This window comes from Allosphingosinicella deserti (genome assembly GCF_003012735.1).
GTDB lineage: Bacteria > Pseudomonadota > Alphaproteobacteria > Sphingomonadales > Sphingomonadaceae > Allosphingosinicella > Allosphingosinicella deserti.
On the sequence record NZ_PXYI01000011.1, the window covers coordinates 57,672 to 171,827 of the forward strand.

Sequence of the window (114,156 nt, forward strand, 5' to 3'; positions counted from 1 at the left end):
GATGTCGCTGCCCGCGACCAGCGATGCGCTGCCGGCGGTCAGGTCGGCTATGGCGATCGCGCCTGTCGCGGCGAGATCGGCGGCACCCGCAACGATCGTGGTACCCAGCGACATGTCCTGTGCCCGCAGCGAGAGCGTATTGACCCTGGACTCGCCGAGCGTCGCCGTGGTGCCGGACCGCAGCTGCGCGTCCGCTGCCGCAAGCCTGCCGATCACGAGCGCGCCGTTGGTGTCGACTGCAGCCGTACCCGCCACTGCGGCATCGTCCAGGCGCACGATGCCGCCCGTCAATTGCAGGGCATCGGCCGTGAGAATCCCGATCTGGCTCGTGCCCGGCACCGAGATGACGGCCTTGCTCGCGCTCAGTTCGCCGGCGGAAAGATCGGTACCGGCCGTGATCCGGGCTTCGCCGCCCGAGGCGAGCCGGCCGAACGTGATGCCGCGCGTTGCTGTGAGGTTGGTCGCGCCCGATACGTCCAGCGCCTCGGCGGTGATGCCGCCCGCGGTTGCGGTGAGCGTCTGTGCGGCCGTTCGCCCGAGATTGGCGGTGCCGCCGGCACTGGCGGTGAGCGCGCCCTGTGACCGCACGGCGACCGCATTGATGTCGCTGCCCGCGACGATCGATGCGCTGCCCGCGGCCAGATCCGCTATGGCGATCGCGCCTGTCGCGGCGAGATCGGCCGCTTCCGCAACGATCGTGGTGCCCAGCGACGCGTTCTGTGCCGTGAGCGAAAGCGTGTTGACCCTGGACTCGCCGAGCGTCGCCGTCCCGCCTGCCGCGATCGCGGCGGATCCGGCTGCACTCAAGCCTTGAACCGCCAAATCGGTGCCGGACGTGATGGATACCGCGCCAGCGCTCGAAACATTCCGAACGTCGATGGCCGCGGCCGCGGTCAGGGCAACTGGGCCCCCGCCTTCGACGAGGCCGGCCGAGAGATTGCTCACGGTCGAGGTCAGGCTGAGGGCCGCTCCGGCGCGTGCGTTCTCGATGCTGATCGAGGACGCCCGGATCGTCAGGTTCCCCGGGACCGTGATGTCGCCGATCGCCACGCTTCCGAGCAGATCGAGCGCCACTTCGTTGCCGGAGAGGACCGGACTGGCTCCCGTGCGGCCGAGGAGGTCGCCGGCTGCCTTGATCGTCAGTGTCCTGCCTGCGGCAGCGCGGTCGGTGAGCACGTTCCCCGCCTGCGCCTCGAGGGTAAGATCGCGGCCCGCGGACGCGAGGCCGACCGATACGTCGCCGGGCCCGCTGGTGCGAAGAGCGAGATCGATGCCGGCGCTCGCCTGATCGATCGACAAGCGTCCCGCCCTCGAGGTTGCGAGAGCCGACCCGCTGGCGCTGCTCAGTTCCCCCAAGGTGATCGTATCGCCGCTGAGCGACAGATCGCCGGCGGCGCGATACGCCCCCCCGGTGATCGTCCCGCCGGCCAGAGACAGCGTCGCCGCGTCGAGCGTGCCCACGTCGACGGCCCCGCTTCCCGTGTCGATCGCCGCCGTGCCCGATACGGTGAGAGCGGTTCCGCTCAGACTGCCCCCGGTCAGGCGAATGTCGATGGCGTCGGCGAAGAGCGTTCCGAAGACCAGGTTCCCATCGTGCGTCAGCCGGGACGCGACGCTGCCATGCGCCGCATCGACGCTGCCGATCCCGCCAATCCGGATGGTCTCGCCGAGATCGATCGTTCGCCCTGCGCCGGCCCGCACGCCAAGAATTTCCGTGCCGCCTGTCCCCGCCTCGAGCACGCCCGTGTCGAAGTCGATCGCTCCGGCCGCGTCGACGATCATTCTCCCGCCGCTTCTCAGCGTCAGCCCCGGGCCACCGACAACGTCTCCCGACGTCGTCGTCAGGTCGATCAATCCCGCAGCGCTCTGCACCTCGGCGTCGGAATCCGCACCGAGGGCGAGCGAGCTGCCGCGGACCCGATAATCGCCGCCTGCGCTGACGGCACCGTCCACCCGCACGACACCGAATGCGGAAATCCGAACGGTACCCGCACTGGAGCCCGTGCCCAGGGTGATGTCGCTGCCGCTCGATGAGAAGGTCGCTGGACCGCCGGCAGTGAAGGTCTCGACGGCGATCGGTCCCCCCATGCCGATATCGAGGGCACCAGCCGAGGAAATCTCCGACACCGTTGCTCCGCCTGCGCCTGCGAGCGTCACTGCTCCGCCAAGACTGCGCAGGCTGGCTGCCGTGATTCCGCCGTCAACGGACAACGCCAAGGGATCGGACGTGACGACATTGCCGACGGTCAGGCTGCCGCCCAAAGGTGCACCGCCGGCGATTTCGAGGCTGGCCGCATCGACGTTACCGAGCACGACATCGATGCTTCCGGGCGCATCGAGGATCACTCGCGACTGGCGGTCCGGTCCGCCACGAAGCAGGCTGTCGGCGGCGAGGGAAGCCATCCCGCGAAGGGTCAGCGACTCCGCGCCGACCCCATCGGAATTGGCCGTGAGGCGCATGGCTGGCCCGCTCGAAATGCTGCCGGTCGTCGCGGCGATGTCGACGGCGCCGCTCGCCGATTGATCGCCACTCAGCGTGACGCTTGCGCCCCGTACGGAATAGTTGCCTGCGATCGACACGTCGCCGGCGATGGTCATCGCACCGGTTGCGTTGAGCGTGGCGTTGCCGCCGGTGGTTGCGAGTACGCCCAAGGTGGCGGCTCCGGCGGTGGCGTCGACGGTAATCGCGCTTCGCCCGCTGAGCGAAGCCGCATCGATGCTGCCGGCCTCGAGCGTAATGGCGTCGCCGTTCACGGTCGAAAGCTTCGCAGTGCTTCCGGCGGTGAGGGTCACCGCCCCTGCGGCGCCGAGCGCGACATCGCCGCCCGCATTTCCCGTGACGTTCCGCGCAGCCGTGACCGCAAGGCTGGAGCCGCTGCTGTTCAGTAGGTTTGCCGAAATGTCGCGCCCGGACGTCAATGAAACCGCACCGGTTGCGGTCAGCGTATCTGCGATGGCGAGGTCGCTCGACGCACCGGAGGTCTGGATCGTGGCACCGCCGATGACGTTGACGGCGCCGAACGCAACCGCTCCGTTGGACGTCACGGTGAGGCCCCCGCCCGCGTCGATCGTGTCGATCGTGATCAGCCCGGCATCGCTCGACATTGCAAGCGCGCCGCTGGTCGTGACCGCGTCTCCGGCGAGCCGGGTGGACGCCGGGCCGGTGGTGCTGAGCGTTGCGGTCGCCGCGTCCACGGTCGTGAATTCGACATCGCTCCCCGAAAGAGAGACGTCCGCGGCTGCGTTCGCCGCGCCGATCGCGATGGTCGGCGCCTGCAGACTGACGGAACCCGCAATCGCGCTGAGGTCGCCCGCGTTGATCGACCGGGTCGAGCGGATTGCAAGGTCCGACGTTGTAGTCACGTCGCCCAGCACGATGGTTCCGTTCGAGGTCGCGCCGCCAGCGATGATCAATGACGCGGCGCTGACATCACCCAGGCCGATGTCGTTGGCGACTGCGGTATCGACGACGACGCTCGATTGCCGTGCCGAACCGCCAAGCAGGCTGCTGTTCGAGCCGAGCGCCACCCGGCCTCGCAGCGTCAGCGCCTCCGTGCCGACCCCATCGGAATTGGCGGTGAGCGTCAGGCTTGCGGGATTGGAAATCGACCCGCCGGTACGGGCCGTGATCGTGACCGCGCCTGCCGCGGCCTGGGTGCCGCTCAGCCGCACGTTCCCGCCGATGACATTGTAATCGCCGCCGATCGCGACCGGGCCGCTGACGCGAACGTCCGTCGCCGCATCGAGCGATCCCGTGCCGGAGGCGACCCTCAGCGCTCCGAGACGGATCCCCCTCACTGTCGATCCAAGCACCGCCCCGGTCGCGGCGCGAACGTCGGCGGCATCGATCGAAGCGGCCTCGATGGCGACATTCGCCCCGGTCGATTCAACGAGCCCCAGCGCCGCATCGCCCGAGACGGTGATGTCGACGGCGCCGCTTGCCGAAACCGCCGCGCCCGTGTCCGGAGCGAGTCCCGCAAGCGAATCCGCGACGAGGGTCGCCGTCCCGGCAGTCGTCGTGACGCTGTCGACGCGCAGCGCCGCGTCTGCGGTGAGAGAAACCGGGCCGGCGGCCTGCACGCTGCCGAGCGACAGCGCATCGGCTTCGATCGTGGCACCCGATCCCAGGATGAGGGAACCGGCGGAGATGTCGCCGGTGCGCACCAACCCACCCTCGGCCGCGCCGCCCGAAAGTCCGCCGTCAAGGCTCGCCGCGCGAACATCGCCCAGGCGAACATCGTCATTGCGGCTGTCGGAAAAGATGAGCACGGCGGAGTTGAGGCTCGGCCCACCTTCGAGCGATGTGTTCGCGCCGAAGGTGATGTTCCCATTGCCGTTGGCCGTCACGACAAGCGCCTCGGATCCCACCGCATCCGAATTGGCGCGAAGGGTGAGGTCGCCGTTGCCGACGATGCCGCCGTTGGTGGACGTAATGGTGACGCCGCCCGCAGCCTGCTGCATCCTGGTGCCGGCGGCTCCCAACGTCACCTGCCGGCCGCTCACGTTGAAGCCGCCTGAACTCGTGACATTGCCTCTGATCGTCACGGCATCGGTTCCGCCCACGGCGATCCCGCCGGTGGCTGCGCCGCTGTAGGTAAGGCTGCCATTGACCGTTACGGCGACCGGATTGCCTGTGCCGGGACCGGCGATCGCGACGTCGGGATCGATGGTGGAACGGCCGCCGACGATGACGATGCCCTTTTCGCCCGCAACCGCGCTGATGTTCCCATCGATCTGGAGCAACGAATCCGTGAGCAAGCCACGGGTCGCCATCGCGAAATAGACGTTGCGACCCTCGATCGTCCCTCCGACAACGCGGGTGGCGTCGGCGATCGGTGTTCCTTCGTCGATCTGGATTCCGAGCGGACTGCCGGGGGAGAAGGACAGCGTGACATCGTCGGCCGCGACCAGCGCGGCATTCTGTGTTCCGGCATCGAGCGTGCCGTTGACCTGAACCTGTCGCCCTAGCAGGATCAGGCCTAGGCCCGTTCCGCTGGTCTCGATGCTGCCGCCGGAGACCGTCACACGGCGACTGCGGCTGTCCAAGAACGGCACGTCGAAATGATAGTCGCCGGCGAGAAAATCGCTGTCGCTTATGTCGAGCGCGCTCGCCACGAACGAACCCGTCGAGACGCTTCCGCCGCTTCCAATGAGGATGCCGTTGCGATTGACGAGGAAGATGTTGATGTTCGGATCGGAGGTGAGTTGCCCCCGGATCGTGCTCGATCCGGGACCTGTCACCCGGTTGAGCACGCCGACCTGCCCGGTCAGGCTGGTATCGAACGAAACGCTGTGTCCCGCCGCGATGTTGAAGCTGTTCCACTCGATGATCGTATTTTGGGCCCCAATCCCGACATCGAGGTTCGTCGACGAGCCGCCGAAGGTGGCGCTTCCCGCCTGTACGTTGGAGCCGGTGGGAAGGTTCTGCGCCAGCGCCGCCGGGGTCCATACCGCCATGCTGCCGGCCAGCGCGGTCGAGAGTGCCAGCGCCCGCAATGTCGGGGCGCGCTTTTGCGAGACATGTCCGGAGTTCAGCATCTCGTCGGCTCCATCATCAACGCACGGCATCGCTGAAACGCAGCGACAGGGAAACCAGGATCCGGTCGGAGGGCGGCTCCCGATCGATCGTCAAGGCCCGGTCCTTGGGATGGGCATAGGTGATCTCGAGCAGCGCCTGGCCAGGTAGGCCAAGTCGAAGCCCGGCACCGAAGCTCGAGAGCGTGCGCTCCGTTTCGGTGGCTCCGCGATCGAGATTGTCGAGATAGACGAAGTCGTAGAAGCCGAAGACCTGGGACGTGAACCGCGACGAGAAAGGCAAATCGAACTGCGCCTCGCCGCTGAGCCCGATCGCGCGGTCGCCGCCATTCGCTCCCGGATCGTAGCCACGCCCCATGGTGAGGTTCCCGAGCGAGAATTCCTCATAGTTCAGCAATGGATCGTCGGTCCACTGGGTCTGGCCGCGGGCGACCAAGCGGAACGTGCGGCTCAAACCTGCCATGGCTTCGAGGCTGGCCCGGAGGACCAGTGCGTCCGCCTCGCCGTCGATGCGGGACTGAATGCGACCGTCTTCGACCCCGGGCTTCGTGGCGCCGAGGATGTCGAACCCCTTGCGCGCTTCCAGAGCACCGCGAAAGGCCCATATCGGACTGCCATCCGGACGGACCCGGCGCGTGTCCGCATTGAGGCTCAGATACGCGATCCTCATCTTGTCACGGGTGAGCGGCAGCTTGAGGTCACCCGAATAGAGGTTGGTAAGCTGATCGATGTAATCGAATCCGGCTGCCGCGAAGACGTTGGTGTTCAAGGACCGGATCAGCGGCTTCGTATAGTCGAAGCCCACGATCAGCGTGTCCGCGCGATAGTCGAGGCCGGGAAGATCCGGGCGTGACCAGGCGAAGCTGATCCGCGCCCCCAGCGTCGACCCGTCGGCTCCGAGACCGGCGATGTGACCGGCCTGCAGGATTCGCTGCTCCTTGAAGTCCGCAGTGCTCGAAGCGCCCACGTAGGTGATGTCGCTGAGGCCGGTCAGACCATAATATTCCGCGCGAACATAGCCGGTCTCGCGGCCCAGAACACGGGAGTTGTAGTTCTGGAGATTCGCGAGCAGGTTGAAGCGGCGGTAACTGATCGTGACATCGCCGATCACCTCGCCCGGCGCGCCCCCGGCAGGACGGAGCGCCAATTGCACATCGAGACCCGGTACGTCGCCCGCAAGGAGGAGGAGACGTTCGATCACACCTTCGTTCAGCGGATCGAAGGTCTTCAAGCGATTCAGGCGCTCACGGAGCATGTCCTCATAGGGTCCGGCATTGCCGCGAACCCGGACTTCGACCATCTTCGCCGTGACGACATGGAGCGCCAGCGTGCCGTCCGTGATTTCCTGAGGCGGCACTTGCACCGACGCCACCCAGCCTTCGCGGCGGAGGGCGGCGTTGGCCGCATCCCGCAAGTCGCAGATTACCCGGATCGATTGGTCGCCGGAGGGCTGTTTCAGGCGCGCAATGACGTCTGCGATCTCGGCGGGCAGCGGTGATCCGTCGGGGCGGGAATAGACGACACGCTGGAGATCGAGCCGAAGGGGCGACTCATCGAACGGGCAGGTGCTGACTTCGAAAGCGGACCGGGAGTCGACGTTCACGGTCGAGGGCTGGCGTGTCTCAGGGACCGGAGGCGTGACTTGTTCGGGCGTCGGTAAGGTCGGGCGGGGCGCGGGCGGCGGCGGCACGGTCTGCGCTGTCGCGGCACCGCTCACCAGAAGTGCTGCCACTGCCGCCGCTATGCCCGTCCGCATGCGCCCCACCTGCCGTTGCTGACGCACCTTGCTCTTCTCCCCCACGAAAGCGTCGGCGTCGGAATTGTGACGCCATTACTACAAGTTGTCGGTCGATCGTCGGCCCTGTCGATACGAACGAGTGGCTACTGCTCCAGCAGCATCCAAGTCAATCGGATGGCGCGTGTGCCGCTACGAATCGCAACGATGCCCAGCGCCATGGCGGCGGCCTTTTCCATGTCAGCGTTCACGATAGAAGCTGTTGCCTGCAAGCGTTCTGTAGATCTGCACCTCGCTGCTTGGCGCACCGCTGCCCGCAGTGCGCCACCAGAACAGCTTGCCTCCTGTGGGATCCGCCGGGCGAGGTCCCCGAGCGATCTCCAGCACCTTCTCGACATGGGCGCGCAGCGCCGGCTGGCGCTGGTCGGCGGCGTCGTTCGCGACCTTCAGTATGGTGTTTATGTTCGATGCGACGTCTCCGGCGATCGTCGGATAGGCCCCGAAGCCGTGAAACTGTCCGCGGGCCCGGACCACGTCGCTGAGGCTGCGCGCACCCTGAGACCCCCAGCGGGCCGATGGTCTCGCGCGGCGATTTTCGACCACCACCCGCATCAATTCCATGGACTCGGCAATCTGAGGCACGGCCTCGCGGGACACCAGAATCGGGTTGGGCGCTTCGGCAAGGAGCAGGCGGGCAAGGAGTCCGGCCTCGGTGGACGCATCCGGAAGGGTGAGAACTGGCTGGACCTTGACCACCAGCGGCCCGGCCACGACCCGACCCTGAGAGCGGATGGTCAGCATGGTTTGACCGACCATCAAGGCCCGCAGCGTAAAGGTGGTGAAATTGGCTGCCACCCGATTGTTGATCTCGGCTGCAGCCGCAATCGCCGGCGTAGACAGTTCGATCGTCAGCGGGAGGCTTTCATTCGTCGACGCCGGAAGAACCTTGAGCTTGAGGGCGTTGCCTACCACCGCGATCAGCGGGGCCGCGACCGGTTTGCCGGATAGCCATTGCAGGTAAGCCATTGCGCTTCCTCAGGGTTTGGGAGAAGGGATCGTGTATTGGGCGCCATGAGACTGGCAATCGGCCAGGCGTCCGTCGACCCATGCTCGGCTCACGAGGTACGTGCTGCCCGCGATCTCCCTTTCCGTCGCGACCACGTCTTCATCCAGGCTCAGCTTGCGTGTCGATCGCAGCAGGGTTTCCGCAGGGGCGCTTCCATCGCCTTGCCCGAGCCAGAAGATGAGCTTTCGCGCTTCGCGCCAGTGCACCCATGCATGCTCGCCGTCCGGTCCCCGGTAACCGACCACACAAAAATGCTGCGGCCCTCTTGGTTGCGGATCGCTGCCGGCAACCAGGCCGGTCAGAGCCGGCGTGGCGTCGCCGAAGTCTTCGTCTTCACGCGGATCGAAGATCTGCGGTGCGGCAGCTGCCGCATTCCCAATCGGCTGCGAAGAGACGGGCATCATGCAAGCGGAGTTGCTCAACAGCAGGCCCAGGAGCATGTATCCATGTCGACTCAAACGCCTTCTCCGTGCTTCGGTCGCTGCACCTCTCCTAGTCGGAGCAATCGTCCCGGTCGAGTGCGTGCTACGCCAGCTTGGACGGGCGTGGATGCCGGAGTGCCTGTTTGCCCGCACTGATCGGTCAGGTCGCAGGCGAGTCTCGTCAAGCGCGATTGGCGGCGACGAAGAAATCGATGAAGGCGCGAACCGCCGGCCGGGTCTGGCGACGGCTCGAATGGTAGAGGAAGAAGCCGGGAAAGGCGGTGCACTGTTCGGGGAACAGCTCGATCAGCCGGCCTGCCTCGAGATCCTCGGCGATCCGCGCATGATAGAGGAAGGCGATGCCGGCGCCGCGCAGTGCCGCCTGCTGGACGAGATGATCGTCATTGGCGGTCATCGTCGCCGCCATGTCGGACAGGGTGATCTCGGCGCCGTCGCGCTCGACTTCCCAGGCATAGACGGTGCCGCTGGTGAAGCGGCGCTGGATGCAGCGATGCTCGGCAAGCGCCTCGAGGCTCGGCGGTCGGCCGTAGCGGGCCAGATAGTCGGGCGCGGCGACAATCGTGAATCGCTGCGGCGGGCCGATGCGGACTGCGACCATGCCGGGCTGCAATTGCTCGCCCAAGCGCAAGCCGACATCGAACCGTTCCGAAACGATGTCGACGAACCGATCCTCGACGAGGATGTCGAGCGCAACCGCGGGGAAGGCCTCGGCGAAGGCGCTGAGGTGCGGGCCAAGCAGCATATGTGCGGCAGACGGCGGTGCGGTCACGCGCACGCGGCCGGAGGGGGCGCCGCCAGCGTCGCTCGCCTCGTCCATTCCGCCGGCGATCTCTGCAAGCGCGGGCTCGATTCGTTCGAGCAGCCGCCGGCCGGCGTCGGTGAGCGACAGGCTGCGGGTGGAGCGGTTGAGCAATCGTGCTCCGAGCCGGGCCTCGAGTGCTGCAACGCCGTGGCTGGTTGCCGACGGCGACAGACCTAGCGATCGGGCGGCGGCCCGAAACCCGCCCGCCCGCGCGACGGCCGCGAACAAGGTGAGATGCGGCAGATAGTCGCGATCCATTGTTTCATCCGATCGAACAGGATGTGCGTGATAGCCCTCCTAATCAGAACAGCAAGGCGGTCTACATTGGTCGCCATGCGAAGGAGGACGGAATGAAACAGCGCAATTTGGGTAGTCTGCAGGTCTCGGCCATTGGGCTCGGCTGCATGGGCTTCACCGCAGCTTATGGTGGTCAGGACGTTTCGGCGTCGATCGCCACGCTGCACCGCGCCGTCGAGATCGGCATCACCTTTTTCGACACCGCGGAGGTGTACGGCCCATATGAGAATGAGGAAATCGTCGGCAAAGCGTTGCGCGAGGTCCGCGATCAGGTGGTGATCGCAACCAAATACGGATTCGCGATCGGTGATGAGGGGTTCGGCTTCCAGCGGACCACCGGGCTCGACGGAAGCCCTGCCAATGCGCGCCGAGTCGCCGAGGCCTCGCTTACGCGGCTGGGGGTCGACACGATCGATCTCTTCTACTTGCACCGTCCCGATCCCGCGGTGCCGATCGAGGAATCGGTCGGCGGGATGGCCGCTTTGGTCGAGGAGGGCAAGGTTCGGGCGATCGGCCTTTCGGAGGTGTCGGCCGACCAGCTGCGGCGCGCCCATGCCGTCCATCCGATCACTGCGCTGCAAAGCGAATATTCGCTTTGGTTTCGCGACGCCGAACAGTCGGTCCTGCCGACGTGCCGCGAGCTCGGCATCGGCTTCGTTCCGTTCAGCCCGCTCGGCCGCGGCTTTCTGACAGGGGGAATTCGCAGCCGCGACGATCTCGAGCAGGACGATTTTCGCGCCGGATTGCCGCGCTTCGCCGAGGGGAATCTGGAAGCAAACCTGGCCCTCGTCGACCGGCTGAAAGAGATGGCCGGCGCCCGCGGCGTGACCGCAGCACAGCTCGCTCTGGCATGGGTGCTGGGGCAGGGCGACGACATCGTCCCGATCCCGGGTGCGCGAAAGATCCCCCATCTGGAGGCGAATGCCTCCGCGGTTGATCTGCGCCTTCCGGTAGACGAGTTGGCGGCAATCGGCGGGGTCATGGCCGGGGTGCGGGGCGCGCGCTACGGCGAACGCGAACAGGCGCGGCTCGCCGGCCAGCGCTGATCCGGGCAAGGCTCGAGGCCGCCTTTCAGAGTCGGTCTCGAGCCACCCGCCACAGCCGCTTCCAATCACGGCTGCCGGCGTCCCGATGGACGCTCCACCATCTCGGCCGCGGGCGATTTCACGCCTTCCTCACGCTCGATTGCGCGGCCCTGCATACGCCCTGGCGCGATCAGCCGCCCGACGCCGGGCGATGCCGCGCGTCCGGAAATGCAGGCGCTTCAGCCCTGCAAGCCAAGGAAATCGAGAATGATGATATCCAGACCTGGTGGGGGATTGCGGTTGGTCCCACTTTCGCTGACCTGCACGGCACTGCTGCTACTCGCCGGCGTCTCGCCGTCTGCGGCGCAGGAAGCGCCGTCCGATGCCGACTTCGAGGCCGCGCTCAGAAACGCGCCGCCACGTTCGGAAGCGCGTCAGCAGGATGGCGGCGCTCAAGGCCTCGCACGCTCACCTGCTGCGCCTGCTTCCGAGTCTCTGGCTGCGGGCGGACGGGGATCGTCCGACAGACGGGACAAGGTTGCGCCGCCGGGCACGCTTCCGGCGCATTGGCGAGGCGTCAAAGTGCTCGACGACGCCCTGTGGCGCAAGGCCCAGCGCGAAGCGGAGCAGGGCCTGCTTGATCCCCATGCCTTCGCCCAATCGGTATTCGGGCCGCTGCCGCTGCCCCCGGGGGCTACGCCCATTCATTGCCGGAATTCGATCAAGCGCGTGTGGTTCACGCTCGGCCTCGATGTTCCGTCTGCCGAATATGCCCGCGCCCTGGCCGAGGACGAGAGGAACGGCGGCAAGTCCGTGATCGGCAAGCCGAGCTTCCTGCTGGGGCACACCCAGATGGCGGAAAAGGCGACCATCAAGATCCGTGCCGACGTCGGGAAGCACTTCGCTGCACTCGGGTGGCAGAAGGTGCCGGACAGGACCAGCCGAGACATCTACATGCCCGCCGGCGGTGACCCCGACCGGTCGCTCCGCATCGGTGTCTGGCCTGACGCTTACACGCAGCAGGCTCTCTGCAATTATCACGGCATCAAGCTTCCGACCGGGCCGGTGATCGAGGTGTGGCTGCCGGCCCCCTGATCAGTCCGTGCCGCAGGCCGGGCGCAGCGAAACGATGTCGTGGAACAGCATCCGCCGCAGCCGCGCCAACCTTGACGCATAGAGGTTGGGGCGGCCGCAGCGCCGTGCATCCAGGATGATGTGCAGATCGGTGGCGATTCGTTCGAGCAGCGGCAGGAAGGACCCGCAGTCGCCGCTCTTTCGCAATTGATCGATCGCCTTGTGCAGATGCGCCTCGGTGGCGGGCGTTACGGCCCCGTCGATCGGGCGCAGCGCCACTTCCAGCGCGAAGCTTGCGGATTCCAGCGCGCGGTCAGCGCAGGCTTTGGCGATCTCGACAGCGTCCATCATGTCCCCCGACAATCGGTCTACGCCGAGGATGGTTAATGAGTCGCTTACCGCCGAAGTCCGGCCCGGAAACCTCAGCCCTGGACTCTGTCGTCCCGCGCCGGCCCTTCGTCCGCCGGCCAGCCGCCGATGTTTCGGTAGATCCGGCTGCGCAGGGTGCGCAGGGTCGTGTTGAGCGCGCCGAGCGCCTCGGGCGAGAAGTCGGAAGTCGCCAGCAGCCGTTCGGCGAGACAGGCCGCACGCGGCTTCAGCGCCCGCCCGCGATCGGTCAGCGCGACCAGTACCTGGCGCTCGTTGTCCGGGTTCCGTCTCCGATCGATGAGCTTCGCCGTCTCCAGCCGCTTCAGCAAGGGCGTGAGCGTGCTCGATTCGAGCGCGAGTTGATCGGCAATGCGGCCGACTGTCTGGCCGTCCTCTCGCCAGAGCACGTTCAACACGAGATATTGGGGGTAGGTCAGGCCCAGCGAATCGAGCGCCGGCTTGTAGGCGCGCTGGATCGCAATCCCCGCGGCATAGACTGCGTAGCAGACCTGATCGTCGAGGCTCATCGGCCCTTCCTTCGCATTCGTCATCCGGTGTCTCCAAGCACTCAGTGCGCTATATCACAGAAAAACATATCGCGATAACTTTCTTCTGGACAAGATAGGGCGCCGCCGCTACCGGACATTTATCGCGATAATAATCGTCGCGGAACAGAGGAGCGACCGTCATGAAGAAAGTTCGCAATGCCATTCTCGCCGCCGCCGCCTTGGTCGGCACGGCCGCCACCGCACAGGCCCAGCCGGCCCGCAACGTCGTCCTCGTCCATGGTGCCTTCGCCGACGGCTCGGGCTGGCGGGGAGTCTATGACGCACTGACCAAGCGCGGTTATCGTGTCAGCGTCGTCCAGAATCCGCTGACCAGCTTCGCAGACGATGTCGCGGCTACCAAGCGCGTGCTCGATCGCCAGGACGGACCGACCATCCTCGTCGGCCATTCCTATGGCGGCAGCGTGATCACCGAGGCCGGCGTCGACAACAAGGTCGTCGGTCTCGTCTATGTCGCCGCCTTCGCGCCGGACGTGGGGCAATCGACGCTCGATCAATATGCCGAAGTGCCGCCCCCGCCGAACTTCGTGCCCGAGGAGACGGCCGACGGACTCGCTTTCCTCAACAAGGACAAGTTTAAGGCCGGCTTCGCAGCCGATGCGAGCGACTCCGACGCAGCCTTCCTGCGCGATTCGCAGGTGCCGGTCGCCATGGCGGCGCTTGGCGCCAAGCTCAGTGTCGCCGCCTGGAAGCAGAAGCCGAGCTGGGCGGTGGTGGCGACGGAAGACGGCGCGATCGATCCCAAATTGCTCCGCAGCACCGCACGCCGCATCGGTGCGCAGACCGTCGAGGTGAAGGGCAGCCATGTCGTCTTCCTCACCCAGCCGCAGGCGGTTGCCGACGTCATCGACCGCGCCGCCAAGTCGGCCGACCGCTGAGCGTATTCTCCTGTGCCGGCGAGTGAATTCCGCCGGCACAGCAAGCGTGCTCAGATCGGCACTGTCTCGTCGAGGTAGGGTGCTGAGGGCGGGGCCCCTGGGACCGCCAGTGTCGGCCGTTCCCGCGCCGCCGCGGCGCGGATCCATTCGGTGCCGCCCGGCCGCTTGCGCATCGCCTTGTCGGTGCGGGTCTGAACGAGGCCGTAGATCGGCAGGTCGCGATAGCCGGGGGCGGCGTCGCCGAACGCCCAGGCGAGATTACCGTAGGTGGACGGATCGCGGCCGTCGAGGCTGAGGCGGTCGTTCAGATAGCAGGCCGTCGCCCAGGCGGTGCGCGGATCCGGAGTCATCGCGAGGATCCGCTTGGCCCAGTACATGCGCAGATTGTTGTGCATCCAACCATCGACCAGATATTGTTTCTGGCACGCATTCCAGGTTTCGTCGCGTGTCTCGCCATGGACGAGCGCCCACAGGCTTTCGTGTTCCGGGCGCGGGTCGGCGGCATGGCGCTCCAGCTGCGCGCGCGCCCAATCGGGCACCCGCGCGTAACTTTCCGGAACGGCCAACGTCCGCGCCTTGTAGTGGAACCATTCGCGCCAGGTGAGCAGTTCGTCGGCGAACTTCTCCTGCTGTTCGGCCGGCACTGCGGACTCGCGGATCGCCGCCATCACCTCGCGGGGGCCGACCACGCCGAAGTGGAGGTAGGGCGACAGGGTGCTTGCGCCTTCGGGCCGCGCCGGATCGCCCCGCGCTTCGGCATAGTCTGGAAGCACCTCGTCGGTCAGCCGCCGCAGCCGGATGCACACTTCTGCGCGCGATCCCGGCAACATCATGCTCGGAGAAAGCGCATGATCGATGTCGAGCGACGCGATCAGGGCGTCGAGATCGGTGTCGCGGGCGGTCTCCAGCCGGTCCGGGACGAACGGGAGGGGGCCATCATAGGGTCCGCTCAGCGCGGATTCGTCGGACCAATCCTGCCACGCATCGCGCGCCGCGGCGTGCCGGCGGCGGAACGCGGCGGTAGTCCCGACGCCCCGATCCAGGGCGGCAGGCGGCACCAGGCAGGCGGCGTTGACCGCGATCACGGCGGCACCGCTCTTCGATGCAAGACGCTGCGCCTGCCACTGCGCGACGAAGGCCGGCTGGTCCTCCAGCACGACCGCTGCCGCCACCTCGGCAAGCCGGTAGACGAGGCCGCGTTCCCGCCGCTCGGCACGATCGACATGCTGCACGCAGGCGACGCCGCGTGCGCGGCATCCGGCGGCGAGGTCACGGCTCGCGCCGAGGATGAAGCGGTGGAAGCGGTCGGAGGCGAATGGATAGTCTTCGCGTAAGCCGTGATAGACCAGCACCGGCAGGCCGAGCGCATTGCCGAGCAGGATTGCTGCGTCGATGGCGGGGTTGTCGTCAGCGCGGAGTGCCTGCTGCAGCCAGCAGAGCACATAGCGTCCGTCCGCGCGCAGCGCATGCGCGTTCAACGCGCGGCATCGCGGCGCCTCACGCCACGCGCGCAACGGGGGAGGGATTTCGGCCTGCATCATGGCGCTCTCCTGGACACTCGTCGTTGCAGATGTCGGCGGTCGCAGATGGCGGCCGCCGCACGGGCGCGCAATGCGGGCTTAAGGACGGGTCGCCGCCGCACCAAGGCTGGAGCGGATGCCGCGCTCAGTGCAGGTTCGCGACGGCGGCGAGCTCGGCGAGCAGATGGTCGATGAACGCGCGCACGCGCAGCGGCACGGGACCGCCGCCGACATAGACGGCATGGATGGGCTCGAGATCGCCGGGGTTGAATGCCTCCAGCACCGGCACGAGGTCGCCGCGTGCGATGTCGTCGGCGACGTGGAAGCGGCCGAGCCTGGCGAGGCCGAGGCCCTCCAGCGCCATCTGGCGAAGAGTCTCGCCATTGTTGACCAGCACCGGACCGGCGACCGGCTGTTCGATCGTCTCGCCGTCCACTGCCATCGGCCAGGAAGCGCCCGGCCGGCGGAAATTGAAGGTGATGCAATCATGATCGCGGAGCGCTGCCGGCTCTCGCGGCGTCCCCTTGCGCGCGAGATAGGATGGCGCCGCGCAGATCACCCTGCGGCTCTGGCCAAGCTTCCTCGCTACGAGGGCGCTGTCCGGCAGCGTGCCGACCCGAATGGCGATGTCGGCCTGCTCGCCGACGAGATCGACGATCGCGTCGGTGAAGCTGAGGCTGATCGTCACATCGGGATTGCGGGCAAGGAATGACGCCACGGCCGGCGCGACGAACATCCGGCCGAACGGCAGCGACGCGTTGATCGACAGGCGGCCGCGAACCGTGCCGCCGGTAACCGCCTGGTCCGCCGTATCGAGATCCCGGAGGATGCGGAGCGCGGCGCGATGATAGTCCTCGCCCTCCGGAGTGAGGGTCAAGGCGCGGGTGGTCCGCGCCAGAAGCCGCGTCCCGAGCCGTCTCTCGAGGCGCGCCACCAGTTTCGACACGGCCGACGGGGTGAGATCGAGGCTGCGCGCCGCCGCCGAGAAGCCGCCTTCACGTACGATCCGGGCGAACACCTCCATCTCCCCCGATCGCTCCATCACGATCCGCGGCATCATGTCTTCCCGTTCACAGCCATTGTTCCTCCAGAGGACATAGTGGCGGCGGTCACGTCTGGATAGATGGACGGCACACAGTTCGGAGACATGCAATGGATCTCAAGATCGACTCGCAAACGGCCCTGGTGTCCGGCTCGACCGCCGGCATCGGCCTGGAAATCGCCCGCAAGCTCGCCGAGGAAGGCGCGCACGTCATTCTCACCGGCCGCGATGCGAACAAGCTCGACGCGGCGGTCGCCGACATTGCCGCGTCCGGCGCCCAGGTAGAGGGCGTGCTCGCCGACCTCACCAGCGCGCAAGGCGTCGCGGCCGTCACCGCCGCGCATCCGGACGTCGACATCCTTGTCAACAATCTCGGCATCTACGAAAGCAAGCCGTTCGCGGAGATCAGCGACGCCGACTGGCAGCTCTATTTCGACGTCAACGTGATGAGCGGCGTGCGCCTCAGCCGGCATTATTTCCCGCGCATGCTCGATCGCAATGGCGGGCGGGTGATCTTCGTGTCGAGCGAAACCGGGATCGCGGTTGATCCGACGATGATCCATTATGCGATGACCAAGACGGCCCAGCTGTCGATCGCGCGCGGCATGGCCGGCCTCACCCGTGGCACCGGGGTGACGGTGAATTCTGTGATGCCGGGGCCGACCCGATCGGAAGGGATCGTCGACTTCCTCAAGAGCGTGGCCAGCGATCCGAGCGTCAGCGCCGAGCAGGCCGAAGCCGAATTTTTCGCGGGCGCGCGCTCCGCATCGCTGCTCCAGCGGATGATCGAGCCCGAGGAGATCGCCTCCCTCGTCGCCTATCTCGCGAGCCCGCTCTCGGCGGCGACCAACGGCGCTGCGATCCGGGTGGAAGGCGGGCTGATCAACGCGATCGCCTGAACGCCGCGGGAGAGCGTCGCGAGCGGCCGTCGTCCGCTCGCGGCGTCTTCCCACGGCGGGTCATTCCTGCTTTTGAGCCGAAACCATGTCGCAAGCCACGCCCGCTACACGCGCTCTCACCGCCGCCGGAATCGCCTTCACTGTCCATCGCTATGAATATGATCCCGGTGCCGAGCGGGTTGGCCTGCAGGCCGCCGAAGCGCTTGGCGAGGCGCCGCACCGCGTGCTCAAGACGCTGATGGCGCTGGTCGACGGCAAGCCGGTCTGCGCCATCGTGCCGTCCGACCACGAAGTGGCGATGAAGAAGCTCGCCGCGGCGTTCCGCGGCAAATCGGCCGAGATGATGAAGCCCGCTGAGGCCGAGCGGCTGACCGGCTACAAGGTCGGCGGGATCAGCCCCTTCGGTCAACGCCGGGCGGTCCCGACTGCGATCGAGCAATCGGCGCTGCAGGAGGATCTCGTCTACGTGAACGGCGGTCAGCGCGGCCTGCAGATCCGGCTCGATCCGGGTGCGATCCCGGCACGCTTCGGCGCCGTCGCGGCGCCGTTGGTGGCCTGACTGGCGAAGACCCTCCGGGGCAATGGACGCCGCGGCCGTTCTCGCTCAGAATATAGTATGACTGAGACCGGTCGCCGGCTTCCACGGGGGACTGTGCCTTGCCGCTCGATGACACGCCTTCCGCGCCTGCAGCCGTGATCGTCACCAGCGGACGGGCGCGGGCCCTTGGCCTCGCGATCGAGCAGGCCAGCGCCGGCGGGCTGCTGCGGCTCGCGCATGTCGGCATCGACGATCATGTGGCTTATGCCCAATATTCGCCGCGGCACATGCTGCACGCGACGCTGCGTGCCGAAGGCGCTGCGTCCATCGGCCGCGTCTCCGGGCGCACGTGGAAGGCGCCGAACCGGCGCGGCGCCATCTCCTTCACGCCCGCGGGGGTGGATCGCTCCGCCTCGGTCAGAGCAGGCTCGATCATGGGTCTCGAGATCGGCCTCGATCCGTGGTTCGTCGAAGACGCCTGTGAGCAGACGCTTCCGGAAGACTGGCACGCCGTATTTAACAGTTCGGATGCCAAGACCTTTGCCGTCGCCGATGCGCTTGCGGCTGCGGCGTCGTCACCGGAGTGCGATCCGCTGAGGCGCGACAGCCTGCTGCTGGTGCTCGCCCGCCATGTCGGCCGCGCCTATGCCAGTGCCGATCGCAGGCGCGACGATGGCTGGCTTCATCCGGCGGCGCTGGCACGCATCGTCGACCGGATCCGCGCCGCCCCTGGCGACCCGCATTCGCTGGCGGACATGGCCCGGGAGGCGGGGCTGGGTATCAGCGCGTTCGTGTGCGCGTGCCGAGGGGCGACGGGGCGGACTCCGGCGGCGTTCGTGTCGCACCTGCGGCTGCAGCTTGCCGCGGAGGCTTTGCGCAACGCGGAGCTTTCGATCGCCGAGGTGGCGGCCGCCTGTGGGTTTGCGTCCGCGTCGCACTTCGTGCGGACGTTCCGGGCCGCGACATGTTCGACGCCCGGGCGGTGGCGGCGGGCGCAAGGCTGAGAATGTCACCGGATCCGCGCAAGCGCAGGTTCCCGGCTCAAAGGCGTTCGCAAATCCGATAGGCTCTCTTACGCTCTTCGGCAGCATGAGGAGAGTTATGGCGACCCACGGACAAGACCAGCGTTCCAACACCTTCGCGGTTCGAGCCGAGGCGCAAAGACCCGATCGCATCGGCTCGATCGACCTGTTGAGGGGCATCGTGATGATCGTGATGGCGCTCGATCACGTGCGCGACTTCATTCACCAGGTTGCCATGGCGGGATCGCCGACCGACCTTTCGACGACCACCGCCTGGGTGTTCGGGACACGCTGGATCACGCACGTCTGCGCGCCGGCCTTCGCGCTCACCGCGGGGCTGGGCGCCTATTTGGGCGCCCACAGCGGCAAGGGGCGCGTGCCGCGCTTCCTCGTGATGCGGGGGCTGTGGCTGATGCTGATCGAGCTGCTGGTGATGCGGATCGCCCTCTATTTCTCGTGGAGCCCGGAAAGCCCGGTCCTGCTCCTGGTGCTCTGGTCGCTCGGGCTGTCGATGGTGGTGCTCGCCGGTTTGATCCGGATTCCGATCCGCGTGCTCGGCGTGGTCGCAGTGGCCACGATCCTTCTTCACCCGCTGCTCGACGGCATTCCGGCGAGCGCCTTCGGGGCGTGTGCCGGGCTGTGGAACATCGTCCACCAGGTCGGCGCCTTCTCGCTTGGCGGGGTGACGGTGGTCACGCCCTATCCGCTGGTGCCCTGGGTGGCGGTGATGGCGTTGGGATTCGCGCTCGGCCCGCTGTTCCATGGCCCGCCCGAAGGCCGCCGCCGCAGGTTGTGGATGCTCGGGGGAATCGCCCTTGCCGGGTTCACGGCGATGCGCCTGCTCAACCTTTACGGCGATCCGGTGCCGTGGCGCGCGCAGGCGACCCCGCTGTTCACGATCCTGTCGTTCCTCAACACCAGCAAATATCCGGCATCGCCCGCCTTTCTGCTGATGACCCTGTCCTTCAGCCTGTTCCTGCTCGCGGCGTTCGACCGCGTGAAGCCGGCTGCGCATGCGGCGACGCGGCTGGTGCGCGTGTTCGGTCAGGTGCCGCTCTTTTTCTACGTGCTGCACTTCTTCCTGGCCCATGCGATCGCAAGCGGGCTGGCGTTCCTGTCCTATGGACCAAGCGCATTGGACTTTGTGTTGCTGCCCTATCCGTCGATCGGCGGTCCGGCTGATCGCTTTCCGCCCGGCTTCGGCCACGATCTCGAGACCACCTATCTGACGTGGGGCGTCGTGCTGATCCTCTGCTACCCGCTCTGCCGCTGGTTCGCCGGGGTGAAGTCGCGGCGCGGGCACTGGTGGCTCCGCTACCTGTAACGCGCGCCGACGATGCGTTCGCGACGTGTCGGCCGTGGCCGGGACACAAAAAAGAGGCGGCCCGTTGCCGGACCGCCTCTCTGTGGAGTGCAGTGGTGAAGAGGCTCAGGCCTCGACCACCTTTTCCTTGTTGTAAATCGCGGCAGCCTTGTTGAGGATGTCGAGAATCTTGTCGAGCGCCTTGGGCTCGTCGAGACCTTCGAGCGCCGCGAGCTCGCGGGCGAGGCGGCTGGACGCCGCTTCGAAGATCTGACGCTCGGAATAGCTCTGCTCCGGCTGATCGTCGGCGCGGAACAGATCGCGGGTCACTTCGGCGATCGACACGAGGTCGCCCGAATTGATCTTCGCTTCATATTCCTGGGCCCGGCGCGACCACATCGTGCGCTTCACCTTCGGCTTGCCCTTGAGGGTCGCGAGGGCTTCCTGCATCGTCTTGTCGGACGAGAGCTTGCGCATGCCGACGCTTTCGGCCTTGTTGGTGGGGACGCGGAGCGTCATCCGCTCCTTCTCGAAGCGCAGCACATAAAGCTCGAGCTGCATGCCGGCGATATCCGTGCTCTGCAATTCGATGACACGGCCAACGCCGTGCTTGGGGTAAACCACGTAATCGCCAACGTCGAAGCTCAACGCTTTCGCTGCCATCTATTTCGACCTTCCTATGGAATTGGCACGCGGGATGCCGGATCGCCTCCCCAACGAATCCGGATGCCATTTGCGGCCTGCCTGAATCGATCACTACACGCGAATGCTTGCACGCAATCGCCTTCCGATGATCAGCATATATCATGAAGAGTGCTGAAAAGCTACTCTTTTAGGCAAGCCGTGGTCGATTCCCGTCCAGTCGCGAGACAGTCCGGGATTGCTTGATGGACAGAGGCTTGAGCCGCGTTCGCGAAAGGGAGACTCAGTCCCCTTCGCCGGGCGCGGCCGAGAAATATTTCTCGAACTTGCCGTCCTCGCCCTTGTGCTCGTCGGCATCGGCCGGGGATTCGCGCTTGCGGGTGAGGTTCGGCCATTCCGCCGAGTAGGTGGAGTTGACCTCCAGCCACTTTTCGAGGCCGGCCTCGGTATCGGGCAGGATCGCCTCGGCCGGGCATTCCGGCTCGCAGACGCCGCAATCGATGCACTCGTTGGGATTGATGACGAGCATGTTCTCGCCCTCGTAGAAGCAGTCCACCGGGCACACTTCCACGCAGTCCATATATTTGCAGCGGATGCACGCATCGGTGACGACGTAAGTCATGACTTCCTACTCCCTGTACGGGAGCGGCTCTAGTCGCCGCTGCCTTCGCTCGTCAACGGGGAGCCTTCGTTCACCTCCGTATACAGCGCCCGCGCCTCGGCCGGCGGGCCGCGCCGATCTGGGAGGGCGTCGATCCTGAGCACCCGCACCTTGCCGTGCACGGCGAAGGCGAGGACGTCGCCGATCCGCACCGGCACATGGGCGCGGTCGATGATCCGTCCGGACAGCCGCAGATGCCCTTCCTCGGCCAGGCTCTGGGCGAGCGACCGGGTCTTCACGATCCGCGCGAACCACAGGAATTTGTCGAGCCTCAGCGTGTCAGCCACGCCGCAAGCCCGCAAGAGCGGCAAAAGCATGGCTCGGATCGGCCTGCGGCTCGGGCCGGCGCCGGGCATGGCCGCGCCACACCCAGCCTTCCTGCTCGCCCGGCTTCGGTGCCGTCGGGCGGAAGCCGAGATCCCGCATCAACTTCGCCACGGTCTGCGGCTGCAGGCCGAGCGAGACGGTGAGCGCCTGGTCTACATAGGTCTCCGCCTTGCCCGCCCGGGCTTCGAAGGCGCGCTTTGCGAGCCGTTCGACGAGATCGACGCGGACCATCTGCGGACCGAGCGCGCGGTAGCCGAGCCGGCCGAGCAGCTTGCGCTCGGCCTCGTTCGGAGTCGGCAGGACGACGGCGGATTCGGGCGGAAGCAGCGGCATCGATCCGCCAGAGCAGGCGGTGCGCAAGGCGGTCCGCCAGCGGCGCGGCTCCGGCTTCAGGATGTCGGGAAGAAACAGATCGAGCGCGCCGATTCGGACCTTGAGGCGGGTGATCAGCCTGCGCTGATCGCGCTCCAGCGCGGCAAGCGGCTTCGCGACCGCCTCGCGGGCGACGATGCCGCCCTCGTCGACGAGCATCGCAAGAATCGATCGGATGGCAGGCGGGCAGGTGGGATCCTGCGCCGCCGCGCCCGCCGCGCGCAAGGGTGCCAGCCAGCGTTCGACCTGATGGCGCAACCAGACATCGAGCCTGGAAGACACGGTGGAACGGCCCCGCTCGGACAGGCGGTCGAGACGGCGATCGATCAGCAGGCGCGGCGACAACAGGTTCTTGCCGGGGCCGAGCCGCGCCACTTCGTGCCCGCGCCAGAGGATCGCCACCGCCTGGCCGGGTTCGGTGCGCAGCGAGAAGTGATCGTCCGTGTCGGCGGCAAGGGCCGAGGCACGCTTCTCGAACTCGCCGCCGAGCCGCCGCTCCGCGGTGGCCAGCAGCATCTTGCGATCGGCGTGCTTGGCGGTCGGATCGACCTCGAAGCTGAACCCTTCCATCCGCCCGATCGGGAACGAGCCGACGGTGACCTCGCCCTGCTCGTCGACGATCACCGGGAACTCGCCGGCACCCTTGCGGCCGATGTCGCGCAGCAGCACCGAGGTGCGGCGGTCGACGAAGCGCTGCGTGAGGCGCTCGTGAAGCGCATCCGAAAGCTTCTCTTCGACCTCGCGCGTGCGCTCGGCCATCGTTGCCGGATCGGCAAGCCAATCGGCGCGGTGGGCGATATAGGCCCAGGTCCGCACGCCGGCGATACGGTCGGCAAGCGTGTCGATGTCACCCTGGACGTTGTCGAGCGCGGCGACCTGGCTCGCATACCAGCCTTGCGGGATCCGACCTTCGCCCTCGCTCAAATGCAGATAGATGCGGCCGACCAGGCGTGCGTGGTGTTCCGGGCCGGTCTTGCGGAAATCAGGCAGGCCGCAGGCCGCCCACAAGCGGCGGACCCGCTCCTCGCCCTTCGCGCGGGCGGCGATCTCTGGATCCTCGGCAAGCCGCTTCAGCACTGCGAGATCGATCGCCTCGGGCGCGGCCCGGAGACCGAGCGACGTCGGCCGCCGCTCCAGCGAGCGGATCAGCGCCTCGGTGCTGCGAAAATCGGGATCGCCCTCCCGCCAGTAAAGATGGTCGAGCGGCGCGAAGCGATGCTCCTCGATCGCCTCGATCTCCTCGGGACGAAACTCGGCGGCGAGCTCGCCTTCGAGGGTGATCGAACCGAAGCTTCCGTCGCGCTGGTGGCGTCCGGCACGTCCGGCGATCTGCGCCATCTCGGCCGGGGTCAGCCGCCGCCGCCTTCGCCCGTCGAACTTGGAGAGGCCGGCAAAGGCGACATGGGTGACATCCATGTTGAGACCCATGCCGATCGCGTCGGTGGCGACGAGATAATCGACCTCGCCGGCCTGATACATGGCGACCTGAGCATTGCGGGTGCGCGGGGACAACGCGCCCATCACCACCGCCGCGCCGCCGCGCATCCGGCGCAGCATCTCGGCGACGGCGTAGACCTGCTCGGCGGAGAAGGCGACGATCGCCGATCGCGGCGGCAGGCGCGAGAGCTTGGTCGGCCCGGCATAAGAGAGCGTGGAGAAGCGCGGCCGCCCGATGATCTCCGCCTTTGGCAGCAGCGCCCGCACCATCGGGGCCAGCGCCTCGGAGCCCAGGATCATCGTCTCCTCGCGGCCGCGGGCATGGAGCATGCGATCGGTGAACACATGGCCGCGTTCCGGATCGGCCCCAAGCTGCGCTTCGTCGAGCGCGACGAACGCGAAATCCCGCTCCATCGGCATCGATTCAGCGGTGCACAGGAACCAGCGTGCGTCGCGCGGCAGGATCTTCTCCTCGCCCGTGATGAGGGCGACCTGGTTCGCGCCCTTGAGCTTGACCATGCGATCATAGACTTCGCGCGCCAGCAGGCGCAGCGGGAATCCGATCATGCCCGACGAGTGAGCCGCCATGCGCTCGACCGCGAGGTGGGTCTTGCCCGTATTGGTCGGACCGAGGATGGCGGTAAGCGGGGCCCGCGCGAACTGACTCATGGGATTTAGATCGGCCCTCCCGCCGGCAGACGCAATGACCTGCGTGAACCGGGCAAACGATTCAACGGCTCATCGGCTCCAGCCGACGCTTCGCCGCACCCGAGGCGGGCCCGTACCAGCGGCTTAATGTTGATTTAACTGTGTTTCCGCAGAGTCGCCGGGCCTGACGCGAAGGGCATGGCCGATCGGCCGAGCTCTCGCCGCATCGGGCATGGTGTTTGGCCGCGGGGACGCGTTTTGTATCAATTCAACACTTTCGGAACCGGCGGAGCCGGAGGCGGCGCGGCCGCAACGCTCAGCGCCGATGCGGCCTTGCACCGCTCGCGCAGCTTCGGCGTTCGCCGGGACGAGGCTCCCCAGGGCCGCCGTTTCAATCTGGTCGTCGACCTCGGGGAGTCGATCGGTTCGTTGACCTGGTTCCGCGGCGTCGCGACCTGCGCCGCACTGTGCTACGCCGCAATCTCCCTCGCACCGGGCTTCGAGCCGATCGCGGTCGCGAACGCCAAGCCGTTGTCCGATCAGCGCTGGGACCAGGCGCGCGCGCAGGCGATCTCGCCGCTGGCGCTCGGTGCCGACACCGGCCGCCGCATGGCGCCCAACGAAAAGAAGGTGCGTCAACTGCTCGACACGCCGGAACGGCCGAGCCTCAATCTGATTGCTACCATCGGCCAAGGCGACGGCTTTGCGCGCGCCCTGACCCGCGCCGGCATTGCCCAAGCCGAAGCGGACAAGGTTGCCGAACTCATCGGCGACATCGTACCCGTCGACGAGCTCAAGCCCGGGACGGCGATGCAGATCGTTCTGGGGCGGCGGACCAATCGCTCGGCCTCCCGGCCGCTGCAGTCGTTGGCGCTTCGTGCCCGCTTCGATCTCAAGCTGGAGATCGTTCGCAAGGCCAAGGATTACGTCGTCAAGCGGACTCCGATCGCCGTCGACACGACGCCGCTGCGCATTCAAGGCAGCGTCGGCGACAGCCTTTATCGCTCGGCCCGTGCGCTCGGCGCCCCGGCAAAGTCCGTCGAAGCCTATATTCGCGCGATCGCCGGGAAGACCGAGATCGCCTCGCTGGGGCGTTCCGACCGCTTCGACATCATCCTAGAGCACAAGCGTGCCGCCACTGGCGAGACCCAGACCGGCGACCTGCTGTTCGCCGGCCTCAACCGCGCCAGCGGCAAGGACCTCCAGCTTCTGCAATGGGAGCAGGACGGCAAGTTGCAATGGTTCGAGGCGGAAGGCGTCGGCCGCACCACCGGGACCCTGACCCGGCCCGTTTCCGGCACCGTCTCGTCGAACTTCGGCATGCGCCGCCACCCGATCCTCGGCTATTCCCGGATGCATCGCGGCATGGATTTCCGCGCCGGCTACGGTACGCCGATTTTGGCGGCCAGCGACGGCAAGGTCGCTTCGGCAGGGTGGGCCGGCGGACATGGACAGCGCGTTCAACTCGCCCACACGTCCGGCCTGTCGACCAGCTATTCGCACATGAGCCGGATTGCCGTGCGTCCGGGTGCGAGCGTGCGGCAAGGCCAGGTGATCGGGTATGTCGGCTCGACCGGCCTGTCGACCGGTCCGCACCTTCACTACGAGCTCTACAAGAACGGGGTCGCGGTCAATCCGGCCAGCGTCACCTTCGTCAGCCGCTCCCAGCTCAGCGGCACCGAGCTTGCCGGGTTCCGCCAGAAATTGCGCGGCCTGCTCGGCACGCCGATCGGCGGCACCTTCCGCGCCGCGGACCTGTCGCCGACGAAACCCGCCGCAGGTGCTGCGTCGAAGAAGCCGGCCGCCGGCGTCGTCCGTGCGGCAGCCTCGGTGACGAAGACGCCGATGCGCACGGCACAGGCCGTTGCCAGGAAGAAGGCGCTCTAACGCCGTTTCGGCGTTGTCCCGGAGCAATCCGGCACGCCGGCGACGTCGACCGTGATCACTGTTGGAACGGCCGCCGGAGACGGGACGTTGTTCGGGGCAAAGGAGCTCCGAAATGACGGACACTGTAAATGATACGGGCGGCGGAAGCCCGGCCGAAAGCCCTCCCGGTGCGGCCGAGGTGGAGCGCGGCCGGCCTGCGACCTTCGATCCCCAGAGCGGCGAAGTCCATGGCAGCGGCTCCGGCGCCGGCGGCGGCGGCAATCCCTCCGAAGATTATGACGATGATCCGATGACCGGCGCGGGGCAGGAGCCGGTCGGCGGCCCCCGGACCATCGATCAGGCCGTCGACCGTCCGATCGATCCGGACGAGGGCGTCTGATGGCCGGCGGTTACGACAAAGAGGCCGGCACCGGCCACCCCACGCCCGGCAGCGATGAAGCGCGGCATCACGAAATTCCCGAGAGCCTGGAAGCCGAGAAGGGCCGCGGCGACGATTCACAGCCGGTGGTTCAGCCCGGCCGGGACGCGGTTGCGCCGGATGGAACACGCTATCGGTACGACGATCTCGGCCGCGCCGAAGACGTCGGCGAATAGGACAGGAGAAGCAACATGGCGAACGACAACGACACCAATGACAATGCGCCGCTGAGCGGAAGCGACCTGCAATCCTCCCAGTCCGGCGGCGGTTCGGGGCAGTTCGGCGGCAGCATGGACCAGCGGCAGGCCGAGCCGGTCGGCGGCGGGACTACTGCCAGCGATCGCAGCAGTGCCGGCGGATCGAGCGGGACCGGCGGCTACGGCAAATCGCAGAACGTCACCCTGCAGCGCGACGGCCAGCCCGCCCAGGGCAGTCAATCCGGGCTCGCGGGCGGCGACCTGAGCGAAGGCGGACGTTCGGAGGACAGCAGCGAGATCGGCCGGGCGCCGCGCGGCCAGTCGCGCGGCGAGCGCTACGATGAAGAGCAAGGCGGCGGCCGCGGCGTGATGTTCGATGGCACGAGCAGCGTCAGCGAATATGCCGAAGACGAGCCAGCGCCCGGATCGGATGCCGAAGAGTTCGAGCGCGAAAGCGACTGACGCCCGGCTGAAGGCGATCTGTTACTCCCCGTGTGCATAGGTGCCCGGGGAGATCGGCTCCGTTCCGCGCCCGAGGGAACTGTTCGCGGCGCCGCTCGTCTGTTACGCATCAGTTACAACAATGGGGACTGAGCATGGCGAACTCGAACTCCGACGACGACAAGAAATCGGGCGGCAAGACAGGCTCGGACAAGACCGGCTCCGACAAGGATGGCAGCTGGACGTCCGGCGCGGTTTTCCCCGACGCGTTGAAAGAAGCCGGCCAGCGGGCCGCCGAACTCGCGCAAAATCCGGTCGCGCGCTCGATGATGGCAGCAGGTCTGGTCGCCGCGGCTGCGGCGCTCACCGCCAACGCCAGGGTTCGCAAGACGGTGCGCAACGCCGGCAATGATGCGCTCGATACCGCCGGCGCCGCCGCGGACAGCGCCGGCAAGATCGGTGCGGCAATCGTCTCGGCCGCAACCGACGCCGTCCGCAGATTGCTATCCGTCGGGGAGAGCGAGAGCGACTCCGCATCCAGCGGGTCCACCAGCAGCAAGGGGAGCACGGCTCCGGCCAAGGGTGGGAGCGGTGCTCGCAAGCCTGCCGCGAGCGTCAGCCGCTCGACCAAGGCCAAGACCGGTTCCGGCGCCGCCAGGCGCGGGAAGTCGGCCGTCTCCCCGCCGCCGGAATCCGCGCCCGCAGCCACCACGTCCAGCGGCGGCGGCACGAAGACACGTGCCAAAGCCGCAAGCGGCGGCGCCACCAAGACGAGTGCAAGCGCCACTTCTTCCGGCGGCCGTGGCCGTTCCGGAGCGAATGGCTCGACCGGAAGCTCCGATGCGGGCACGGCCAAGACCGCGCCCAAACGGGCAGCCAAAGGCGCTGCAAAGAGCGGTGGCCGGCGCAAGGCCGCGGGCGATGGCGTTGGCGCTTCGGCATCGGGCGGCAGCAGCGGCGGAACGGCGGCAGCGAGGGCTGAGCCCGGCGGCCTGGTCCGGACATCGGGCTCGGTCTTCTGACCGGGCCCTTTCTTAGGATCCGTCTCGAACAGGATCGGGCAGGATGACGCCCTCCGCTTCAGCCGCGCGAATCACAGCGCCCGGCCTTGTGAACAGGCTTCGAACTCCACCGGATCATGGGCACAGATGATCCTTACCTCGCGCGAATGCTCCACCGAAAGCTGCCGCAGGCGTTCCTGGTTGGCGAGGCGCGCGTCGCGGTCGACTTCCATCATCGTCTGATAGCCGCGCAGACCCGGCGTGCATTTGCGCTTCGGGCCGCGCATTTCGCCGCGGTAGAAATAGGCGTCGCCGGCATGGAGGAACCAGCCGTCGCCGGTCTGAACGGCGATGCCGGCATGCCCCCAGGTGTGCCCCGGCAGCGGCACGAAAAGGATCTCCGGCGGCAGGCCCTCGAGGGCACGGACAGCCGGAAAGCCGAACCAGGATTCGCCGTTTCCGGCGTAGCGCCGCCAGTGCTCCACTTCGTTATATTGGGCCGGCCGGTAGCGGTTGCGCGGCACGAACCCCTTGCGCGGGCCGGTGGCGGCGCTGAACTCCGCGTCCATCAGGTGGACGGTTGCATGCGGGAAGTCTTCGAGCCCGCCGGCATGATCGAAATCGAGATGGGTGAGAAGGATGTGGCGAACGTCCGCCGGCGAGAAGCCGAGCCGCTCGATCTGCCGGATCGCCGTCTCTTCCTCGCGGAGCTTGATGTTGAGGAGGCTGCGCATCGTCCGCGTGATTCGCGGATCGGGCTGCCGGTGCGGATGGTCGACGTCCCTCAGGCCGTAGCCGGTGTCGACCAGCACCAGGCCGTCATCGGTCTCGATCAGCAGGCAGTGACAGACGAGCCGTCCGGTCAGGCCCTTGCTGCGCCCGTCGAAGAAGGCGCCCCCGAACGGGCAGTCGGTCCCGCAATTGAGGTGATGTATCCGCATCGCCGCGCCTCCAGTCGTTTCGAGGCGGGCAACGCCGCCTGAGCAAACAGGCTCCGGGCAAGCGCAAAAAAGAAGCGGGGCGCCGCCAGGACGCCCCGCTTCGGGTACGCGTTACAACATCGGTAGGCTTAGCGGCAGCGGCGCCCGCGGTTGCGGTCGATCTCGCGGCCGGCCAGCGCGCCGGCGACGGCGCCGAGCACGGTGCCGGTGGTGCGCTCGCCGCGCGTGTCGATCGCGCGGCCGGCGAGGGCGCCGGCGGCGCCGCCGACGATCAGTCCGGTCGTGCCGTTCTTGCGCTTGCAGCGAAGGCGGCCCTGGCCGTCGCGCCAGGTGCGGCCCTGGTAATAGCCATCGTCGCCACGGGCGAAGGCCGGAGCGGCGGGCATGACGGGCATGGCCATCGTGGCGGCCATCAGGGCAAGAGTGACTTTACGCATGGGTTCCTCACTGGTTGATTTCTTATCCGGTCCAACGCTGCCCTTATGGATGCAGTTTCATTAACCTAAAACAACGATCGGTTCAGGTGGGAGCAGGCGGGCGTCGTCTCGTCGCGAACCGCCAAGACAGCGCAGAACCGCCGTTGCCGATGCGCGTTTGGACGGCGAAGGAGAGTGACATGAGCAACAAGCATCTGCGCCCGGACGAAACCCCCATCGACCTGCAGGACGATCTCGAGCGCGACCCCGGCATCAGCCAGTCCAAGGGGCTCTTCGCCGGGGATACCAGGACCGATGCCGAGCTGATCAAGGGCGACAACTCGGTCGAAGGCGACATCGACAATGACAGCGGCGTCGCCGGCGGCATCAACCCGACGGACGGGCGCGACCACTGATCGCTGAGCCTCGCCAACCGTCGAGGCGGAGAGGTCCTCCCCGAGCTCGTTCGGGGAGGACCTTGGAGTTTAGAGCACGTACTTGCTCAGATCAGTGTTGCGGGCGATCGAGCTTAGCTGAGCGTCGACATAGGCCGCGTCCACGGTAACGGTTTCGCCGGAGCGCTCGGCCGCTTCATAGCTGACATCTTCCAGCAATTTCTCGAGCACGGTCGAAAGCCGCCGCGCGCCGATATTCTCCACCGCCGAATTCACTTCGGCGGCGATGCGGGCGATCGCACGGATGCCGTCGTCGGTGAACGTCACTTCGACACCCTCCGTCGCGATCAGCGCGCGATATTGCTCGCTGAGACTGGCTTCGGTCTCGGACAGGATGCGGACGAAATCCTCTTCGGTCAGCGCCTTCAGCTCCACCCGGATCGGCAGACGGCCCTGAAGCTCCGGCAGCAGGTCCGAAGGCTTGGCGACGTGGAAGGCGCCGCTGGCGATGAAGAGGATGTGATCGGTCTTCATCGGCCCGTATTTGGTGGCCACGGTGGTGCCTTCGATCAGCGGCAGCAGATCGCGCTGCACGCCTTCCCGGCTGACCGATCCGCCGCGCACGTCCGACACTGCGATCTTGTCGATCTCGTCCAGGAAAACGATGCCGTTCGCTTCGGCATCGGCAAGCGCGGTGCGGGTGACGTCGTCCTGATCCAGCCGCTTGTCGGCTTCTTCCTCGACCAACCGGTTCCACGCCTCCCGGACCTTCAGCCGGCGGCGCTTCTTGTTCTGCTGGCCAAGCGCCTTCGACATCATGTCGGACAGGTTGATCATGCCGACCTGCCCGCCCATCCCGGGCACGTCGAACGGCATTGCCGGCGCTTCGATGACCTCGAGCTCGACCTCGCTAGCGTCGAGATGGCCTTCGCGGAAGCGCTGGCGGAAGCTCTCGCGGGTCGCTTCGCTGGCGCCCTTGCCGGTCAGGGCGTCGAGCAGCCGGTCCATTGCCGCCTGCTCGGCGGCGTCCTTGACCGCGACGCGGCGGCGCTCCTTCTCCAACCGCACCGCTTCCTCGACCAGGTCGCGTGCGATCTGCTCGACGTCGCGGCCGACATAGCCGACCTCGGTGAACTTGGTGGCCTCGACCTTGACGAACGGCGCGTCGGCGAGCTTGGCCAGCCGCCGCGAGATCTCGGTCTTGCCGCAGCCCGTCGGCCCGATCATCAGGATGTTCTTCGGTGTCACTTCCTCGCGCAGCCCATCGGGCAGGCGCTGACGGCGCCAGCGATTGCGGAGCGCAACCGCGACCGCGCGCTTGGCTTCGGTCTGGCCGACGATGTGGGCGTCAAGTGCGGCGACCACCGCCTTGGGGGTAAGATTGTCGTTCATGTGGTGATGTATCAGCCCGTATTGCTCGTCCGCTAGATGGCTGCGGAGGAGGAGGAATCAAGCTTGGCGCCGACCGGCGCCGTCTCCGGTTCAGGCGGCGGCCGCCTCCTCGATCACTTCCACCGTCAGATTGCCATTGGTGTAGACGCAGATGTCGGCAGCGATCGCCATCCCCTTGCGCGCGATCGTCTCGGGATCGTCCTCATAGCCGTAGAGCGCAGTGGCCGCGGCGAGCGCGAAATTGCCGCCCGAACCGATGGCGGCGACACCGCTCGCCGGCTCCAGCACGTCGCCGTTGCCGGTGAGGATCAGGGTGACGTCCTTGTCGGCGACGATCATCATCGCCTCCAGGTTTCGTAGATATTTATCGGTCCGCCAATCCTTGGCGAGCTCGACGGCCGAGCGCATCAACTGTCCGTGATGCTGCTCGAGCTTGCGCTCCAGCCGCTCGAACAAGGTAAAGGCGTCGGCCGTCGCGCCGGCGAACCCGGCGATCACCGCGCTGTTGCCGATGCGACGGACCTTGCGCGCATTCGGCTTGATCACGGTATGCTGCAGCGACACTTGTCCGTCGCCCGCGATCACCGCTCTGCCATTTTTCCGTACCGCCAGGATCGTCGTCCCGTGCCAGCTTTCCATGGTAACTCCCGCTCGTAATTGCCGCTCATGTGGGAGCGGGTTCGAGCGCGCGCAACGTCCCTTCCCACCCGCGCCGGAACCGCTTAGCCTCGTAGGCAAGCCAAAGGAGTATCGGTGCGTACACGCAATCTCGTCATTGCCGCCGCTGTGGCAGGGGCCGCGCTGCCGGCGAGCGCCGGCCAGAATAGCGAGCGGATCGCTGCGGAAACGGTCGCGGCGCCCGTTTGCGCCCCGCCGGACTCTTCTTCTGCCGGGGCCGGTGGGGAGAGCGCTCCGGTGCTGATCGACGGGCTCGGCTATGTCGGCATCGCGCCGGACACGGACAATGCAGAGGCCCGGCGATGGTTCGATCAGGGCGTGCGGCTGATCTGGGCCTATGACGAGGTCGAAGCGATCCGGGCGTTCGAACGTGCGCAGGCGCTGGCGCCCGATTGCGCCCTCTGCTTCTGGGGCGAAGCCTGGGCGCGATCGCCGACCCTGAACCTGCAGCCCCGCATCGATGAGCTCGGCAAGGCTTCGCTCGCCGCGCGTCGGGCGCAGGCGTTGTCCGCAAGGCTCGGCCCGAAGCAGCGTGCCTTGATCGATGCGATGGTGCTGCGCACCCGCGGAAGCAGGATATTCGACGGCAAGGGCTATGCGAAGGCCATGGCGACGCTGGCGCGCCTCTACCCTGACGACGACGCAGTGCTGGTGATCGCGGCCGATTCCGAGATGGTGATCTCCAAACGCGCGCCGAAGCCGGGCTCCAACGGGCAAAGGTGGCTGGAGGCGGTGCTTGCCCGCAATCCCGATCATAGCGGGGCCATCCACCTCTACATCCACCTCACCGATTTCCTTGACCGGCAGGCGCTGGCCGAGCCTTACGCCGAGCGCTTGGGCAGACTGGCCCCGGCTGCGAGCCACCTGGTCCACATGCCGTCCCACACCTTTTTCGGTGTCGGCCGGTATCGGGATGCGGCGGAGGTCAATCTCGCCGCGATGGAAGCCGACCGCGCCTTCGTCGCCAGGGCCAGGCCCGCCAAATCCGATTACCGGGTGGGGCTCTATGCCCATGACGGCCATTTCGCGATCCAGTCGGCGTTGATGCGCGGCGATGGCGCAACGGCGCGGGAAGTCGCCGCCGATTATCGCAGCCGCTATCCGGAGAGCGGCGACAGTGGCTGGCGGGCGATTATCCGTGCCTCGACCTGGTATGCCGATGGGCTGCACGCGCCGATCGCCGACGTGCTGGCGCTACCCGAACCGCGCGATCCGCTGATGCGGACCATGCGCTTCTACGCGCGGGGCGAGGCGCATGCGCGGGCCGGTGATGCCGCTGCAGTGCGCCGTGAGGCCGCCGCGATGGCGAACTTCCGCAACGGGCCGGACGGACGGGCGCTCGGCGGCGCGAACGTCGAAGCGCTTGTCACGCTGGCGCAGCATGTGCTCGAAGGCCGCGCCGAGATGCTCGACGGTGATCATGCCTCTGCAGCCGCGGCTTTTCGCAAGGCGATGAAGCTCCAGGCCGGTGGCCACTTCGGGTTCGATCCGCCGCCTTTCTGGTATCCCGTCCGCCGCAGCCTCGCCGCGGCGTTGCTCGCCGGAGGCGACGCCGAAGGTGCGCAGCACCAGCTGATCGCGTCGCTGGAACGCTGGCCCGGCGATCCGCTGGCATTGCTCGCTCTCGCGCGCGCCGAGCAGGCGCTCGGCCATCCCGACCTTGCCGCGCGCCACCTCGCCGGGGCCAAGGCCGCCTGGAGCGGCAATGTCGAGGGAGTGCCGCTGACCAGCATCTGATCGGTCCGTTTCCGACCGAGTCCCTGTTGCGGCCACTCCTGGCGTGTTTACCTTGTGTTCCAGCGACATGGGGGGATGGCAATGAGCGGAACGTTGCGGGGGGCGAGCGTCGCGCTCGCGGCATTGGCGGCCACGTTGCCGGTGCAGGCGCTTGAGCGGGCGGAGCGGTTCCGGGCGGGCGGTGCGTTCGCCCGCTGCGTTTCGGGCGCGGCGGAACAGGGTGGCGGCAGCGCGCCTGCGAAGCCGTTCCGGCTGAAAAACTTCAACTACGACACCAAGCTGCAGGCCGACACGGCCAATGCCGATGCGCAGGCGTGGTTTCAGCAGGGGCTGCGGCTCGTCTGGACCTATGACGAGGCGGAGGCGATCCGCAACTTCCGTGAGGCGCAGCGGCTCGATCCGGGGTGCGCGCTCTGCCATTGGGGCGAGGCGCTGGCGCGCTCGCCGACGCTCAATCTTCAGCCGCCTTATGTCGACGTCGATTCCGCCTCAGCGGCCGCGCAACGCGCTCTGGCGCGGGCGGGAAAGCTCGGGCCGCGCGATCGCGGGCTGGTCAATGCGATCGTCACCCGCGCGCCGGCCAGCGGCAGCGCCTTCGACAATGAAGGCTATGTTCGCGCGATGGCGGCCCTCGCCGAACAATTTCCCGGGGAGGATGCCATCCTCGTTCTTGCCTCGGACGCGCAGATCGTCCGCTGGGCGGCGACCGTCGCGCCGCTCCAGCAGGCGCAATCCTGGCTCGAAACGGTGCTCCGCCGCAACCCGCAGCACAAGGCGGCGATCCATTTCTATATCCATCTCTCCGACATCGTCGACCGGCCGACGCTCGCTCTGTCCTATGCGGACAGGTTGGCCGACAGCGGTGCGGGGGCCAGCCACCTGATCCACATGGCGTCGCACACATATTACAACAATGGCCGGTTCGCCGACGCGGTTGCCGCCAACCGAAAAGCCATCGACGCTTATGGCGATTACGAGAAGCAGGGGCCCGTTTTCTCGGCCTATCGCCGTTACCTCTATGCCCACGATCATCATTATGCGATCGAAGCCGCGCTGATGCGGGGCGACGCGCACAATGCGATCGAGGTCGCCGAGCTGTTCAACGACCGCTTTCAAGCGAAGGACCCGTTGTTCCGGATCCGCGCCGCCCATTATGCAGCGCCTTATTTTGCCTACGGGCGGCATGCGCCGGTGCAGGCCGTGCTCGCGACGCGGCCGCCGGCCACCGGCTGGTCCGGAGACGTGCACGCGCTCGCCACGGCGGCATGGCATTATGCGCGCGGCGAAGCTCATGCCCGCAACAACGATGCTGCGCGGGTGAGCGAGGAGGCGCGGGCGATCGCGACGCTGCTCGATGGTCCGGACGGACGCGCATTGGGCCCGGAAGGCATTGCTTTGTCGATCATCGCACAGAACGTGCTCGAAGGACGCGCGGCGATGCTGCGCGGCGACTTCGCCGCGGCCGTCACCGCCTATCGCGCGGCGATGGTCGAGCAGGGTGACGCCGGCCTGCAATTCGATCCGCCGCCTTTCTGGTACGGAGTACGCCGCAGCCTGGCCGCGGCGATGCTGAAGGCCGGCGATGCCGAAGGCGCCAAGCGGCAGCTGCTCGCCTCACTCGGCATGTTTCAGGAAGACGGGATCGCCTTGTGGACCCTGGGTCTGGTCGAATTCCAGCTCGGCAATCCCGACGCCGGGAAGGCCTATCAGGTGCGGGCGCAGCGGGCCTGGGCTGGCGAGAGCCTCGATCGGATGGCGATCGCCTTGTTCTAGGCTGGGTTCTCGGCTGTTCGATGGGAGACAGGGATGGGCTGACAGGTCGCGTTGGCGGCTGTAGGCAAGGGTGATGGGGTTTCTCCTCCTCGCTCTGATCGCGCTCGCGGCCTTCGTCTATCGCCTCCATTTGCGGATTGGCGCACTGGAGCGGGAGGTTCAGTGGCTTCGCGAGGGTGCGTCCGTGGAGGCGCCTCGAGTAGCCACTCGCCGCGCCGAGCCTGTCCGGGCACCGGCAGCCGAGCCCGCCGCCGAACGCGTTGCAGTCTCGCCACCTTCTCGGGAAAGGCTGCCTGAGGCGCCGAGCCCGTCCATGCTGGCGCGCGAGACGAAGGCCGCGGAGCAGGAGAGTTCCGCTCCGAACCGGCCAAATGTCGGAGGCCTGTTCGAGCAATTGGTCGGCGGGCGGCTGCTCATCTGGATCGGAGGCATCGCGCTCGCGGTCGCAGGCGTGTTCCTGGTCCGCTATTCGATCGGCCTGATCACGCCGGCCGTGCGGATGATCCTTGCGGCCTTGTTCGGCGCCGCTCTGGTCGGCGCCGGCGAGTTCGCGCGCTGGCGGCCCGGCAAGGTGGTCGATCCGCGGGTCGCGCAATCGCTGGTCGGCGCCGGGGTCCTGGTTTTCTACGCCGCCGCTTACGGGAGCCAGATCCTCTATGGCCTGATCTCGGCGCAGACCGCGCTGGCGCTGATGAGCGCGATCACGGTCGCCGCTTTGTTATTGTCGCTGCGCCACGGCGCGGCGACCGCCGTCATGGGGCTTGCCGGCGGCTTCGCGACTCCGCTGCTGGTCGGCAATCCGAGCGACTCGTCGGTGCCCCTGCTCACCTATCTCGCCCTGCTCGACATCGCCCTGTTCGTGATCGCGGGGCGGCGCGGCTGGGGCTGGCTCGCCGTTAGCGCCGTGGTGCTGAGCTTCGCCTGGACCGCAGTGCTGGCGACGATGGCCCCGGGCCACGCCTTGCCCGCCGGCGTCTTCATCGTGCTGCTGAGCTTCGGCGGTTCCCTGGTCAAAGCGGGGGAGGAGCGGCGGCTCGCCATGCTGCGCCCCGCTGCGATCGGCCTCGTCGAACTTGCCCTGCTGGTCGGCCGCCTCGATCTCGGCCTTCCCGCCTGGGGCCTCTTTGCAGTCTTGTCGCTTGGCTGTTTGGTCCTTGCAGCGCGCACGCCCGAAAATCGGCTTCTGCCTGCTTTGGCGCTGACGCTCGCTTTGCTGCTGTTGCTGATCAAGGCGATCGACCTGCCGGATCCGATGCTGCGCTTCATCGCGGCGGGCATCACCTTGGTGTTCGCAGGCGGCGGCCTCGTCGGTGCGCTCCGCGGCCGCGACCGAGGGATCTCGGTGGCAGTGGCCTCAACCGGCTTTGCCGGGCCGGTACTGATCCTACGGCTCTGCCAGGGAGATTTGCTCGTTCGTCCCGGCTGGGCCTTGCTGATGGCCGCGCTCGCGCTCGGTCCGATCTTCCTCGCCTGGAGCCGCCGTGCGATCGAGCGCGACGGCAAAGCGGATGCGCCGAGCGTGCTTGCAACCGGCACGGGCGCCTTGCTGCTCGCCATCGCCGGGGTGGATCTGCTTCCCCTCGATCTCGTCGGGACCTTCTGGATGCTGATCGGACTCTGCATCGCGCTTGCCGGCCAACGCACCAGCGATCGCGGGCTCGCCGGCCTCGCCGCGGTCGGCACCCTCGCCGGCCTTGTGTGGAGCGCCGTGCGGGTCTTCGACCTCTGGGCCGCTTCGGCCATGGCACTTTCCGGCGATCCCGCGCTTGTCGACGATCTGCCGCCTTTGGGCCAGGGCCTGCTCGTGCTGTTGCCGGCGGCGCTCATTCTGCTTGCAGCGTGGCGCCTCCTTGCCAAATCCGAGCGCCTCGCACGGGTCGCGCTTGCCGCCGGCGGGTTTGCCGCGGGTGCAGTCGCCTATCTGCTCTACAAGCACATGTTCGCGCTGGCAGGGCCGGAGGATTTCATCGCCCGCGGCCTCGCCGAGCGCACCGTGCTCAACCAATTGCTGTTCGTCGCCGGGTGGGCGATCTGCCATCGGCGCCTGCCCCTACCGTTGTTGAGCGATCGTCAGCGCTGGATGGCGGCCGTCGCCCTGACCGGACTGGCTGCGGCGCGGCTGGTCTGGTTCGACATGATGATCCACAATCCGGTGTTCGTCGTGCAATCGGTAGGATCGCTGCCGCTGCTCAATCTCGTCCTGCCGGCCTATCTGCTCAGCGCCTGGTGGCTGTACCGCGCGCGCCGCGTCGCCGGCAACGAGGCGCGTTCCGGGCTGTGGCTGACGCTTGCGCTCGCCGCCTTGCTGTTCGGCGTCATGCTGCTGGTGCGGCAGGCGTTCCAGGGCGCGATCCTCACCGCTCCGACGGTGGGGGAGGGCGAATCCTATTCCTATTCGCTTGCCGCACTGCTGCTGTCGCTCGCCTTGATCGTCGGCGGCATCCGTCTTGCCGACAAGCCGGTGCGGATTGCCGGGCTCGCTTTGCTGGCCGTGACCATCGTCAAGGTGTTCGGACTGGATGCGGCCGCGCTGACCGGCTTGCTGCGGATCCTGTCGCTGTTCGGACTGGGGGTCGGCCTGATCGGCATCGGCCTGCTCTATGGCCGCGTGCTGCGGGCGGAGGCCGAACCGGGTCCTGGCGCCGGAGCGGCAGGCTCCGTTTAGTCCAAGCGCGTGATCGATCGGCTGGGGTGCCGGTCTCCGGCGCCCATCGATGTCACGCCAACAGCTTCCACGCCGCAGCGATCGCCACGACGAGGCCGACGACGGCGCCCCAGAACAGCCAATCCGTGCTCTGGAAGATGCGCTTGGCGTGAACACGCCGTGTGTAATCAAAGCCGATCGCGCGGAGAAAACGTTCCATTGCCTGTGTAGCCTCGTACATCGAAGAGCGGCCTCGTGTCCCAGCGGAACCGTGGCGGCAAGCCTGAACGAACGATCTCGTGCCCCGAGTGCGACGCGGGGCCAGATCCGTGGGCGAATCGCCGCCAAACGAATACTTAGTCAGGGAAGCGTATCCTTGCCGGTCTGATTGCTTCGGACCCGCGATCTGTGCAGCCGGTCCCGGCCGATCAGCACCGAGTCTTTCGCCGGATCACGAATGAAAAATGGTCGGGGCGAGAGGATTCGAACCTCCGACCCCCACACCCCCAGTGTGATGCGCTACCAGGCTGCGCTACGCCCCGACCGGTGGAACCCTGTTCGGGCCCCGAAGCCGCGCCTCTAAGCCCGGCGGGAGACGATGGCAAGCGCCTGAATCCCATTGCTCCCGAACGGGATGCCCCGGCGGCCGTCCTTGCGCAGGGGGGCGAACGCATGTTAACCGCCCGCCACTTCTTCCGGATGCTTGTTCCAGCACCGATCCCTCACCAGGTAAGATCCCATGTTCGCATCGCCTGCATTCGCATCGACCGGCGCCGCCTCAGGAGGCGGAGCCTTCATGGCGCAATTCGTGTCCATGGCGCCCCTTCTTCTCATCTTCATCGCCTTTTGGTTCCTGCTCATCCGCCCGCAGAGCAAGCGCGCGAAACAGCACCGCGACATGATCGCCGCGGTCAAGAAGAACGACATCGCGGTGACGTCCGGCGGCCTGATCGGCAAGGTCACCAAGGTCGACGAGACCGAGGTCGAGGTGGAAATCGCGCCGAACGTGCGCGTGCGCGTGATCAAGGGGATGCTGAGCGAGGTCCGTCCCCACGGCACCAAGCCGGCGAACGACTGACATGCTCGATTTTCCCCGTTGGAAGGTCTGGGGCATCAGTCTCATCTGCCTTATCGGTGTGCTGTTCGCGGTCCCCAGCCTGGTTCCGGCACGCGAAGTGGCGAAGTGGCCAGCCTGGCTGCCGAGCGCGCAGATCAACCTTGGCCTCGATCTTGCCGGCGGCAGCCACCTGTTGCTGGAGGCGGACACGAGCGATCTCGCCAAAACCCGGCTGGAGCAGATGGAGGAGCGAGTCCGCGTCGGGCTCCGCCGTGAGTCGCCGCCGATCGAGATCGGCGAGATTTCGACTGCCGGCGGCCGGCTGAGCTTCATGGTGCGCAATCCCGCCCAGGTCGATGCCGCCGTGGACTTTGCGCGTCGCCAGACCCAGCCGGCCGGCCTCGGCCCGCGCGACTGGAACGTCGACGTCCTAGACCAGAACCGGATCGTGATGACGCCGACCCAGGCGGGCCTCGATCAGGGGCTCAAGGCGGCGATGGATAGCGCCCGCGAGGTCGTCTACAATCGCGTCGATCCGAGCGGGACCAAGGAGGTCACCGTGATTCGCCAGGGCGAGCAGCGGATCCTGGTGCAGGTTCCCGGTCTGCAGGACCCGGAGGGCCTCAAAAAACTGATCGGCAAGACCGCTCGACTCGAGTTCAAACTGGTCGATCTGACTGCAAATCCCGAGCAGGTCGCCCAGGGCCGCGCTCCCGTCGGCAGCCAGGTGCTGCCGATGCAGGGCGGCGGCGCGATGGCGGTCAAGCGCCGCGCCATCGTCACCGGCGAGCAGCTGATCGACGCCAAGCAGAGCTACGACCAGAACAACCAGCCGGTGGTCAGCATCACCTTCGATTCGAGCGGCGCCAAGGCATTCGGCCGGGTCACCAGGGAGAATGTCGGCAAACCCTTCGCCATCATCCTGGACAACGTCGTGCTGTCGGCGCCGAACATCAACGAGCCGATTCTCGGCGGCCAGGCGCAGATCGCCGGCAGCTATACGGTCCAGACCGCCAACGAGCTCGCCGTTCAGCTCGCCTCGGGCTCGCTTCCGATCGAGCTTCGCACGATCGAGGAGCGCAGCATCGGGCCCGAGCTCGGCCGCGATTCGATCTACTGGGGCAGCATCGCCGCAATGGCCGCGACCGCAGCGGTGATCCTATTCATGCTGATCACCTACGGACGGTTCGGGGTCTATGCGACGATCGGCCTGGTGCTTAACGCGTTGATGATCCTGGCGATCATGTCCATCATCGGCGCGTCGCTGACCTTGCCGGGTATCGCCGGCTTCGTGCTGACGATCGGCGCAGCGGTCGACGCCAATGTGCTGATCAACGAGCGCATCCGCGAGGAACTGCGTGCCGGGCGAAGGGTGATGGACGCGCTCGAGGCCGGCTATCGCGAGGCCAGCACCGCAATTTTCGACGCCAACATCACCAACGTGATCGCGGCCGTGCTGATGTACGTGCTCGGAACCGGACCGATCAAGGGTTTCGCCGTCGTGCTGATGATCGGCATCGTCACCTCCGTCTTCACTGCGGTGAACGTCACCCGGATGCTCGTCGCTTTGTGGGCGCGCCGGACTCGGCCCCGCGAACTCCATATCTAGGATCGCCCGATGCGCCTCCTGAAGCTCGTACCCGACAACACCAACCTCGATTTCATGCGCTGGCGGAACGTCGCGTTGGTGCTGTCGATCATCGTCACCGTCGCCTCGCTCGCGCTGGTTGCCGTTCGCGGCCTCAACCTGGGCGTCGACTTCGTCGGCGGCCAGATGATCACGGTCAAGTTCGACCAGACCGCACCGCTCGAGGAAGTGCGGGGGACGGTCAGCAGCCTCAACGTCGGCGACGCCAGCATCACGGAATTCGGCAACCCGCAGACCCTGTCGATCCGGATGGGCCTGCCCGATGAGGGCGGTGAGGGTGCGGCCACCCGCGTCGCCACGCAGGTGCGCACCGCAATCGCCGCCAAGCATCCGGACGCCAAGTTCACGGTCGACAGCGTGTCGGGCAAGGTCTCGAACGAGCTTTACAAATGGGGCGCGATCTCGGTCGCTCTCGCGATGCTTGGGATCGCGATCTACATCTGGTTGCGCTTCGAGTGGCAGTTCGGCGTCGGCGCGCTCGTGACCCTGTTCCACGATGTCTGCATGACAATCGGCTTCTTCTCGCTGACCCAGCTCGAGTTCAACCTGAACGTCGTCGCCGCGATCCTGACCATCGTCGGCTATTCGCTCAACGACACGGTGGTGATTTACGATCGGATCCGTGAAAATCTGCGCAAATACCGCAAGATGGAGATCGTGCCGCTGCTCAACCTCTCGCTCAACGAGACGCTGTCGCGGACGATGGTGACCTCGCTGTCGATCATGTTCGCACTGCTCGCCTTGCTGCTGATCGGGCCCCAGGTGATCTTCGGGCTGACGATCGCGATCCTGCTCGGCATCTTTGTCGGCACCTATTCGTCGATCTACATCTCCTCGCCGATCCTGGTCTGGCTCGGGGTCAGCGGCGACAGCTTCCTGCCGAAGCACACGACCGGCTCTGCCGCCAAGGGCGGCGAGCGCGTAGCGACTCCGAACGAAGGCTATTGAGATGGCGCGGCTGGACCGCGACCCCTCGGCCGAAGGGCCGCTGGTCCAGGGTTTCCGGGACGGCGGCTTCTCGATCGACGGCGCCGTCCATCGCGCGGCTTTTCTGAGCCCGGTTGCCGCCTGGGCCTGGAGCCCACCTGCCGTAGCGGAGCTCACCCCAGCCGATGTCGATCCGATCCTGTCGCTCGATCCCGCGCCCGAGTTCGTGCTGCTCGGCACCGGACCGGGTATCGCCTTCCCGCCCCGCGCCTTCGTGCGCGCGCTCGAAGCGCGCGGGATCGGCGTGGAAGTGATGGACAGCCGCGCCGCCGCCCGTACCTGGGGGGTGTTACGCGCCGAAGGGCGCTGGATCGTCGCCGCGTTGATGCCGCTGTCTTGATATGCTGCGGAGATGCTCTTGAAGCGTCTCCGCATTCCTCTTCCAGCTGAACGCCGAGACGCTTTCCCGAATTCGCTCCTGGTCAGACGGACCGGCGAGCAGCGCCCGCGCCGCCGCCGCGATCGCCAAGGCGTCGCGGGGTACCAGTCGGCCGGCGGCGGCATCTCGAAGCACCTCACGGGCGCCGCCGACGTCCGTGATGATCAGGGGCGTGCCGCAGGCGAGCGCCTCTACCCAGACATTCGCGAGCCCTTCGCGCGCGGAGGGCAGCACCATCGCGTCGGCGGCGCCGAGGAGGGCGGGCAGCTCCGCATGCGGGCGGTTGCCGAGAAACCGAACTCGCGATGCGACGCCCGTCGCGGCGGCCAAAGCCTCCAGCGCGGGCCGATCAGGGCCGTCGCCGACGAGCAGCAACGTCGCATCGGGCAGTGCCGCGAGAGCTTCGATCACCAACCTCTGCCCCTTGAGTGGGATCAGCGCACCGGCGCTGACCAGCAGGGAACCCTTGACGCCCAGAGCCGCCTTGGCCGCGCTGCGGTCGATCGGCGCGAAGCGGTCGAGATCGATACCGGTATAGTGCACAGCGATCTTGTCCTCGGGCATGCCGAGCGCCGTCATCGACGCTTTCAGCGCGGCGCTGACCGCGAGCAATCCTCCGGCGCGGCGCGCGGCTTCCACCATCTGGCGCCGTACCGTCGGCCGCGCCCCCCAATAATGGATGTCGCTGCCGCGCGCCTTGATCGAGAAGGGAATGCCGAGCGCCTCGGAGATGTGCATGGCGGCGACCCCGTCTGGCCAGAAGAATTCGGCATCGATGACGTCGAACGGAAACTCTCGGCGGAGCGCGCGCAGCAACGGCAAGGCCGCGCGGGCCAGGGCACGCCCGGACAATGGCTCGAGCCGCGGCAGCACGCAAAAGCGCGGCCGATAGACGTCGAGCTCGTCCAGGGTCTCGTGTGACGGCAAGGCTCGGCGACCTGAATAGTGGCGATGGAGGGACAGCGGCCAGGGCGGCAGGCTGACACCGGCGACGACGCGCACCTCGACGTCCGCGAGCGCAGCCAAAGCGCGTGTCTGCCGTTCCACGAACACGCCGAAGGTCGGCCTGTTCCGGTCCGGGAAAAGCGTCGAAAGAGTGAGCACGCGGAGCATCGCTTTCCCCCTATCCGCGAACCATTAAACCGGCGTTCATGCGCCGCCGGGCAACCCGTCCGCTATCTGCTTGGCCCCGGCCGAACCCTCCGCTAAGAAGCCCTCCATGCTCCGTCCCTCCGCACGTCCGATCGCCGCCGCAATGTTGCTGGCCATGGTTCTTCCCCTTGCCGCCTGCGCCGGGGGCAAAAAGACCCGTGCCGACACTCAATATGTCGCTCGCGACGTCAACACGCTCTACGGCGAGGCCAAGGCCCGGCTCGACCGCGGCCAATATCAGGTCGCCGCGGCGCTGTTCGACGAGGTCGAGCGCCAGCATCCCTATTCCGTCTGGGCGCGCCGTGCGCAGCTGATGAGCGCGTTCAGTTATTATGCCGCGCGCGATTACACCAAGTCGGTCGAATCCGCCCGCCGCTTCCTGTCGATCCACCCGGGCAATCGCGATGCGCCTTACGCCCATTATCTGATCGCGCTGGCTTATTACGAGCAGATCGAGGACGTGACCCGCGATCAGAGCATCACCCGCCAGGCGTTGGATGCGCTGAACGAGCTGGTCCGCCGCTATCCGACCACGCGTTACGCATCGGACGCGAGGCTGAAGATCGATCTCGTGCGCGATCATCTGGCCGGCAAGGAGATGGAGGTCGGCCGCTTCTATCAGCGCAGGGCCCAATGGCTCGCCTCGGTCCAGCGCTTTCGCGCCGTGGTCGACGAATATCAGACGACGAGCCATGCGCCCGAGGCGCTGATGCGGCTCACCGAAAGCTACCTTGCCCTCGGCATCCCCGACGAGGCGCGCAAGTCCGCGGCGGTGCTCGGCGCCAATTATCCGAACACCAAATGGTATGAGCGCGCCTACGAGCTGGTGCAAAAGAACGCGCCCGCCGCGCCTGCGGCTTGATCTGACGAGTCGGCCAATGGCAGAGTCCGGCGCATGCTGACCGGGCTTTCCATCCGCGACGTCGTCCTGATCGAGAGCTTGGATCTCGAATTCGGGCCGGGGCTCGGCGTCCTCACCGGCGAGACCGGTGCCGGCAAATCGATCCTGCTCGACTCCCTGGGTCTCGCGCTCGGTGCGCGTGCCGACAGTGGTCTGGTGCGCAGCGGCCAGGCGCAGGCGGTGGTCAGCGTCAGCTTCGACTTACCGGCGGACCATATGGCGCTTGCGCTGCTGCGCGAGAACGGGCTCGACGGCGAGCCCGGCGAGCCGCTGGTGATCCGCCGCATCGTCAAGGCCGACGGCGGGAGCCGCGCGCTGATCAACGATCAGTCGGCCTCGGTCGCCCTGCTGCGCGAGCTAGGAGCAATGCTGGTCGAGATCCACGGCCAGCATGACGATCGCGGCCTGCTCAACGCCCGCGGACACCGCGCCCTGCTCGACACGTTCGGTGGCATCGACACCCGGGAAACCGAGCGCCTGTTCCGGGTGTGGGGCGAGGCCAATGCGGCGCTGGCGCGGGCGCGGGAGGAGCTGGAGGCGGCAACACGCGACCGCGAATATCTCGAACATGCCGCCGCCGAGCTCGGCAAGCTCGCTCCGCAGCAGGGCGAGGAGGAGGAACTCGCGGAACTGCGCGCCAATATGCAGAAGGGTGCGCGCCTCGCCGAAGACATCGCGGCGGTCGGCCAGTATCTCGACGGGTCGGAAGGCGGGCTGTCGCTGCTCCGCCAGGCAGCGCGCCGGCTCGAGCGGATCGGCGACCAGCATGACAAGCTCGGCGAGGCGCTGTCGGCGCTCGACCGTGCTCTGATCGAAGCCTCCGATGCCGAGGACCGTCTTGCCGAAGCCGCCGATGCGCTCGCTTACGATCCTGCCCGGCTGGAGGAAGCGGAAGCGCGCCTTTTCGAGATCCGCGCCGTCGCCCGCAAGCACCGGGTCGAGCCCGATGCGCTGCCGGCGCTGGCGCAGGAGCTCGGCGCCAAGCTCGCGGCGCTCGAAGCCGGGACCCGCAGCCTGGCGATCCTCGAACGCTCGGTCAGCGACGGCCGCGCGGCCTACGAGGATGCGAGCCAGCGCCTGTCCGCCCTGCGCGCGGCCGCCGCGAAGCGGCTCGATTCCGCGGTCGCGCGCGAGCTGGCGCCGCTGAAGCTCGATGCCGCCCAGTTCCGCACGATCGTCGAGGCGCTGCCCGAGGGACAATGGGGCCCGCGCGGCCGCGATCGGGTCGAGTTCGAAGTGTCGACCAATCCAGGCGCGCCGTTCGCGCCGCTGACCAAGATCGCCAGCGGCGGCGAATTGTCGCGTTTCATCCTCGCGCTCAAGGTCGCGCTCGCCGAGCAGGGCGGCGCCGGCACCATGATCTTCGACGAGATCGATCGCGGCGTCGGCGGCGCCGTGGCGAGCGCGATCGGCGAGCGCCTCCACCGGCTGTCGTCGACCGCGCAATTGCTCGTCGTCACCCACAGCCCGCAGGTCGCCGCCCGCGGCAGCCGCCATTTCTTCATCGAGAAGAGCCACGGCCTCGTTACACGGACGAGCGTCCATCTGCTCGACGAGGGTCGCCGGCGCGAGGAGATCGCCCGCATGCTCTCCGGCGCCGAAGTCACGGACGAAGCCCGCGCGCAGGCGGTGCGATTGCTGGAAGCCGCATGATCGAGAAACGAACAATCGACTACAGCCACGACGGCGACGCGCTGGAAGGCATTTTGGTGTTCGATCCGGAGGCGGGGCCGCGGCCCACCGTTATTGTCGTCCACACCTTCGTCGGGCGCGGGCCGAACGAGGAAAAGGTGGCGGCGCGGCTTGCCGAACTCGGCTACAACGCCTTTGCCGCCGATCTCTACGGCAAGGGGGTGCTCGGCAGCACCCGCGACGAATGTGCGGCGCTCATGCAGCCGTTCCTCGACGATCGCGCACGGCTGCAGGATCGTTTGCTGACCATGCTCGACACAGTGCGTGCATTGCCCGAGGTCGATGCGGCGCGGATCGTCGCGATCGGTTACTGCTTCGGCGGCCTCTGCGTCCTCGATCTCGCCCGCACCGACGCCGAGCTTGCGGGCGTTGCCAGCTTCCACGGCCTGTTCGGCGCGCCCGGCAATCGCGAGGGCACCAGGGTCGCGGCTAAGGTCGTCGCCTATCATGGCTGGGACGATCCCATGGTGCCGCCGGCCGCGGTCACCGCCCTCGGCGCGGAGCTCAGCGCCGCCGGCGCCGACTGGCAGATCCATGCTTATGGCGGCGTCATGCACGGCTTCACCAACCCCAAGGCGGCGGCGCCGGAGAACGGGGTGCTCTACGACGCGGCGGCGGATCGCCGTTCGTGGGCGAATCTGCTGCTGTTCCTCGAGGAATGCTTCGCCTGAACCCCTTGGGCGTGACGCCGCTTCTTGTTAAGCGAGCGGCATGACCGAAGCCGAAGCCGCCGCCGAACTCGAGCGTCTCGCCCGCGAGATCGCGCACCACAACCGCCTGTATCACGCCGACGACGCGCCCGAGATCAGCGATGCGGATTATGATGCGCTGGTGCGGCGCAACGCGGCGCTGGAGGCGGAATTCCCCCAGTTAGTGCGCGAGGACAGCCCGTCGCGGCAGGTCGGCGCTGCGCCGGGCGGCCCGCTGCGCAAGGTGCCGCACGCCTTGCCGATGCTCAGCCTCGACAATGCCTTCGCCGCGGAGGACGTCGAGGATTTTCTTGCCCGCGTTCGCCGCTTCCTGAAGCTTGCCGACACCGCCGAGGTTACGCTGACCGCCGAGCCCAAGATCGACGGACTGTCCTGCTCGTTGCGCTACGAACAGGGCGTGCTGAAGCTCGCCGCCACCCGCGGCGACGGAGCGCAGGGGGAGGACGTCACGCAGAATGTCCGCACGATCGCCGACATTCCCGAGCGCTTGAAGGGGGACGTGCCGGACGTGTTCGAGGTGCGTGGCGAGGTCTACATGTCGAAGGCGGACTTCGCGGCGCTGAACGCCCGGCTCAAGGCGGAAGCCGAGGCCAAGGCAGGGCCGGACCACGAGGGCGAGCTGAAATATCGCCAGTTCGCCAATCCCCGCAATGCCGCCGCCGGCTCGTTGCGCCAGATCGACGCTTCGGTGACCGCTTCTCGCCCGCTGCGCTTTCTGGCCCACGGCTGGGGCGAGGTCTCCGGGCTGCCGGCGGACACCCAGCTCGGCGTTATGCACGCGATCGCCCGTTGGGGCCTGCCGGTTTCGGAGGATCTCAAGCGCTTCGCCGATTTCGATGGGCTGCTCGTCCATTACCGTGCGATCGAGACCGCGCGTGCGGACTTGCCGTTCGACATCGACGGCGTCGTCTACAAGGTCGACGATCTCGAGCTGCAGCGGCGCCTCGGTCAGGTGGCGCGGGCGCCGCGCTGGGCGATCGCGCACAAATTCCCCGCCGAGCGCGCCGAGACCACGCTGGAGGCAATCGACATCCAGGTCGGCCGCACCGGCAAGCTGACCCCGGTGGCGCGGCTCACGCCGGTGACCGTCGGCGGGGTCACCGTCACCAATGCGACGCTGCACAATGCCGACGAGATTGCCCGTCTGGGCGTGCGGCCCGGCGACCGGGTGCTGATCCAGCGCGCCGGCGACGTGATCCCGCAGGTGCTGCAGAATCTGACGGCCGACGCCGTGCGCGACGCCTATGTCTTCCCCGACCATTGCCCCGAATGCCGATCGGAAGCGGTGCGCGAGGAGGGCGAGGTCGACATACGCTGCACCGGCGGACTGGTTTGCCCGGCCCAGCGGGTCGAGCGCCTCCGCCATTTCGCTTCCCGCCACGCGCTCGACATCACCGGCCTTGGGATCACCAATATCGAGGACTTCTTCCGGGACGGAATCGTCGCGTCGCCGGCCGACATCTTCCGGCTGCACGAGAAAAAGGAAATCCTGCTGTCGCGCGAGCGTTGGGCGCAGACCAAGGTCGACAATCTCCTCGCCGCGATCGACGAACGGCGCTCGCCGCCGCTCGACCGGTTCCTGTTCGCGCTCGGAATCCGTCATGTCGGCGAAGTCACCGCCCGCGATCTCGCCCGCCGCTACGGGTCGTTCGAGGCGTTCCGCGAGATGATCGAGCGGGCCCGCACAGCGCGCGCCGAGATCGTTCAGGCGCTCGGTGAAAGCGACGAGAAATTCCGCCAGCGCCGCGACTCGGCGGCGGCAGCGGTGATCGAGACGCCCGGCGTCGGCGGCGAGGTCGCAGGGGCGCTGATCGACTTCTTCGACGAACCGCATAATCGCGAGGTCGTCGACGATCTCCTCGCCGCCGGGGTGAAGCCGAGCAACCTCGTCTGGCAGACGCAGGAGAGCCCCGTCTCCGGAAAAACCCTGGTATTCACCGGCAGCCTGGAAACCCTCTCGCGCGACGAGGCCAAGGCGCAGGCGGAGAGGCTCGGCGCCAAGGTATCGGGCTCGGTCTCCGCCAAGACCGATTTGCTGATCGCCGGCCCCGGCGCGGGTTCCAAGCTCAAGAAGGCGCAGGAACTGGGGATCGAGGTGATCGACGAAGCCGGCTGGAACAAGATCGTCGCGGAAGCAGGGTGAGCTCCGGGCAGCGCGCGGCGACGGCGAGGCGCGTTCACCTATGCCGAAGGGGCGGATTTGCAAGCGGCACTATGCGAGCAAAGAGTTGGCGAGTTGAGTGAAGCGGCGGCCGTTTGTAGCGCCCGCTTGTTGAAGGAAAGAGCCTCCTGATGGCAGCAGCAAACACGCAAACCGGACATGGCCGCATTATCGCACGCTTCGTGCGCCACCGATTGGGCGTCTGGGCTCTGCCGCTCTTCCTGGCAGCGGCGTTGCCCTCGATGAGCGAAGCCGCGCCTCTCCGCATCATGAGTTTCAACGTCCGCGTGCCTGTGGAGCAGGATGGGCTCGATGCCTGGCCGCACCGCAAGGATTTCCTCGTCGACGTCGTCGCCAAGGCACGTCCGGACGTTCTCGGCACGCAGGAGCTGAAGCGGATCCAGGGCGAATATCTGCTGGCGCACCTGCCCGATTATGCCTGGTTCGGGACCGACCGCCGCGGTGGGCGCGACGACGAATATATGGGGATCTTCTATCGGCGCGACCGGCTGCGGATCATCGAGCTCGGCAATTTCTGGCTGTCGGACACGCCGGCAATGCCCGGAAGCATCAGCTGGGGCCATCCCTTGCCGCGGATGGTGACCTGGGGGCTGTTCGAGAGCAAAGCGGACGGGCGCCGCTTCTATCTTCTCAATACCCACTTCCCGTACCGCGCGGAGGATGAGGGCGCCCGCACCAAGGGTGCGGAGGCGATTGCCGCGTTCGTTGCCAAATTGCCCGGTGAAGTGCCGGTGGTGCTGACCGGCGACTTCAACACGGTGCCGGAGAGCGCCGCGCATACAGTGCTGACGCGGGCGCTGGCCGACGTCCGCACGGCAGCGCGCTCGGTCAGCGGGCCCGAGGCGACCTTCCACGGCTTCACCGGCAGAGCCGACCGCCGCATCGACTGGATCCTTGCCCGCGGCGTCACGCCGCTGCGGGTGCGAACCGATGACGTGCAGCGCGGCGGTCGTTATCCCTCGGATCACTTTCCGGTGATTGCGGACTTCGACTGGTAGCAGCGAAGCGCGACGCAGGCGCTGATCAGCCGCTTCAGCCCGCTCATGGAGATGCCGAAGTTCGAACCCCGATCTTCCGCACAGCCGCACTTCTCAAGCCTGAGCGCCCCCTGTAACCGGTTTGAACCGCGCCGGACGAGCGCGCAAGAGGGGATCTGATGAGCGACACGGGCCGTCCAAATACGCCGCTGCGGGACATCGTCATCGTCGGCGGCGGCACTGCGGGGTGGATGACGGCAGCCTTGCTGTCGAAGCTGTTCACACGCGGCTATCACATCCGACTCATCGAATCCGATGAGATCGGAACGATCGGCGTCGGCGAGGCGACGATCCCGGCGATCCGCACCTATCTGCAACTCGCCGGCATCGACACTGTCGAGATGATCAAGGCGACGCAGGCAACGTTCAAGCTTGGTATCGAATTCGTCGACTGGCGGGACCTCGGCACCTCGTACATCCATGGTTTCGGCAAGATCGGCCAGGATATGCTGTGGCTGCACCCCCATCAACTCTGGCTCAAGATGGCAGCCCGTGGGCAGGTGAAGCATTTCGATCATTATGCGTTGAACTGCCTCGCGGCGCGCAAGAATCGCTACTGCCCGCCGGATCCGCGCCAGCCCGGCTCACCGCTCGCCGACCTGGATTATGCCTTTCACTTCGACGCGTCATTGTTTGCCGCATTCCTGCGTCGCCAGAGCGAAGCGCGCGGCGTGGAGCGGATCGAGGGTCGGATCCTCTCGGCGAAGCAGCGTTCCGAAGACGGTTTCGTGGACCACGTCGTCCTTGCCGACGGCCGGGCCGTCGTCGGCGACCTGTTCATCGATTGCTCCGGCATTCGCGGCCTGTTGATCGGCGATGTGCTTGGCGTGGGCTATGAAGACTGGAACCATTGGCTGCCATGTGATCGGGCGCTGGCAGTCCCCTGCGAAAGCGCGGCGGTGCTGACGCCCTATACGCGATCGACGGCGCGGTCGAACGGGTGGCAATGGCGAATCCCGCTCCAGCACCGCATCGGCAATGGTCGTGTCTATTCGAGTCACCATGGCAGCGACGAAGAGGCGGCCGAGTCACTGCTCGCCAATCTTGACGGCAGGCCTATCGGCGATCCGCGTCCGGTGCGCTTCCGACCGGGCATGCGCCACCGTTCATGGGACAAGAACGTGGTGGCGATCGGCCTTTCCGGGGGATTTCTGGAGCCGCTCGAATCGACCAGCATCCACCTCATCCAGACTGCGATCCTGCGCCTGATCGCGCTGTTCCCCGGCCGCGCCTTCAATCCCGCCGATATCGCCGAGTATAACCGTCAGACGGCCTTCGAATATCGCGACGTGCGCGATTTCATCATTGCCCATTACAAGGTCACCGATCGCGAGGACACGTCCTTCTGGGCCTATGTGAAGCACATGGACATACCCGACAGCCTGGCCGAACGGCTGGACCTGTTCCGGGCCTCCGCGCGTTTCTTCCTGCACGGCAAGGCGGAGTTGTTTCGAGAGGAAAGCTGGGTTCAGGTGCTGATCGGCCAGGGGCTCCCGATGCATTATGATCCGATGGTCGACATGATCCCCGAAGCACAGGTGACCGGCTACCTGCGCGACATCGAGGAGGTCATCGCCGACGTCGCCGAGCGCATGCCGCTACACTCCGATTTCATCGCTCGGCAGTGCCGTGCTCCCGCGGCGAACCTCTCCTGACGAGTGTTCAGACGCGGTTGCGTGGCTTCGCAGACACAGGCCGAGGACCCAGCGGGCAGGCCGCCACGAGGCCAATTGACAGCGCCGGTCAAAGCGGCTTTTGTGCCGTCGATAGCGATAAGTAACAGTTTGCACCGGTCTGTAACCGGTTACAGCAAGCGGACGGGGAGGAGTAAAGTGAACAAATTCAACGCTCGACGTGCGGCGTTCCGCTTCGGTGTCTCTGCCGCTGCCCTCGCGATTTCGCTGGTTGCAGCAGTCCCGGCGCATGCGCAGACCGCCGGCTCAATTCGCGGCGAGGGCGCACAGGCGGGAGCCACCGTAACCGTCACCGATGTCGTGACCGGGCGGAGTACGACGGCCACGGTAGGCCCCGATGGAACGTTCGTGATTTTCGGTTTGCGGCCGAGCACCTATCGGGTGGAGGGCAGCGGCGAAACCCGCAACGTGACGGTTCCCGTTGGACAGACGGTGACGATCGACGCGGCCCCGGCACCCACTCCGACTGCAGAGTCGGGCGAGGAGATCATTGTCCAGGGACGGCGGGACCGAACAGAGGTCCGCACCGCGACCGTCAGCACCAACGTTTCCCAGGTGCAGATCGAAAATCTTCCGCAAAACGACCGCAATTTTCTCAACTTCGCTGCGCTGGCCCCAGGCGTCACCGTTTCGCCATCGTCCGGCGATCGTCGAATCCAGGCGGGTGCGATCAGCGGCGACAATATCAACGTCTTCATCGATGGGCTGAGCTACAAAAATCCTGTCAATCACGGCGGCGTGGCCGGACAAAACTTCTCCCAGGGCAATCCTTTCCCGCAGCTTGCCGTGCAGGAGTTCAAGGTCGATACCCAGAACTTCAAGGCAGAGTACGAGCAATCCGGTTCGGCGATCATCACGGCCGTCACCAAGACTGGCGGTACCGAGTTCCACGGAGACGTCTTCGGCCAGTTTCAACCCAAGGCGTTCATCGGCCGGCCCTTCTTCGACCGTCCCGGCGAGGCCAACAACCAGGGCTTTCCGTGTCCCGACGATGCCTCCCAGACCTGCTACAATCCGAAACCCGATTACGAACGCTGGCAATTCGGCGCCGATCTTGGTGGGCCGATCATCAAGGAGAAGCTGCACTTCTTCGTCGCCTTCGAAGGGACCGAGCAGACCAACCCATCGAAGAGCGTCGACCTGCGTCCGCCGGTCCCGCAGTCGATCCGCGACGAATTCAATGGCAGCTATCCGCAGACCTTCAGCCAGCGCCTTTATTTCGGCAAGCTGAGTCTCTTCGCCACGCCGGACGACACGATCGACGCCAGTGCCTTCGTCCGCAAGGAGGAGAACCTGCGCGACTTCGAAGGGATCAGCGTGCCGGAGCACGGACGCCTGATCACCAGCAACGTTCAGGTCTACCAGCTCGAGTGGGATCATCGTGGCGAGAATTGGCTGAACGAATTCACATTCGCGTACAACACGGTCTCCAACGGCGCGGTTCGCACCGGCGCCGGCTCCGAGATCGTTCTGGCGCCGCTCCCCGTCATCGGCGCACGGGCTGCCGAGCTCGGCACCGCCGGTTTCGCACAGAATGACGAGCAGAAGACGCTGACGCTCAAGGATTATGTTACGGTCAATCGCGGCGATCACGTGCTGAAAGGGGGCGTCCGGCTCACCTTCAACAAATATGAGCGCACCGAAGACAATCAGAGCAACGGCGCCTATTATTTTAACGCAGCCACCTATGGCGGCTTCGATGCGACGATCCCGTTCGCGGCGCAGATCTCCACCGTGCCTGTCCGCCCTGCCTCAGCCAAGAACACGCAATTCGGCCTGTTCATCCAGGATGACTGGACGCCCGACGAGCATTGGACGGTGAATCTGGGGCTCCGCTGGGATTACGAAACCAACTCGAAGAACGAGAATTTCGTTACGCCGCAAAGGATCGCCGACGCCCTGCGCGCCTATCCCGGCTGGCAGGCTGCTGGGATCGACCCCGACGACTACATTTCGACCGGAAACAACCGGAAGCCTTACTGGAAGGCGTTCCAGCCGCGTCTCGGCGTTTCTTACGACGTGAAGGGCGACCGGGACATCGTCCTGTTCGCCGGTGCCGGCCGCTATTTCGATCGGCCGCTGTTCATCACCGCCGGGATCGAGACGATCAAGGCGAATTACGAGTCGATCTCCACGATCACCTTCTGCAATGGTGCGGGACAGACGGTGCCGGCCCCTGGGGGCTGCATTCCGTGGAGCGATAGCTACCGCGACGTGGAAAGCTTGCGCACGGCAGCGATCGCACAAGGCTTCGGCGGATCAGTCTGGCTGCTCAACAACAAGACGAAGCTGCCCTATTCCGACCAGTTCAACATCGGCATCCGCAAGCGGTTCGGCGACTGGAACACGTCGCTCGCGGTGTCGCACATCCGGTCGCACAACATCTTCAAGTTCGTGCGGGGGAACCGCCTTCCGGACGGCAGCTTCCCGACGACGAGCGCGACGGGCGAATACGTCATCGTCGACAATTTCCCGGATGCAGGCCAATTGCCGGGCTTCCGCGGCAAGCTCAACATCGGTTCGAACGACGGCGAAGCACGCTATTGGGGCTTCTATGCACAGGCAGACAAGCCGTTCACGCGCGAGAGCGGATGGGGCGCCAGCGCGACCCTGACACTGCAGAATCCGCGCAGCAACGTCGGCACCGAACTCAATGGAGACGAGTTCTTCGCCGGTCCTGACATGACCCAGTTCGGCTGGCAGGATGTTCAGGGCGTCGACAAATATCGCTTCGTCGGGACCGGCATCGTCAATCTGCCTTGGGACTTCCGTCTTTCAGGGACAGTGACTCTTGCCTCCGGCCCGGCGTTCGGCAACGTCCGCTTCTATCCGGACGGGATCGTCTTCAACGGCGGCGGCGTCTTCTATCCCAAGAAGGACATTGCCTACAAATCGCTCGACATGCGCGTTGCCAAGACCTTCCGCACGCCTTGGGGCCACGAGGTTACCGCCGACTTCCAGGTCTACAACCTCTTCGACTGGGTCAACCGCGCCTACTCCGCCTGGGGCGCCGGCAGTGGCCTTGAGCCGACGTTCGAGGAAAATGGCGTCGTCGGAAACGCTCGCACCTTCCAGGCCGGCCTCAAGTACAGCTTCTGATTTCGTCGGATCTCCCCGACGATCGACTGGGGAAGGGAAGTTGCCAGGCTTCTCTTCCCGTTTTTTTCGCGAGGGCAGGGTGAAGGCGCAGCGGATCTTCATCGGAACATCGAGGAGCCCCGTCGTCATTCTCGACGGTGTCGCGGGCGACGTCCCGGCGACCGTCGATCTTGCCGCCGCGCTGGCACCCTTTCCGCGGCCGCCGCGTATTCCCTATCCCGGCGTGCGCCGGATCATCACGCCAGCCGATGTCGCGGCGCAGGCCTATGTCGACCGGCTGCTCGACGCGGCGGCACCCTATATCGGCGGCGGCTTCGGCGTCGACGCCTTCGACCTCATCGAAGCAAGCTTCTCATTGATTACGACGCCGCCGGGCGCGCTCGCCCCGGTCCAGCGCGCGCCGCATTTCGATTCCGCCGATCCCAATTACCTTGCAATACTGCATTATCTAAGCGCGACGCCGAACAGTGGCACCGCCTTCTACCGCCACCGCCGATCCGGGATCGAGCGGGTCACCCGCGCCACGATGGACTCCTATGTGGCGGCGGCGAAGCAGGAAAGCCTGTCGTTCGACCCTGGTTACGTCCTCGGCTCGAATGCCTTCTACGAGCGGATCGGTGCCGTGGACGCGGTTCCGGACCGGCTGATCATCTATCAAGGCAGCCTGCTCCACTCGGGCATCGTGCCGGATGGCATGGCGTTCAGTCCGGATCCTCGTGCCGGCCGCCTGACGGCCAATCTCTTCGTCCGTGCTCATTGAAAGGGTCCCCGTGTTGCGTTTGCTCGTCCGATCGATCCCCCTCGTTGCCGCCGTCGTTGCGTGTCCCGTCGTCGCAGCCGAGACGGCGAAGCGAACTTATGCCAATCCGATCGACATCGATTACCGCTACAATTTCGAGCAGCGGAACGAGGACGTTTCATATCGTACCGGCGCCGATCCCGCGATCGTGCGCCACAAGGACGCTTACTATCTGTTCCAGACCCTGGCCGATGGTTACTGGCGTTCGACCGATCTCATCGACTGGACGTTCATCACGCCCAGCCGCTGGCCTTTCGACAGCGTCGTGGCGCCGGCCGCCTGGTCGGACGGCGAGCGGATTGTCCTTCAGCCTTCGATGATGGAGCCGGAATCGATCCTCGCAACCACGGCACCCGAGACTGGCAAGCTCGATTTCCTGGTTCGTCGGATGCCGCCGCTGCCGGGCGCGGTGCAGAAGGAGCCGGAGGAGATGAAGGCGGGCGAAATCCCGCCGGGGCCGTGGGATCCAGCATTGTTCAAGGACGATGACGGCCAATGGTATCTGTACTGGGGCTCGTCCAACACGTTCCCGCTGTATGGCAGCAGGATCGCATTCGAAGATGGAAAGCTCGTTTATCAAAGCAAGCCCAAGCCGATGCTGAACATGGATCCAGCGCGGCACGGGTGGGAGCGCTTTGGCGAGGACCATTGCGCATGCTGGGCGCCGAATCGGCCGAGCCTTTCCTATATGGAGGGCGCATGGATGACCAAGGTAGCGGGCCGCTACTATCTTCAATATGGCGCACCCGGCTCGGAGTTTAACGCCTACGCCAACGGCACCTACCTCTCCGACCATCCGCTCGGGCCGTTCAACTACGCGCCCTACAACCCCGTCGCCTACCGGCCCGGCGGTTTTGCAGAGGGGGTCGGCCACGGTTCGACGTTCGAGGACCGCCATGGCAATTGGTGGAATTCCGGGACGAGCTGGATCGGCTACAATTGGGGCATGGAGCGGCGGATCGCCCTCTATCCGGCGAAATTCCACGCCGATGGACAGATGGCCGTTTCCACCCGTTTCGGCGATTTCCCGCATTACGCCCCAACGAGCAAAGTCGCCGATCCCGAACGCCTGTTCACCGGCTGGATGCTCCTGTCCTACCGAAAGGCGGCCACCGCCTCGTCGACCCTGGGCGAATTCACCGCGGATCGCACCACCGACGACAATCCGCGGACGTTCTGGGTCGCGACGGACACGAGCCCCGGACAGAGTCTGACGGTTGATCTCGGCGCTCAGAAGAGTGTCCGCGCCGTGCAGGTCAATTTCGCCGATTACAAATCTGGCCGCTTTGCCGACGCTGCTGACATCTACACCGAATTCGTCCTCGAGCATTCTGCGGACGGGCGAAGCTGGCTGAAGCTTGCCGACACCAGCGCCGAGCGTCGCGACCGCCCCAATGCCTATCTCGAGCTGGAGAGGCCGGTGCGAACCCGGTTCGTACGCTTCGTCCATCGCCATATCGGCGGCGCCCACCTGGCGATCAGCGATCTGCGCGTGTTCGGTACGGCAGACGGGAAGGCGCCAGCAGCACCCGCCGGCGTGGGGGCGCTGCGCTCGGCAGACTCGCGTGATGCGACAATTTCCTGGAAGCGGGTGAAAGGCGCTGTCGGCTACAATATTCGCTGGGGACTCCGTCCCGACAGACTGACCCTCACCTATCAACTCTTTGCCGATGATCTGGGGGAAGGGGCGCGCCTGCAAAAGGACATACGTGCCCTGAACGTGGGCGTCGGCTACCATGTCGCCGTCGAAGCGTTCAACGAAACCGGCGTATCGAGACTAAGCCCAATCGTTCCGCTGCCCTGAACGCATCGGTCCGTTCGGCATAAGCCCGCGGCAGATCACCTCGTCCTGAGCGCTGGGAGAGTAATGGGGGACAGTAACGGGCACAAGCGCCGGCTCCGTCAGCTCTGGTCGAGACTCTTCTGCAGCGCGGCGAGGTAGGCGGCAGCGCCGATGCGCGGCGCTTGCGGGGCCGCCGGACGGAAGGATTTGGGAGCGCCCGCGGCCGTGCCGGTGCGGAAGCGTCCGGCTTCGGCGCTGAGCGCTTCGACTTCCTCGGTCAGGCTGCGCGCCGAGGCCGACGTGCGCTCGACTCGCGAGGCGTTCTGGCGGGTCGCCTCGTCCATCCGCGCCACGGCGGCGCTGACCTGGCTGATCGCGGCCGATTGCGCCTGGTTGTCGGTGGACACGCTGCCGATCAGGCCGTGCACCGAGGCGACGTCGCGGGCGATGCCGTCGAGCGCGTCACCAACCTGACGCACGACGCGGACGCTGGTGCTGATCCCCTCCTGTGTCGCCGCGAGCTGCTGCCGGGCGCTTCTCGCTTCCTCCTCGGAGCGCATCGCAAGCGCGCTGACGAGGTCGGCGACGACCGCGAAGCCGCGGCCGGCCTCGCCCGCACGGGCGGCCTCCACGGTGGCGTTCATCGCCAGCACCCTGGTTTGGAACGCGATCTTGTCGAGCCCTCCGATGACCGAGTCGATATTGGCCGCGCTGTCGCTGACCGCCGCCATCGCCTGCACCGCTTCCCCGGCAAGGGCGCGCCCAGCGGCGAGGCTGGCGGCAGCCTCGTCCGCGCGCTTGACCGTCTCGGCGGCGGATCGGGCCGTGCCCTTCAGCCGGGCGTCGATGCCGCCGAGCGCCGTGGCGGTTTCCTCGAGATTGGCGGCGGTATCGGCCGTCCGGCGCGACAGGTCTTCCGACGCATCGGCGATTTCGGTGGCGCCGACGCCGATTCCGGCGGCGCTTGCCGCGACTGTGCTGATCAGGCCGGCGAGGCTCGCCAGGGCATCGTTGAAGTCGCGCCGGAGCGGCTCGCAGTCGGCGGGGAAGGCACGATCGATGGGCTGGCTGAGATCGCCCTGCGACAGGCTCTGGAGAGCGTTGCCGAGGATCGTGACAACCTCGTGCAGTTCGGCCTGCTGGCGCCTGGTCGCGTCCTCAAGCCGTACTTTCTCGGCACCCGCATCGCGAAAGGCGATCAGCGCGCGGGCGACGTCGCCGATCTCATCGGTGCGCTGCGCGCCCGTGACTTGCACCGCAAGATCGCCCGAGGACATGGATCGCATCGTCTGCGCCGCGCCGGCGAGCGGTGTCACCACCTTGCGCAGCATGGTCCAGCAGAAGCCGAGCACCGAAAGCAGGATGATCAGGGCAACGGCGCCGAGGATGAACAAAGCCCGGCTTACGTCGGTCGCCGAATGCTCGCGGAGCTCGCCCTGGAAGCGGGTCGCGGTGGCGACCGCCTCGTCGATCCGGGCGCGATGCTCGTCATACGCCGCGGAGAGGCGGGCATAGCTTGCCTCCGAGGCGGCGCGGTCGCCGGAGCGGATCGCGGGCAGGAAGCGGCCGTTCAATTCCGTCCAGAAGACCTCCGCGGGGACGTGCGACCCTTCGAGGATCGGCGCCCGCACGTGCGCATCGAGCGCCGAAGTCTGCCAGTAAGCATGGCGGGTCCCATATTCCTCCTGCAACTTGGCGAGGCGTGCCGAGCGGGCCGCGAATTCCTGCGGGTTCTCGCGCAGGCGGGTCGCTTCCAGGTAGCTTTCGATGATGAATTTCGGCGGCGGCAGGATGTCGGCGACCAGGTCGGACGTTTCCTGGTTCTTGCCCTGGATCGGACCGCCCATTCGGATCGTGTCGATGTTCCACCACGCGGCGAGCAGACCCAGCGCCAGCAGGGACACCAGAGCGCCGCCCCCCAAGCGAACGAGATGTTTGATCGTCATGCTTTGCGCCCCTGCACGCCCACGTATTAATACGGCATCATAGGACGTGCGCGGCGCACGGGGGGATTTACCTGGGTTAAATCTCGTGGCTCGCCGTGGCTCAGGTTCGAGCGGGCGCCTCGACTTGACCGCCATCGAGGGTGAGGAAGGCGGCAATTCCGGCGAGCATCGCGAGCGCCGCGCCGATCGCCGCCGCCGCGTGGAAGGCGCTGGTCAACGCGGCTCCGGTCTGTGCGATGACGGCGCCGGCGAGGGCGGTGGCGACCAGGCCGCCAGTCCGCGCGATCGCGCTGTTGAAGCCCGATGCGGTCCCGGTGTGCGCGCCGTCGACCGATGACAGGACGGCCGTGGTCAGCGGAGCGACGGCGCCCGCCATGCCAAGGGCTATGATCAGGATTCCCGGGAGCACGCTCGTCCAATAGCTTCCCGTCGGATCGACGCGCAGCAGCAGAGCGAAGCCGATCCCGGTCACGACCGGGCCGACTCCGAGCGGGATGCGCGGGCCGATCCGCTCGGTGAGGCCGCCCATCAGCCGCGACGCCGATCCGATCACGATCGAGAAGGGAAGCAGGGCCAGGCCCGCCTGCAGGGGCGAATAACCGCCGCCGACGATCAGCACATAAGGCAGCAGGACGATGAGACCGCCGAGCGCGCCGTAGAGCAGGAAGGTGAGCAGGGTCAGGCCGACAAACGGGCGGGAGCCAAACAGGCTGAGCGGCATCATCGCCCGTTCGCCCTTGCGGTGCTCGACCAGCAGGAAGGCTGCGAGCAGCGCCACGCCTGAAGCCGCGCCGATCCAGACTGCGGCCGAGGCGGTGTCGCGGCTCGACCACAAGGTCAGCGCCCAGGTGAGCGCGCCGAGGCCCAATGTGGCGAGCGCCGCGCCGGCCCAGTCGAGCGCCTGCTTGCCTTCGCCGCTATCGGCCACGAACCGCCAGGCGATCAGCATCGCCGCCGCCGCCACCGGCAGGTTGAGGTAGAAGATCGCCTGCCAGCCGATCGTCTCGACCAGCCAGCCGCCGAGCGGCGGACCGATCGCACTGGCGATCGCCCCCGCCGACGCCCAGGTGCCGATCGCCTTGCCCTTCGCCTCGCCGTCGAACGCGTTGCCGAGGATCGCCAGGCTGTTCGGCATCAGCATCGCCGCGCCGATTCCCTGCAAGGCCCGCGCAGCCAGCAGCAGCTCGAGGCTCGAGGCAAAGGCGCAGAGCAGCGACGCCAAAGCGAACAGGCCGGTGCCGCCGATCAGCAGCCGCTTGCGGCCGAAATGGTCGCCGGCCGCGCCGCCCAGCAGCAACAGCGCCGAAAGCGGCAGCAGATAGGCGTTGATCGTCCACTGGAGCTCGGCCGCATCCGCGCCGAGGCTGGCGCCGATCGACGGCAAGGCGACATTCACCACCGAACCGTCGATGAAGGCGAGGCTGGAGGCGCAGATCGTCGCAAACAGAGTCCACCGCGGGTGCTTCGCGCTCCGACCAGGCTCGGCAAGCGCGGTCGCGCGATCGCAGGATGCGGGCAGCGCCGAAGTCATGATCTGGTTCCTTCGAATTGCCCTGCGTGCTGTGGTCCAGGTTACGGCCTGGAGTCGAGGGGGGCAATGCCGCCGGGGAGGTCACGTCCGCCCGGCAGAGCGGAGCTGTTGCTTCAATCTTGAGGTGACACCTGGTCAATTTCGGAACAGCAAAGAAATTGAGACGTCATCGGTATTTAGCCGGATGTTTCCCCAGCGATCAGCCGGGCGGCAGCAACACCGTGGCCGTCGGCAGTCCGGCGACAATGGCGCCTCGGCGGTGATCATCTTTGGCAACAACGACAGCGCCTATGTGGACCAGCTCGGCGAGCGCAACACGTCGTACATCAACCAGGGTGCGAGCAACGCGCTGGCCGACGTCTGGCAGGATGGTGCCGAAAATGCCTCGGGCATCTCGCAGGGCGAGCAGAGCGACGCCTATGTGACTCAACTCGGCGAGAACGGCCGGTCGACGATCACCCAGACCTTCGGCGAAACCGCGACGGTGAAGCAGACCAGCCTGTCGGTGAACGCGATCTCGACGATCGTCCAGAACGGCGCCGGCCACACAGCAGTGGTGAGCCAATATTCGGGCGACAACAGCGCGCTCGTCACCCAGGCCGGCACCGGCAACACGGCCTCGTAACCCAGGGCACGCGTGGCTTCTAGAGGCCACGGGGATAGGGGGAGCGGCGTCTCGTCAGGAGGCGTCGGCTCCTCCGCCCGACGTATCAGTCTCTGGCGGCGTCGGCGCCCTTTCTGCGCCGCCCATCATTGATCATGAGGGACCGATGAACAGCTTCACCGTGGGTGTGAGTGGGGACATCGCCGATTCGTGCCCGGCCATTCTCGCGACCCAGCCCGCCCCTGCACGCGCGGAAGGCCGATCGCGTGGCTGCTGAAGGCGTTTCGCTGATGGTAGACCGCAGTGATCACCCCGACCGATGTCGGGGAAATGGAATTCCTCGGCGAAATCTAGAGCCGGGCGCCCGCGTGGCCCCGTCTTGCTCTGGCCGGAGCGTGGCGGCCGTGACCTTCAGGTCAGCCAGCCGCCGGCGAAGCCCGCCCGTTCAAGGCCGCGCCGGATCGCCGGCACCTTGCGCATGTGGCGCCAGACGAAATCATCGCGGTAATTGGCGGCCATTGCGAGGATCGGCCCCTGGTCGATTCCGAGATAATCGTCGTCGACCCAGCCGTGTTGTGGATCCACGGAACCCTTCTCCGGCGTCACGCCGACATTGCGGAAGCTTGGGTTGAACGAGTCGAGGAACCCGTATCGGCCGTAGAGGCGCGGCACCCGGCGCAGCGCCTCGGCACAGGGGATGACGATCTCCGGCGCGAAGGGCAGCGATCCCAGCGCGGCCGTTGGCGCGACCGTGCCGTCGTCGCGCTCGTCGGGCTGGCCGATCGGCCCGCGCGCCGCATAGCCGAAGAAGGTGCGCTTGCGGCCGCCTGCCTCGACCTCGAAATTTCCTGGGCCATCGCACGCCGTGAGCCCCCAGATGTCGCGCGAATAGCCGTCCCAGCCCATCGGATTGGCCGCGCAATAGGCCCGGTTGGCGAAGGTGGCGCGGCGGCTATTCTCGAAATAGTCGAGTCCGGCCTCGCGCATCGCGGCATCGCGGATGCCGCGGAAGTCGATCCAGACGTGACTATATTGATGGCCGAACAGGGGCGCGAAGGCGAGGTGCCTTGTGTCACCCTCGCCGCGCCAGAAGCGTGGATAAGGGGCTGTCCATGCATTCCAGCTGTCGGTCGCGATCGGGTGCCGAGGGGCGCCCAGCCCGAGCAGGAAGACGAACATGCCCTCGTTGTAACCGTCCCAGTTGCGAGCGATGAACCCCGTCTCCGGATGCCAGCCCATGGGGATCGCCTTGCGGCCGTTCTGGAACCAGGCCCAGTCGGCACGCGCATAAATCTCGTCGGCGAGCGCGCGGATCTCCGCTTCGGCGGGATCGGCGCGATCGAAATAAGTGCCGGCGAAGAGCATGCCCATGAACAGGATCGTCGAATCGACGGTCGAGAGCTCGACCTGACGGAACCTGTGGCCGGTCTTCATGTCCAGGAAATGATAGAAGAAGCCCTTGTGGCCGATCGTGCCGGCGGATCCGGGGCCTTGGGGAGCGTCGTGGAAGAAGCGCAATGTGGTGAGAGTGAGGTCGCGTGCTTCGGCGCGGGTGCACCAGCCCCGCTCGACCCCGATCGGATAGCAGGTCAGGCCGAAGCCGACGGCGGCGATGCTGGAGAAAGACGGGGAAGGCCAGCGATCCGGCACCAGCCCGTTGTCGCGATTCACCGTCTCCCAGAAAAAGCGGAAGGTGCGCTCCTCGAGATCGGCATAGAAATCCGGCAGCGCCGGCAGGTGTCCACGATCGCCGGCAAGGGGGTCCGGCGCGGCGACCGTGGCGCAGCCGCCGAAAGCGGCTCCGGCCAGCGTGAGAGTTGTGCCGGCAAGAAGGGCGCGCCTGTCGATCATGGAGTCTCCGGAGGGTTCTGGAACCGGTTACACATCAGGCGCAACAAGTCGTCACGGATCAGCCGCGGATGCCTGGAGTCACAGGCCATGCTCGGCCATTTCGTCGCTGTTGGCGCCGGCCGTCGTCCCGCGCACGACCAGCTCGGGCTGGTGGCGCTCGTTGAGGACGCGCTCGATCTTGCCCTCGAGGCGGTCGACGAGGCGGGCGACGGCGCGCTCGCCGATCTCGGCGATGCGCACCCTGCAGGTGGTCAGCGACAGATAGCGCGCCATCGGCACGTCGTCGAAGCCCGCGATCGCGACCTCGTCCGGCACCTGGACACCGGCGGCGCGCAGCGTCTGCAGGCAGCCGATCGCCATCATGTCGTTGGCGGCGAAGACGCCGTCGACTCCGCGGCGATCGGACAGCATGTCGCGCGCGGCGGCCTCGCCGGCCTCCTCTTCGAAATTGCCGGGAAAGAGCAGTGGCTCGATGCCCGGCGCATAGCGCGCCATTGCCTTGAAATAGCCCTCGGCCCGCTCGCGCGCGTCGATATTCTCCTCCGGCCCGGCAATGTGGAGGATTCGGCGGCACCCGATGCCGACGAGATGGCGGATCGCGGCCTGCGCTCCGGCTTCGTTGTCGATGCGGATCGACGGCCTAGTCGGCACTTCGACCGGTGCGTTGATCAGCAGCGCCGGCAGGGTCGACGGAAGCGCCTGCTCGAGCATTTCGGGCGGGACATGCGGCGCCATCACCAGGATGCCGTCGACCCGGCCGTGCATGGCGCGCAATGCGGTCGGCGCCTGATCGCCTTCGGCATGCATGTTCGACAGCAGCAGGAAATAGCCCCGCCGGCTCGCCTCACGGTCCATGCCGCGGACCAGCTCGGAGAAGAACTCGCCGTGCAGATCGGGAAGCACGACGCCGAGGGCGTTGGCACGCGAGAGGCTGAGGCTGCGGGCGCCGGCGTGCGGCACGTAGCCGAGCTCGTTGGCGGCGGCGATAACTCGGTCGCGGGTTGCCTGGCGAACATTGTTGAGGCCGTTGAGCGCGCGCGACACCGATGCCACGGACACTTTGGCCCGGCGAGCAACGTCACGTATCGTGGCTTCGGCCATCGGATCCCCTCCGCAGCGAACCTGCGCGTGTCCCCCGCACCTCCGGTTCTATCGGCGATTGCATTTGCCGCCAAGTGCAGTCATGTAACCGGTTACGGACGGTCTGCACAAGCGGAAAGACCGGCAGAAGCGAGAGAGACGCGGCACGAGGCCAGGTCAAGGTCAGTGGAACCGCGCCAAAGGCGTGCAAGGAGGGTACGATGTTCGACACCAGGATCTCACGGCGTGCTGCGCTCATGGGGGCGGGCGCCGTCGCGGCCTGGCTGCACAGTCCTGCGCGCGCCTTTCTCCAGTCCGCGGGGCGGCTGCCGGTGCCGGCGATCGTCGATGGGCTGATCGCCCGCATGACGATCGAGGAGAAAGCCGGTCAGCTCACCCTCAATCCGAGCGCCTGGGGCGGCGGTGTCGCAACCCAGCTGAATCCGCCGACCTCCGGGCCGAGCTGGGACGCGCAGCTCGACGAGGTTCGCCGCATGCAATTGACCGGCGTGTTCAACAGCAACGGCGCCGAAGCCGCGCGCCGTATGCAGACGGTGGCGATGACCGAAAGCCGGCTGAAGATCCCGCTGCTGTTCGCCGCCGACATCATCCACGGCCATCGCACGATCTTCCCGGTCGGCGTCGGCGAAGCGGCGAGCTTCGAGCCGGAGCTTGCCGAGCGCACCGCGCGAATGGCGTCCTACGAGGCCGCGGCCTCCGGCATCGACTGGACGTTCGCGCCGATGGTCGACATCGCCCGCGATCAGCGCTGGGGCCGGACGATGGAGGGCGCCGGCGAGGATGTCCTGCTTGGCGAACTGATGGGGGCGGCACGGGTGCGCGGCTTCCAGGGCAAGGATTTGAAAGCGAACGATGCGATGCTCGCCTGCGCGAAGCATTTCGCCGCTTATGGCGCCGCCGAAGCCGGTCTCGATTACAACAGCGTCGACATATCCGAGCGAACCTTGCGCGAAGTCTATCTGCCGCCGTTCAAGGCGGCGTTCGAAGCGGGTGCGCTGTCGGCTATGGCCTCGTTCAACGAGATTTCGGGTGTGCCGTCGACCGCCAATCCCTGGCTGATGCAGGACGTGCTGCGCGGTGAGTGGGGTTTCGAAGGCTTCGTCGTGTCCGATTATACCGGTGACGAGGAGATGATCGCCCACGGCTTCGCCAAGGATGCGCGCGAAGCGACCAAGCTCGCGTTCCTGGCCGGCGTCGACATGAGCATGACCAGCAATTTCTACCGCAACCACCTGCCTGCTCTCGTGCGCGACGGCGAGGTGCCGATGGAGCGGCTCGATCGATCGGTTCGCCGGGTGCTCGCGATGAAGGCGGCACTCGGCCTGTTCGACGATCCGTTTCGAAGGATCGATACCAAGCGCGAGAAAGCGCGGTCCCGCACCAGGGCGGCCACGGCGCTGTCGCGCGAGGCGGGCCGCAAGTCGATCGTCCTCCTTAGGAATGACGGCGATCTGCTGCCGCTGCCGAGGTCCGGCCGGAAGATCGCGATCATCGGACCGTTCGCGTCCGGTCAGCACGATCTTAACGGACCCTGGGTGATCTATGGCGACAATGCGGAGGCGGTCGACCTCGCCACCGGCGTCCGTAACGCCGTCTCCGACAAGGAATCGGTGACCGTGGTCGAAGGCTCGGGCGTCGAAGCGCCGATCGCCGGCGGCATCGAGGCGGCCGTCGCGGCGGCGCGCGCCGCCGACATCGTCCTGCTCGCGATCGGGGAAAGCGAAACCATGTCCGGCGAAGCCCAGTCGCGGCCCGAAATCGTCGTACCGGCCCCGCAGCAGGCGCTTGCCGAAGCGGTTGCGGCGGTCGGCAAACCTGTCGTCGTGGTGCTCAAGAACGGACGTGCGCTGGCGCTACAGGGCGCGGTTGCCGATGCGCCGGCGATCCTGGTCACGTGGTTCCTCGGCACCCAAACCGGCAACGCCATCGCCGACATCCTGTTCGGCGCTTATGGCCCGAGCGGCCGGCTGCCGTGCAGCTTCCCGCGCTCGCCGGGCCAGCAGCCTTATTATTATGCGCACAAGCCGACCGGGCGGCCCAATCCCGGCGAGAAGCTGGAGCCGTACAAGGCGCATTATCGCGGCATCCCCAATTCGGCCCTCTATCCCTTCGGGCACGGCCTCACCTACGGCCGTATCCAATATGCCGACCTGACGGCGGAACCGACCCTCAGCTGGAACGGCACCCTGAGCGTGAGCGCCCGGATCACCAACAGCGGCGCGCGCGCGGCGGAAGAACTGGTGCAGCTCTATGTCCGCGATCGTACCGCGAGCGTCACCCGGCCGGTTCGCGAGCTGAAGGCGTTCCGACGGGTCGCGCTGGCTCCTGGCGCAAGCGAGATCGTGCGGTTCACCCTCAAACGCGAGCAGTTGCTGTTCATCGGCCTCGACGACAAGCCAGTGGTCGAGCCGGGGCAGTTCGATCTCTGGATCTCTCCGTCGGCCGAAGCGGAGGGGCTGCACGCCCGGTTCGAGCTCACGCAGGCCTGAATCGACGCACTCAGCTCCCGCTCTTCAGATCGCGGACGATGCGGGCATGGGCGCCCTTGGCGAGCGGATTGAGCGCCATCAGCGCGCAGGAGAGGATGAGGAAGCCGAGCGGTACGAAGGCGATCGTCCATCGCATTGCCGCGAGCGTGTCGGCGCTCTGCGCGACGTTGGCGACATAGCCGGCCGATTCGAAGCTGAGGCCCAGAATGGCGGTGGCGATGCCGATCGCCACCCGCTGGAGCAAGGCGGCGAGCCCGAAGACGGTGCCCTCGACGCGCAGCCCTGTCATCCGCTCCCCATATTCGATCGTGTTCGGCAGCATCGCCCAAAAGACGAAGTTCAAGCCGACGATCGCGACCTGCATGCCCACCAGATAGATCTGCATGATGCCGGCACGATGAATGTCGATCGCCGCGAAGCTCACCAGCCCGCCGATCGCCAGCGCGGCCGCCAGGAACCACAAGCTCCTTTGTCCGATCAGCCGCGCCAGCAGCATCCACGCCGGCACCGCGACCGCGCTGACGATCCCCATCGATGCGAGAGCAAGCTGCGCGCCATCCTCGTCGCCGAGATAATATTTGAAATAATAGAGGATCGATTTGTTGAGCAAGGTCACGGCAACGATCATCGCCATCATCGCCAGGTTCAACGTAACGAAGGCGCGATTGGCGGCCAAGCTGCGAAGCGCGGCGCCGATCGACACCGGCGCGTGCGCCGGCGGGACATCGCCTTCCTCGTAGGTAAGGCCGACGACCAGCAGGATCGCCGTTCCGAGCAATGCGAAAAGCAGCGCGCCGCCGAGATAGGCATCGGCCGCCACCCGGCTGCCGGTCAGCCAAGCGCCGATCGGCACTGTGCCGAGCGCCACGACGACCGCCGCGCAAGTTCCGAACAGCATCCGCATCCCGGCTACGAACGCGCGATCCCGGCTGTCCGTGCTGATCCGGGAGGACATCGCCAGATAGGGGACGTTGACCAGCCCGTAGAAGGTGCGGAAGAGCAGGTGGCCCGCGAACACGAAGGCGATGCCCCAGGCCCCGTCGACCGGCGGGACGGTGTAAGCGAGGATGAAGGTGAGGCCGAGCGGAATGCTGCCGAGAGTCAGCACCGCCCCATGACCGCGGGTCGAGCCGCGGCGGTCGGCGACGATGCCCGCTGCGAAATTGGCGATCCCGTCCCAAATCGAGGCCAGCATGAAGGTCGCCGCGGCGACCCGCATCGGCAGGTTCAGCGCATCGGTATAATAGAAAAGCAGGAAGAGCATGATGCTCTGCCAGTAAAGATTGAAGGCGAAGTCGCCGAAAGCGAACAGCAGCAGGCGAAGCTTCACGGCGAACGGGCTGTGTCGGTCGCCGTCGGCGATGACGGGGGTGGCAAGATTCATCTGTCCCGAGGGCGTGCTGCCCTTCCTCTCCTGGGGCTGGCATTCCAGTCTCGCAGCGCGCGGTCAACCGTGCGGCGCGTCGCGCTTCAAGTGCATTGCTTCGGTAACACACCAGGTCTAAGCTGCCGGAACATCATGGGAGCAGTGACGTGCGGTCGGACCTGATCGAAACCAGGAGTCATTCAACCGTCGCCCGGGCCGAATTGCTCGGTGCCGAGACGGAGGCGCCGGTGCTGGAGCGGCTGCATGCGCTGGTCCGCAAGGGCTACAAGGCAGAGATCGGCACGGGCACGGAAACCAGCCTGATCGTCCTGCGCCATCTTGGGCGATCGCCGGATCTGCTGCTCCACAATAGCGGCGTGATCGAAGCCTATCCTGGCCGCTGGCCGCGCCACAAAAGGTCGATCGAGCCGCCGGCGCCGTTCCTCACCGAAGACGTCGCCGAGCAGCTCCGCTTCATGCGGTTCCTCGACACGATCCCGAAGCCCTCGCTTCGCGACCGCACCCGCCGCTTCCGCCACAAATATATTTATTTCCCGTTGGTCGTCGCGATCCTGCTCGGCATCCACCTCGCCTTCACCGCCATGATCGTCAACGGCTAGACTCCGGTTTCCGCTCAGGCCGAGTCACTGCCAGCCCAGCGACCTGCGCTTGCGCATCACCAGGGTCGGCCACTCGCCATGTTGGACGCGGAAGCTCATCATCAGGCCGTGACGGCGATAGGCCGCGGTGACCGCCTCGGCCTGGCTGTCGAGCAGGCCGGCGAGGATCAGCCGTCCGCCGGCCTCCAGCGCCTTGGAAATGCTCGGCGCCAATTCGATGAGCGGCCCGGCAAGAATGTTGGCGACGATCAGATCATACGGCGCGCGCTGGCGCAGCCGGGCATGGTCGAGCCCTGGAGCGACGGCGAGTTCGAGCTGGCCGCGGATGCGTCCGAGCCTGACGCGATTGATTGCGGCATTCTCCTCGGTGACCTCGATCGACACCGGATCGATGTCCGAGGCCGCTGCCCGCGCTGCCGGCCAGAGCTTCATCGCGGCAAAGGCGAGCAGGCCGGTACCGGTGCCGACATCGATCAGGTTCGAAATGGAGATGCCCTGGTCCTTGAGCTTGCTGAGCGCGACCAGGCAGCCGCTGGTCGTCTCGTGCTGACCGGTGCCGAAGGCGCGGCCGGCGTCGATCTCGAAGGCAATCGCGTCGCCGGGGACGCTGCCGCGGTGGGCCGGCGTGTGGACATAGAATCGGCCGGCGCGGATCGGCTCGAGGCCCTGCTGGCTGAGCGTAACCCAATCGCGTGCTTCGACCCGCTCGACCTCGGGCGCGCGACCAGCGGCGCTCGGCACCAGCGCCTTCAGCATGTCGAGCAGCTCGATACCGGGTTCGGCGGGGAAATAGGCGTCCAGCCGCCATTCGTCGGGCTTTGCCGGATCGGGCTCGCTGGTCATCAGCACCGGCGGCTCGTCGAGCAGGGCAAAGCCGCCGATCTCGTCCTGCAATTGCTCGGCTTCCGCCTTGTTGCAGGGCAGGCTCGCCTTCCAGCTTTCGGGCTCGCCGATCGGCGCGGCGTCGGCCTTGCGCTTCCTAGCGGACATAGGACGCGCCGTTGACGTCGATCACCGCACCGGTGGACGACGGCGGCGCGTCGAGCGCGAACCAGCGCACCGTCTCGGCGACCTCGTCGACCCCGGCAACCCGGCCGAGGGGAATGTCGGCAAGCAGTTTCTCGCCGCCGCGGCTGGCGAGATAGTCTTCGGCCATGCCGGTCATGGTGAACCCCGGGCAGACGGCGAAGGCCAGGATGTTCTCCGCCGCATAGCCGCGCGCGATCGACTTGGTCATGCCCATCATGCCCGCCTTGGACGCGGCATAATGCCAATGCTGGGGCGAATCGCCGCGATAGGCGGCACGGCTTGCGACATTGACGATGCGACCGCCGGCCTCGCGTTCCCGGAAATGACGGACGGCGAGCCGGCAGAGCTCGGCCGATGCGGTGAGATTGACCCGCATCGTCCGTTCCCAGGCGGCGACCCAGTCGCCATGATCGAGATCGACCGGCGCCGCCTCGAAGATTCCGGCATTGTTGACGAGCACGTCGATTCGGCCGCCGAGCCGCTCGAGCGCCGCATTCCACAGCGCCTCGGCGGAGCCGGGCTGGTCGAGATCGGCGGCGATCTCGCTGTCGCCCCCGCGAGTCGAATGACCGACCACATTGTGGCCGTCGAAGGCGTCGAAGATCGCCCTGCCGATGCCCCGGCTCGAGCCGGTGACGAGAATGTTGCGCTGGGTCATGGGCCGCGAACTAGCGGCGCAAGGCAGAGGTTGCAAAGGGAGAGCGCGCCGGCCCGATGGCATCGACACCCGAGGCCCTGAACCTCCCATGCCTGCGGCGCGGGCTCCTCCCTTTCCCCAAATGGGAGAGGGGGTGGTCGCAGACTGCGAAGCTTTCTTTCCTCTCCCGTTTCGGGGAGAGGGAGGGGCCCTCCGCGCAGCGGTAGTAGGGTGAGGGCAGTTAGGCCGCGAAGCCCTTCACGAAACTGGTGGTGGCAGCCTTGAAGCGCACCATCTGCTCGTCGACGTGACTGAAGCTCTTGGTGAGGCCGTCGATCTCGCTCGCCACCGTCTCGGTGTCCTGGCGGATTGCGGCGATCGTCGAGGACATCGAGTCCGCGGCGAGTGCCGTTTCGTCGACTGCGGCGGTGATCATCGTCACCGTCTGGGCCTGCACTTCCATCGCCTCGCGAATGCGGCCGGCGCTGTGCTGGACTTCCTCGACGGTGCGCTGGATCGAGCCATTGGCGGCGAGCGTCGACTTGGTCGCCTGCTGGATCGCGGAGATCTTGCCGGCAATGTCGTCGGTCGCGCGCGCGGTCTGGCTTGCGAGCGACTTAACTTCCTGGGCGACGACCGCAAAGCCGCGGCCGGCATCGCCGGCGCGCGCCGCTTCGATGGTCGCGTTGAGCGCGAGGAGGTTGGTCTGGCCCGCGATGTCGCGGATCAGGCCGAGGATCGATTCGATCGCTCCGACGTGGCTGGAGAGCGCCTGGCTGACCTGCACCGCCTGCGATGCCTGATCGCCGGCGCGAGTCGCCACACCGGCAGCGACCTCGACTTCGTTGCGGGCGTCCTCGATCGCGCGGATCAGGCCGGCGGCGGTTTGCGCGGCTTCGCGCATCGCCAGCGCGGACTGTTCGGCTGCAGCGGCGACTTCGCTGGTCTTGCCGAGCATGCCGCGGGCGGCGGCGGAGGCATCGGACGCCTGGGCACGCAGCATCTGGCTGTCGGACGCGGTGCGCTCGGCGACGCTGACCACTTCGTTGTTGAACTGGGTGCCGCGGGCAGCGCGGTCCTCGCGCTCGGCGCGGGTACGGATCAGATCGAATTGCGCGGCGAACACGTCGGCCTCGAGCAGCGACGAGATCGCAAGACAGCGGCCGAGCTTGACCAGCCGTTCCGGCTGGTCTGCATATTCGGCAGCGATCAGGCGGTAGCATTCGTCCACCGCCGCTGCGACCGAGGAGAAAAGGATGCTGAGCGAGATGCCGCGGGCATTCGCATCCTGCAGAAAGCCCTGCGCGAGATCCGCCCATTTCTGGTCGTTGATCGCGCCGTGCTTGATGATCATGTAGGGCACGATCTTCGAGGTCAGCGCCTCGATGTCGGCGTCGCTGAAGCGGGTGCCGCCTTCGTGCGCGGCGGAGAGATGCTCGCAGAAGACCCGCCCGACCGGCGCGCCCTTTTCCTTCAGGAACCAGGCCACGTCCTTGCAGCCTTCGGCAAGGCTTCCGTCAGGATCGAATCGGCCGATCCGTCCGTCCAGCCGCACTGCGCCCTGTTGCGTCCCCATGAAAGTCCCCGTCAATATGACACTTGGTTGAGCTCCGCCTTGTGGCGCGAAAGTTTTAAGATCGCGTTAGCCATTGGACGTCGCGTCGCGGCCGATCGAAGGATGGCTGCGGTGTCACGCCGCTTGTCTACGGGCGCATGCTTTCCTAAGAGCGGCGCGTACTTAGGGAGCCCCGCCTCATGCACCGCAATCCATCGCGCCCGCTCTCGCCGCATCTGACGATCTGGCGATGGGGGCCGCACATGTTCGTCTCCATCGCCAATCGCGTGACCGGCGCCGGCCTCGCCACCGTCGGAGCAGCCGCTCTGGTGTGGTGGCTTGCCGCTGCGGCGACGGGTGCCGACGCCTACGCGACGTTCGTGTCGTGGGCGACGAGCTGGATCGGCATCGCCATCGGCGTCGGGCTGACCTGGGCGTTCTTCTTCCACCTGCTCGCCGGCATCCGCCATCTGGTGATGGACATCGGTGCGGGTTTCGAGCTTTCGGTCAACAAATTCTGGGCGAACATGACGATCCTCGGGTCGGTGGTGCTGACCGCTCTGTTCTGGTTCCTGATCCTGGGGGTGAAGTAATGCGCATGGAAACCCCGCTCGGCCGGGTCCGCGGCCTCGGCTCGGCGCGCACCGGCGCCCATCACTGGTGGCTCGAGCGGCTGACCTCGATCGCCGCCCTGGTGCTGTTCGTCTGGTTCATCGCCTCGATCCTGCGCCTGCCCTCGCTCTCCCACGGCGATGTCGTCGGCTGGCTGCGTGAGCCGCTCGCCGCGGTGCCGATGCTGCTGCTGATCGTCACCACCTTCTGGCACCTGAAGCTCGGCCTGCAAGTGATCCTCGAAGATTATGTGCACGAGGAGGGGATGAAATTGTTCTCGATCGTCCTGCTCAACTTCTTCGTCATTTCGGGCGCCGCGCTCGCTTTCTTCTCTGTTCTCAAGATCGCCTTCGGCGGGGACGCTTCCAATGGCTGACGCCTACAAGATCATCGACCATGCCTATGACGTCGTCGTCGTCGGCGCCGGCGGCTCCGGCCTCCGCGCGACGATGGGCTCTGCCGAAAAGGGGTTGAAGACCGCCTGCATCACCAAGGTCTTCCCGACCCGCAGCCACACCGTCGCGGCGCAGGGCGGCATCGCCGCCTCGCTCGGCAACATGGGTGCGGACCACTGGACCTGGCACATGTACGACACGGTCAAGGGCTCCGACTGGCTCGGCGACCAGGATGCGATCGAATATCTGTGCCGCGAGGCACCGGCGGCGGTCTACGAGCTCGAGCATTTCGGGGTTCCGTTCAGCCGCACCCAGGAAGGCAAGATCTACCAGCGCGCGTTCGGCGGCATGATGCAGAATATGGGCGCCGGCCCGCCCGCGCAGCGCACCTGCGCCGCCGCGGACCGTACCGGGCACGCCATGCTGCACGCGCTCTACCAGCAGAGCCTGAAATACGACGCCGACTTCTTCATCGAATATTTCGCGATCGACCTGATCATGGAGAATGGCGAGTGCCGGGGCGTGATCGCCCTGTGCATGGAAGACGGCAGCATTCACCGCTTCCGCAGTCATGCCGTCGTGCTCGCCACCGGCGGTTACGGCCGTGCCTATTTCTCGGCGACCTCGGCCCACACCTGCACCGGCGACGGCAATGCGATGGTGCTGCGCGCCGGTTTGCCGCTGCAGGACATGGAATTCGTCCAGTTCCACCCGACCGGCATTTACGGCGCCGGGGTGCTGATCACCGAGGGCGCGCGCGGCGAGGGCGGCTATCTCACCAATTCCGAAGGCGAGCGCTTCATGGAGCGCTACGCGCCGTCGGCGAAGGACCTCGCCAGCCGCGACGTCGTGTCGCGATCGATGGCCATGGAGATCCGCGAGGGCCGCGGCGTCGGCAAGGAGAAGGACCATATCTACCTCCACCTCGACCATATCGACGCCAAGATCCTCGCCGAGCGCCTGCCGGGCATCACCGAGACCGGAAAGGTCTTCGCCGGCGTCGATCTGACCCGCCAGCCGCTGCCGGTGGTGCCGACAGTCCACTACAATATGGGCGGCATTCCGACCAATTATCACGGCGAGGTCGTCACCCTGAAGGACGGCAATCCGGATTCCGTCGTTCCCGGCCTGTTCGCGGTGGGCGAGGCGGCGTGCGTGTCCGTCCACGGCGCCAATCGCCTCGGATCGAACAGCCTGATCGATCTGGTCGTGTTCGGACGCGCCACCGGCCTTCGCCTCGGCGAGATCGTCAAGCCGGGCACCGCGCTGCCGCCGCTGCGGGCGGGTTCGGAAGAAATGGCGCTCGGCCGGCTCGACCATTTCCGCTACGCCAAGGGCGGCAGCCCGACCTCGGTGATCCGCAACCGCATGCAGCGCACGATGCAAGCCGACTGCGCGGTGTTCCGCACCGAAGAGACGCTGGATGAAGGCAAGGGGCGGATCGACGAAGTCTACCAGCAGATGGCCGACATCGACGTCACCGATCGCACGCTCGTCTGGAACACCGATCTGATCGAGACGCTGGAGCTCGACAACCTGATCGGCCAGGCCGTCGTCACCATGCACAGCGCCGCCAACCGCAAGGAAAGCCGCGGCGCCCACATGCACGAGGATTATCCGAACCGCGACGACGTCAACTGGCTGAAGCACACGATCAGCTGGTTCGATCAGGGCAAGGTGACGATCGATTATCGCCCGGTCCACGAATATACGCTCACCGACGAGATCGAGTATATCAAGCCCAAGGCGCGGGTATACTGATCGTACCTCTCCCCTTCAGGGAGAGGGCCGGGAGAGGGGAAAAGCGGAAAGGCCGGCTCGATGCCGGCCTTTTTGCATTTCTACGCCCATATTCGCGCTCTCGTTCCCGAACTTGCGCGACCGCGAAGAGAGCGCGCGGCCCGGCATCGAGCCGGTCCGGGCGCTTGCCCCTCTCCCTGCCCTTTCCCCCGACGGGAGAGGAAGCATCAGTCCAGGTTGGGCCGGAGCCAGCGCTCCGCTTCCTCGACGCTGACCTCGCGTCTTGCGGCATAGTCTTCGAGCTGGTCGCGGCCGATCCGGGCCACACCGAAATACTGGCTGTCGCGGTGACCGAAATAGAAGCCGGAGACCGCCGAAGTCGGCCACATCGCGAAGCTTTCGGTCAGCGTCACGCCGGCAGGATCGCCGCCGAGCATCTCGAACAGAGCCGGCTTCAGGCTGTGATCCGGGCAGGCCGGGTAGCCCGGCGCCGGACGGATGCCCTGATAGGTTTCGCGGATCAGGTCGGCGTTGGTGAGATGCTCCTCGGCATAGCCCCAGATGCTGTTGCGGACATGGCCGTGGAGGGTCTCGGCGAAGCTCTCGGCCAGACGATCGGCCAGCGCCTTGAGGAGGATGTCCGAGTAATCGTCATTCTCCGCCTTGAAGCGGGCGAGGTGCGCGTCGAGGCCGTGAATGCCGACGGCGAAGCCGCCGATCCAGTCCTCGCCGTCCGGATCGATGAAGTCGGCCAGGCACATGTTCGGGCGGCCTTCGCGCTTCTTCACCTGCTGCCGGAGCATCGGCAGGCGTGTCTCCTCGTTGCTGGCGAGAACCAGGATGTCGTCGCCCTCGCGGCGGCAGCGCCACATCCCAACCGTGCCCTTCGCCACCAGCCAATGCTCGGCGATGATCCGGTCGAGCATGGCCTGGGCATCGTTGAACAGCGACGTGGCGCTTTCGCCGACGATCGGATCCTCGAGAATGGCGGGATAATTGCCGGCCAGCTCCCAGGCGCGGAAGAAGGGAGTCCAGTCGATCGAGGCGCGCAGATCGCGGATCGGCCACTCGCCGAAATGCTGGACCCCGGGCCGCTGCGGCGCGGGTGCCTTGCCCGTGGGATCATAGGGGAAGGCATTGGCGCGGGCGTCGGCGATCGTAGCGAGCTCGCTGTGGCCGCGACCGGCGCGAGTCTCGCGGACATTGTTATACTCGTCGGCGGTCTTGGCGACGAGCGGATCGCGCTGGGTCTCGGAGACCAAAGACGAGGCGACGCCGACCGCGCGGCTGGCATCGAGCACGTGCAACACCGGCCCTTCATAGGCGGTGTCGATCTTGAGCGCGGTGTGGACCTTGCTGGTGGTGGCGCCGCCGATCAGCAGCGGCAGGGTCATGCCCTCGCGCTGCATCTCGGCCGCGACCGTGACCATTTCGTCCAGCGACGGCGTGATCAGGCCGGAAAGGCCGATCATGTCGGCATTGTTCTCGTTGGCGGCCTGAAGGATGTTTTGCCATGGCACCATCACGCCGAGATCAATCACCTCGAAGCCGTTGCACTGCAGGACGACGCCAACGATGTTCTTGCCGATGTCGTGCACGTCGCCCTTGACGGTCGCCATCACGACCTTGCCCTTGCCGGCGGTGGCCCCGCTTTTCTCTTTCTCCTCCTCGATGAAGGGGATCAGGTGGGCGACGGCTTTCTTCATCACGCGCGCCGATTTGACGACCTGCGGCAAGAACATCTTGCCCGATCCGAACAGATCCCCGACGACATTCATGCCGTCCATCAGCGGACCTTCGATGACGTGGATCGGACGGTCCGCGCGCTGGCGCATCTCCTCCGTGTCCTCGACGACATAGGCGTCGATGCCCTTGACCAGCGCGTGCTCAAGCCGCTTCTCGACCGACCAGCCGCGCCACTCGGCTTCGGCTTTCTCCTTGATCGGATCGGAGCCGAGATATTTCTCCGCAAGGGTGACGAGACGCTCGGTGGCGTCCCCTCCCGCCTTTGGTGCGCGGTTGAGGATGACATCCTCGCAGGCTTCGCGCAGCTCCGGATCGATCGCGTCATAGACGTCGAGCTGGCCGGCGTTGACAATCGCCATGTCGAGCCCGGCCGGGATGGCGTGGAACAGGAAGATCGAGTGCATCGCCCGGCGGACCGGCTCGTTGCCGCGGAACGAGAAACTGAGGTTCGAGAGGCCGCCCGAAATATGGGCGTGCGGGCAGCGGACGCGAATCTCCTTGCAGGCTTCGATGAAATCCACGGCATAATTGCGATGCTCGTCGATGCCGGTCGCGACCGCGAAGACGTTCGGATCGAAGATGATGTCCTCGGGCGGGAAGCCCTCGCGGACCAGAAGATCATAGGCGCGCGAGCAGATCTCGACCTTGCGGGCCTTGGTGTCGGCCTGGCCGGTCTCGTCGAAGGCCATGACGACGACGGCGGCGCCGTAATTGCGAACCTTGCGGGCGAGCCGCAGGAACTCGGCCTCGCCCTCCTTCAGGCTGATCGAATTGACGATCGGCTTGCCGGACACGCATTTCAGACCCGCCTCGATCACGCTCCACTTGGAGCTGTCGATCATGAAGGGCACCCGGGCGATGTCCGGCTCGGCGGAGATCAGCTTTAGGAAGGTGGTCATCGCCGCTTCGGCGTCGAGCAGGCCTTCGTCCATGTTGATGTCGATCACCTGCGCGCCGTTCTCGACCTGCTGGCGGGCGACCTCCACGGCGGCGGCATAATCCCCGCTCATGACCAGCTTCTTGAAGCGCGCGGAGCCGGTGACGTTGGTGCGCTCGCCGATGTTGACGAAGGTGGAGGAGGCGGCAGGACCGGCGTCGATGTCGGCGTCGAGTTCGGCGGGAGCGGTAGGAAGGGCGGTGGCGGTCATAAAATCGAGCTACTCGTAAACTGTGCTGGGGGGCGGGCTCCCCCCTCTCCCAACCTTTTCCCTGATGGGTTCCCGTCAATGTAGTACTTTGATGGGGACCCGATGGGGAGAGGGGTCCTAAGCGGCGATGGTCATTGGTTCGAGGCCGGCGAGCCGGGTGACGGTGCGGACCGTCGGCAGCGTGCGCGGAGCGACGCCCTCGACTGCCCTGGCGATCGCGGCGATGTGGGCCGGGGTCGATCCGCAGCAGCCGCCAAGGATGTTGACCAGGCCCTGCTCCGCCCAGGCACGGACGAATGCCGCGGTCTGCTCGGGGAGCTCGTCATAGGCGCCGAGCTCGTTGGGCAGGCCGGCATTGGGGTAAGCCATGATCAAGGTGTCGGCATTCTGCGCCAGCGTCTGGACGTGCGGACGCAATTGCTGCGCGCCGAACGAACAATTGAGCCCGATCGTAATAGGCCGGGCGTGGCGCACGGCGTACCAGAAGGCCTCGACCGTGTGGCCGGACAGGTTGCGGCCGGACAGATCGGTGATCGTCATCGAGATCATCAGCGGTACGTCGCGGCCGAGCCGCTCGCCCGCTTCCATCGCTGCGACGATGCCGGCCTTGGCGTTCAGCGTGTCGAAGATCGTTTCGATCAAGATGAAATCGGCGCCGCCTTCCAGCAAGGCTTCGGTCTGCTGGAGGTAGACGTCCTTGAGGCCGTCGAAATCGATCTCGCGATAGCCGGGATCGTTGACGTTGGGCGACAGCGACAGCGTCTTGTTGGTCGGCCCGATCGCGCCGGCCACGAAGCGCGCACGTCCGTCGGCGGCTTGGGCTTCGTCCGCCGCCTTGCGTGCGATGGCGGCCGAGGCGCGGTTGATGTCGGCGACGAGATGCTCTGCGCCGTAATCGGCCTGGCTGATCGTGTTGGCGCTGAACGTGTTGGTGGAGACGATGTCCGAGCCGGCGGCGAGATAGTCGCGGGTGATCGCCTCGACGACATCGGGCCGGGTGAGGGCGAGAATGTCGTTATTGCCCTTCTGGTCGCGGCTGAGATCGAGATCGCCGCGATAATCGGCCTCCGTCAGCTTGCGGTTCTGGATTTCGGTGCCGAAGGCTCCGTCGGTGAGCAGGATGCGCTCCCGGGCGGCTTCGATCAGTCTCTGGCGCGCGCTCATGCGGCTTGCTCCTGTTGGTCTGCTTTCGGGCGGAGGCCAAGAAGATGGCTGATCGCATAAGCGAGCTCGGCCCGGTTGAGGGTGTAGAAATGGAAGTGCCGGACACCGCCGGCATAAAGCTGGCCGCACAATTCAGCAGCGACCGTGGCAGCCACGAGCTGGCGCGCCGCCGGCAGATTGTCGAGTCCTTCGAACAAGCGGTCCATCCAGGGCGGGATGCCGGCGCCGCACATGGCCGCGAACTTGCGGGTCTGGGCGACGTTAGAGACCGGCAGGATACCCGGCACGATCTCTGCGTCGATCCCTGCCGCGGCCGCCTCGTCGCGAAAGCGGAAGAAGCAATCGGGCGAGAAAAAGAACTGGGTGATCGCCCGGTCGGCGCCCGCATCGATCTTGCGCTTGAGATTGTCGATGTCGGACTGGCGGCTGACCGCATCCGGGTGCATTTCGGGATAAGCGGCGACCGAAATCTCGAACGGCGCGATGCTCTTCAGACCCTGGACGAGATCGGCGGCCCCGGCATAGCCGTTCGGATGCGGCGCGAACTTCTTGCCCGCCTCGGGCGGATCGCCGCGCAGCGCAACAATGTGGCGGACTCCCGCTTCCCAGTAGGCACGCGCGACCTCGTCGATCTCGTCGCGGCTGGCTTCGACGCAGGTGAGGTGTGCCGCCGCCGCCAGCGTCGTCTCCTTGGCGATCCGTGCCACCGTATTGTGGGTGCGCTCGCGGGTGGAGCCGCCGGCGCCGTAGGTGACCGAGACGAAGCGCGGTGCCAACGGCTCCAGCGTCTTCACCGACTCCCAAAGCGTCTGCTCCATCTTTTCCGTCTTCGGCGGGAAGAATTCGAACGAAACGTCGATGTCGCCCGCGACATCTTCGAACAGGGGTTTCCGCCAGCTGGCGATGCCAGGCGCGAGCGTGCTCATGCGACGACCTTCAATTTTGCTTCGGGCCGTTCGCCGGCCCAGATGGTGACGGTGAGTTCACCGCCTTCGAGATGCTCGATCACGCGGGCGTCCAGCCCTGCGCTCTCGAGATATTTGAGCACCGCCTCGTCCGCAAAGCCCAAGCGCGCATGGGCGTCGCGGGTGCGCAATTCCTCGCGCTCGTGCGCGGCGAAATCGACGACCAGCAGCCGGCCTCCCGGCGCCAGCAGACGCGCCGCCTCGGCGACGGCGGCGGCGGGCTGCTGCGCGAAATGCAGGACCTGATGCAGGATCACGGTGTCGGCGCTGCCGGCGCCGAGCGGCAATGCGTACATGTCGCCTTGGCGCAGCTCGGCGGCGGTGAGGCCGGCTTCGGCGAGCTTGACGCGGGCAAGGCGCAGCATTTCGGGGGAGCGATCAACGCCAAGCGCGTGCTGGGCGGCCGGGCCGAACAGCGTGATCATGCGGCCGGTGCCGGTGCCGACGTCGACCAGCCGGCCGACCGGGCGGTCGGCAAGAGCGCGGCCGATCGCCGCCTCGACATCGCTTTCGGCGACATGGAGAGACCGGATCTCATCCCAGTGATTGGCATGCTGCGCAAAATAGCGTTCCGCAGCAGCCGCGCGGTCGGCACGCACGGCGGCGAGGCGGGCCGCATCGGCCAACGTCCACGGATCGTCGCCATCGATCTCGGCCCAGCGGTCGAGCATGTCGAACAGGGGATCGACACGGGCGCTGCTGCCGAGGCTGAGGAACACCCAGCTGCCTTCCTTGCGGCGCTCGGCAAGGCCGGCGTCGATCAGTATCTTGACGTGGCGGGAGACCCGCGGCTGGCTTTGGCCGAGCACCTGCGCGAGTTCGCCAACCGACAGCTCCATCGCTCGGAGCAGAGCAAGGATGCGCAGCCGCGTCGGATCGGCAAGGGATCGGAAAAGGTCAGTCGCGTCGCGCATAGATAAGGATATAAAGATATCTTTATATGCGGGTCAAGAGAGCAGGATTTTTTAACGCAAGCGGCAGTGCTGGGGAACCAAGTCGCCCCTTCGGCGTGCGGAGCACGCACGACAGGCCTGCAAATCCAGATTGTGACACAAGAATGACGCAAAAAAACGCTTCGGCGCAATTGCTTACCGAATAGGTAGACATACCGCTGCGCCTTTTGTATTGCATGCGGCGCTGGAGAGCCGGTGGGCTTCGCCACGGCACCTCGCCCAGCGGATCATCAGTTGCTCCAAACGGAGGGAAAATTTCATGAAGAAGATTGGTCTGACCCTGGCTGCCGTCGCAGCTCTCGGCGTTGCCGCCTGCAACAACACCAGCACCGACGCTGGCAACAACACCGCGACCGACCTCAACGTCACCGAGACGGAAGCCGTTACCGACGTCAACGCTTCGGCGACCGACGCGAATGCGGTCGACGCGACCAACAACGCTCTCGACGCCGCTGGCAACAGCCTCGAGAATGCCGGCAATGCGGTCGAGAATGCGTCGGACGACGTCGCCAACGCGGCTTCGAACGCAGCGCACTAAGTTCTTTTCAGAACTGAAGCGACGGGAAGGGCCGCGCACCATCGGGTGCGCGGCCCTTTTTATTTGCGCGGCGATGCGGCAGACATCTTGCCGACCATCTTCATCTGGAGCGATCCACCATGCGCACGATCATTGGAACTGGACTGGCCGCGGCCGCCCTCGCTCTGCTTGCGGGCTGCGGGGACAAAGAGACCAACGCGCCGACGGCTGAGGAAAATGCCCAGCTCGACGAAGCCGCCAACATGCTCGACACCTCGCCTGACAGCCTGACCGTCGAGAATCCGGAACTCGGCAATGGCGATGCGCCGACCGCCGAAGCCGGCGACGTCGCGGTGGCCGAGGGCGCGACCGGCGATGATGGGGGCACGGCCAATGCGGCCGTCGCCGCCGAGGCGTCGAACGCGCAATAGGAATCGTCACCGACGCACAAAAAAAAGGGGCCGGAGGAGTTATCCTCCGGCCCCTTTTCTTTGGCTTCGGCTGGAAGCGGGCGAAGCCCGCTTCGAACGTGGAACGCGATCGGCGGCTCTCCCGCCGAGGCGCCGTCCGGCCTTCGGCGAGTCCTCCGCCAGCTGACGATCGCTTCGCGATCGTTTCGCTGGCGGAGGCCGCCGTGCGGCTTAGAAGTCCATGCCGCCCATGCCGCCCATGCCGCCCGGCATGCCGCCACCGGCTGCCGGCTTGTCTTCCGGAAGCTCGGAGACGGCCGCCTCGGTGGTGATCAGCAGACCCGCGACCGACGCCGCGTCCTGAAGCGCGGTGCGGACGACCTTGGTCGGGTCGATCACGCCGGCCTGAACCAGGTTCTCGTAGACTTCGGTCTGGGCGTTGAAGCCGAGCGTCTCGTCGTTGCCGTCGAGCAGCTTGCCCGAGACCACGGCGCCGTCATTGCCGGCATTCTCGGCGATCTGACGAACCGGCGCGATGATCGCCTTGCGGACGATGTCGATGCCGCGGGTCTGGTCCTCGTTGGCGCCCTTGAGGCCTTCGAGCGCCTTGGTGGCGTAGAGGAGAGCGGTGCCGCCGCCGGGGACGATGCCCTCTTCGACAGCCGCGCGGGTCGCGTGCAGCGCGTCGTCGACACGGTCCTTGCGCTCCTTGACCTCGACCTCGGACGAACCGCCGACCTTGATCACGGCAACGCCGCCGGCGAGCTTGGCGAGACGCTCCTGGAGCTTCTCACGGTCGTAATCGCTGGTGGTGTTCTCGATCTGCTGGCGGATCGCGGTGACGCGGCCCTCGATGCGGTCACGCGCACCGGCACCGTCGACGATCGTGGTGTTGTCCTTGTCGATGGTGACGCGCTTGGCCTGGCCGAGCATGTTCAACGAGACGGTCTCGAGCTTGATGCCGAGATCTTCGCTGATCATCTCGCCGTTGGTCAGGATCGCGATGTCCTCGAGCATCGCCTTGCGGCGGTCGCCGAAGCCCGGAGCCTTGACGGCCGCGACCTTGAGGCCGCCGCGCAGCTTGTTGACCACGAGGGTCGCAAGCGCTTCGCCTTCGATGTCCTCGGCGATGATCAGCAGCGGACGGCCCGACTGCACGACCGCCTCGAGGATCGGAAGCATCGCCTGCAGGTTGGAGAGCTTCTTCTCGTGGATCAGGATGTACGGGTCGTTGAGCTCGACCTGCATCTTTTCCGGATTGGTGATGAAGTAGGGGCTCAGATAGCCGCGGTCGAACTGCATGCCTTCGACGACGTCGAGCTCGAACTCGAGACCCTTGGCTTCCTCGACGGTGATGACGCCTTCCTTGCCGACGCGCTCCATCGCTTCAGCGATCTTCTCGCCGACGACGGTATCGCCATTGGCCGAGATGATGCCGACCTGGGCGATCTCGTTCGAACCGGCGACCGGCTTGGAACGGGCCTTGAGGTCCTCGACGACCTTGGCAACGGCGACGTCGATGCCGCGCTTCAGGTCCATCGGGTTCATGCCGGCGGCAACCGACTTCATGCCCTCGCGAACGATCGCCTGAGCGAGGACGGTGGCGGTGGTGGTGCCGTCACCCGCGAGATCGTTGGTCTTCGAGGCCACTTCGCGCAGCATCTGCGCGCCCATGTTCTCGAACTTGTCCTTGAGCTCGATCTCCTTGGCGACGGTGACGCCGTCCTTGGTGATGCGCGGCGCGCCGAAGCTCTTGTCGATGACGACGTTGCGGCCCTTGGGGCCGAGGGTCACCTTCACCGCATCGGCGAGAATGTCGACGCCGCGGAGGATCCGCTCACGGGCGTCACGCGAAAAGCGTACGTCTTTCGCTGCCATGTCTTCTTTCCTCTTAGTTCAATTCAACGTTGATGGATGTGCGAAGGGTCAGCCGACGATCCCGAGGATGTCGGATTCCTTCATGATCAGCAGGTCTTCGCCGTTGAGGCGGACCTCGGTGCCCGACCACTTGCCGAACAGGATGCGATCGCCGGCCTTGACGTCGAGCGGGGTCACGCTGCCGTCTTCGGCCTTGGTGCCGGAACCGACCGAGATCACTTCGCCTTCCTGCGGCTTTTCCTTGGCGGTGTCCGGGATGATGATGCCACCGGCCGTCTTTTCTTCGGCCTCTACGCGGCGCACCAGCACCCGGTCATGGAGCGGACGAAAAGTCATGCACGTCACCTCTTCTATATATGCGGCTGCTCTCCCCCCTTGTGAGGTGCGGCAGTCGCGTTGGTTCAACCTTGTTAGCACTCGCCCCCGGCGAGTGCCAGCACCGTCGATGTAGTCGCTGTTCATGTGGGGTCAAGCGTTCGGCGCCAGGAAAATTGCATCCGTTTCGCCGCGTCCGGCCCTTCGCATTTACAGCGGGGCGGTGGTCGATTAGCCCTCGTCCAAAGGGTCCTTCGGGCCTTCGGCCGTTATCGGCCCAAGCTGTTACGGGAATGCGACAATGCGATTCGTCGGCAAGGTGTGGAAGCTGCTCGTCGGGATCAAGGACGGACTGGTGCTCCTGTTCATGCTCCTCTTTTTCGGCCTGCTGTATGCGGCAATGAGCTCACGGCCGACGATCGGTGCCGGCGAGAAGGGCGCCCTGGTGCTGGACGTGTCCGGCCCGATCGTCGAGCAGCCGGCCCAGGCGAGCCCGAGCGAGGTGTTGAGCGGGACTGCGGGCAGCCGGGAATACCGGCTCCGCGACATCGTTCACGGCCTTCGCCAGGCGGCGGGCGACGATCGCGTGCAGACGGTGGTGCTTGATCTCGACATCTTCGCCGGCGGCGGCCAGGCGACCCTCGTCCAGGCAGCCGAGGCGCTCGATGCGGTCAAGAAGGCCGGCAAGCCGGTGCTCGCCTACGCAACCGCCTATGACGACGATTCCTATCTGCTTGCCTCGCATGCCAGCGAAATCTGGCTCAATCCGATGGGCGGGGTGATGGTTCGTGGTCCCGGCGGCAACAACCTGTATTTCAAGGACCTGATGGACCGGCTCGGCATCACCGCCAACGTCTATCGCGTCGGTACCTACAAGGCTGCGGTGGAGCCGTTCACCCGCGCCGACATGTCACCTGAGGCGCGCGAGAATGCGCAGGCGCTCTACGGCGCGATGTGGGAGAGCTGGCAGCAATCGGTCCGCCAGGCGCGGCCGAAGGCGCAGATCGCTGCCTATGTGGCCGATTCCGGTGGCCGGATCCAGGCCGCCGGCGGCGACATGGCCAAGGCGGCGCTCGCCGCCGGGCTGGTGGATCATGTCGGCGATCGCCAGGCTTTCGGTGCGCGAGTCGCCAAGATCACGGGCACGCTCACAGCCGACGTGCCCGGGAGCTACCGCAAGATCGGCTTCGACAAATGGGCCGCGACCTATCCTGCAACAGAGGAGGCCGGCGAGATCGGCATCGTCACGGTCGCGGGCAATATCGTCGACGGCGAGGCCAATGCCGGGACGGCAGGCGCCGAGACGATCGTCAAGGCGCTGGAGCGCGGCATGCGCGATCGCAACCTGAAGGCGATCGTGCTGCGCGTCGATTCGCCGGGCGGATCGGCGCTGGCGTCGGAGCGCATCCGCCAGGCGCTGATCGCGGCCAAGGCCAAGGGCCTGCCAGTGGTCGTCTCGATGGGCAGCCTTGCCGCGTCCGGCGGCTATTGGGTGGCGATGGCCGGTGACAAGATCTATGCCGAGCCCTCGACGATTACCGGGTCGATCGGCGTGTTCGGCATCCTGCCGAGCTTCGAAGGCGCGCTCGCGAAGCTCGGCGTCGGCGCCGATGGGGTCAAGACCACGCCGCTTTCGGGCGAACCGGACCTGCTGCACGGGCCTGCGCCCGAAGCCGACCGGCTGCTGCAGATGGGCGTCGAGAACACCTATCGGCGGTTCCTCGCTCTGGTTTCCGACCGGCGCAAGCTGCCGGTCGCCCGCGTCGACCAGATCGCGCAAGGACGCGTCTGGGATGGCGGCACCGCCCGCCAGCTCGGCCTCGTCGATGCGTTCGGCGGACTCGACGACGCGGTCGCCGAGGCCGCCCGCATGGCCAAGATCGATGCCGACGACGCCAAGCCGGTGTGGCTGGAGCAGGAGCCGGACTTTTTTGATTCGATGCTGCTCGCCTTCGCCAGCGGCGGCGAGGAAGAGGAGCAGGCCTCGCCCGATGCGTTCGGCCGCATGGGCATGCTGCAGCGCCGGATGATGACTCGCGCCGCGGCCGATGCCGAGCTGCTGATGACCGGCGCCTCGGTGCAGGCGCGTTGCCTGTCCTGCCCCACGACCGGCGCGGTCGCCCGGCCGAGACCAGGCGGGTTCGCCGCGATGCTGCTGAAGCTGATCGGCGCATGAGGATACGGGCCGCGGGCGCCGGTGACGCCGCGGCCATCGCCGAAATCTATCACCCCTATGTGGCGGAGACGGTGATCACCTTCGAGGACGAGGCGCCCGGCGCGGAGGCGGTGGGCGACCGCATCGAGGCGGCCGCTGGGCTGTATCCCTGGATGGTGGCGGAGGACGAGGACGGCTTCATTCTCGGCTACGCTTATGCCTGCGCGTTCCGGGCTCGGTCGGCCTATCGGTTCAGCGTCGAGACCACGGTCTATGTGCGCCGGGGGCGAAGCCGCCGCGGCGTCGGATCCTCCCTCTATCGGCCGTTGCTTGCCGTGCTCGAAGCGCAGGGCTTCGCCCAAGCCGTGGCCGCGATCAGCCTGCCCAATGACGAGAGCGTCGGCTTTCACGAGCGCTTCGGCTTCGTGCGGACCGGCACCTATGCCGGCGTCGGATGGAAGCTCGGCCGCTGGATCGATGTCGGCCTCTGGCAGCGCCCGCTCGCCCCAGCCGAGACGCCGCCCCGCGAGCCGCGCCCGCTTCCGGACGCGTAAGCACGACGGATCAATAACCCGTTCGGGCTGAGGTTGTCGAAGTCCTCACCTTTCCCTCCCGATCAAAAGAAGGGGAGGGCTTCGACAGGCTCGGCCCGAACGGTGATTTTTGGGGGAAGCCGTACTCTCAACGCTCGTAGGCCGGGAGCGACCATTTTCGTGCGATCGCCAGCGCCCGCAGGGCGAAGCCCGCGGCGGCGGCGATCAGCGCCGCGATCGATCCGTGCATGCCGATTGTCACCAGGCCGACAACCAGAGCAGCCGATAGTGCCGCGGCGGTGACGTAGAGTTCCGGCCGCATCAGGATCGAGGGCTCCCCGGCGAGAACGTCGCGGACGATGCCGCCGAAACAGCCGGTCAGCACGCCCATGCCGATCGCAGGTATCGGTGCGACTCCGTAAGCAAGGCCCTTGGCGGCGCCGTAAGTGGCGTAGGCGGCGAGCCCGGCGGCATCGAGCCACAACAGGGTGCTGCCGCGCCAGATCCGGGCCGGCAGCAGCCAGACCAGGCCGGCGGCGACGACGCAGATCAGGATGGTTGCATTTTCGTGGATCCAGAAGACCGGCGCGCCGATCAGCAGGTCGCGAATGGTGCCGCCGCCGACCCCGGTGATCACCGCGAAGAAGATGAAGGTGACGAGCGTCTGCCGGTGCGCGGCGGCGACGAGCGCGCCGGACAGGGCGAAGACGGCGACTCCCGCCCAGTCGAGATAGGCGAGCAGGGGATCGACGACGGGCGGCAAGGGAAGCGGCGACATGGGGCCGCTTCCTATCACGATCCCGCCGTTACCGTCCCGCCGTTCTTCGCCTTGCGGCGGCGGAGAGTGAGCGGCAGCATGACGAGCGCCATGATCGTGGTCACCAGGGTGACGATGCCGAAGCCGATCACCAATGGGTTGTGGGTGTCCTCGCGGGTGCGGAGATCCATGATGTGGAGCCCCCACATCCAATCGTAGACGCGCCACCAGCGCGTGCGCCGCGCGACGATCTCGCCGGTCGCGGCATCGACGTAGAAACGGGTGCCGTCGGCCATCGTCACCCGCCACGCCGCGATCGGACGCCGCAGGTCGACCGGCGGGGACGCCCTGGACGTACGATCGACCGCCGTCACCCGGACCTTGCCGGTGTAACGGGCGGCGACTTCACGGGCGGCGTCGGCGGCGGTGAGTGCCGGCAGCAGGGCACCGGTGGCGGGGTCGGCCAGCCGCGCCTCGCCATCCGCATAGCGGACGATCCAGCGCGGTCCGCCGCTGCGCTGTTCCAGGGTCAACGAGGTGACAGGGCGGGGGCCGATTGCCGGCGGTACCGGCGCGAGCCCCGACGGCAGGCCCGGCGCCTCGGCGAGCAGATCGGCGCCGCGCACCTCCTCGATCGGCTTCGCCACCATGACAAGGCCGCTGGTCGTCCAGGCGAGCAGGGGGAGGCCGACGATCCAGCCGAGCCAGATGTGCCAGCGGCGAAGCTGTTGACGGATGTTCATGCGAAGCCCCCGAGTGAAGGCGGAGCTTAGGCAGGAGAGCCGTGCAGGACCAGTTAGATCCTCCCCGCGAACGGGGAGGATCTGGGATCACCTTCAGATGTGGATGGGCAGGCCCTGCACCGCCATTGCCGCTTCCTTGACCGCTTCCGAATGGGTCGGATGGGCGTGGCAGGTGTAGGCGATGTCTTCGGAGGTGGCGCCGAATTCCATCGCCTGGGCGGCCTGGGCGATCATCGTGCCGGCGAGGGTTGCGATGATGTGGACGCCGAGCACGCGATCGGTCTTGGAGTCGGCGAGCACCTTGACGAAGCCGTCCATGTCGCGGTTGGTCTTGGCGCGGCTGTTGGCCATCATCGGGAACTTGCCGACCTTGTAGTCGATACCCGCGGCCTTGAGCTCGTCCTCGGTGCGGCCGACGCTGGCGATCTCCGGATGGGTGTAGACCACCGCCGGGATGACCTCGTGGTTCACGATGCCGGTCTGCCCGGCGATGTTCTCGGCGACCGCAATGCCCTCGTCCTCGGCCTTGTGGGCGAGCATCGGGCCGGGGGTGACGTCACCGATCGCCCAGATACCGGGCACCGGGGTGGCAAAATCGTGATCGACCTCGATCTGGCCGCGCTTGTTGACCTCGACTCCCGCTTTCTCGAGCGCCAGGCCGTCTGTGTTGGGTCGGCGGCCGATCGAGACCAGCACCGCGTCCGCTTCGATCGTCTCGGCGGCACCACCCGCGGCGGGCTCGATGGTGACGACGGCGCTGTCGCCGGTGCGGGTCACGCCGGTGACCTTGGTCGACGTGCGGATGTCGAAGCCCTGCTTCTTGAAGATTTTCCGCGATTCCTTGCGCACTTCGGCGTCCATGCCAGGCAGGATCTCGTCGAGATATTCGATGACGGTGACGGTGGCGCCAAGGCGGCGCCAGACCGACCCGAGTTCGAGGCCGATCACGCCGCCGCCGATGACGACGAGGTGCTTGGGCACCTTGGGGAGGGCGAGTGCGCCGGTCGAATCGATCACCACCTCATTGTCGATGGTGACCCCGGGGAGCGGGGTCACCGACGAACCGGTGGCGATGACGATGTTCTTGGCCGTGTAGGTGGTGCCGGCGACGTCGATGCTGTTGGCGCCCGTGAAGGCGGCGTGACCCTTCAGCCACTCGATCTTGTTCTTCTTGAACAGGAAGGCGATGCCGCCGGTCAGTTCCTTGACCGCCTTCGCCTTCTCGGCGTGCATCGTCTCCATGTCGAGCTCAACGGAGCCGACCTTGACGCCGAACTTGGCGAGCGTGCCGTGGTTCGCATCCTCGAACAGTTCGGAGGCGTGGAGCAGGGCCTTCGACGGAATGCAGCCGACGTTCAGGCAGGTGCCGCCCAACGTCTCCCGGCTCTCGACGCAGGCGGTCTTGAGGCCGAGCTGCGCGGCACGGATCGCCGCGACATAGCCGCCCGGGCCGGATCCGATGACGATCACGTCGAAATTGGTCTCTGCCATGTCTCGCTTCCTTGTATCGCGATGCGAGGCCGGTACATCGTCCGACCTCGCCGCGCCCGGTTCGCTCCGGGATATAGGGTGTGTGTTCTAGAGATCGATAAGGAGGCGGGTCGGATCCTCAAGCGCTTCCTTCATGCGCACGAGGAAGGTCACCGCCTCGCGGCCGTCGATCAGGCGGTGATCGTAGCTCAGCGCCAGATACATCATCGGACGCGCGACGATCTGACCGTTGCGGACCACCGGACGCTCCTCGATGCGGTGCATGCCCAGCACCGCCGACTGCGGCGGGTTGATGATCGGAGTCGACAGCAAGGATCCGAACACGCCGCCGTTGGAGATGGTGAAGGTGCCGCCCTGCATGTCGGCCATGGTCAGCGTGCCGTCCTTGGCACGCTTGCCGAAGTCGGCGATCGTCTTCTCGATCTCGGCGAAGCCCATCGCATGGGCGTTGCGGATCACCGGAACGACGAGGCCGTTCGGTGCCGACACCGCGACCGAAACGTCGAGATAATCGTGATAGACGATCTCGTCGCCCTCGATATAGGCGTTGACCGAGGGCACGTCGCGCGCGGCAAGCGCCGCCGCCTTGACGAAGAAGCCCATGAAGCCGAGCCGGATCGAGTGCTTCTTCTCGAACAGGTCCTTGTATTTGGACCGGGCTTCCATCACCGCCGTCATGTCGACGTCGTTGAAGGTGGTGAGCAAAGCCGCGGTGTTCTGCGCTTCCTTGAGACGGCGCGCGACCGTCTGGCGGAGGCGGGTCATGCGGATGCGCTCCTCGCGGCGCTCGGCACCGCCGGCGGCCGGGGCCGGGGCGGTCTGCGACGGCCCCGCAGCAGCGGTCTGCGCGCGCGCCGCCGGCGCGGTCGCCGCAGGCGCGGTCTTGGCGGCAGCGAGGACATCGTCCTTGGTCAGGCGGCCATCCTTGCCGGTGCCCTTGATCTTCGACGGATCGAGGCCGAATTCGAGCACCAGGCGGCGCACCGACGGGGACAGGGTCAGCGGACCGCCGGCGCCATCGTCATGCGCATCCTCGTCGCGAACCTGGATATTCTCGCCGGCACCGGCCGGGTTGACCGGGGAGGCGGCGGATGCCGGTGCAGCAGCGGCCGGCGCCGCTGCCGTCTGCTGGGCCGGCGCGGCGGGGGCCGCAGCGGCGCCGCCGGAGCCTGCCTCGATACGCGCGATCAGCGCGCCGACCGCGACCGTGTCGCCTTCGGCAACGACCTGCTGCCCCATCACGCCGTCGACGGGAGAGGGGACTTCGACCGCGACCTTGTCGGTCTCCAGGCTGGCGATCGGCTCGTCGGCCTTCACCGGCTCGCCGGGCTTCTTCAGCCACTGGCCAAGCGTCGCTTCGGTGATCGATTCTCCGAGCGTCGGGACGGTAACTTCGGTGGCCATTCTACTCCCTTTTTATCCGGCTTTGCGCTGGGATACGGCGTCACCGCCATGTCCCAGTGCGTCGGCGATCAGAGCCGCCTGCTCGGCGGCGTGGCGCTTGGCGAGACCCGTCGCCGGCGAGGCGGACGCGGCGCGGCCCGCATAGATGGCGCGCTGCGGCTTGCCGCCGGCCTCGACCAGGCACTGCTCGATGAACGGCTCGACGAAGGTCCAATAGCCGTTGTTCTTCGGCTCTTCCTGGGCCCAGACCACCTCTTCGAGGTTGGACATCGCCTTGAGGCGCCTGACCAGGGGCTCGGACGGGAACGGATAGATCTGCTCGACGCGAACGATCGCCGTATTCTTGTCCTCGGCCCGATCGCGTGCTTCAAGCAGCTCGTAGGCGACCTTGCCGGTGCACAGCACCAGCCGCTTCACCTCCTCATCGCGTGGCGCGTTCGGATCCGAAAGCAGGCGGCGGAAGTGGCTGTCGCCGGTGAAGTCGGCGATCGTCGAGACTGCCAGCTTGTGCCGGAGCAGCGACTTCGGGCTCATGATGATCAGCGGCTTGCGGAAATCGCGGTGCATCTGCCGGCGCAGGATGTGGAAGTAGTTCGCCGGCGTGGTGACGTTGGCGAACTGCATATTGTCCTCGGCACAAAGCTGCAGATAGCGCTCAGGACGCGCGGAGCTGTGCTCCGGCCCCTGGCCCTCGTAGCCGTGCGGCAGCAGCATCACCAGGCCGTTGGCGCGCAGCCATTTGGCCTCGCCGCTGGCGATGAACTGATCGATCATCACCTGGGCGCCGTTGGCGAAATCGCCGAACTGGGCTTCCCAGAGCACGAGCGTGTGCGGATCGGACAGGGCGTAACCATATTCGAAACCGAGCACGCCGAATTCCGACAGCGGACTGTCGCGCACTTCGAAGCGGCCCGGATCAATCTGGGTGAGCGGGACATATTTGTGGCCGTCGGTCTGATCGACCCACACCGAGTGGCGGTGGCTGAACGTGCCGCGGCCGCTATCCTGGCCGGACAGGCGAACCTGATAGCCTTCGCGCACGAGGGTGCCGAAGGCGAGCGCCTCGCCGGTCGCCCAGTCGAAGCCTTCGCCGCTCTCGAACATCTGGCGGCGGCCGTCGATGATCCGCTGCAGCGTCTTGTGGACGGTGAGCCCTTCCGGAACGGTGGTCAGCACCTTGCCGATCTCGGCGGCGACATTCGCCTCGATCGCGGTCTCGGCGTTGCGGCGCTCCGTCTCCGGGCCCTCGGGGCGGCCGATGCCGCTCCAGCGGCCCTCGAACCAGTCGGCCTTGTTCGGCAGATAGGATTTCGCCGCCTCGAACTCGTTCTCGAGCACGCCGGTGAATTCCGCGACGCGATTGTCGACCCAGGACGGATCGATCACGCCTTCGGCAACCAGGCGCTTTCCGTACAGTTCCGACACCGGCGGATGCTGGCGGATCTGGGCGTACATCAGCGGCTGGGTGAAGCTCGGCTCGTCGCCTTCATTGTGGCCGAAGCGGCGATAGCACCACATGTCGATGACGATGTCGCGCTTGAACTCCTGGCGATACTCGATCGCCAGCTTGCAGGCGAAGGTCACCGCTTCCGGATCGTCGCCGTTGACGTGCAGGATCGGCGCCTGGACCATCTTCGCCACGTCCGACGGGTAAGGCGACGAGCGCGCGAATTGCGGCGAGGTGGTGAAGCCGACCTGGTTGTTGATGATGAAGTGGATCGTGCCGCCCGATCCGTAGCCGGGCAGTCCGGAGAAAGCGAGGCATTCGGCGACGATGCCCTGGCCGGCGAAGGCGGCATCGCCGTGCAGCAGCACCGGCAGCACCTTGGTCCCCTCATTGTCGCCGCGCGCGACTTGGCGGGCGCGGGCCTTGCCGAGCACCACCGGATTGACCGCCTCGAGGTGGCTCGGGTTGGGGAGCAGCGACATGTGGACGCGGACGCCGTCGAACTCGCGGTCCGACGAGGTGCCGAGATGGTATTTGACGTCGCCCGAACCGCCGACATCGGCCGGATTGGAGGCGCCGCCGGCGAACTCGCTGAAGATCGCGCGATAGGGCTTGCCCATCACGTTGGAGAGGACGTTGAGGCGGCCGCGATGGGCCATTCCGACGACGATCTCCTCGACGCCGCGGGCGCCGCCATATTTGATCACCGCCTCCAGCGCCGGGATCATCGATTCGCCGCCGTCGAGGCCGAAGCGCTTGGTGCCGACATATTTCTTGGCGAGGAAGCGTTCCCACTGCTCGCCCTCGATGACCTTGCCGAGGATCGCCTGCTTGCCCTCGGGCGTGAAGCGGATCTCGGCATCGCGGCCTTCCATCCGATCCTGGAGGAATCGGCGCTCCTCCAGATCGTTGATGTGCATATATTCGAGGCCGATCTTGCCGCAGTAATTGGCGCGCAGCACGTCGACCAGCTCACGCACGGTCGCCCATTCGAGGCCGAGCACGCCCCCGACATAGACTTTGCGGTCGAGCGCGGCACCGGCGAAGCCGTGGAATTCCGGCGTGAGATCGGCGGGGAGATCGCGCTTGGCGAGGCCGAGCGGATCGAGATCGGAGGCGAGGTGGCCGCGCACCCGGTAGGTGCGGATCAACGTCATCGCCTGGATCGAGTCGCGCGCGGCCTGCTCGACCTCGGCATCGCTCTTTCCGGCGGCGGTGGCGGCGGCCTTGGCCTTCGATGCGACCTTCTCGATCGTCATCAAGGTGGGGTCGAGCCCGGCATTGACCGGATCGAGATCCGTGACCGGCCAATTGTCGCGCGCCCAGCTGGGTCCTTGTTCCCGTTCGCCGCCGCCGAAAATATCCACGATAACCGCCTTCTCGAGAAAGTGTCTTTCGGGAACGCCTGCGGTCCCCGCTCTATCCCTCTTTAGACGCCAAGCAGCGCAACGAGGGTCTTTCCGAGCTCAGATGGGCTCGGGGAGACACGAATTCCAGCCTCTTCCATGGCCGCGATCTTGTCCTCGGCGCCGCCCTTGCCGCCCGAAACGATCGCGCCGGCATGGCCCATGCGGCGGCCCGGAGGAGCCGTGCGGCCGGCGATGAAGCCGACGGTCGGCTTGGACCGTCCCCGCTTGGCCTCGTCCTTGAGGAACTGCGCCGCTTCCTCTTCGGCAGAGCCGCCGATCTCGCCGATCATGATGATCGACTGGGTCTCTTCGTCGGCGAGGAACAGCTCAAGGACGTCGATGAAGTTGGTGCCGTTGACCGGGTCGCCGCCGATGCCGACTGCGGTGGTCTGGCCGAGGCCGGCGTTCGACGTCTGGAACACCGCCTCGTAGGTGAGGGTGCCGGAACGGCTGACGACGCCGACCGAGCCTTTCTTGAAGATGTTGCCCGGCATGATGCCGATCTTGCACTCGCCGGGAGTCAGCACGCCCGGGCAGTTCGGGCCGATCAGACGCGAGGACGAGCCGTCGAGGGCCCGCTTGACGCGGACCATGTCGAGCACCGGAATGCCTTCGGTGATGCAGACGATCAGCGGGATCTCGGCGTCGATCGCTTCCAGGATCGCGTCGGCGGCGCCGGCGGGCGGCACGTAGATCACCGACGCGTCGGCGCCGGTCTTCTCGCGGCCTTCAAGCACCGTGTCGAACACCGGCAGGCCGAGATGGGTCTGGCCGCCCTTGCCGGGCGAGGTGCCGCCGACGACCTTGGTGCCGTAGGCGATCGCCTGTTCGGTGTGGAAGGTCCCCTGCTTGCCGGTGAAGCCCTGGGTGATGACCTTGGTTTCAGAATTTACGAGAATGGACATTAGTGTGCGGCTCCAACGAAGTCGGCCTTGAGAGAAATCCCGGTCACCTTGAACATCTGGGCTGCGGGGCTTCCGGACGAAATGAAGTAGGTTTCGAAGCTGTCGTGATCCGGCCGGTAGCCGGGTTCCCAGCTGCTGAGGACAACGCCCGCCTCGTCGACGCGGCGGGACGGCGCCCGGCCGATCCAGGCCTTGGCGTCCGAATCGCTGATCGCGCGGGATTCGCCGACGTCGTAGACGCGGCAGCCGTGCACCCGCGTGCCGTCCTTGCGGACGCCAGACAGGATCGCAACGAGGTCCTCGCCGGCCACCCGGCGGCGCAGGGCCGCGACCGGCAGCATCGCGTCGCCCTTGGCCTTATCGATAAGCTTGGCGCCTTCGGACTCGCCGAGAGCGACGAGTTGACCGATTGGCGACGCCGGTTCCGGCGTGAACCTTTCCCAGCCCGCTGCGGCGCCTGCCTTGGCGGTGGCGTCGAGATCGGCGATCGGCCCGCACAGCGTGCCGAATGCCCCCAATATCTGTGCAGCCGGATAGGCGGGCTCCGAAGAGCCCTGTCCGGCTGCAGCAAGAATGAGGGCAGGAAGGATCAACGCAGCGTCTCGTCTATGCCCTTGCAGGCTTCGAGCAGTTCCTTGACGGCATCGACCGACACCTGGAAGTTCTGCTGCGCCTCTTCCTTGAGCTCGATTTCGACGATGCGCTCGACGCCGCCGGCACCGATCACCACCGGCACGCCGACATAAAGGCCGTCGACGCCATATTGGCCGGTCAGATAGGCCGCGGACGGAAGCACGCGCTTCTTGTCCTTGAGGAAGGCCTCGGCCATCTCCAGCGCGGATGTCGCCGGCGCGTAATAAGCCGAGCCGGTCTTCAGCAGGCCGACGATCTCGCCGCCGCCCGAGCGTGTGCGCTGAACGATCGCGTCGATCTTCTCCTGGGTCGACCAGCCCATCTTGATCAGGTCGGGGATCGGAATTCCCGCGACGGTCGAATATTCGACCACCGGAACCATCGTGTCGCCATGGCCGCCGAGCACGAAGGCGGTGACGTCCTCCACCGAAACTTTGAACTCGTCGGCGAGGAAGGTGCGGAAGCGGGCCGAATCGAGCACGCCGGCCATGCCGACCACGCGCTCGTGCGGAAGACCGGAGAATTCGCGCAGCGCCCACACCATCGCATCGAGCGGGTTGGTAACGCAGATCACGAACGCGTCGGGCGCATTGGCCTTGATGCCCTCGCCGACGGCCTTCATCACCTTCAGGTTGATGCCGAGCAGGTCGTCGCGGCTCATGCCCGGCTTGCGGGCGACACCCGCGGTGACGATGCAGACGTCGGCGCCGGCGATGTCGGCATAATCGTTGGTGCCGGTGATCCCGGCATTGAAGCCTTCGACCGGCCCGGCCTGGGCGATGTCGAGCGCCTTGCCCTGCGGGATGCCTTCGGCGACGTCGACGAGGATGATGTCGCCCATTTCGCGGATGGCGGCCAGGTGAGCGAGGGTGCCGCCGATCATTCCGGAACCGATCAGCGCGATTTTCTTACGAGCCATGCGACTCCCAATCCTTTCCAGTAAAAAGTCGGGATCCGGCTGCAGGGCGCAGCCGCAAATGTGGCGCCCGCTTAGACCCGTGGCGCGCGAGGGGCAACCGCCTCCGGGGCGAAAAATTGGATCCCCGGGATTCCACCGGGCGAGGCTTTACCGGTGTCGCAAGGCTGGAGAGGGCGCGAGGATGCTGCGGTGCGGCGTCATTCCTCGCCGTGGCCGGCGGCGAGATAGTCTTCGCTCTGCATTTCCTCGAGGCGGGAGGCGGTGCGCTCGAATTCGAAGGCGCCGTCTCCGGCCGGATAGAGCTGGGCCGGCTCGGCGTCGGCGGCGGCGAGCAATTTCACCTTATGTTCGTATAGCGCATCGATCAATGTTACGAACCGCGCCGCCTCGTTGCGAGTCTCCGGGCCCATCTTGGGGATCCCGACGACGATGATCGTGTGGAATCGGCGGGCGATGGCGAGATAGTCGGCGGCGCCCCGCGGCTCACCGCACAGGCGCTTGAACGAAAACACGGCCACGCCCTTCAGGCATTTGGGAACGTGCAGCGCACGGCCGCCGGCAAGCGCCAGGTCGGTCGAGGGCACGTGCTCGCGATCCTCGGGCGGGTAATCGGTTAAGCGGAAGAAGGCGGCGCTGAGCGCCTCAGTCGCTTCCTTGCCGTTCGGCACGTACCACGTCGGAAAGCCGCCGAGGCGCTGGCGGCGATAATCGGTCGGGCCGTTCAACGGTACCACGTCGAGATCGCGCTCGAGCAGATCAATGAACGGGAGGAAGAGCTCACGGTTGAGCCCGCCGAGATAGAGATCGCGCGGCGGGCGATTGGACGTGGTGATCACCGTCACCCCCTGGGCGAGCAGCTGCGAGAACAGGCGCGACAGAATCATCGCATCGGCGCTGTTGTTGATCACCATTTCGTCAAAAGCGAGCAGCCGTGCTTCCTTTGCAATGCCGCGGGCGACCGGTGGGATCGGATCGCCTTCTTCCTTGCGACGCTCGTCGCGTAGCCGCTCGTGAACCTCGATCATGAATTCGTGGAAGTGGACCCGGCGCTTGCGGGCGATGTCGATCGCGTCGAACGCGAGGTCCATCAGCATCGATTTGCCGCGCCCGACGCCGCCCCAAAGATAGACGCCGCGAGGATCGGCCGACGCCCTGCTCGCGAGGCGCGCGAACAGGCCGCGCCTGGGCTTGCGGGACAGCGCGATGGCGAGGCGATCGAGATGTTCGGCCGCGGCGCGCTGATCGCGATCCTCGCGCAACTCGCCGCCCTTGATCAGCGCCTCGTAGGCGGCAAGCACGCTCATCCCTTCGCCTTGCGCAGGGTGCCGGAGAAAGCCGCGACGGTCTCGCCTGTCTGGACGACCAGGCCACGCAGGAAGACGAGCCGACCGGTCTCGCGCAACACCTCGATCTCGGCATCGAGCGGAGTTCCGAGCCGCCCGGGCGCGATGAACCGGGTCTCGCAGTCCAGGGTCATTGCATAAGCGACCTCCGCGCCGGCGAGCGTGCCGCCGGCGAAGAAGGCCATGTCGATGAAGGTCATCACGGCGCCGCCGTGCATCACGTCGGAGAGGTTGCTCTGCGCCCGCTCCGGGAACATCCGCACCCGCGCCTTGCCCGGCCCTTCGGCGCGGACCAGCAGCTTGCCGATCGAGGCGGCGAAGCGGCCGTCGTCAGGCAACTCCCAGGTGCCCCAGCCGGGATGGTCCGGGTCGGGGGCGTGGCGGATGAGGGGATGGATGGGCATGGATCGGGCGCTTTGTTCCTCACCCTGAATCGAAGGGGCTAGGGGTGGATTCGGTGACGCAGCTCGATGCTGCCGACGCGCTGACTGGCGGCCTCACCGGCACCGAGCCCGCTCGGTCGCAACCCACCCCGTCCCCTCCCTCAAGAGGGAGGGGAGTGGACATCACACCGCGCGTTCGACGAGCATCTTCTTGGTTTCGGCGATTGCTTTGGCCGGGTTCAGCCCCTTGGGACAGACGTTCGCGCAGTTCATGATCGTGTGGCAGCGATAGAGGCGGAACGGATCCTCAAGCTCGTCGAGCCGCTCGCCGGTCATCTCGTCGCGGCTGTCGGCGAGCCAGCGGAAGGCCTGGAGCAGGATCGCCGGGCCGAGGAAGCGATCCGAATTCCACCAATAGCTCGGGCAGGATGACGAGCAGCAGGCGCACAGGATGCACTCGTAAAGGCCGTCGAGCTTTGCCCGGTCCTCCGGCGACTGCAGTCGCTCCTTGCCCGAAGGATCGGGAGTCTTGGTCTTCAACCACGGCTCGATCGACGCATATTGGGCGAAGAAGTGCGTGAAATCGGGCACAAGATCCTTGACCACGTCCATGTGCGGCAGCGGCGTGATGCGGATGTCGCCCTTGTAATCCTCGATGGCCGTGGTGCAGGCGAGGCCGTTGCGGCCGTTCATGTTCATCGAGCAGGATCCGCAAATGCCTTCGCGGCACGAGCGCCGGAAGGTGAGGGTCGGATCGACCTCGTTCTTGATCTTGAGCAGCGCGTCGAGGATCATCGGGCCGGTTTCGGTGAGATCGAGCTCGAACGTGTCGTAACGCGGATTTTCGCCGGTTTCCGGATCGTAGCGGTAGATCTTGAACTTCTTCACGCGCTGGGACCCGGCCGGCGCGGCGTGATTCTTGCCGCGTGACGAGATCCGGCTGTTCTTGGGAAGGGCGAATTCGGCCATGTCTGTCGATCCTTGATGCTCGCGGGGGGCGATAGCCAATCACGCGCGCCGGCTCAACGCTCCAGAAGTCCCTGTCGGCACAGGCTTTCGCACAGGATGGTCTCGATCAGCTGCGATTGGCTCATTCCGGCCAGCGCCGCCGAGCGGCCGTAGACCTTTTGCGACCACAGATTCGCCTGCAGGTTGACCTCGAGGAAGCGGACCTCCCCGCCCTCGCGATCAATCCGGAATTCGAATCGGCCATAATCGAACGGCCGGAATTCTTCCGCCATCGCCCGTGTGTGCGCCGCGATCACCGGCGTCCAATGCGTATCCTCGAACGGCACCAGCCGGTACTTGCCCGCGCGATCGACGAGGTCGCGTTTCTCGTAATAGGTCCGCAGATGGGTTGGGTCCGCCTGCTCGAACAGCATCATCGGCATCACCACCGGCTTCCCGCCGATCGTGATCACCGGCACCTCGACGTCGCTGCCGTTGAGGAACGGCTCGACGATCGCGTCGTGGTTCTCGCCGTGGATGCGACCGATCGCCGCTTCGACTCCGGCCCAGTCGGACGCATCCTGGACGCCCCAGCTTGCCGAGGAGGCGTTGGGCTTGATCACCAGCCGGTCCCCCGCGGGACAGCGCGCCGGATCGACGGGGGCACCGCGCCGGTAGATCGCCCAGGAAGCCGTGGGGATCCCACGCGCCCGAGCGGCCAATTTGGTCAGATGCTTGTCATCGGCCATGCCGCGCAGGATCGGCGACGCCCCCAGGAAGGGCAGGCCGGCGCGCGTGCAGAGCAAAGGCAGCAGCATCTCGCTGTTGAGAAAGCCGCCGCGGTTGAGCAGGGGAAGGACGAAATCGACGTCGGGTCGGTTGGACAAAGCCTCGTAGCCATTGGCGAGGCTCAGGTTCAGCCCGAGGCCGCGCAGGATCTCACGTACTTCGACATGATAGAGCGCGTGATTGCCGTCCTCGGGGTGGAGTCCGCCGGTCCAGAGGGCATGTTTGGCGACGAACAGGATCCGCAGACGCTCTTTGGCAGCCCGCGGGATCTTGAGGGGGCGGATCTGTTCCGGCATCCGAGCCTCTGACTTGGCGTGCGGCGACAGCGATCCGCGCGGCGGGGCATAAGGCCGTCCGCCCGCAAGGCCAAGCCTCGCCCACCGCATCGGCGGAGGCGTCCTTGGCAAACTTGGCCATAGCACCGCGAAGACCCGTGTTGCGGCCGCGTTGCCGCTGCTCCTTTTCCCTCGACCGAGCCGCTTCCGCCCAGCGGCTCCCTCGCAGCGCGGCGATCGGCCGCTTTCTGAAGAAAGACCGCCGTTCCGGCGTGCGGCGCTATCGTCATCATCCGCCGGGTAAGGACCCGCAGATGCTTACCCGTTTTAAGCCCATCGCCGTGCTGACCTGAGCCTCATTGCGGCCAGGCACGGTTCCCGGCGATCCACGTCTCGACGACCTTGGTCTCACGGATCTGCTCCGGCGAGGCATCGGCGAAGATGTCGCGGTCGATCAGCACGAAATCCGCGAACTTTCCCTTTTCCAGGCTGCCGATGCGATCTTCGGCAAAGCCGGCATAAGCGGCGCCCTGGGTGAAGGCGCGCAGCGCCTGTTCGAGGCTGAGCCGTTGCTCCGGCATCCATCCGCCTGGCGGCTGGGCTTGCGCATCCTGGCGGCTGACCGCCACGGCGAGGCCGTGGAAGGGGTTGGGGCTTTCGACCGGGAAATCCGATCCGAAGGCGAGCGGAACGCCGTTGGCCAGCATGGTCTTCCAGGCATAGGATCCGCCGAGCCGCTCCATGCCCAGGCGCGCCTCCGCCATCCGCCAGTCGGAGGCTTCGTGGACCGGCTGCATCGACGCGATCGTTCCGAACCGTGCCAAGCGCGGCAAATCGGCGGGATCGATGATTTGGGCATGCTCGATCCGCCAGCGGCGATCGCCTTTGTAGGAATCGGCAAGCTCCTCGATGGCGCCGAGCAATTGGGCATTTGCGGCATCGCCGATCGCGTGCACCGCGACCTGGAAGCCGTCCATCGCCGCACGGCTCATCAAATTGCGGATTTCCGCATCGGAAAGGAAGGTGAGACCGCGCTCCTTCGGCGAATCCTTGTAGGGTTGCTTCAGCCAGGCGCCGCGCGATCCCAACGCGCCGTCGCTGTAGAGCTTGACCCCGCCCATCCGCAGCCGGCCGTCGTACAGCCACGGCGTCGGCCCGGTACCGGCCACGGCGAGCAGGGCATCGACGCCACCCGCATAGGACATGATCCGCACCTTGAGCCGGCCCGCATCGCCGGCGCGGCGCATCGTCAGCCAGTCCTCGGGGCTGGTGCCCATGTCGGCTGCGGCGGTGAGGCCGTTCGACAGCATCAGTTCCTGCGCCTTCTGGAACGCACGGTCACGGACGAGCGGGACGGGGGAGGGGACGATCCTGTCGATCAGTCCCGTGGCGGCATCGACGAAGATGCCATTGGGCTGGGTGCCGGTCTTCTCGATCTTGCCGCCGGCGGGGGCGGCGGTCTTCGCCGTCACGCCCGCTTCCTTCATTGCCAGGCTGTTGGCCCAGCCGGCATGACCATCAATGCGTTCGAGCCAGATCGGGCGGTTCGGGACGATCGCGTCCAGGTCGGCGGCGGTCGGGAAGCGGCCGAGCCCCCATTTCTCCTGGTTCCAGCCACGGCCGACGATCCAGCGCGGGCTCGGATTGGCAGCGGCATAGGCGGCGATCTTCGCCTGCGCCTCCTGCAGCGAATTGGTTTCGGAGAGATCGAGCTGCAGCGCGTTGAAGCCGAGGCCCATCACATGGCCGTGCGCGTCGATCAGGCCCGGAATCAGCGTCTTGCCCTTGCCGTCGAAGCGGAATCGGGTGCGATCCGGCTTCTTGTCGCCGCGCTGGTACAGCCGCTCGACCTTGCCGTCGTCGCCGACCAGCATCGCTGCAAAGCGGCTGAGGCGGCCCTCGGCGGTGAGCGTGTAGCCGTTGACGTTGTCGACCAGGACGTCGGCCGACGCAGCGGTCGCGCAAAGCAGGGCAGCCACCGCCGCCAGGATCTTCTTCATCGGAAAGGCCTTCTCGGGCAAGGTGATGGCGGTGGGCATAAGGCGTGTTTGAGACGCGCGCCAGATGGGCAGGGTGGCGCGTGGCACTGCCTCCACACGGCGAGACAACAGGGCCATCCCATGTTAGAGCCGCGCGCGATGGCCAGTCTCGCTTCCCGCTCCGCCCCGATCATCAGCCTTCAGGACATCCAGGCGGCTGCACGCCGGATCGAGGGGGCGGTGATGCATACGCCGACCCTGCTCAGCCGCACCTTGAGCCAGGTCACCGGCGCGACCGTCTACGTGAAGTTCGAGAATTTGCAGTTCACCGCAGCCTACAAGGAGCGCGGTGCGCTCAACAAATTGCTGCTGATGGAGGAAGCGACCCGATCGCGCGGGGTTATAGCGGCATCGGCCGGCAACCACGCGCAGGCGGTCGCCTATCACGGCCGGCGGCTCGGCGTCCCCGTAACGATCGTGATGCCGACGGCGACTCCGACCATCAAGGTGATGCAGACCGAAGGCCATGGCGCCCAGATCGTTTTGCACGGTGACAGCTTCGACGATGCCAATGCCGAGGCCCGGCGCCTTGAGGCCGAACGCGGACTGACCTTCCTCCATCCGTTCGACGATCCGGAAGTGATTGCCGGCCAAGGCACTGTCGCCCTCGAAATGCTCGCCGACGCCCCCGAGATCGAGACCCTCGTCGTGCCGATCGGCGGGGGTGGGCTGCTGTCCGGTGTCGGCACCGCAACTCGCGCACTCCGCCCGGACATCGAAATCGTCGGCGTCCAGGCGCATTTCTATCCGAGCATGTATTGCCATATCGGCGGCCACGATTTGCCGTCCGCGGGCACGACCATTGCCGAGGGCATCGCGGTCAAGCAGCCGGGAGCGATGACGGCGGCCATCATCCGCGAGGTCGTCGACGACATCCTGCTGGTGCCCGAACGCGACATCGAAACTGCGGTGAGCCTGTACCTTCAGATCGAAAAGACGGTCGCCGAAGGCGCCGGCGCAACCCCGTTGGGCGCCCTGCTCAGCCACCCGGAGCGCTTTGCCGGCAAGAAGGTCGGACTAATTCTCAGCGGCGGCAATATCGACACCCGGCTGCTCGCGACAGTGCTGCTGCGCGATCTCGCCCGGTCCGGTCGCATGGCCCGCCTGCGAATCCAGCTCCAGGACGTTCCCGGCGCGCTGTTCGCCGTTGTGCGGCTGTTCGACAAGTTCCGGGTCAACATCATCGAGGTCTATCACCAGCGCGTGTTCACAAGCCTCCCGGCCAAGGACACCTCGATCGAGGTCGAGTGCGAGGCACGCGATCCCGAGCAGTTGCAGGCGCTTGTCGACGGGCTTGGTCAGGCGGGGTTCAATGTTCAGCCGGTAGGAATGGAGTAGAAGATCGTCCCGGGCTGGAACGGCTTGCCGAAAGCACCGTTTCGCAAGTGCGTCGATCTTTTCAAATCGGCCTGAACGCCGCATAAAACGTTCAGCACCCAGGCCCTTTCACATGCGGAGCCACGTTGAGCGCACCGTTCAGATTTCCCCGATTCTTCGTCACCAGCCCCGCCCCTTGCCCGTATCTGCCGGGAAAGACCGAGCGAAAGGTGTTCACGGAACTGGCGGGGCACCATGCAGGAGAGCTCAACGACGCGCTCGGCCGAATCGGTTTCCGGCGCAGCCAGGCGGTCGCCTATCGGCCGAGTTGCCTCGATTGCAGCGCCTGCGTCTCCGTCCGAGTCGTGACCGGAGAGTTCCAGCCGAGCGGAACGCAGAAACGGATGCTCAAGCGTCACGCCGATCTCGAAGTCACCGCCTGCAAGCCGTGGGCGACCGAAGAACAATATGAGCTGCTTCGCCGCTACCTGAAGCAGCGCCACCCCGATGGCGGCATGGTCGGCATGGACGAAAGCGATTTCGCAGACATGATCGAGCAGAGCCCGGTCAAGACCTACGTGATCGAATATCGGGAGCCCGCCGTCGACGGCAAGCAAGGCCGCCTAGTCGGCGCCTGCCTCACCGATCAGCAGGGCGACGGCCTCTCGATGATCTACAGCTTCTTCGAGCCGGACGACGAGCGGCGGCCGGGCCTCGGCACCTACATCATCCTCGATCACATCGTCCGCGCCGGTCGGGCAGGCCTGCCTTACGTCTACCTCGGCTATTGGGTCGAAAGCTCGCGCCGCATGGCGTATAAGAGCCGTTTCCGGCCGCTCGAGAAATTGGGTCCCAATGGTTGGGCACGGTTCGAGCCCGATGAGCCGGAGCTTCCGCTGGTCCAGAAGACCAACGGATAATCGTCGTCGTCGAGGGCGCTGCTGCCACGGCTCCGCTGCACCATGCTCTAGCTTCGTTCGCGCCTGACCTCGCCGGGTGACCGGCCGACATGGCGTTTGAAGGCGCGGCTGAACGCCGGCGTCGACGCATAGCCGAGCCGCTGGGCGACCTTGCCGATGCTCAGCCGCTGCTCCTTCAGCAATTGGCTGGCGACCGCCATGCGAAGCCGGGTGAGGTAGCGCGCCGGCGGCTGACCGAGCGCGCTTGCGAACCGCTCCGCAAAGGCCGAGCGCGACAGTCCCGCCGTCCTGGCGAGCAACGACGCGGTCCAGGGTCTCGCCGGATCCTGGTGCATCGCCGCGAGCGCACGGCCGATCCGCGCATCGCGCAGGGCCGCCAGGCCGTCATGCGCCTCGGAGTCCCGGTTTTCCACCCAGGCGCGGATCAAGCGGGTGATGATCACATCCGCCAACCTGGACAGCACTGTGGAGCCGCCGATCTTCGGCGACAACACTTCCTCGGCCATCGCGTCGAGCAGGCTTCGCAAGGTGAGGTCGCTCTGCGCCCCGGCCACCGTGAGGATCGTCGGCATGATATCGAGCAGGGGGTGTAGGCAGGGCTCGTTGAAAGTGACGCTGCAGCTTGCCAGCACCGCATCCGGATGGTGGCAGCGGTCGAAGCTGTACACCCGTTCGCCAACTGCACGGAGCTCCAGATCGGAAACGCAGGTCGTCTGGCCCTCGGGCTGGCTGCGCAGCGCATGGGGGGCGCCCTTCGGCAAGAAGGCTGCATCGCCCGCCTGCAGCCTCTCCGGCGATTGACCCTCCGCCTGCAGCCACATCTCGCCTTCGATCACGAAGTGCAGTCGCGCCGTGCCGTCATGGGGAAAGTCGATGCCCCACGGCGCCGAAAGGCGTCCGTAACCGTAGGCGATTCCGGCGATGCGCAGATCCCGAAGCAAGCCGCTGAGCGGATCCTCTTCCAGCGGCGCCGGCAGCTCCGGCACGTGACGCGGTACCGGCCGGCTCATGCTGCGGCACAGGGGCTGGGGGTCGGGCGACGCCCACCCGGCCTGCGCTGAAGACCGATCAGCAGCGCGAATCCGGCCAGGGCCGCTACCGCACAATAAGCTTGCGCGCTCAGCAGGCCGAGTCTGTCGACCAGCAGGCCGCCGAGTACGGCGCCGCTCGCGATCGCCACCTGAAAGGTAGCGGTCAGCACACCGCCGCCCAACTCCGCTTTGTCCTCGGTCTCGGTTGCGACCCAAGCCTGGAAGCCGACCGGAAGCGTCGCGAAGGCGGCACCCCACAGCGCCAGCGCGGCGATCGCGATCGCCGGCGAGCTGCCGAGCAGCACGAGCAAGGCCATTGCAACCGTCATCCCAGCCGCGCCTGCCGTCACCGACAATTTCGGGTCGCGCGAGGTGAGCAGCCCGCCGGCGACATTGCCCGCGAAGCCGGCACCGCCGAAGACGAGCAGCGTCAGCGAAATGGTCGGCACATCCAGGCGGGTCACCTGTTCCAGCACCGGCCGGATGTAGGTGAAGGCGGCGAAGTGGCCGGAGACGATGAGCAGCACGCCGATCAACGCGGCGCGCACGCCCCGGCGCCGGGTCACCTCCGCGAGGCCGGCGAGATCTGATTTGCCGGTCGGTGGGAGGCTCGGAATGGTCGCGGCGACCGAGACGAGCGCGAGCAAGCTCACCACGCCCGCAAGCCAGAAGGCCGCGCGCCAGCTCAGGAGCTCGCCGATATAGGCGCCGACCGGCGCTGCCGAGACGGTCGCCACCGTCACGCCGGTGAAGACGAGCGCCATCGCACGCCCAAGCACCGCCATCGGTACTAGCCGCATCGCCGTCGCCGCCGCCATCGACCAAAAGCCGCCGAGTGCGATCCCGAGAAACAGGCGGGCGGTGAGCAAGGACGTGAGACTGCCGGCCGTCGCCGTCATCAGGTTCGAGAGGCAGAGTAGGGCAAGCAGGGAGAGCAACACCGCGCGCCGGTTCCAGGCCCTGGTCAGCACCGGCACGAGAATCGCTGCGAAGGCCCCCACCACGGCCGTTGCGGTGACCGCCTGGCCGGCAGCGCCGAGCGACACCGAAAGATCGTTCGCCATCGGCGTGAGGACGCTTGCCGGGAGAAATTCTGCCATCACCAGGCCGAACACGCTCGAGGCGAGCGCCCCGATGCCGCTCCAGATCGGCTTGCCCTCGTGGCTTGTTTCCGAGGCGATCGCCGCCGCTTCGGACTTGCCGATGAAGCTGTCGGTCATTGTCGAACCCCTTATCGTTGGTTCGAGGACGTGGGGTCGTCCTCGTGGAGCCTCAATGATGGACTCGCCGTAAAACGTGCCCGTTCGTCCTGATCGGCTCGATTCTCAGATGTATCAGCCACTCCGACCGGCTTCCCGCGTGCCGTGGTCCGAGCCGGTCGGCGCCGCCTGCGAGCGTCTGCTTTTCGTCTAATATCTACGAGCAGCTTTCTCAGGTTTCCGACGCGGCGCCATTTGCTATACGCCCCCCATGCTGAGGTCTGTCCGAAGTCGACACGCGTCCATTGTGCCGCACAGCTGAAGTGCGGTCGACGCCATGACGACCCACCCGGAGGCAAACACGATCTCGGCAATCGCGGAGGGCGAACGCGCGGAGACGCGCTCCCTAGAAGTGGCCCTAGCGACCTGGCAGAGCGAGCGCTTTCTTGCGGAGCAGCTCGATTCGCTCTTCGCTCAGACCAAGCAGAATTTCACCGTGCTCGTAGCCGATGACGGATCGAGGGATTCGACGACCACAATCCTGGAGGATTATGCTGCGCGTAATCCGGGCCGGATTCGGATCGTCTCCCGCGAGAAGCAGCCTTCCGGAGCGCTCGGCAATTTCGCGCGGCTGATCGATTATGCTTCGGCCGATTACCTGATGCTCTGCGATCACGACGATATCTGGCTGCCGAACAAGATCGCGCTCACCTTCGAGCATATGGCGGTGCTGGAGCGCATTCACGGCCGGTCTGCGCCGCTCCTCGTCCATAGCGATCTCACCGTCGTCGACGAGCATCTCCAGGTGATCGGGCCATCCTTCTTCCGCTACTCCAGGATCGATCCGTCGCGTAACGATCTTACCAGCTTGCTGACGACGAACGTCGCCACCGGCTGCACGATGATGGTCAACCGCGCTTTGTACGAGAAGGCGCGGCCGATCGCGCCCGAGGCGATGATGCACGATCACTGGCTGGCACTCGTTGCGGCGACATTCGGCGCCATCGCCTGGATCGGTGAACCCACCATCCTTTATCGGCAGCATGGCCACAATGCGATCGGTGCGAAGCGTGGCGGAACCGCATCGCTCGTCTACCGCGTTCGCCAGACGCTTTTCAGCGACGATCGTGAGCGGGTGATGCGGCGTTATTCCCGGCAGGCGGCGGCGCTGCTGAAACGCTATGGCCACGAAATGCGGCCCGAGGTGCGCCGCCCCACCGAGACCCTGGCCAATATCTGGTCAATCGGCCGGTGGCGTCGTTTCTCGCAGCTTCGCAGGAGCGGGCTCGGCCTGTCCGGCTTCGCGCGCAACGCCGCGCTCATGGTCGTCGTCACCCGGCGGGGTCGAGCCGGAGGCGAGGCATAAGACGGGCGCCGGCCGGCTTGGCAAGCCTTCGGGCCGAGTGCACACTCCGAAACGAAGCGCGGCGATTCGTGCTTGGGGGATTGTCGGGGTGATCGTACGCAAGAGCCGCCGGCGGACTGCGATCGTCGCGGGCGGCGCCATGGTCCCGTCGTGGGTGCGGGGCTGCGCCGTATTGAAAGCGCTGTTCTGCCTCGTCGCGGCGGCACTCGCCGCGTCGCCTCTCGCGGCCCAGGTGCGGCCGGTGCCGGGGCCTGGCGACCCGCACATCCAGTTCATCGATTATGCGGCAGAGCAGGTCATCCTTCTCGAAGCGGCACCCGGCTATCAGATGATGATCGAGCTCTCACCGGATGAGCGGGCGGAGAATGTGGCGGTCGGCGACAGCGCCGCCTGGCAGATCAGCACCAATCGCAGCGGCAACGCTTTGTTCGTCAAGGCGCTGACCGGGGGTGTGTCGACGAACATGACCGCGATCACAAACGTTCGCGTCTACAGCTTCGAGTTGTCGCCGGTAACGACATCCGGGAATTTGGCCTATACCATCCGCTTCCGCTATCCGCAGGCGCCTTCGGCTTCGGCTTCGGGGGACGAGGCCCGGAACGCGCCGGGGGAAGGCCGATATCGCCTCGGCGGCGACAAGGCCTTGCGCCCGAGCGAGATGAGCGACGACGGTATCCTGACCTACATACGCTGGCCGCGGGACCGTTCGCTGCCCGCGGTATACGCCGTCAGCGACACCGGCCGCGAGATGCTCGTCAACGGCATGATGCGCGAAGACGACGTGTTCGTCATCGACGGTGTGGCGCGCAAGCTCGTCTTCCGCATCGACAAGCACTCTGCAACCGCCACGCGGCGGCAGACCGGCAAATAACCTGGCCGTTGCCGCTGCGTTGCCTGTTCGCAGCGCGCTGCTTGCTGGCCCATCGCGCGCCATTCCCTGATCATGATCAGGCGAGCTTGTCATCGCTCCCCCCTGCTGTCACGGGCCGGGGATGATTGTCCCAATCTGCATCACCGGCATGCACCGCTCCGGGACATCCCTGGTGGCCGGCCTGCTCAACGCCTGCGGTCTGTCCGTCGGGGATGATTCCCATCTTCTGCCGGCGAGCTCCGACAATCCGCTCGGTTATTGGGAGGATAGCCGGTTCGTGCAGCTCAACGACGATCTGCTGCGCCATGCCGGCGGTACCTGGGACCGGCCTCCGGCAGACCCGATCCGGCCGCGCCGCGACCCTCGCGGGCTGCTGCTGCGGCTGCGGGCCCGGCGTCTGCTACGCCGATCGGCGCAGAAGACGCCGTGGAGCTGGAAGGACCCGCGGACGTCGCTCGCTATGCCATTCTGGTTGTCGCTGGTGCCCTCGCTGAAAGTGATCATCTGTCTGCGCCATCCGGCCAAGGTCGAAGAATCTCTGCGCCGGCGAGACCACACTCCGAGCGAGCATGGCGCCGTTCTTTGGCGTATCTACAACGAGCGGCTGCTTGCAACCGTGCCGCGGGCGCAGCGGCTCATCGTCCTCAATCACCGCATCCTCGCCGATCCCGAACACGCCCTGCGACCGATCCTCGCCTTCGCCGGACTGCCCCCCGAGCGCGCCGAAGATCCAGCGGTTGCGGCGCTGGTCCGTCCCGATTTCCAGCGCACCACCCAAATTCCGGAACGCAGCTGCGGTGCTGCAATCGACGATCTCTACGCGCGCATGGCAGAGGAAGCAGAGAGTGCTCGGCATCTCTGAAGCCTCGTCCTCGTTCTCCGGTGGCGATCGGTAGCGGGAAGCACGTCGTTGCTCGGCGGCAGGACGCCGTGCCGGGGGAACGGGTTCGCAAGAGCATTACCGCTCGTCGCGCTCTCCGCAGCACTGGCGGCTGGATCGGATCCAGTCCGAATGCGGCGTAGCCGAAATCCTGGGCGACGCGCCGGCCAACGCTCCTTTCCAGTGCAGACCGCGCAGCCGCCGATGTTCGAACTCCGTCAGGCGGGGCGCGGCAAAGGCGCCAATCCCCAGAGAACACGGCGTTCGTTGATGACCCGCTCGGCATAGACTGATCCGTATTTCGGATTGAGCTGGGCAGACGTGCCGAGATCCCAACGGGCGGTCGGATAGTAACGATCGAGATAAGGTTGGAAGAGCGGCCGCAGCGTGTCGCAATCCTCCGGCGTGAACCAATTCCGCCAGGCTCCGTAACGCTTGGTGCGGACCACGCGCTGCAGGGCTTCCGGCACCGACGCCGCTCCGTCGAGCGATATGCCGAGTATCTCCTCCAGCGGCCCGAATTCTTCGTCGACCAGCTGTTCGTAGCGGAATACGGGGAGTTGCGGGCGTCGATCGTGGAATTGAAGCGGTAGCGCGATGCCGCGATCCTTGTACTGCTCGATCCAGGAGGACGGGGAGTCGACGCCGCGTTCCAGCCTTTCGAAGGCCGTGAGGAGGTCCAGCACGCTGACGGAGCGCGGATCGGCTTCCTTCTGCCTCAGCAGGTCAAGGAATTCCGCGGCCGACTTCTCGTCACGAATGAAGCTCGCATGATAGTTCCTGTAGAGAAGACCGCTGACCAGCCGATCTCGAGGATCTCGAACGAGTACGATCTGCCGGTCGAAGCGATCGAAATCGTGAATGCGGATCGGCCTCCGGTCCCATGGCAACACCTTCGCGATGACATGAGACGGTGCCCATCGTCCGCTGCGCAGCGCTCTGAGGCGGTCAAGGAAGCGGTCGGAAAGGCCATAGGACCTCGGCTCGAACAGCGCGATCGTGCCAGGCGGAAGCGAATTCCGGATTTTGTAAAACAGCGCCGAGGTGCCGCTCTTGGCAAGGCCGTAAATAACGATCTTCACACGCACTCCCGCCAAAGATTTGCTTGGTCGTCGCGAAGATCGGCGATGCGAGGAGCGACGTCGCCGGCTTCTCCGCTGGATCGCCCGTGATTGCAAGGCAGGGATCGTGCTTCGGATCCGAAGACGAGGAGTTTGAACCGGCTTATCGGCACCATAGAGCCGCACGCGTCCTTGCGGCGGCCGCGCGCGCAGGGCGACAAGGTTGTGCAGTCGGGTTTTCGTCTGTTGCGAGCGGCTCCTTTGCAAGGAAGGCCACACGCCGGAACTCAGTTTGATGGACGATGCAAGACGTTTCCGGCACGAGCCCGCAAAGAAAACGGCGCTCGCTTTCGCGAACGCCGTTTCTGCCCCACGCAGAAGAGGGTGTCGGCCGGAGCTTGTGCGGCCGGCGCACGGCGTTCTGCGAGGCCAAAAGTCTCGTCGCGTGCGAAGCCGCCGGTCGTCGCTGACGCGATGGCCAATGAAGGTCGATTACGCGACCTGGGCCTGTTCGATATCTTCCGGATCGCGCAGCACATAGCCGCGGCCCCATACGGTCTCGATGTAATTTTCGCCGCCGCAGGCGAGGGAGAGCTTCTTGCGGAGCTTGCAGATGAAGACGTCGATGATCTTCAGCTCCGGCTCGTCCATGCCGCCATAGAGGTGGTTGAGGAACATTTCCTTGGTGAGGGTCGTGCCCTTGCGGAGCGAGAGCAGCTCCAGCATCGCATATTCCTTGCCCGTCAGGTGCACGCGGGCGCTGTCGACCTCGACCGTCTTGGCGTCGAGATTGACGGCGAGCTTGCCGGTGCGGATGACCGACTGGCTGTGCCCCTTGGAACGGCGGACGACCGCATGGATGCGGGCGACGAGTTCGTCGCGGTGGAACGGCTTGGTGACGTAATCGTCGGCACCGAAGCCGAGCGCGCGCACCTTGGAATCCATCTCGCTGATGCCGGACAGGATCAGCACGGGCGTGCCGACCTTCGCCATGCGCAACTTCTTCAGCACGTCGTAGCCGTGCATGTCCGGAAGGTTGAGGTCGAGCAGGATGATGTCGTAATCATACAGCTTGCCGAGATCCAAACCCTCTTCGCCAAGATCTGTCGTATAGACGTTGAAGCCCTCGGCCCCGAGCATCAGTTCGATGCTCTTCGCCGTGGTCGGCTCGTCTTCGATCAGCAACACGCGCATTGCTCTGCCCCTCTGGCTCGAAAGGGCCGGCCGCTGACACGCGCCGCTCCTTCGCCCTTAAACATTAACTATGCGAGGTATGAACGCAAAAGGTTAATTCGAGATTAAGCCGGGATTACCGACAACTAACCTATTCGTTGCACGTCTGCCACAGCCGTGGCACGGCGCGCTCATGTGGGAAGAGCGCGTCCTTTTCGTCGATGCCGAGGCGCTGGTGATCGACAAGCCGGCCGGGCTTGCGGTCCATCCGGGCCCGAGAACGCCGGAGAGCCTCGAGCGCTATCTGCGCGATCTGCGCTTCGGGTTCCAGCGTCCGCCTTCACCGGTTCACCGCCTCGATCGCGATACCAGCGGCTGCCTGTTGCTGTCGCGCAATCCCAAGGCGCACAAGCGCTTCGCCTTCGCCTTCGAAGAGAATCGGGTGACCAAGACCTATCTGGCGGTGGTCGGCGGGGTTCCGGATGCGGAGGAGGGTAGGATCGATCTGCCGCTCGCCAAGATCTCGTCGGCCGAAGCCGGCTGGCGCATGGTCCCCGATCCCGCCGGCAAATCGGCGGTGACCGCCTGGCGCCGACTCGCCGTCATCGAAGGCCGCGCCCTGCTGCTCTTTTTGCCCGAGACCGGCCGCACCCATCAGCTGCGCGTGCACGCCGCCGAGGCGCTCGGCATGGCGATTTCCGGCGATCCGGTCTACGGCACCGGCCGCGGGCCGATGCTGCTCCACGCGCTGAGCCTCAAGGTCGATCGCGGAGCGCGCGCCCCGATCGAGGCGACCGCGCCGCTTCCGCCCACGTTCCTGCAGGCGGGATTCACCGCCGATCTTCTCGATGCCGCCGACTGAGCCTTATGTCGTCCCCGAAGAGGCGCTGGAGGAAACCTTCATCGCCTCCAGCGGCCCCGGCGGCCAGAACGTCAACAAGGTCGCGACGGCGGTGCAATTGCGCTGCGACGTATTCAAGCTCGGCCTTGCGCCGCACGCTTATCATCGCCTCAAGGAACTGGCCGGCAGCCGGATGACGAATGACGGCGAGATCGTCATCACCGCCCGCAGCTACCGCACCCAGGACGCCAATCGCGAGGATGCGCGGGCGAGGCTGGCGGATCTGATCGCCAAGGCCCACATCCGCCAGGCCAGGCGGATCAAGACCAAGGTGTCGCGTGCCGCGAAGGCGAGGCGGGTGGACGGGAAGAAGCAGCGGGGAACGGTCAAGCAAGGGCGCGGGAAGGTGTGCCTCGACTGATCAATGGCGCGGGGTTCCCGCCGCGACGAGACGACGTGAGGACATGCATGTACGACTTCAAGATCGAGACCGAGAACAAGGCCGAGCTGTATCGGCAATTGAACCAGGCGGCCGATTCGCTGACTGACGGCGAGCCCGACGCGATCGCCAACATGGCCAATATCGCCGCCTTGTTGTGGGAATCGCTGCCGGATCTCAATTGGGCCGGTTTCTATCGAAACGTTGGTGGCGAGCTGGTGCTGGGGCCCTTCCAGGGGCGTGCTGCCTGCATCCGCATTCCGTTCGGCAAGGGTGTCTGCGGCACCGCCGCGTCGACGCTCGAAGCGCAATGTGTCGAGGACGTGCACGCTTTCCCAGGCCACATCGCCTGCGATGCGGCGTCGGCGTCGGAGCTGGTGGTGCCGGTGGTTCATGAGGGCGAACTGATCGGAGTCATCGATCTCGACAGTCCCCGCACGGCACGGTTCGATTCGGAGGACGTTGCCGGATGTCTCGCATTGGCACGCATCCTCGCACCCCGCCTTGCCTCTGTAGAAAAGCAGGATCCGAAGCGTTAACGAAGTCCTAATGTCGGAAGCCGTCTGCCGCGCTTTCGACTCGGCTCTTACGCACAGGGGATACGCAGATGAACAGGCTGAGGCTGGTTGTTGCGTTGGCGGCGTCCGCCGCACTGGCTCCGATGGCGGCTGCCCAGACGGTCACGGATCCGGATCCCTTGTCGGCACCGCAGATCGGCATCGCCGGTGCGCGGCAGCCCGCGCCTATGCAGGCTCCGCCGGCCGCCGCCGCGCCCGTCGCTCGGCCCGTCGCACCGCCGCCGGCGCCCCGAGCCAGCCACTGGAATGCGCCTTCCGCGGCGCCGCGCCCAGCCGCCCCCGTTTATTCCGCGCGTCCGGGGGTGCCCGGCCCGGCTCCAGCGGCAAGAGAGGTCCGGCGCGAAGTTCGTCAGCCCGGGCCGCCAATGGGCACGGCTCAGGCGCAGGGTCGCTATCGGCAGGACGGCCAGGTCCGAACCGGCCAGGTCCGAACCGGCCAGGTCCGAACCGGGGAGGTCCAGACCAGCCGGATGTACGGGGGCCGAATGCACGGC

General features: G+C 66.4%; 98 protein-coding genes and 1 tRNA gene (2 of these 99 running past the window's edge). 48 read left to right on the forward strand and 51 right to left on the reverse strand.

Annotated features, from left to right (window positions below; all coding sequences use genetic code 11):
• The 5 genes from C7I55_RS24340 to C7I55_RS24360 all read right to left on the reverse strand — a co-directional run.
• Positions 1-5,538 carry the 5' portion of a two-partner secretion domain-containing protein gene (locus C7I55_RS24340; RefSeq protein WP_158266574.1) on the reverse strand. It extends 1,791 nt beyond the left edge of the window, so the window shows 5,538 of its 7,329 coding nt (coding positions 1-5,538); its start codon is at positions 5,536-5,538; its stop codon lies beyond the left edge, outside the window.
• Between the two features lie 16 nt (positions 5,539-5,554).
• Complete coding sequence (locus tag C7I55_RS24345) at positions 5,555-7,291, reverse strand: ShlB/FhaC/HecB family hemolysin secretion/activation protein (protein WP_109043782.1); 1,737 nt, start codon at positions 7,289-7,291, stop codon at positions 5,555-5,557.
• A 219-nt stretch (positions 7,292-7,510) separates the two neighbouring features.
• Positions 7,511-8,296: a hypothetical protein gene (locus C7I55_RS24350; RefSeq protein WP_106515658.1), complete on the reverse strand. Its 786-nt coding sequence runs from the start codon at positions 8,294-8,296 to the stop codon at positions 7,511-7,513.
• Positions 8,297-8,305: 9 nt separating this feature from the next.
• Positions 8,306-8,776 (reverse strand): hypothetical protein, encoded by a 471-nt coding sequence (locus C7I55_RS24355; protein ID WP_106515659.1) that lies wholly within the window; start codon positions 8,774-8,776, stop codon positions 8,306-8,308.
• Between the two features lie 163 nt (positions 8,777-8,939).
• Positions 8,940-9,839 carry a LysR family transcriptional regulator gene (locus C7I55_RS24360; RefSeq protein ID WP_106515660.1) on the reverse strand — a complete coding sequence of 300 codons (900 nt, stop codon included), beginning with the start codon at positions 9,837-9,839 and terminating at the stop codon, positions 8,940-8,942.
• A gap of 92 nt (positions 9,840-9,931) precedes the next feature.
• On the opposite strand from C7I55_RS24360, the gene C7I55_RS24365 reads away from it, so the two are divergent.
• Both C7I55_RS24365 and C7I55_RS24370 read left to right on the forward strand, forming a co-directional pair.
• Positions 9,932-10,924 (forward strand): aldo/keto reductase, encoded by a 993-nt coding sequence (locus C7I55_RS24365; protein ID WP_106515661.1) that lies wholly within the window; start codon positions 9,932-9,934, stop codon positions 10,922-10,924.
• A 246-nt stretch (positions 10,925-11,170) separates the two neighbouring features.
• Complete coding sequence (locus C7I55_RS24370) at positions 11,171-11,998, forward strand: hypothetical protein (protein ID WP_146151135.1); 828 nt, start codon at positions 11,171-11,173, stop codon at positions 11,996-11,998.
• Here C7I55_RS24370 and C7I55_RS24375 read toward each other — a convergent pair whose 3' ends face one another.
• Positions 11,999-12,328 (reverse strand): hypothetical protein, encoded by a 330-nt coding sequence (locus C7I55_RS24375; RefSeq protein ID WP_106515663.1) that lies wholly within the window; start codon positions 12,326-12,328, stop codon positions 11,999-12,001. It abuts the gene before it with no gap.
• Between the two features lie 71 nt (positions 12,329-12,399).
• Positions 12,400-12,897, reverse strand: coding sequence for a MarR family winged helix-turn-helix transcriptional regulator (locus tag C7I55_RS24380; protein ID WP_106515664.1), 498 nt, complete (start codon positions 12,895-12,897; stop codon positions 12,400-12,402).
• 137 nt (positions 12,898-13,034) lie between these two features.
• Here C7I55_RS24380 and C7I55_RS24385 point away from each other — a divergent pair, with 137 nt between their 5' ends.
• Positions 13,035-13,790 carry an alpha/beta fold hydrolase gene (locus C7I55_RS24385; RefSeq protein ID WP_106515665.1) on the forward strand — a complete coding sequence of 252 codons (756 nt, stop codon included), beginning with the start codon at positions 13,035-13,037 and terminating at the stop codon, positions 13,788-13,790.
• Positions 13,791-13,840: 50 nt separating this feature from the next.
• On the opposite strand, the gene C7I55_RS24390 is transcribed toward C7I55_RS24385, so the two are convergent.
• The gene (locus tag C7I55_RS24390; protein ID WP_106515666.1) at positions 13,841-15,331 is read right to left on the reverse strand and encodes a deoxyribodipyrimidine photo-lyase; all 1,491 of its coding nucleotides are present in this window, start codon (positions 15,329-15,331) and stop codon (positions 13,841-13,843) included.
• 124 nt (positions 15,332-15,455) lie between these two features.
• On the reverse strand, positions 15,456-16,370 hold the full coding sequence (locus tag C7I55_RS24395; RefSeq protein ID WP_332888440.1) for a LysR family transcriptional regulator: 915 nt from the start codon (positions 16,368-16,370) through the stop codon (positions 15,456-15,458).
• 92 nt (positions 16,371-16,462) lie between these two features.
• Between C7I55_RS24395 and C7I55_RS24400 the strand changes: the two genes are divergently transcribed.
• The 4 genes from C7I55_RS24400 to C7I55_RS24415 all read left to right on the forward strand — a co-directional run bounded on the left by C7I55_RS24400 (position 16,463) and on the right by C7I55_RS24415 (position 20,135).
• Positions 16,463-17,251: an SDR family NAD(P)-dependent oxidoreductase gene (locus C7I55_RS24400; RefSeq protein ID WP_106515667.1), complete on the forward strand. Its 789-nt coding sequence runs from the start codon at positions 16,463-16,465 to the stop codon at positions 17,249-17,251.
• Between the two features lie 85 nt (positions 17,252-17,336).
• Positions 17,337-17,810 carry a Cys-tRNA(Pro) deacylase gene (ybaK, locus tag C7I55_RS24405; RefSeq protein WP_106515668.1) on the forward strand — a complete coding sequence of 158 codons (474 nt, stop codon included), beginning with the start codon at positions 17,337-17,339 and terminating at the stop codon, positions 17,808-17,810.
• 98 nt (positions 17,811-17,908) lie between these two features.
• The gene (locus tag C7I55_RS24410) at positions 17,909-18,793 is read left to right on the forward strand and encodes a helix-turn-helix domain-containing protein (RefSeq protein WP_106515669.1); all 885 of its coding nucleotides are present in this window, start codon (positions 17,909-17,911) and stop codon (positions 18,791-18,793) included.
• A gap of 97 nt (positions 18,794-18,890) precedes the next feature.
• Positions 18,891-20,135, forward strand: coding sequence for a DUF1624 domain-containing protein (locus C7I55_RS24415; RefSeq protein ID WP_106515670.1), 1,245 nt, complete (start codon positions 18,891-18,893; stop codon positions 20,133-20,135).
• Between the two features lie 105 nt (positions 20,136-20,240).
• Here the strand turns inward: C7I55_RS24415 and C7I55_RS24420 are convergent, their stop codons facing one another.
• The 4 genes from C7I55_RS24420 to C7I55_RS24435 all read right to left on the reverse strand — a co-directional run bounded on the left by C7I55_RS24420 (position 20,241) and on the right by C7I55_RS24435 (position 24,222).
• Positions 20,241-20,777, reverse strand: a complete 537-nt coding sequence (locus C7I55_RS24420) for a CarD family transcriptional regulator (RefSeq protein ID WP_106515671.1) — start codon at positions 20,775-20,777, stop codon at positions 20,241-20,243.
• 262 nt (positions 20,778-21,039) lie between these two features.
• On the reverse strand, positions 21,040-21,378 hold the full coding sequence (gene fdxA / locus C7I55_RS24425; RefSeq protein ID WP_106515672.1) for a ferredoxin FdxA: 339 nt from the start codon (positions 21,376-21,378) through the stop codon (positions 21,040-21,042).
• A gap of 29 nt (positions 21,379-21,407) precedes the next feature.
• Positions 21,408-21,704: an RNA-binding S4 domain-containing protein gene (locus tag C7I55_RS24430; protein ID WP_408640631.1), complete on the reverse strand. Its 297-nt coding sequence runs from the start codon at positions 21,702-21,704 to the stop codon at positions 21,408-21,410.
• Positions 21,697-24,222 carry a helicase-related protein gene (locus tag C7I55_RS24435; protein ID WP_106515673.1) on the reverse strand — a complete coding sequence of 842 codons (2,526 nt, stop codon included), beginning with the start codon at positions 24,220-24,222 and terminating at the stop codon, positions 21,697-21,699. Before C7I55_RS24435 ends, C7I55_RS24430 begins: the two co-directional genes overlap by 8 nt.
• Before the next feature lie 237 nt (positions 24,223-24,459).
• On the opposite strand from C7I55_RS24435, the gene C7I55_RS24440 reads away from it, so the two are divergent.
• The 5 genes from C7I55_RS24440 to C7I55_RS24460 all read left to right on the forward strand — a co-directional run bounded on the left by C7I55_RS24440 (position 24,460) and on the right by C7I55_RS24460 (position 28,166).
• A complete protein-coding gene (locus C7I55_RS24440; protein WP_146151137.1) occupies positions 24,460-26,088 on the forward strand; it encodes a M23 family metallopeptidase in 1,629 nt (542 codons plus the stop codon).
• A gap of 112 nt (positions 26,089-26,200) precedes the next feature.
• The gene (locus tag C7I55_RS24445; RefSeq protein ID WP_106515675.1) at positions 26,201-26,467 is read left to right on the forward strand and encodes a hypothetical protein; all 267 of its coding nucleotides are present in this window, start codon (positions 26,201-26,203) and stop codon (positions 26,465-26,467) included.
• Positions 26,467-26,682: a hypothetical protein gene (locus C7I55_RS24450; protein WP_106515676.1), complete on the forward strand. Its 216-nt coding sequence runs from the start codon at positions 26,467-26,469 to the stop codon at positions 26,680-26,682. The genes C7I55_RS24445 and C7I55_RS24450 overlap by 1 nt, the downstream gene beginning before the upstream one ends.
• A 15-nt stretch (positions 26,683-26,697) precedes the next feature.
• On the forward strand, positions 26,698-27,165 hold the full coding sequence (locus tag C7I55_RS24455; protein ID WP_106515677.1) for a hypothetical protein: 468 nt from the start codon (positions 26,698-26,700) through the stop codon (positions 27,163-27,165).
• Positions 27,166-27,299: 134 nt separating this feature from the next.
• Positions 27,300-28,166, forward strand: a complete 867-nt coding sequence (locus C7I55_RS24460) for a hypothetical protein (protein WP_106515678.1) — start codon at positions 27,300-27,302, stop codon at positions 28,164-28,166.
• 71 nt (positions 28,167-28,237) lie between these two features.
• Here C7I55_RS24460 and C7I55_RS24465 read toward each other — a convergent pair whose 3' ends face one another.
• Entirely contained in the window at positions 28,238-29,086 is an 849-nt protein-coding gene (locus C7I55_RS24465; protein WP_106515679.1) for an MBL fold metallo-hydrolase, read from the reverse strand.
• A gap of 128 nt (positions 29,087-29,214) precedes the next feature.
• Positions 29,215-29,523 (reverse strand): glycine zipper 2TM domain-containing protein, encoded by a 309-nt coding sequence (locus C7I55_RS24470; RefSeq protein WP_106515680.1) that lies wholly within the window; start codon positions 29,521-29,523, stop codon positions 29,215-29,217.
• A 179-nt stretch (positions 29,524-29,702) separates the two neighbouring features.
• On the opposite strand from C7I55_RS24470, the gene C7I55_RS24475 reads away from it, so the two are divergent.
• On the forward strand, positions 29,703-29,918 hold the full coding sequence (locus C7I55_RS24475) for a hypothetical protein (RefSeq protein ID WP_106515681.1): 216 nt from the start codon (positions 29,703-29,705) through the stop codon (positions 29,916-29,918).
• Between the two features lie 69 nt (positions 29,919-29,987).
• Here the strand turns inward: C7I55_RS24475 and hslU are convergent, their stop codons facing one another.
• Together hslU and hslV are read right to left on the reverse strand one after the other, a co-directional pair.
• Entirely contained in the window at positions 29,988-31,289 is a 1,302-nt protein-coding gene (gene hslU, locus C7I55_RS24480) for an ATP-dependent protease ATPase subunit HslU (protein ID WP_106515682.1), read from the reverse strand.
• Between the two features lie 90 nt (positions 31,290-31,379).
• Complete coding sequence (gene hslV, locus C7I55_RS24485) at positions 31,380-31,928, reverse strand: ATP-dependent protease subunit HslV (protein ID WP_106515683.1); 549 nt, start codon at positions 31,926-31,928, stop codon at positions 31,380-31,382.
• Positions 31,929-32,042: 114 nt separating this feature from the next.
• Here hslV and C7I55_RS24490 point away from each other — a divergent pair, with 114 nt between their 5' ends.
• From C7I55_RS24490 to C7I55_RS24500, 3 genes are all read left to right on the forward strand, one after another.
• Positions 32,043-33,704: a hypothetical protein gene (locus C7I55_RS24490; RefSeq protein ID WP_106515684.1), complete on the forward strand. Its 1,662-nt coding sequence runs from the start codon at positions 32,043-32,045 to the stop codon at positions 33,702-33,704.
• Positions 33,705-33,785: 81 nt separating this feature from the next.
• Positions 33,786-35,477, forward strand: coding sequence for a hypothetical protein (locus C7I55_RS24495; RefSeq protein ID WP_106515685.1), 1,692 nt, complete (start codon positions 33,786-33,788; stop codon positions 35,475-35,477).
• A 73-nt stretch (positions 35,478-35,550) separates the two neighbouring features.
• Positions 35,551-38,142: a DUF2339 domain-containing protein gene (locus C7I55_RS24500; RefSeq protein WP_106515686.1), complete on the forward strand. Its 2,592-nt coding sequence runs from the start codon at positions 35,551-35,553 to the stop codon at positions 38,140-38,142.
• Between the two features lie 52 nt (positions 38,143-38,194).
• Here the strand turns inward: C7I55_RS24500 and C7I55_RS28330 are convergent, their stop codons facing one another.
• Both C7I55_RS28330 and C7I55_RS24505 read right to left on the reverse strand, forming a co-directional pair.
• Positions 38,195-38,341: a hypothetical protein gene (locus C7I55_RS28330; RefSeq protein WP_158266575.1), complete on the reverse strand. Its 147-nt coding sequence runs from the start codon at positions 38,339-38,341 to the stop codon at positions 38,195-38,197.
• A gap of 245 nt (positions 38,342-38,586) precedes the next feature.
• Positions 38,587-38,663: transfer RNA gene (locus C7I55_RS24505), tRNA-Pro, on the reverse strand.
• A 197-nt stretch (positions 38,664-38,860) separates the two neighbouring features.
• On the opposite strand from C7I55_RS24505, the gene yajC reads away from it, so the two are divergent.
• Genes yajC through C7I55_RS24525 form a run of 4 tightly spaced genes read left to right on the forward strand, consistent with a single transcriptional unit; the run spans position 38,861 to position 42,153 of the window.
• Positions 38,861-39,199 carry a preprotein translocase subunit YajC gene (gene yajC / locus C7I55_RS24510; protein ID WP_106515687.1) on the forward strand — a complete coding sequence of 113 codons (339 nt, stop codon included), beginning with the start codon at positions 38,861-38,863 and terminating at the stop codon, positions 39,197-39,199.
• Position 39,200: 1 nt separating this feature from the next.
• The gene (gene secD / locus C7I55_RS24515; RefSeq protein ID WP_106515688.1) at positions 39,201-40,787 is read left to right on the forward strand and encodes a protein translocase subunit SecD; all 1,587 of its coding nucleotides are present in this window, start codon (positions 39,201-39,203) and stop codon (positions 40,785-40,787) included.
• Between the two features lie 9 nt (positions 40,788-40,796).
• The gene (gene secF / locus C7I55_RS24520) at positions 40,797-41,774 is read left to right on the forward strand and encodes a protein translocase subunit SecF (protein ID WP_106515689.1); all 978 of its coding nucleotides are present in this window, start codon (positions 40,797-40,799) and stop codon (positions 41,772-41,774) included.
• Position 41,775: 1 nt separating this feature from the next.
• Positions 41,776-42,153, forward strand: coding sequence for an Mth938-like domain-containing protein (locus C7I55_RS24525; protein ID WP_106515690.1), 378 nt, complete (start codon positions 41,776-41,778; stop codon positions 42,151-42,153).
• Here the strand turns inward: C7I55_RS24525 and C7I55_RS24530 are convergent.
• The gene (locus tag C7I55_RS24530; RefSeq protein WP_106515691.1) at positions 42,103-43,305 is read right to left on the reverse strand and encodes a glycosyltransferase; all 1,203 of its coding nucleotides are present in this window, start codon (positions 43,303-43,305) and stop codon (positions 42,103-42,105) included. The genes C7I55_RS24525 and C7I55_RS24530 overlap by 51 nt on opposite strands.
• Positions 43,306-43,411: 106 nt before the next feature.
• Here C7I55_RS24530 and C7I55_RS24535 point away from each other — a divergent pair, with 106 nt between their 5' ends.
• The 9 genes from C7I55_RS24535 (at position 43,412) to C7I55_RS24575 (ending at position 57,262) form a co-directional block, all read left to right on the forward strand.
• Positions 43,412-44,206 carry an outer membrane protein assembly factor BamD gene (locus tag C7I55_RS24535; RefSeq protein WP_106515692.1) on the forward strand — a complete coding sequence of 265 codons (795 nt, stop codon included), beginning with the start codon at positions 43,412-43,414 and terminating at the stop codon, positions 44,204-44,206.
• A gap of 33 nt (positions 44,207-44,239) precedes the next feature.
• A complete protein-coding gene (gene recN, locus C7I55_RS24540; protein ID WP_106515693.1) occupies positions 44,240-45,898 on the forward strand; it encodes a DNA repair protein RecN in 1,659 nt (552 codons plus the stop codon).
• The gene (locus tag C7I55_RS24545; protein ID WP_106515694.1) at positions 45,895-46,608 is read left to right on the forward strand and encodes a dienelactone hydrolase family protein; all 714 of its coding nucleotides are present in this window, start codon (positions 45,895-45,897) and stop codon (positions 46,606-46,608) included. Before recN ends, C7I55_RS24545 begins: the two co-directional genes overlap by 4 nt.
• Before the next feature lie 40 nt (positions 46,609-46,648).
• Positions 46,649-48,790, forward strand: a complete 2,142-nt coding sequence (gene ligA / locus C7I55_RS24550) for an NAD-dependent DNA ligase LigA (RefSeq protein ID WP_106515695.1) — start codon at positions 46,649-46,651, stop codon at positions 48,788-48,790.
• A 149-nt stretch (positions 48,791-48,939) separates the two neighbouring features.
• A complete protein-coding gene (locus C7I55_RS24555) occupies positions 48,940-49,827 on the forward strand; it encodes an endonuclease/exonuclease/phosphatase family protein (protein ID WP_233222398.1) in 888 nt (295 codons plus the stop codon).
• Between the two features lie 158 nt (positions 49,828-49,985).
• Positions 49,986-51,521: a tryptophan halogenase family protein gene (locus C7I55_RS24560; protein ID WP_106515696.1), complete on the forward strand. Its 1,536-nt coding sequence runs from the start codon at positions 49,986-49,988 to the stop codon at positions 51,519-51,521.
• Positions 51,522-51,698: 177 nt separating this feature from the next.
• Positions 51,699-54,659 (forward strand): TonB-dependent receptor, encoded by a 2,961-nt coding sequence (locus C7I55_RS24565; protein ID WP_106515697.1) that lies wholly within the window; start codon positions 51,699-51,701, stop codon positions 54,657-54,659.
• 79 nt (positions 54,660-54,738) lie between these two features.
• A complete protein-coding gene (locus tag C7I55_RS24570) occupies positions 54,739-55,419 on the forward strand; it encodes a DUF6445 family protein (RefSeq protein WP_106515698.1) in 681 nt (226 codons plus the stop codon).
• Between the two features lie 13 nt (positions 55,420-55,432).
• Complete coding sequence (locus tag C7I55_RS24575) at positions 55,433-57,262, forward strand: family 43 glycosylhydrolase (protein WP_233222399.1); 1,830 nt, start codon at positions 55,433-55,435, stop codon at positions 57,260-57,262.
• 98 nt (positions 57,263-57,360) lie between these two features.
• Here C7I55_RS24575 and C7I55_RS24580 read toward each other — a convergent pair whose 3' ends face one another.
• Positions 57,361-59,187 (reverse strand): methyl-accepting chemotaxis protein, encoded by a 1,827-nt coding sequence (locus C7I55_RS24580; RefSeq protein ID WP_158266576.1) that lies wholly within the window; start codon positions 59,185-59,187, stop codon positions 57,361-57,363.
• A 100-nt stretch (positions 59,188-59,287) separates the two neighbouring features.
• Positions 59,288-60,718, reverse strand: coding sequence for an MFS transporter (locus tag C7I55_RS24585; RefSeq protein ID WP_106515700.1), 1,431 nt, complete (start codon positions 60,716-60,718; stop codon positions 59,288-59,290).
• A gap of 259 nt (positions 60,719-60,977) precedes the next feature.
• Here C7I55_RS24585 and C7I55_RS28335 point away from each other — a divergent pair, with 259 nt between their 5' ends.
• Positions 60,978-61,343 carry a hypothetical protein gene (locus tag C7I55_RS28335; protein ID WP_158266577.1) on the forward strand — a complete coding sequence of 122 codons (366 nt, stop codon included), beginning with the start codon at positions 60,978-60,980 and terminating at the stop codon, positions 61,341-61,343.
• 390 nt (positions 61,344-61,733) lie between these two features.
• Here C7I55_RS28335 and C7I55_RS24595 read toward each other — a convergent pair whose 3' ends face one another.
• Positions 61,734-63,173 carry a glucoamylase family protein gene (locus tag C7I55_RS24595; RefSeq protein WP_106515702.1) on the reverse strand — a complete coding sequence of 480 codons (1,440 nt, stop codon included), beginning with the start codon at positions 63,171-63,173 and terminating at the stop codon, positions 61,734-61,736.
• 78 nt (positions 63,174-63,251) lie between these two features.
• Positions 63,252-64,274, reverse strand: coding sequence for a LacI family DNA-binding transcriptional regulator (locus C7I55_RS24600; protein WP_106515703.1), 1,023 nt, complete (start codon positions 64,272-64,274; stop codon positions 63,252-63,254).
• 200 nt (positions 64,275-64,474) lie between these two features.
• On the opposite strand from C7I55_RS24600, the gene C7I55_RS24605 reads away from it, so the two are divergent.
• Entirely contained in the window at positions 64,475-66,763 is a 2,289-nt protein-coding gene (locus C7I55_RS24605) for a glycoside hydrolase family 3 N-terminal domain-containing protein (protein WP_106515704.1), read from the forward strand.
• 10 nt (positions 66,764-66,773) lie between these two features.
• Here C7I55_RS24605 and C7I55_RS24610 read toward each other — a convergent pair whose 3' ends face one another.
• Complete coding sequence (locus tag C7I55_RS24610; RefSeq protein WP_106515705.1) at positions 66,774-68,147, reverse strand: MFS transporter; 1,374 nt, start codon at positions 68,145-68,147, stop codon at positions 66,774-66,776.
• Positions 68,148-68,296: 149 nt separating this feature from the next.
• Between C7I55_RS24610 and C7I55_RS24615 the strand changes: the two genes are divergently transcribed.
• On the forward strand, positions 68,297-68,749 hold the full coding sequence (locus C7I55_RS24615; RefSeq protein WP_106515706.1) for a hypothetical protein: 453 nt from the start codon (positions 68,297-68,299) through the stop codon (positions 68,747-68,749).
• A 24-nt stretch (positions 68,750-68,773) separates the two neighbouring features.
• On the opposite strand, the gene C7I55_RS24620 is transcribed toward C7I55_RS24615, so the two are convergent.
• The 3 genes from C7I55_RS24620 to C7I55_RS29070 form a co-directional block, all read right to left on the reverse strand.
• Positions 68,774-69,739, reverse strand: a complete 966-nt coding sequence (locus C7I55_RS24620; RefSeq protein ID WP_106515707.1) for a 50S ribosomal protein L11 methyltransferase — start codon at positions 69,737-69,739, stop codon at positions 68,774-68,776.
• Positions 69,729-70,436 carry an SDR family NAD(P)-dependent oxidoreductase gene (locus tag C7I55_RS24625; protein ID WP_106515708.1) on the reverse strand — a complete coding sequence of 236 codons (708 nt, stop codon included), beginning with the start codon at positions 70,434-70,436 and terminating at the stop codon, positions 69,729-69,731. The genes C7I55_RS24620 and C7I55_RS24625 overlap by 11 nt, the downstream gene beginning before the upstream one ends.
• 220 nt (positions 70,437-70,656) lie before the next feature.
• A complete protein-coding gene (locus C7I55_RS29070; protein ID WP_233222400.1) occupies positions 70,657-71,991 on the reverse strand; it encodes a methyl-accepting chemotaxis protein in 1,335 nt (444 codons plus the stop codon).
• 179 nt (positions 71,992-72,170) lie between these two features.
• Between C7I55_RS29070 and sdhC the strand changes: the two genes are divergently transcribed.
• Genes sdhC through sdhA form a run of 3 tightly spaced genes read left to right on the forward strand, consistent with a single transcriptional unit; the run spans position 72,171 to position 74,738 of the window.
• Complete coding sequence (gene sdhC, locus C7I55_RS24635; protein ID WP_106515709.1) at positions 72,171-72,563, forward strand: succinate dehydrogenase, cytochrome b556 subunit; 393 nt, start codon at positions 72,171-72,173, stop codon at positions 72,561-72,563.
• Positions 72,563-72,958, forward strand: coding sequence for a succinate dehydrogenase, hydrophobic membrane anchor protein (gene sdhD, locus C7I55_RS24640; RefSeq protein ID WP_106515710.1), 396 nt, complete (start codon positions 72,563-72,565; stop codon positions 72,956-72,958). Before sdhC ends, sdhD begins: the two co-directional genes overlap by 1 nt.
• Positions 72,951-74,738 (forward strand): succinate dehydrogenase flavoprotein subunit, encoded by a 1,788-nt coding sequence (sdhA, locus tag C7I55_RS24645; protein ID WP_106515711.1) that lies wholly within the window; start codon positions 72,951-72,953, stop codon positions 74,736-74,738. Before sdhD ends, sdhA begins: the two co-directional genes overlap by 8 nt.
• 206 nt (positions 74,739-74,944) lie before the next feature.
• Here the strand turns inward: sdhA and metH are convergent, their stop codons facing one another.
• From metH to C7I55_RS24665, 4 genes are all read right to left on the reverse strand, one after another.
• Positions 74,945-77,611 (reverse strand): methionine synthase, encoded by a 2,667-nt coding sequence (gene metH / locus C7I55_RS24650; RefSeq protein WP_106515712.1) that lies wholly within the window; start codon positions 77,609-77,611, stop codon positions 74,945-74,947.
• 117 nt (positions 77,612-77,728) lie between these two features.
• Positions 77,729-78,775 carry a homocysteine S-methyltransferase family protein gene (locus C7I55_RS24655; RefSeq protein WP_106515713.1) on the reverse strand — a complete coding sequence of 349 codons (1,047 nt, stop codon included), beginning with the start codon at positions 78,773-78,775 and terminating at the stop codon, positions 77,729-77,731.
• A complete protein-coding gene (metF, locus tag C7I55_RS24660) occupies positions 78,772-79,701 on the reverse strand; it encodes a methylenetetrahydrofolate reductase (protein ID WP_106515714.1) in 930 nt (309 codons plus the stop codon). Before metF ends, C7I55_RS24655 begins: the two co-directional genes overlap by 4 nt.
• Entirely contained in the window at positions 79,698-80,654 is a 957-nt protein-coding gene (locus tag C7I55_RS24665; protein WP_106515715.1) for an ArsR/SmtB family transcription factor, read from the reverse strand. The genes metF and C7I55_RS24665 overlap by 4 nt, the downstream gene beginning before the upstream one ends.
• Before the next feature lie 298 nt (positions 80,655-80,952).
• Here C7I55_RS24665 and C7I55_RS24670 point away from each other — a divergent pair, with 298 nt between their 5' ends.
• Together C7I55_RS24670 and C7I55_RS24675 are read left to right on the forward strand one after the other, a co-directional pair.
• A complete protein-coding gene (locus C7I55_RS24670; RefSeq protein WP_106515716.1) occupies positions 80,953-81,231 on the forward strand; it encodes a hypothetical protein in 279 nt (92 codons plus the stop codon).
• 119 nt (positions 81,232-81,350) lie between these two features.
• The gene (locus tag C7I55_RS24675; RefSeq protein ID WP_106515717.1) at positions 81,351-81,641 is read left to right on the forward strand and encodes a hypothetical protein; all 291 of its coding nucleotides are present in this window, start codon (positions 81,351-81,353) and stop codon (positions 81,639-81,641) included.
• 210 nt (positions 81,642-81,851) lie between these two features.
• Here C7I55_RS24675 and groL read toward each other — a convergent pair whose 3' ends face one another.
• Both groL and groES read right to left on the reverse strand, forming a co-directional pair.
• Entirely contained in the window at positions 81,852-83,498 is a 1,647-nt protein-coding gene (groL, locus tag C7I55_RS24680; RefSeq protein ID WP_106515718.1) for a chaperonin GroEL, read from the reverse strand.
• Positions 83,499-83,546: 48 nt separating this feature from the next.
• Positions 83,547-83,834, reverse strand: coding sequence for a co-chaperone GroES (gene groES / locus C7I55_RS24685; protein ID WP_106515719.1), 288 nt, complete (start codon positions 83,832-83,834; stop codon positions 83,547-83,549).
• 280 nt (positions 83,835-84,114) lie between these two features.
• Here groES and sppA point away from each other — a divergent pair, with 280 nt between their 5' ends.
• Both sppA and C7I55_RS24695 read left to right on the forward strand, forming a co-directional pair.
• Entirely contained in the window at positions 84,115-85,989 is a 1,875-nt protein-coding gene (gene sppA / locus C7I55_RS24690; protein ID WP_106515720.1) for a signal peptide peptidase SppA, read from the forward strand.
• Positions 85,986-86,522: a GNAT family N-acetyltransferase gene (locus C7I55_RS24695; protein WP_106515721.1), complete on the forward strand. Its 537-nt coding sequence runs from the start codon at positions 85,986-85,988 to the stop codon at positions 86,520-86,522. Before sppA ends, C7I55_RS24695 begins: the two co-directional genes overlap by 4 nt.
• A gap of 127 nt (positions 86,523-86,649) precedes the next feature.
• On the opposite strand, the gene C7I55_RS24700 is transcribed toward C7I55_RS24695, so the two are convergent.
• From C7I55_RS24700 to C7I55_RS24760, 13 genes are all read right to left on the reverse strand, one after another.
• Positions 86,650-87,279, reverse strand: coding sequence for a trimeric intracellular cation channel family protein (locus C7I55_RS24700; protein WP_106515722.1), 630 nt, complete (start codon positions 87,277-87,279; stop codon positions 86,650-86,652).
• A 14-nt stretch (positions 87,280-87,293) separates the two neighbouring features.
• Positions 87,294-88,001, reverse strand: coding sequence for a PepSY domain-containing protein (locus C7I55_RS24705; protein WP_106515723.1), 708 nt, complete (start codon positions 87,999-88,001; stop codon positions 87,294-87,296).
• A 93-nt stretch (positions 88,002-88,094) separates the two neighbouring features.
• Positions 88,095-89,492 (reverse strand): dihydrolipoyl dehydrogenase, encoded by a 1,398-nt coding sequence (gene lpdA / locus C7I55_RS24710; RefSeq protein ID WP_106515724.1) that lies wholly within the window; start codon positions 89,490-89,492, stop codon positions 88,095-88,097.
• Positions 89,493-89,579: 87 nt separating this feature from the next.
• Positions 89,580-90,896: a 2-oxoglutarate dehydrogenase complex dihydrolipoyllysine-residue succinyltransferase gene (gene odhB, locus C7I55_RS24715; RefSeq protein WP_106515725.1), complete on the reverse strand. Its 1,317-nt coding sequence runs from the start codon at positions 90,894-90,896 to the stop codon at positions 89,580-89,582.
• Positions 90,897-90,908: 12 nt separating this feature from the next.
• Entirely contained in the window at positions 90,909-93,710 is a 2,802-nt protein-coding gene (locus tag C7I55_RS24720) for a 2-oxoglutarate dehydrogenase E1 component (protein ID WP_233222401.1), read from the reverse strand.
• A gap of 62 nt (positions 93,711-93,772) precedes the next feature.
• Positions 93,773-94,657 (reverse strand): succinate--CoA ligase subunit alpha, encoded by an 885-nt coding sequence (gene sucD, locus C7I55_RS24725; protein WP_106515726.1) that lies wholly within the window; start codon positions 94,655-94,657, stop codon positions 93,773-93,775.
• A complete protein-coding gene (locus C7I55_RS24730; RefSeq protein WP_106515727.1) occupies positions 94,657-95,250 on the reverse strand; it encodes a hypothetical protein in 594 nt (197 codons plus the stop codon). Before C7I55_RS24730 ends, sucD begins: the two co-directional genes overlap by 1 nt.
• The gene (gene mdh / locus C7I55_RS24735; RefSeq protein ID WP_106515728.1) at positions 95,247-96,209 is read right to left on the reverse strand and encodes a malate dehydrogenase; all 963 of its coding nucleotides are present in this window, start codon (positions 96,207-96,209) and stop codon (positions 95,247-95,249) included. Before mdh ends, C7I55_RS24730 begins: the two co-directional genes overlap by 4 nt.
• Before the next feature lie 197 nt (positions 96,210-96,406).
• Positions 96,407-97,513 (reverse strand): cell division protein ZapE, encoded by a 1,107-nt coding sequence (zapE, locus tag C7I55_RS24740; protein WP_106515729.1) that lies wholly within the window; start codon positions 97,511-97,513, stop codon positions 96,407-96,409.
• Positions 97,510-97,956 (reverse strand): PaaI family thioesterase, encoded by a 447-nt coding sequence (locus C7I55_RS24745; RefSeq protein ID WP_106515730.1) that lies wholly within the window; start codon positions 97,954-97,956, stop codon positions 97,510-97,512. The genes zapE and C7I55_RS24745 overlap by 4 nt, the downstream gene beginning before the upstream one ends.
• A gap of 162 nt (positions 97,957-98,118) precedes the next feature.
• Entirely contained in the window at positions 98,119-98,904 is a 786-nt protein-coding gene (locus tag C7I55_RS24750; protein WP_106515731.1) for a succinate dehydrogenase iron-sulfur subunit, read from the reverse strand.
• Between the two features lie 53 nt (positions 98,905-98,957).
• Positions 98,958-99,968: a D-alanine--D-alanine ligase family protein gene (locus tag C7I55_RS24755; protein WP_106515732.1), complete on the reverse strand. Its 1,011-nt coding sequence runs from the start codon at positions 99,966-99,968 to the stop codon at positions 98,958-98,960.
• Positions 99,969-100,303: 335 nt separating this feature from the next.
• Entirely contained in the window at positions 100,304-101,947 is a 1,644-nt protein-coding gene (locus tag C7I55_RS24760; protein WP_106515754.1) for an amidohydrolase, read from the reverse strand.
• Positions 101,948-102,085: 138 nt separating this feature from the next.
• On the opposite strand from C7I55_RS24760, the gene C7I55_RS24765 reads away from it, so the two are divergent.
• Complete coding sequence (locus C7I55_RS24765) at positions 102,086-103,324, forward strand: threonine ammonia-lyase (RefSeq protein WP_106515733.1); 1,239 nt, start codon at positions 102,086-102,088, stop codon at positions 103,322-103,324.
• Between the two features lie 125 nt (positions 103,325-103,449).
• Positions 103,450-104,223: an arginyltransferase gene (locus C7I55_RS24770; RefSeq protein ID WP_106515734.1), complete on the forward strand. Its 774-nt coding sequence runs from the start codon at positions 103,450-103,452 to the stop codon at positions 104,221-104,223.
• Positions 104,224-104,270: 47 nt separating this feature from the next.
• Here the strand turns inward: C7I55_RS24770 and C7I55_RS24775 are convergent, their stop codons facing one another.
• Both C7I55_RS24775 and C7I55_RS24780 read right to left on the reverse strand, forming a co-directional pair.
• A complete protein-coding gene (locus C7I55_RS24775; RefSeq protein WP_106515735.1) occupies positions 104,271-105,233 on the reverse strand; it encodes an AraC family transcriptional regulator in 963 nt (320 codons plus the stop codon).
• Positions 105,230-106,474, reverse strand: a complete 1,245-nt coding sequence (locus tag C7I55_RS24780; protein ID WP_106515736.1) for an MFS transporter — start codon at positions 106,472-106,474, stop codon at positions 105,230-105,232. The genes C7I55_RS24775 and C7I55_RS24780 overlap by 4 nt, the downstream gene beginning before the upstream one ends.
• Before the next feature lie 316 nt (positions 106,475-106,790).
• On the opposite strand from C7I55_RS24780, the gene C7I55_RS24785 reads away from it, so the two are divergent.
• From C7I55_RS24785 to C7I55_RS24795, 3 genes are all read left to right on the forward strand, one after another.
• A complete protein-coding gene (locus C7I55_RS24785; protein WP_106515737.1) occupies positions 106,791-107,819 on the forward strand; it encodes a glycosyltransferase family 2 protein in 1,029 nt (342 codons plus the stop codon).
• Positions 107,820-107,907: 88 nt separating this feature from the next.
• A complete protein-coding gene (locus C7I55_RS24790) occupies positions 107,908-108,690 on the forward strand; it encodes a TrbG/VirB9 family P-type conjugative transfer protein (protein ID WP_158266578.1) in 783 nt (260 codons plus the stop codon).
• 121 nt (positions 108,691-108,811) lie between these two features.
• Positions 108,812-109,552, forward strand: a complete 741-nt coding sequence (locus tag C7I55_RS24795) for a sulfotransferase family protein (RefSeq protein ID WP_106515739.1) — start codon at positions 108,812-108,814, stop codon at positions 109,550-109,552.
• Between the two features lie 236 nt (positions 109,553-109,788).
• Here the strand turns inward: C7I55_RS24795 and C7I55_RS24800 are convergent, their stop codons facing one another.
• Positions 109,789-110,652: a sulfotransferase family protein gene (locus tag C7I55_RS24800; protein WP_106515740.1), complete on the reverse strand. Its 864-nt coding sequence runs from the start codon at positions 110,650-110,652 to the stop codon at positions 109,789-109,791.
• Positions 110,653-111,123: 471 nt separating this feature from the next.
• On the reverse strand, positions 111,124-111,825 hold the full coding sequence (ctrA, locus tag C7I55_RS24805; RefSeq protein WP_106515741.1) for a response regulator transcription factor CtrA: 702 nt from the start codon (positions 111,823-111,825) through the stop codon (positions 111,124-111,126).
• Between the two features lie 172 nt (positions 111,826-111,997).
• On the opposite strand from ctrA, the gene C7I55_RS24810 reads away from it, so the two are divergent.
• From C7I55_RS24810 to C7I55_RS24825, 4 genes are all read left to right on the forward strand, one after another.
• Positions 111,998-112,666, forward strand: coding sequence for an RluA family pseudouridine synthase (locus tag C7I55_RS24810; RefSeq protein ID WP_106515742.1), 669 nt, complete (start codon positions 111,998-112,000; stop codon positions 112,664-112,666).
• Positions 112,653-113,066, forward strand: coding sequence for an alternative ribosome rescue aminoacyl-tRNA hydrolase ArfB (gene arfB, locus C7I55_RS24815; protein ID WP_106515743.1), 414 nt, complete (start codon positions 112,653-112,655; stop codon positions 113,064-113,066). The genes C7I55_RS24810 and arfB overlap by 14 nt, the downstream gene beginning before the upstream one ends.
• Positions 113,067-113,113: 47 nt before the next feature.
• Entirely contained in the window at positions 113,114-113,623 is a 510-nt protein-coding gene (locus tag C7I55_RS24820) for a GAF domain-containing protein (protein ID WP_106515744.1), read from the forward strand.
• Between the two features lie 68 nt (positions 113,624-113,691).
• Positions 113,692-114,156, forward strand: the start of a protein-coding gene (locus C7I55_RS24825; protein ID WP_106515745.1) for an RcnB family protein. Its footprint extends 633 nt past the window's final position; 465 of the gene's 1,098 nt are visible here — the first part of the coding sequence; it begins with the start codon at positions 113,692-113,694; its stop codon lies beyond the right edge, outside the window.

Bases quoted from the DNA above. Each gene is read 5' to 3' on its own strand.
- C7I55_RS24345 (WP_109043782.1), bottom strand. From the start codon at position 7,291: ATGCGGACGGGCATAGCGGCGGCAGTGGCAGCACTTCTGGTGAGCGGT.
- C7I55_RS24350 (WP_106515658.1), bottom strand. From the start codon at position 8,296: ATGGCTTACCTGCAATGGCTATCCGGCAAACCGGTCGCGGCCCCGCTG.
- C7I55_RS24355 (WP_106515659.1), bottom strand. From the start codon at position 8,776: ATGCTCCTGGGCCTGCTGTTGAGCAACTCCGCTTGCATGATGCCCGTC.
- C7I55_RS24360 (WP_106515660.1), bottom strand. From the start codon at position 9,839: ATGGATCGCGACTATCTGCCGCATCTCACCTTGTTCGCGGCCGTCGCG.
- C7I55_RS24365 (WP_106515661.1), top strand. From the start codon at position 9,932: ATGAAACAGCGCAATTTGGGTAGTCTGCAGGTCTCGGCCATTGGGCTC.
- C7I55_RS24370 (WP_146151135.1), top strand. From the start codon at position 11,171: ATGATGATATCCAGACCTGGTGGGGGATTGCGGTTGGTCCCACTTTCG.
- C7I55_RS24375 (WP_106515663.1), bottom strand. From the start codon at position 12,328: ATGATGGACGCTGTCGAGATCGCCAAAGCCTGCGCTGACCGCGCGCTG.
- C7I55_RS24380 (WP_106515664.1), bottom strand. From the start codon at position 12,897: ATGACGAATGCGAAGGAAGGGCCGATGAGCCTCGACGATCAGGTCTGC.
- C7I55_RS24385 (WP_106515665.1), top strand. From the start codon at position 13,035: ATGAAGAAAGTTCGCAATGCCATTCTCGCCGCCGCCGCCTTGGTCGGC.
- C7I55_RS24390 (WP_106515666.1), bottom strand. From the start codon at position 15,331: ATGATGCAGGCCGAAATCCCTCCCCCGTTGCGCGCGTGGCGTGAGGCG.
- C7I55_RS24395 (WP_332888440.1), bottom strand. From the start codon at position 16,370: ATGATGCCGCGGATCGTGATGGAGCGATCGGGGGAGATGGAGGTGTTC.
- C7I55_RS24400 (WP_106515667.1), top strand. From the start codon at position 16,463: ATGGATCTCAAGATCGACTCGCAAACGGCCCTGGTGTCCGGCTCGACC.
- ybaK (WP_106515668.1), top strand. From the start codon at position 17,337: ATGTCGCAAGCCACGCCCGCTACACGCGCTCTCACCGCCGCCGGAATC.
- C7I55_RS24415 (WP_106515670.1), top strand. From the start codon at position 18,891: ATGGCGACCCACGGACAAGACCAGCGTTCCAACACCTTCGCGGTTCGA.
- C7I55_RS24420 (WP_106515671.1), bottom strand. From the start codon at position 20,777: ATGGCAGCGAAAGCGTTGAGCTTCGACGTTGGCGATTACGTGGTTTAC.
- fdxA (WP_106515672.1), bottom strand. From the start codon at position 21,378: ATGACTTACGTCGTCACCGATGCGTGCATCCGCTGCAAATATATGGAC.
- C7I55_RS24435 (WP_106515673.1), bottom strand. From the start codon at position 24,222: ATGAGTCAGTTCGCGCGGGCCCCGCTTACCGCCATCCTCGGTCCGACC.
- C7I55_RS24445 (WP_106515675.1), top strand. From the start codon at position 26,201: ATGACGGACACTGTAAATGATACGGGCGGCGGAAGCCCGGCCGAAAGC.
- C7I55_RS24450 (WP_106515676.1), top strand. From the start codon at position 26,467: ATGGCCGGCGGTTACGACAAAGAGGCCGGCACCGGCCACCCCACGCCC.
- C7I55_RS24455 (WP_106515677.1), top strand. From the start codon at position 26,698: ATGGCGAACGACAACGACACCAATGACAATGCGCCGCTGAGCGGAAGC.
- C7I55_RS24460 (WP_106515678.1), top strand. From the start codon at position 27,300: ATGGCGAACTCGAACTCCGACGACGACAAGAAATCGGGCGGCAAGACA.
- C7I55_RS24465 (WP_106515679.1), bottom strand. From the start codon at position 29,086: ATGCGGATACATCACCTCAATTGCGGGACCGACTGCCCGTTCGGGGGC.
- C7I55_RS24470 (WP_106515680.1), bottom strand. From the start codon at position 29,523: ATGCGTAAAGTCACTCTTGCCCTGATGGCCGCCACGATGGCCATGCCC.
- C7I55_RS24475 (WP_106515681.1), top strand. From the start codon at position 29,703: ATGAGCAACAAGCATCTGCGCCCGGACGAAACCCCCATCGACCTGCAG.
- hslU (WP_106515682.1), bottom strand. From the start codon at position 31,289: ATGAACGACAATCTTACCCCCAAGGCGGTGGTCGCCGCACTTGACGCC.
- hslV (WP_106515683.1), bottom strand. From the start codon at position 31,928: ATGGAAAGCTGGCACGGGACGACGATCCTGGCGGTACGGAAAAATGGC.
- C7I55_RS24495 (WP_106515685.1), top strand. From the start codon at position 33,786: ATGAGCGGAACGTTGCGGGGGGCGAGCGTCGCGCTCGCGGCATTGGCG.
- C7I55_RS24500 (WP_106515686.1), top strand. From the start codon at position 35,551: ATGGGGTTTCTCCTCCTCGCTCTGATCGCGCTCGCGGCCTTCGTCTAT.
- C7I55_RS28330 (WP_158266575.1), bottom strand. From the start codon at position 38,341: ATGGAACGTTTTCTCCGCGCGATCGGCTTTGATTACACACGGCGTGTT.
- yajC (WP_106515687.1), top strand. From the start codon at position 38,861: ATGTTCGCATCGCCTGCATTCGCATCGACCGGCGCCGCCTCAGGAGGC.
- secD (WP_106515688.1), top strand. From the start codon at position 39,201: ATGCTCGATTTTCCCCGTTGGAAGGTCTGGGGCATCAGTCTCATCTGC.
- secF (WP_106515689.1), top strand. From the start codon at position 40,797: ATGCGCCTCCTGAAGCTCGTACCCGACAACACCAACCTCGATTTCATG.
- C7I55_RS24525 (WP_106515690.1), top strand. From the start codon at position 41,776: ATGGCGCGGCTGGACCGCGACCCCTCGGCCGAAGGGCCGCTGGTCCAG.
- C7I55_RS24530 (WP_106515691.1), bottom strand. From the start codon at position 43,305: ATGCTCCGCGTGCTCACTCTTTCGACGCTTTTCCCGGACCGGAACAGG.
- C7I55_RS24535 (WP_106515692.1), top strand. From the start codon at position 43,412: ATGCTCCGTCCCTCCGCACGTCCGATCGCCGCCGCAATGTTGCTGGCC.
- recN (WP_106515693.1), top strand. From the start codon at position 44,240: ATGCTGACCGGGCTTTCCATCCGCGACGTCGTCCTGATCGAGAGCTTG.
- C7I55_RS24545 (WP_106515694.1), top strand. From the start codon at position 45,895: ATGATCGAGAAACGAACAATCGACTACAGCCACGACGGCGACGCGCTG.
- ligA (WP_106515695.1), top strand. From the start codon at position 46,649: ATGACCGAAGCCGAAGCCGCCGCCGAACTCGAGCGTCTCGCCCGCGAG.
- C7I55_RS24555 (WP_233222398.1), top strand. From the start codon at position 48,940: ATGGCAGCAGCAAACACGCAAACCGGACATGGCCGCATTATCGCACGC.
- C7I55_RS24560 (WP_106515696.1), top strand. From the start codon at position 49,986: ATGAGCGACACGGGCCGTCCAAATACGCCGCTGCGGGACATCGTCATC.
- C7I55_RS24580 (WP_158266576.1), bottom strand. From the start codon at position 59,187: ATGACGATCAAACATCTCGTTCGCTTGGGGGGCGGCGCTCTGGTGTCC.
- C7I55_RS24585 (WP_106515700.1), bottom strand. From the start codon at position 60,718: ATGACTTCGGCGCTGCCCGCATCCTGCGATCGCGCGACCGCGCTTGCC.
- C7I55_RS24595 (WP_106515702.1), bottom strand. From the start codon at position 63,173: ATGATCGACAGGCGCGCCCTTCTTGCCGGCACAACTCTCACGCTGGCC.
- C7I55_RS24600 (WP_106515703.1), bottom strand. From the start codon at position 64,274: ATGGCCGAAGCCACGATACGTGACGTTGCTCGCCGGGCCAAAGTGTCC.
- C7I55_RS24605 (WP_106515704.1), top strand. From the start codon at position 64,475: ATGTTCGACACCAGGATCTCACGGCGTGCTGCGCTCATGGGGGCGGGC.
- C7I55_RS24610 (WP_106515705.1), bottom strand. From the start codon at position 68,147: ATGAATCTTGCCACCCCCGTCATCGCCGACGGCGACCGACACAGCCCG.
- C7I55_RS24620 (WP_106515707.1), bottom strand. From the start codon at position 69,739: ATGTCCGCTAGGAAGCGCAAGGCCGACGCCGCGCCGATCGGCGAGCCC.
- C7I55_RS24625 (WP_106515708.1), bottom strand. From the start codon at position 70,436: ATGACCCAGCGCAACATTCTCGTCACCGGCTCGAGCCGGGGCATCGGC.
- C7I55_RS29070 (WP_233222400.1), bottom strand. From the start codon at position 71,991: ATGGGGACGCAACAGGGCGCAGTGCGGCTGGACGGACGGATCGGCCGA.
- sdhC (WP_106515709.1), top strand. From the start codon at position 72,171: ATGCACCGCAATCCATCGCGCCCGCTCTCGCCGCATCTGACGATCTGG.
- sdhD (WP_106515710.1), top strand. From the start codon at position 72,563: ATGCGCATGGAAACCCCGCTCGGCCGGGTCCGCGGCCTCGGCTCGGCG.
- sdhA (WP_106515711.1), top strand. From the start codon at position 72,951: ATGGCTGACGCCTACAAGATCATCGACCATGCCTATGACGTCGTCGTC.
- metH (WP_106515712.1), bottom strand. From the start codon at position 77,611: ATGACCGCCACCGCCCTTCCTACCGCTCCCGCCGAACTCGACGCCGAC.
- C7I55_RS24655 (WP_106515713.1), bottom strand. From the start codon at position 78,775: ATGAGCGCGCGCCAGAGACTGATCGAAGCCGCCCGGGAGCGCATCCTG.
- metF (WP_106515714.1), bottom strand. From the start codon at position 79,701: ATGAGCACGCTCGCGCCTGGCATCGCCAGCTGGCGGAAACCCCTGTTC.
- C7I55_RS24665 (WP_106515715.1), bottom strand. From the start codon at position 80,654: ATGCGCGACGCGACTGACCTTTTCCGATCCCTTGCCGATCCGACGCGG.
- C7I55_RS24670 (WP_106515716.1), top strand. From the start codon at position 80,953: ATGAAGAAGATTGGTCTGACCCTGGCTGCCGTCGCAGCTCTCGGCGTT.
- C7I55_RS24675 (WP_106515717.1), top strand. From the start codon at position 81,351: ATGCGCACGATCATTGGAACTGGACTGGCCGCGGCCGCCCTCGCTCTG.
- groL (WP_106515718.1), bottom strand. From the start codon at position 83,498: ATGGCAGCGAAAGACGTACGCTTTTCGCGTGACGCCCGTGAGCGGATC.
- groES (WP_106515719.1), bottom strand. From the start codon at position 83,834: ATGACTTTTCGTCCGCTCCATGACCGGGTGCTGGTGCGCCGCGTAGAG.
- sppA (WP_106515720.1), top strand. From the start codon at position 84,115: ATGCGATTCGTCGGCAAGGTGTGGAAGCTGCTCGTCGGGATCAAGGAC.
- C7I55_RS24695 (WP_106515721.1), top strand. From the start codon at position 85,986: ATGAGGATACGGGCCGCGGGCGCCGGTGACGCCGCGGCCATCGCCGAA.
- C7I55_RS24700 (WP_106515722.1), bottom strand. From the start codon at position 87,279: ATGTCGCCGCTTCCCTTGCCGCCCGTCGTCGATCCCCTGCTCGCCTAT.
- C7I55_RS24705 (WP_106515723.1), bottom strand. From the start codon at position 88,001: ATGAACATCCGTCAACAGCTTCGCCGCTGGCACATCTGGCTCGGCTGG.
- lpdA (WP_106515724.1), bottom strand. From the start codon at position 89,492: ATGGCAGAGACCAATTTCGACGTGATCGTCATCGGATCCGGCCCGGGC.
- odhB (WP_106515725.1), bottom strand. From the start codon at position 90,896: ATGGCCACCGAAGTTACCGTCCCGACGCTCGGAGAATCGATCACCGAA.
- sucD (WP_106515726.1), bottom strand. From the start codon at position 94,657: ATGTCCATTCTCGTAAATTCTGAAACCAAGGTCATCACCCAGGGCTTC.
- mdh (WP_106515728.1), bottom strand. From the start codon at position 96,209: ATGGCTCGTAAGAAAATCGCGCTGATCGGTTCCGGAATGATCGGCGGC.
- zapE (WP_106515729.1), bottom strand. From the start codon at position 97,513: ATGAGCGTGCTTGCCGCCTACGAGGCGCTGATCAAGGGCGGCGAGTTG.
- C7I55_RS24745 (WP_106515730.1), bottom strand. From the start codon at position 97,956: ATGCCCATCCATCCCCTCATCCGCCACGCCCCCGACCCGGACCATCCC.
- C7I55_RS24750 (WP_106515731.1), bottom strand. From the start codon at position 98,904: ATGGCCGAATTCGCCCTTCCCAAGAACAGCCGGATCTCGTCACGCGGC.
- C7I55_RS24755 (WP_106515732.1), bottom strand. From the start codon at position 99,968: ATGCCGGAACAGATCCGCCCCCTCAAGATCCCGCGGGCTGCCAAAGAG.
- C7I55_RS24760 (WP_106515754.1), bottom strand. From the start codon at position 101,947: ATGAAGAAGATCCTGGCGGCGGTGGCTGCCCTGCTTTGCGCGACCGCT.
- C7I55_RS24765 (WP_106515733.1), top strand. From the start codon at position 102,086: ATGGCCAGTCTCGCTTCCCGCTCCGCCCCGATCATCAGCCTTCAGGAC.
- C7I55_RS24775 (WP_106515735.1), bottom strand. From the start codon at position 105,233: ATGAGCCGGCCGGTACCGCGTCACGTGCCGGAGCTGCCGGCGCCGCTG.
- C7I55_RS24780 (WP_106515736.1), bottom strand. From the start codon at position 106,474: ATGACCGACAGCTTCATCGGCAAGTCCGAAGCGGCGGCGATCGCCTCG.
- C7I55_RS24785 (WP_106515737.1), top strand. From the start codon at position 106,791: ATGACGACCCACCCGGAGGCAAACACGATCTCGGCAATCGCGGAGGGC.
- C7I55_RS24795 (WP_106515739.1), top strand. From the start codon at position 108,812: ATGATTGTCCCAATCTGCATCACCGGCATGCACCGCTCCGGGACATCC.
- ctrA (WP_106515741.1), bottom strand. From the start codon at position 111,825: ATGCGCGTGTTGCTGATCGAAGACGAGCCGACCACGGCGAAGAGCATC.
- C7I55_RS24810 (WP_106515742.1), top strand. From the start codon at position 111,998: ATGTGGGAAGAGCGCGTCCTTTTCGTCGATGCCGAGGCGCTGGTGATC.
- arfB (WP_106515743.1), top strand. From the start codon at position 112,653: ATGCCGCCGACTGAGCCTTATGTCGTCCCCGAAGAGGCGCTGGAGGAA.
- C7I55_RS24820 (WP_106515744.1), top strand. From the start codon at position 113,114: ATGTACGACTTCAAGATCGAGACCGAGAACAAGGCCGAGCTGTATCGG.